A 115343-nucleotide genomic window follows, 5' to 3' on the forward strand; every position below is an offset into this window, starting at 1 on the left:
TATTGTATGACTCGGTTTTCTTTATACCTTTTATGGAAGCAGAATACAGTGAACCATCACTTATATCAAGATCATCATCAACCATATTGTGCCCTAAACAAGCAAATTTTCCTGTATTTAATTGATAATAGGTAACAGTTCCTATTCCTTTAGCACAATCTTTTACATATAACCCTGTACTAAATTCAGCATTATTTTTATAAATTTTCATAGTTTTATGATAAATATTCGATGCCCTTTTTATTGTGAATTCTAAATTACTTGTATTGCAATTTTTTATAATATTTGTTAAATCATCAATTGTTTTAACATTTTTCTTATCAACACTGGTAATAATATCATTAATTTCAAAATAATTAGATGGATCAATAATTTCATTGTCAACTTTTATTTTATAGAAACCAGTAATGCAAACACCATCATAATTTAATATTATTCCAACAGATTCTCCTCCAATTAAAACATCAATTGCATTAATAGGTACTATCATTAATATAATAGATAGACAACAGGTATAGAAGGATATTTTAAGCTTTTTAAAAAGCATAGATACCTCCTGTAGCTTTTTTTGCTACAACATATTTTGGTATCTATGCTTTAATTTTATACACTTATTTCTTTCAATTTTTTTGCATGGTCTATAGATTGTTGTGTAATTTCTTTACCAGAAATCATTTTGGCTAATTCATAAACACTTTCTTTTTCATTAAGCAATCTTACATGTACTTTACTTGTGTTATCCATTTGCTCTTTTTCAATAAACAAATGGTTATTAGCAAAACATGCGACTTGAGCTAAATGTGTAATACAAATAACTTGTTGTTTTTTTGAGATTTTTTTCATAACGTGCCCAATGCTTTCAGCAACTTTACCGCTGACTCCTGTATCTGCTTCATCAAAGATGATTGTACCGCCATCTTTTGAATTTTGTGAAACAGCTTTAATTGCTAGCATAATACGTGATAATTCTCCACCCGAAGCAATTTTTTGAAGTGGTTGAAGTGGTTGACCACTATTTGTTGAAACAACAATTTTAACATTATCTATTCCGTTATCATTAAAATCATTAATTTGAAAATCAAATTTAAATTGAACTTGTTGAAGATACATTTGATTTAAAATATATTTTACTTCTTTTTCTAATTCTAATGCTTTATTTTTTCTTAAAATAGAAATTTTTTTAGCATAGTAAATTAATTGATTCTCTGTTTCTTTAAGTTTTAAATTGATATTTTCAATCATTTGATCTCTATTTTTGAATAATTTTATTTTTTCTATTAAACTATTTTTAAAATCAATAATAGCATCAATTGTTTGGCCATATTTACGTTTAAGCTTGTTTAATTTGAAAAAGGTATCTTGCACTTCATTATAACGTTCTTCACTAAAGTATGATTGAGAAAATTGATCATAAATATCTTGATTTATACCATCTACTGTATAATAAAGATCATATAGTTGATCATAATTGTGCTTAATATCATCAATTTCGAGATATGAAAGTTCGTTTAAACTTTGTTTGAAGAGATCCATTATTCCTTTTGAAGAATCCATTAATGCTTTATAGTTTTTAATATGTTGAGAATTTTTTTCATAATTTAATAGATTATTTCTCTCTTTTAAAAACTCTTCTTCATCAAAATTTTCTAAATCTAATTCTTCTATTTCTTCTAATTGAGCTAAATAAAAATCTAATTGTTCATCAGTTAATTCTTCTTTTGTTAAAGAAAGGTATTTTTGATTTAGATTTTTATACGTTTGATAAAGAGTAAGATATTCTTTTTTTAAATCAATTAATTCATTTCCAATAAAATTATCTAATAGCTTTAAATGATAGGATTCATTAAATAATTGATGTGTTTCAAATTGAGAATGTATGTCTACAATTTGTGACATTATTTTTTTTAATAATAATTGACTAGAATTACGATAATTAATTTTGATTGCTGATTTACCATCGTGATTAATTTTTTTTGAAATAACAAGATGCTCATCAATGGGAAAATTATTATCCAATAAAATTTTATCTATTTCTTTATTAGAAGAAAAAACACCTTCAATAAATGCATAATCAGCCCCATTTTTTACAAATGATGGTTGACTACGTTGACCTATCAATTGACCAATAGCATCAATGATAATTGATTTCCCTGCACCTGTTTCTCCAGTTAACACTGTCATTCCTGATTGAAAGTCTATTTGAACTTGATCAATGATTGCAAAATTTTCTATATATAAACTTTCTATCATAGTATCACCCATCCTTTATCCTTTAAAACAAATATGTGCTTCATTTACAACATTTTCAATATCAATAGGATTATTTACTCCACCAACTTTAAAATGAGCTAAAAACTCAATATTACCTTCTCCACCGGTAATTGGAGAAAAAGACAATGCTTGTAAGCTCAAATGACATTCATTTGCATACGTAATGACATTTTCGATAACCTTTAAATGTGTTTTAGGGTCTTTTACAATTCCCTTTTTCCCAACTTCATCTTTTCCTGCTTCAAATTGAGGCTTGATCAACGCTACAATATCATCATTTTCGTTTAATATATCTTTAAGAGGGATAAAAATATGTTTCAAAGAAATAAAAGAAACATCAATCGTTGCAATATTAGGTATCCCATTTTCAAACAAATCACGGTTAGCATATCTAAAATTCGTTTTTTCTTTAACAATAACTCGTGGATCATTTCTTAATTTCCAAACAAGTTGATTCGTACCTACATCTACAGCATAAACACATTGTGCACCATTTTGAAGAGCACAATCTGTAAATCCTCCTGTTGAAGAACCAATATCAACCATAACACGATTTTGCATTGAAATATCAAATATTTTTAGTGCTTTTTCTAATTTTAAACCGCCTCTAGAAACATAGGGCATAACCGTTCCCTTTACAAAAAGCTCCATATCTACAGGGACTTTTGTACCAGGTTTATCAATAATTTCATGATCATTATGAACTATTCCAGCCATAATAGCACGTTTTGCTTTTTCACGCGAGTCAAAGAATCCTTGTTCTACTAGTAATACATCAATTCTCTTTTTTTCCATTCATTAATTCCTCACATTTATTTATAACAGTATCTAAATCAATTTTTTCATCATCATATATTTCTTGTACAGATCCTTGCTTTGAATAATGATCTGCAAGTGCAATATGTTCAAAAGTTCTTAAAATATGTTTTTCATTACAATAAGTCAATAATATCGAACCTAATGATCCTGTTTTTAAAATAGTTTCATATACAAGAATCGGTTTATCATTTTCAGTAAATATTTTATGTACCATATCTTCATCTATAGGCTTAATAAATCTCGCATTTATAATTCTAATATTTAAATGTTTACTTTTGATTATTGTTTTTATCTTTTCAACATTATCACCATAACAAATTAAAGTCATTTTATAGTCATCTTTACAAGATTCAATAGTCCAGGTACCTAATTCTAATTGATTATTATAATCAACTTTTATATCATCAATACTTCCTCTAGGTATTCTAATAAAATAAGGTTTATTAAAATTATGAAATGCTGTATTTACAAATTGACGAAGTTCTCTAGCATCTTTAGGAGCAAAAAGAACGATGTTAGGAATAGGTGATAAAATACTTACATCAAATACCCCATGATGCGTTGGGCCATCTTCTCCTACAATACCTGCACGATCAATACTGCAAAGACATGGTAAATCCATTCTAGCAATATCATGATTAATTTGATCATAAGCTCTTTGTAAAAAAGAAGAGTAGACAGAAATAAAAGGTTTTTTTTGAGAAATAGATAAACCTGCTGTAAAAGTAAGAGCATGCTCTTCAGCAATTCCTACATCAAAACATCTTTCTGGGAATACTTTAAATAAATTATTCATTGCAGATCCCTTAATCATTGCAGGAGTAATTGAAACAATATCCTTATCAATTTTCATCCATTGTAAAACCTGATCAGATATAATTTCCGACCATGATTTTTTTGAAGGATTTCCAGAAGAAAGCACACGGCCACTTTTTAGATTAAATGGTGGAGTTCCATGCCATTTACCTTCTTGATCATTTTCAGCAAATGAATAACCTTTTCCTTTTTCAGTAACAACATGTACAACGACACTCTTTTTATTCTTTTGTGCAAGTTGCAATACTCTTATCAATTCAACAATATTATGTCCATCCACCGGACCTAAATAATCAATACCAAAGTCTTCAAAAATAGTATCATTTATAAAACCTCTTTTTACAAAGTCTTTAATATATTTTGTAGCTTTATAAACACCTTCTCCTAATTTCCCATGTTGTAAAATCGAACGATAGTCATCTTTCATTTTATTATATGTATTAGACATACGCACATTATTTAGAAAGTTGTTCATACCACCAATGCTTTTAGAGATTGACATTTGATTATCATTTAAAATTAAAATTACTTTATTATTAATTGAACCAAGATGATTTAAAGCTTCTAAAGATTCGCCGCCTACAATAGCTCCATCGCCTACTACAGGAACAACGCTAAAACTTTCTTTATTTAAGTCTCTTGCAATTGCCATTGCTACAGCTGCCGAAAGAGCTGTAGAAGAATGACCAGCCTCCCAAACATCATGTTTACTTTCACAACGTTTTTGAAAGCCTGATAAACCATTGAATTTTCTTAAATGTGTAAAATCTTTTGCACGTCCTGTTAAAATTTTATGAACATAACATTGATGTCCTACATCAAAAAATATTTTATCTTCAGGTGAGTTAAACACATAATGCAAAGCAATAGTTAATTCAACAATTCCTAAATTACTTGATAAATGTCCACCTGTTTGAGAAACAGATTCAATAATAAATTGGCGAATATCCTTTGCTAAGTCATTCAATTCCTTTTCTGTTAATTCTTTTAAAAAAGAAGGACCTTTAATTTTTGTTAAATCCATTTATCTCACTCTTTTCCATAATTTTTCAATAATTTCCAAAATCAATCCATGATTTAGTGTTAAAGAATACACAAGTTGCTGAGCTTCATTAAATAGTAAATCAACTTCTTTTTGAGAATTTTCAATTCCTAAAAGTGTAACATAAGTTTCTTTATGATTTGCTTCGTCACTTCCTGTATTTTTACCCAATGTTTTGGCATCAGATGTCACATCTAAAATATCGTCTTGAATTTGAAATGCTAAGCCAATTTTATAACCTATTTGTTTTAAAATTTCTAAATCGTTTGGTGAGGCAATTAAAGCCCCCATTTGAAAGGCACAAGATAATAATTTTCCTGTTTTATAATGGTGAATTTTATCTAATGTTTCTTTTGAAAGCTTTTTATCTTCATTTTCAATATCATATTCTTGTCCTAAAATCATCCCATTTATACCACTTGATGTATATAAACAAGAAACAAGTGAAAGTTTTAATGAATCATCTAGATTGGTTTGTAAAATGATGTTTACTGCTTCATTAAGAAGACCATCTCCTGCTAAAATTGCTGTTGCTTCACCAAATTGTTTATGGCATGTTGGTTTTCCACGTCTTAAATCATCATTGTCCATTCCAGGTAAATCATCATGGATCAATGAATAAGTGTGTATCATTTCTAATGCACAAGCAATATCAATATACTTTCTATAATCAAGACCATATGCTCTAATCACTTGTAAAACAATTAATGGTCTAATTCGCTTTCCCCCTGCTTTTAAAGAATAATACATAGCTTCCTTAACCTTACTATCAGGATATTGAGATAAAATATTTTCAAGTCTTTGATTAATTTCATTTATAACATTATTCATTATTTTCTACCTCTACATCAAAATCTTCTAATTGACCATCAATAAGTATTTTAGAAACTTTATTTTCTACATTTCCTAATTTTTTTGAACAATATCGAGAAAGCTGTACGCCTTCTTGAAAAAGTTCAACACTATCATCTAAAGATGTTTCGTTATTTTCTAATAAATCGACAATTTCTTCTAATCGTTTTATTGCCTGTTCGAATGTCATTTTTTCCATATACATTACTCCTTATAAATCGTTGCTTTAACGTAACCGTCTTTTAAATAGATAGAAACATTATCTTCATTATTTAAATCATCTATACTTGAAACATATTGATTTTCTTTTTTTACTAAAGCATAGCCCCTTTCTAACGTTTGTAAAGGACTTAATGCATTTAATTTAGAAATCAACATACTTAAGTTATTTCGATTGGCTTTAAGTTTGTTATGAAAATTTATTTTTAATAAATTTTCATATGTTTGAATCTTTTGTTGATAATGACTTACAAATACTTTATTTTGAGATTGTAATTGTAAATTAAGTTTTGTATAAATAACCATATTATTATTTAAACGTTTTTCCATGAAATTAGAAATTTTATCTTGTAAATAAGAAACATATTGTAAGTGATCACCATATAGTTTTTCAGGATTTTTAAATAAATAAAAGTGTGTTAAGCGATTTATTCTTGTATTCAATGTTTCAATTTTATACTTCATATTTGATTTTAAAAGACCATCTAACATTGATAAATGCTTATACATATCTTCTATATTAGGTGTGGCTTCAATAGCTGCATAAGTAGGTGTTAACGCTCTTAAATCACATACATAATCACATATTGTAAAATCTGTTTCATGCCCTATTCCACAAATAATAGGTGTTTTTAATTCAAAAATTGTTCTTGCTAATGCTTCTTCATTAAAATTCCATAAATTCTCTAACGAGCCACCACCTCGTGCCAAAATAATGGTATTAAAGTGAAGTTCATCTACGAATTTCAAAGTTGAAATAATTTTAAAATATGCGTCTTTCCCCTGTACAGGTATAGGAAAAATGATAACTCTACACACAGGAAAACGTTTTTTTAAAGTACGCATTACATCCATTAATGCAGCACTAGGATATGCTGATAAAACAGCAATTTTGCTAGGGTAAGAAGGAATATTTTTTTTATATTTTTCATCAAACAAACCTTCTTGTAGTAATGATTTTTTCAAATTCTCAAATTTTAAAAATAATGAACCTAGTCCATCAGGTTCAATATTTTTAACTATTAATTGATTATATCCTGTAACTGCATAAACAGAAACAGTTGCTTCTATTAAAACTGAATCACCATTTTTTACATCAAAATTTAATTGTTCAGCAAATCCTTTATACATAATCGCACTAATATGTGATTTACCATCTTTTAGTGTAAAATACAAATGACCAGAACTCATATTTCTTTTAAAATTAGATATTTCACCCTTGATGAAGACATGCTGTAATTGCATATCAACATCTATTTTTCGCTTTAAATAGTTATTTAAAGCAGAAACTGTTATATATTTTTTATCCAATGGCACCTAAAACTCCATTAATAAATTTATAAGCATCTTCATCACAGTATTTTTTTGCTAATTCAACTGCTTGATTAATTGAAATTTCTTTAGAAACTTCATTTCGTTCATAAATAGCTACATAAAGAATTGCTTTTTCCATCATAGAAAGACGATCAATTGACCATGATTTTTTCAAATTCTTTTCAATAAGAGGCACATATTCATCAATACGTTCAATCGTATTGAAAACAATTTCTTTACAAAGTTCAATTTCTCTTTCATCCATTCTTGGTTTATAACATTCGTTTAAATAATTCATAATTTCTTCTTCTGTTGAATTTGTTAAAAGATATTGGTAAACTGCAATAACAGCTTTTTCTCTAATTAATTTTTTTCTTACTTTTTCCATACACATTTCCTTCCAAAATATATTCATATTCTATCATAGTTTCTTACGAAATTAAATAAATAAACACAATAAAAAAGGAATTGCTAGACAATCCCTAGAATTTAATTTTATTGACATTAACATTCACTTTAACATTTCTAAAGCCAATATATCTATCAATAGCATTTACAACTTCGTTTTGAATTTCACTAACAACTTTTCCAACATTAAGCCCATAATCAATGACAATGTCAATACCGATGATTACTTGATTATGATCATTGATTTCAATATTTACAGAACTTTTCCCACCATCAAAATCAATTCCGTTTATTTTACTCACTTCATGATTAGTAATTGCTTGAAAAACAGATAATTCAATATATTGTTCACCTAAATTATTTTTCTTTTCTACTGTATAGTATTCCATAAAATTACTCCTTTATATCTCTATACCTTATTTTATCTAAAAATCATTGATTATTCAAGTTAGAAGTATCATTAGTCTTCTACAAATTTAACTTCAATGATATATCCATTATATTTATTATGAATATGCTTGATGATTTTATTAGCATCTTTCGAAGTTGCATCTTTTAATTTTACAACTACTTTCATGTGTCCACCATCAATCTCACAAAAACATTCTTTATACCCTTTATCAGTTAATAACTGACAGATATCTTTTTCATTTTTTATAATTGCTTTTGTTTTTTCATTAGAAGTAAGTGCTGTTGAAATTTCTTTTTCAGATGCTTTTGAAGAGGAAATTACCGTATTATTGTCATTAATTTTATTTTCATGATTTTTATTAAGTTCACTTTGTAAAATTTCTATTCTGCTTAATGATTTTTTTGAGACTGTGTCATCTTGATCAATTGGTGGTACTAATAAATAATAAATTGATAAAACAAGAATCAATGTAAATAATGATAAAAATGTTATAGCTTGTTTATTCATGAACATCCCCTCATTACCTACTATATGCAATCCCGTTTTAGAATATGAAAAAACACTAGGTTTTGTCCTAGTGCTAAGCTCTGCCTGAATATTTTCCTTCAGCAGTTGAAATAACGACCATTTCTCCTTCATTAATAAATAAAGGGACTTTGATTTGGAATCCAGTTTCTAAAACAGCATTTTTTGTTGCTCCAGTTGCTGTATCTCCTTTAACCGCTTGTTCTGCTTCAGTAATTTGTAAAGTAACTTTATCAGGTAATTGTACACCTAATACTTCACCTTCAAAACTTCTAATCGTTGCTGTATCACTTTCTTTTAAGAAATTCTTTTCCCATTCTAAATTTTCAGCTGGAATTTCAATTTGTTCATATGTTTCTCCATCCATAAATACAAATGCATCCCCTGTATTATACAAGTATTGCATTTCTTTTTTATCGATTTGTGCTCTTTTTACTTTATCATTTCCACCGAATGTCATTTCAGTAGTAGATCCAGTACGTAAGTTTTTCATTTTAACTTTAATATTTGCTGCTGCTCTGGCAGTTTTATTATGAGAATAATCTAATACTACAAATAAATTTCCATCCATTTGAAAAGTAACACCTGGTTTTAAATCACTAACGTTAATCATAATAATCTCCTTTTTAATAATATCCTTGTTGATTGTAACAAAAAATTATTATGAATGGAATAGTTTTTTTGTTTTTACAATCGATATTCTTACTATTTATATTTTTTGAAAAAAATCAACTTTAAAAAAAGAAATTTAAGAATAAATTGTCTATATAATAATAGGAGGATTTTTATGGAGGAACTATTTGAACAGATTATTTATCAAGCTATTAAAAAAAATGTAAGTGATATTCATTTACAATGTACAGAGAAAGGAGTGATTAAATTTAGGATTTGTGGGGAACTACTTACTTATGAAACCTATGAAAAAACAAATATTATTCAATTAATGAATTATATTCGTTTCATTTCTAAAATCGATTTAAATTATTACCGTAAACCTCAAACAGGACATTATGTGTATGTTTTAAATAATAAAAAATATAACTTAAGAATTTCCTCACTTATTGGAAAAGATATGGATTCCATTGTTATTCGTATCCTAAATAATCATCAAAAATTATCATTAGAAAATATTAGTAAAGATATTCATGTTTATCAATTTTTAAAACAGATTGTCCAAAAGGATAGCGGATTATTTGTAATAAGTGGTGCAACTGGCTCTGGGAAATCTACAACATTATATGCTATTTTAGATACAATTAATAAGATGTATAAAAAAAATATTATTACACTAGAGGATCCTATTGAAATCAATAAAGATTATTGTTTGCAAATTGAAATTGATGACAGAAAAGGTATCAGCTATCATGAATCGTTAAAACAAATATTAAGACATGACCCAGATGTCATAATGGTCGGTGAAGTACGTGATGAAAAGACAGCTCAATTAGCACTTACATGTGCTTTAACTGGACATCTTGTACTAACAACTATTCATGCAAGTAATTGTATAAATACGATTAAAAGATTAGAAAACTTAAACATTTCATCTCTTGATTTAGAAGACGTTCTTCTTGGTATCATGACACAAAAAATGCGTTTTAACGATAAAAAAGAAGTATTTATTTTAAGTGAATACATTGATCAAAAAAATTTATTAAAATATTTTGATCGAAAGAAAATAGATTACTATGATTTTTCAAAAGCTGCATGCACATTAAAAAATGTAGGTGTTTTAAATGAAAAATAAATTACTTAGTTTTATTGATCTACTTATTTTTTTCTTTAATCAAGGATATTCATTACAAGAAACGCTTGATTTTTGCAGTTTGCTTAACTATGAAAAAGAAGTAAAGGAAATAAAGAACTATTTAAATCAAGGTCTTTCTCTTGACGAAATTTTTATAATGCTTCCCTTTCCTACTCTATTTAAAGAATATTATTCATTTTTTAAAAATGAATTCACATTAGAAACTGCATTAAAAAAGTCAATTGAAATTTGCAAAAAAAGAGATGAGTATAAAAATATTTTTTTAAAAAAATTGGCATATCCAATTATATTGCTTATTTTCTTATTTGTTTTTTCTATTTTTACTGTTTTTTACTTATTACCACAGGTTGAAATTTTATTTAACGATTTTGATATTCAAAAATCATTTATTATTCAATGTCTATTTGTATTATTACATGCAATTCCTATTTTTTTAACACTAATTACTATAATAAATATTATTTTAATGATATTTATCTATCAAAGCATTGCAAAACAAAAATTCAATCAGATAGATTTTTTGATTAATCACACACATTTTATTAAAAAATTGATTTGTAAGTATTATTCGTTAAAGTTTGCAATTTATTATAATGAATTACTCATACAGCACTATGATACAACATCCATTATTGAAACTTTATATGATAAAATAACTGATAGTGATATTAAAATGATTGTTTATGAACTTTATCGTTTAATTGTAAATGGTCATGATTTTAATTTAGCAGTTAATGATTTTCCTTACTTTTCAGATGATTTTAAAAAATTTATATCTATTATTCAAAATAGTCATGAAAACCAAAGTTTAGAAAATTATATCCAACTTACATTTATGCAATTAAATCAATTTGTTTCTAAATTTATAAAAATCATAGTTCCATTGATTTATGGTTTTGTTGCTACATTTGTAATTGTTGTGTATGTTTCAATAATAATTCCTATGATGAATGTTGTCTCAAATTTATAAAAAGGAGGATTATAAGGATTATGAATTCTAATAAAAAAGGTTTTACACTCATTGAAATGATTTTTTGTATTTCTGTAATACTAGTTATTTTACTGCTTGTTATTCCAAATGTTACAAGTAAAAATCGTTTAGTAAAAGAAAAAAGTTGTGATGCGCAAATTGAAGTTGTTAACTCACAAATCATTTTGTACGAAATCGAGCATGGAGAATTACCAACTAGTATGTCTCAATTAACTTCTGGCAGCCATCCTTATTTAAAGGAAAAACAAGCTGTTTGTCCTTCAGGACTTGCCATAAGAATAAGTGATGGTGAAGCCTATGTTTCAAAATAAAGGATTTACTTTGATTGAAATGTTGTTAGTAATATCTATTATATTAACATTGTCAGTACTTTCATTCCCTTTTATGAATACAAAAACAATTTATATAACGGATGAATGTGTAAAAAAACAAATAGAAATGATTATTAATCAGGCTAAAAGTAAGGCAATAATTAGTCATGAAAAAGTTAGTTTAATTGTATCAAAACAAGAAATATCTTTTATTGATCATCAAAAAAAATACAGAGTAGTTTTACCTAATAATTATTTTTTCAATAATATTAAAGAAATATATTTCAATAAAGATGGCAATATAAATCAAGCAAATCATATTGATCTCATTGCACCCAAAAAGAAATATACCCTTATTTTTCATCTTGGAGCTGGTGATTATGAGTTTAAATAAAAAAGGTTTTACTTTGATTGAAAGTCTTTTTGCTTTTAGTATCTTTACTACTGTTATTATTCTATTAGTGTCTTTATATGTAACAAATTCAAAAACAAACATCAAAGTCAATCAAGAATACGAAACTTATCAGTCAAAGAAACAACAAATAGAATATACACTTAATTTAGATGAAGGAATAGAGACATGTCTAAAAAAGGCTTTACATTAGTAGAAGTATTATTGAGTTTATCTATCACATTACTTATTGTTTTAAACTGTTCATTACTAGTGAAAGTTTTAAAAATTTCTAATCAATCAAAATATATCGATACATCGCTAGAAAATGCAATATTTTCACTTAGTAATGAACTTATAACGGCTAAAAATATAGAATATGGTGATAGTTTAAGTTTTCTCGATGAAAATGACGATTCTCATAAAATAATACTACAAAATAAACGACTCGTTATTACACCTGGACATCATATTTTATATCATGACATTGATTCTGTATATTTTGAAAATACGAATGGATTTATCAAAATAAATTTAATGAGTAATAATAAAGAATATCAATTTATTGTAGGTAGTGATTATGAAAAAAAAGAAGAATAACGGAAATGTTCTACAAATCACCCTTATTTTATTGCTCATGCTTTCTCTTAATATATTTTCATTATGTCATTTGACAATTCTAAATAGTCAAGGTTTTCAATCTATGAAACAAACGAATGATATAAGACTACTTAAAAATATACTTATTGCAAATTATAAATACGAAAATCAAAATAGTATTTTATTAAGTAATTATTTAGAACTTGAAAATTACACAATTTCGTATACTGTTGATGATATGGGAGATTATTTTTTAATAGAAACAAGATTAAAAAATGATCGATATAAACTCAATATCACATTTTATCTTGAATTGGATAAAGAAAAAAATGTTATAAAAAAAGTAGAATAAATTGTTATTCTACTGAAGATATGGATTATTTAATTTTTCTTGTATTAAAGTTGTCAATTCACCGTGTCCAGGATATATTTCATAATCATCTTTTATTTCTTTGATTTTTTTTATACTATTTCTTGTGTCTGTTGAAGATGATGTTGGAAAATCAAATCTACCAATTCCATTTTTAAACAAAACATCTCCTGAAAAAATAACATGGTAATTTTTTAAGATGATAAAGCATGAACCAATTGTATGTCCTGGCAAATGTAAAAATTCAAAATGAAAGTCACCAATATCTATATTCTTATCAACAGCTGTTACTTTAGATTTAATTTTTAATTCACCGTAATAGTTAGATAAATTTAATTGATCATTGTAAATCATTTCATAATCATCTTGATGAATATAAACAGGGCAATTATATTTTTCTACTAATTCATCTATAGCTCCAATATGATCAAAGTGACCATGTGTTAATAAGATAGCAGTTAATTGTAAATTATTTTGTGTTAAATAATTTATAAGTAGCTCAGCCTTATCCCCTGGATCAATTAGAATCGAATGATTATTATTTTCTATCAAATAACAATTTGTTGACATTATTCCAAGTACAAATTTTTTAATAATTAATCTTTCCATAAAATATTCTCCAATAAAAAAATAAGCCTAAGCTTATTTTTTTTCTTTGTGTACAGTTTTTTTATTGCATCTAGGGCAATATTTATTTACTTCCATTCTATCTGGATGATTTCTTTTATTTTTAGTGTTGATATAATTTTCTTCTCCACATTCTGTACATTTTAAAATGATATTATCTCTCATGATTACACCTCCGCATCACTAAAACTTTCTTAAATATAATAACATATTAATTAATGAAATACTAGCATTTTTTTAATTTAAACCATATTTTTCTACATATTTATCAACAACTTGATGTGCAATAATTGGTGCAGATGAATCAGCACCCGATGAAGAACGATCTTCTCTAAATGCAATACTAGCAAATGCAACTAATGGTTTACTATCTTCTGTTGCTGAAATATAACCAATTTGTAGATGGTTTGGGTGGTCAACATTTGAATTACCATCATATTTTTCAGCTGTTCCTGTCTTACAATAAACAGCATATGGCTTTTCTGACCAATACGTATGTGATGTTCCATCTGTTCTTGTAACACATGCGCGCATTCCAGCTTTTATTTGTTTAAATGCATCTGCCTGTGAAGAAACATCATCTTGAATATTTGTTTTAAATTTATATGTTGTATATCTATTTCCTTCTCCATCACTTTTAAATGATTCAATAAGGAAATGAGGTTGAACTTTTTTACCCATATTAGCAAGGGTACATGTATATTGTGCCAATTGAATTGGAGTATATGTGTCATATTGTCCGATACATGCATCTAATAAATGCCCAGGGGCAGTATCTCTTCCTTTATATCCGTCACTTTCATTTGGAACATCCAATCCAGTTTTAACACCTAAACCTAATTCACCAAAATCCCTTCTGATAGTAGAGAGCGTTTTGACAAAACGATTGAGATCAACATTTAAAGCGCCATGAGGTACATATTCAACACCAGCTAACTTCATAGCAATTCTAAACATATAAACATTTGATGACCAAGCAAGCGCATCTATTTCATTAATATTTCCCATTGTTTTCCATGATTTTTTTGCTTTTGTAGAACCTTTAAACCAAAGCGGCTCATCTACAAAATAAGTATTAGGAACAATGATATTTTCTTTAAATCCTGTATATAATGTACCCGCTTTTGAAGTAGAACCAATTTCTACCGCTTCTAAAAAGTTACCTGTAGAAATATCTTTGACCTCACCAGTTTCTTTGTTAATTTCTTTAGCTGACATAACTAAAATTTCTCCATTATTAGGATTCATCATTACAAAATACATTTTATTGAAATAAGTATTAAAGCTATTACATGTCGTTAATTCATTAGTAATAAGTTCATCAGCAAAAGATTGTAACTCTAAATCAATAGATAAGCGAATGTTATCTCCTTTTTCACCATTAACATTATTTGTGATAATAGGATCACCATTACTATTATATTTAACAGAATATGATGAATTTGATGCTTTTAAAATATCTTCATATTGTTTTTCTAAACCACTTGTACCGACTCGTGAATTACCAGTATACCCTTTTGCAAGTAATTCTGTTTTTAATTCCGTAGGCAATCCTTGTCTTTTAGTTGTTAATTTTCCAACCAACGCGCCAAGTTGACCATCCACCATTGATTGACGAGACCACCCACTACTTATTTGAATACCTTTTAAAATATTTGTATTTTCTCCTATAACACTAGCTTCTTCGACTGTAATCCCTTCTACTAAAGTTACAGAACCTGTTTTACATCGTTTCATTAAATATTCAAAACGTGTTTGTTCTATTTCATCCTGTGTCATATTTTGATATATATATTCCATAGATAATTTAGAAACAATCAAATTGGTTTTTGCCTTAGAATAATCAGCATCATCAGGATTTTCTATTTTTAATTTTTTTAACTCTTTGTCACTTAACAAAGATTCTGCTAATTTTTCATGAGCAATAATAAAATAATCTTTTATATTTCTTTCAGTAATGTTATTAACGTTATTTTTAGAAAAGTCAATTGTAATTTTTTCACTTAAAAATTTTGCAATATACGTAATTTCTTTATCTGTAATTTTCTTAGGTGCATAATAATCAACACAAATAACATTTTGATTACCCATGATTTTTGTATAATTACGATCATAGATTTCTCCACGTGGTGCATCATTTGTATATGTTGTACTTCCATAAGTTTCCAGTTTAACTTCTAATGTATCAGCTTGAGTTAATTGTACATAAGCCAATCTAACAATTAAAATAAAAATTAAAACAAGTGTCACAGCAATTAATTCAATTAATCTTTTAGATACAATTATATCAGATTTACTATTTTGATATTTCTTTTCTTCATTAAATCCATGAAATCTTACAGTAGCAGTTTTTTTGTTAAAAAACTTTGGCATATTTTTCCTCCTTCCTTGAACAATTATATTATACTTTAGATTATTAGTAAATTTGAATTAATCGATAATATAAATTTATTTAACATATTTAACATATTTAAAATAGCAGCGATTGCTGCTATTTACTCATCATCAACTGATAATATTGCCATGAAAGCTTCTTGTGGAATTTCAACACTTCCAACTGCCTTCATTCTCTTTTTACCTTCCTTTTGTTTCTCTAGAAGTTTCTTTTTACGCGAAATATCTCCACCATAACATTTAGCAAGGACGTTTTTACGCATTGCCTTAATTGTAGTTCTTGCAATGATCTTACCTTGTAATGCTGCTTGTACAGGAACTTCAAACATTTGTTTTGGAATAATTTCTTTTAATTTTTCACAAATTACTTTTCCTCTTGAATAAGCAAAATCTTTATGAACAATAGATGATAAAGCATCTACAACATCACCATTTAATAAAATATCCATTTTTTGTAATTTACTTTCTCGATATCCTATTAATTCATAATCAAATGAGGCGTATCCCTTTGTACTAGATTTCAATTTATCAAAGAAATCATAAACAATTTCTGATAAAGGAATATTATAAATAATATTACGACGTGTTTCATCAATATAATCTATATCAACATATTCTCCTCGTTTTGATTGACATAGTTCCATGATAGATCCAATATACTCATTTGGAGTCATAATTGAAGCTTTTACATAAGGTTCTTCAATATAATTTATTACTTGTGGAGATGGCATCATTGCAGGATTGTCAATTTCAACCATTGTTTTATCTGTTAAAAATACTTTATAAATAACAGATGGTGCAGTAGCAATAAGTTCTAAATCAAACTCTCTTTCTAATCTCTCTTGAATAACATCCATGTGTAATAATCCTAAAAAACCGCATCTAAAACCAAATCCTAATGCTTGCGATGTTTCTGGTTCAAAGACAAGAGACGAATCACTAAGTTGTATTTTTTCCAATGCTTCTCGTAAATTTTTATACTTAGAATTATCAACTGGATATAATCCACAATAAACCATAGGATTTAACTTTCTATACCCTGGCAATTGCTCATGACTTTCATTTTCTAAAGTTGTTATTGTATCCCCTACATGAACATTTTGAATAGATTTAATAGAAGCTGATATCCATCCAACTTCCCCACAAACTAATTTATCTTTTTTAACTTCCGCAGGAGTTCTTACACCTAATTCAGTTACTTCGTAAGTAGCTCCTGTAGCCATAAATTTAATTGTATCTCCAACCTTTATAGATCCTTCTTTAATTCTAACGAATACAACAACACCTCTATAGCTATCATAAAATGAATCAAAAATAAGTGCTTGAGTAGGATGGTTAATATTCCCACTTGGTGCAGGAACCTCTTTAACAATCATCTCTAACACATCTTCAACGTTTAAGCCACTTTTAGCCGAGATACGAGGTGCATGGTCTGCAGGTAATCCAATAACATCTTCGATTTCTTGAATAACATGTTCAGGGTTTGCACTAGGTAAATCTACCTTATTTATAACTGGTAAAATTTCCAAATCATTATCTAAAGCCAAATAGACATTTGCCAATGTTTGTGCTTCCACACCTTGTGCTGCATCTACAACTAACACTGCTCCTTCACATGCAGCTAATGAACGAGATACTTCATAAGTAAAATCGACATGGCCAGGAGTATCAATAAGGTGTAAAAGATAGGTATTTCCATCTTTTGCTTTGTATTGAAGTTGAACAGCATTTAATTTGATTGTAATGCCTCTTTCACGTTCTAACTCCATGCTGTCTAATAGTTGAGCCTTCATCTCTCTATTTGAAACCGCACCGGTCATTTCTAAAATACGATCCGCCAAAGTACTTTTCCCATGATCAATATGCGCTATGATTGAAAAATTTCTTATTTTATCTTGATTAATTGTCATTTATTTTCACCGACTTTCAATAATAGATTTTATCAAAAAACAATATAAATGACAATTTATTTATTTAAAAATATTTGTTTAAAATTTCAATGAGTTCTCCATATATAATCACTTCTTTAAAATCATAATTAGCCATTGTAAATTTATTAGCTATTAAACGCCCTCTAACAGCAATGATCATTCCAATTTGAGCAACATCAGACATCATGTCTTCTAGTCCCTTCCACAAAGCAATAGAAAAAACATCAAATTTTTCTTTTCCTATCTCCTCAGGAAATGGTCTTTTAACCTCAATGTCAATAAAAGCCATATTTTCAACATGATATACATTTTTTACTATTTTTCCTACTAAAGAAATTGAATTTAACATAAACAGTCCTCCTTAGTATTATCATAGTTCTTATAAAAAAATAATCATGCTAAATCGACTAAAAAGTCTATTTAAACGACTAAAAAACAAATAAAAAACATTAATATTTATATCCTAAGATATATTTATTAATGTTTTATTACTCTATACTTTATTGATTAGGGTCATTATTTTCAATAACAACAAAGGCAACTGCATAATGATTTTCATGAGAAATAGAAACATGACAAGGCTCATCTTTAATATAGGGTTTACCATTTTTATCATTTAAACAGCATATCTCCTTAAATGATTTATAACCTGCTGCTTTTACAAATGCCTCTTTGACTGCAAATCTACCACCCACAAATTCTCTTTTTGCTTTATCGTTACCTTTTGATAAATACAAAGAAAATTCATCTACATGTAAAATTTTCTTTGCAAGTTGATCCAAATGATTTAATCTTCTTAAATCACAAATATCTACACCAATTCCTTTAATCATCACTAATCCTTAAATTTCTTTTCATACAGACTCATCAATTCATCTAAAGACATATTGTCATCAATTTCATCAATTAAAGAATTTTGTTCCTCTGATTTTTTTTGACCAAAATCAAGTTTAAACTCCCCTGTTCGTTCCTCAATAATTTTAAGTTGATCTTGTTCTTCTTCAACAATTTTAGCAATATTTCTTAAATTATCTTCAACTGTTGGAAGCTTTTCTTCTTCAACGATTTCGGGTTCTATTGTTTTTTCAGCATCAGTATTTGTTTCATCTTGAAAATCTTTTGAATCTTCAACAGCAGTAAGAACAGCTTCACTATCTGTTTCTTCTTTTTCTTCAAAATTACCATAATACGGAGATATTACTTGAACAAGTGAATTATCTTTTTTCTTTGGTTTTTTTACTGAATTTTTCTTAACTACTCTAACTGTTTCTTTTTTTTCTTCATGCATTCCAAACATTGGAGAAATGATATCCATCATTTCATAATTTTTCTTAACTTCGGGTTCTTCTTTCTTTACTACTTTTTTTTCAACCTTTTTAACATTTTTGGAAGTAGTTTCTTTTGGTATTTGTTGACTTTCACTTTTTTTAGTAACTTCTTCTTTTTTAAATTCTTCGTCATAAATAAGTGGTTTAGAAAACTTTTCATTTCTTCTTTGTTCAACAATTGGGTCTACAGTTTCAAAAATATCATCATCGTTTGATTTTTTAAAAAAATGTTTAAACATAATAACTCCTTCCTTCAATACACTTTATTTTATTGATTGTATAAATGTTTCTATTTCTTCTTGCGTTTTTCTTAATTTACTTACAAAGCGACCTGTCTCTTGTCCATTTTCATAGCTGACAAAAGAAGGTATTCCTAAAATATCTAAATCTTGACATAAATCAATAAAATGATCTCTATTAATACTATAAAATGTAAAATTTGGATATTTTTTTACAACATTACCTATAAAAGGTTTGATAAACATACAATCAGGACACCAAGAAGCTGTAAATAAGATGATTGATTTTGTTTGAATAGCCTTTTCATATTCTTCTAATGAGTTTATTTCAATTAATTGATCCATTTTTTTACTCCTTATAATCACTAATTATCATTTTATAAATAGGTCCATTTACTGAAAATTTTCTTTCATATTCTGTCATAATATTATCATTTGCTTCTGGAGAATTATGTAAATCTAAAGAAACATAATCTAAATGATAATTGTTTTCTGTTACTGACTGTAATGAATATTCAAATAAACCTCGATTATCTGTTTTAAATTCAATAACACCATCTTTTTTCAATAATCGACGATAAACATCTAAAAACGCTGAAGACGTTAAACGTCTTTTTGCATGTCTTTTTTTTGGCCAAGGATCACTAAAGTTTAAAAATAAATGATCAATTTCACCATTTTCAAAAACATTTTCTAATTCAATTGCATCAAAATGCATCAATTTTAAATTAGGCAATGATTGATTTTTATTAATTTTATTAATTGCTGCTGCTAAGACACTTGGAAATTTTTCAATCCCTATGTAATTGTTTTCTGGATGTTTTAAAGCATTTTGATAAATAAAATCGCCTTTCCCCATTCCAATTTCTATATATAACGGCTGATTTATTTCAAATATATCATGATAATGACCTTTATGTTCTTCAGGTTTTAAGATAACTAAATCAGCATTCTCTTCCATAATTTCATAAGCTTTTGGGTTGTTTCTTAATCTCACAAAAAATCCTCCTTATTTTTTATACAAATAGTATCACAAATCATTCATTAAGTCGACTAATTCATCTTCGGATAATTCTCTAAATTTTCCAATTTGTAAAGAAGTATCTAATTTTAAATTCTTCATCTGTAACCTTTTTAAATAAGTTACTTTTTTACCGACGCTTTCTACCATTTTTTTCACTTGATGAAACTTTCCTTCAAAAATTTCAATTAATACTTCAGATGTATTATCTTCAGTTTTTATAATGGATAAATTTGAACTTTGACATCTATAATGATCAATAGTAATTCCTTCTTTAAACTTTAAAATATCATTTTCATCCATTATTCCTTCGACACATGCATAGTACAATTTAGAATGATGTCGACTAGGTGCTAATAACTTATGTGCAAAATCTCCATCATTTGTTAGTAATAATAAACCCTCCGTATCCAAATCTAACCTTCCTACTGGAAATAAATCATACTGTTCATACCCATAAATCAAATCAACAACTGTAGGATGAACATTATCTTTTGTAGCAGAAACATAACCAGCAGGTTTATTAAGCATAATATAGACATATGGTTTATATGTAATAAGCTCACCATCAAAGATAATTTTATCTGTTTCATAATCTACTTTAAAATCATCCTTTTTTATAATACTTCCATTAACAGTAACAAAACCTTTTCTAATATAATTTTTTACTTCTTTTCTAGTTCCAATACCATAATGAGCTAATAATTTATCAAGTCGCATTACCATGTAAAATAATATACCTTTCTATTTGTTTATCCTCTGTGTTATATGTTAAATAGAGCTTAACATCAAATTTATTTTTTGATGTTGTTCCTGATAAATTGATGCCTTTATAATAACCATTCTTCTTATCAATATAATTAGGCTTTAATGAAAAAGTATCCTTTTCTAATAAACCAATACTCGGAATATTTTTATCCTTTTTATCAATAAATGCGATTGCTTTAATATTTTTCATTTCAATAACAGGATTATTAATGATAATATCATACCGTATTTTTTTATTTGATATTTTATTAGTAATTAATTGAATTGAACAATCATCACAGCTTTCATCAAATGAAGTAGACATCTTTAAACGATTATAATAACTAACATATTCATTATATTGTTTTTTTGAATAAGATGTTGTATTTTTTTGACTTGAACAACCTAATAAAATAAATAAAGATAAAAAAATAATTAATCTATTTTTCATATAATCACCTTTTATATTATAACATAGAGACAATAAAAAAAAATTAAAATAGGAAATAATCCTATTTTAATTTAAAAGTTCCGCACTCTGTTTCTTGCTCATCACATGGTGAACTACAATTACATTTTGAAACTTTAATCTCATTGGCTAAACATTTATTATTAGAATCATGATATGCACATGTCGTAACTGAACATCTTACATCTTTTGCCATATGTTTCACCTCCGTTAATTATTTTGACCAATAATATAAAATCTATGCAAAAATAAAAGTCCTTTTATTTAGGACCTTTATCATCATATTCAATTAAACAACTAAAAGAGTATTCTAATTCAGATGAAAAACACATTGCAACACAATAATGCATCCGTATTATATGATATCCCAGTTTAAGAAAATCATTAATTTCATCTTGTAAGTCTAATTCATGAGTACATTCTATAAGTTTAACTTTCATAAACAAAGTATAATCTACAAAAGTTAAAAAAATTGTCATTATTGGTTAATTTCTACAGCAAATTCAACTTCAAAATTTTTACCAACAGGTAATTCAACACAACTTTCTTTTTCTTTAAATTCACCATTAAAATCAGTATAGTCAGCATGTCCAACCCATGGTTCAATAGCAATTAATCCACCAACATGTTTTGCGGCCCAAAGTCCAACATGATCAAAACCATTCATATGAAAAACAATTGATTTATCATGATTTAATGATTTAAGCGCAATATTTTCTGATTTAAACTTTTTAATAACAATTGCATCTGTATTAAAAAGCTCTTGTCTAACAAAAAATCTTTTTTCATTATCAAAGAAAGGTTTTTCAACTCTTGACATACCTCTTTTTTCAACATCAATTATTTTTCGATTGCATGTTTCGTTTTCTGAAAATTCCAAATAATAATCATTGCTTGATTCGTTTTCCATAAATGGACAAGCAAAAGCAGGATGTCCTCCAACTTGGAAATAAATAGGTTGATGATCCGTATTTTTTACTTTAATATGACATGTTAATTTATTTTCAACAAGTCTATATGTGACATTTAATTCAAATAAGAAAGGATATTGTTTTATAATTTCATCATTAGATTTTAATGAGAATATTACTTCAGTATCACTAACTTGGTTTGTTTCAAATTCATTGTGTCTTGCAAAACCATGTTGTGTCATATGATACTCTTTACCATTAATCACACATGTATCATTTTTTAACGCTCCAACAATTGGAAATAAAATAGGTGCACTGTTTGCCCATTGAGATGCATCTCTTCTCCACATATAATTCAATTGATCTTTTTTTCCTTTAATTGAAATAATTTCTGCTCCTTTTGGATGTAAAGAAACAGTTAATAAATCATTAGATAATTCTACCATAATAATCCTCCTATCAGTATTTTCATTATATCATAAAATAAATTCTAAAAAAAAGAAAAAGATTATTTCTAATCTTTTTCATGTAATGAATTAATAATACTTTCAATTTTATTTCCATATTCTAAAGAAGTATCTAAAACAAAATGTAATTCAGGACACTTTCTTACTTTTAATTTTTTAGCAAGTAAATTACGAATGAATCCTTTAGATCTTTCTAATGCTTCCATTCCTTTTTCTTGATTATAATTTTTTCCTAAAAAAGTAACATACACTTTAGAAATAGATAAATCATTTGTTGTTTCAACAGCGGTAATTGTACACATACGTAAATCTCTATCACGTACTTCATTTTGTAAAATCAAAGAAACTTCTCTTAAAATTTGAGTATTTATTCTATCTGTTTTTAATGACATAAGACTCAACTCCTATTTCTTTTCTACTTCTTCCATAACATAACCTTCAATGATATCGCCTTCTTTAATATCATTATAGTTTTCAATGTTTAAACCACATTCAAAACCAGCATTGACTTCTTTAACATCATCTTTAAAACGTCTAAGTGAAGCAAGTTTTCCTTCGTATACAACAATACCATCACGAATCAAACGAATACCACAGTTTCTTTTAATTGAACCATCGGTAACATAACATCCTGCGATATTTCCTATTTTACTTGCTTTAATAACTTGTCTAATTTCTGCTTGACCAGTAATTACTTCATGGTATTCTGGTGCTAACATACCTTTCATTGCAGTTTCAATTTCTTCAACCATTTTATAAATAACATTATGAAGACGAATTTCAACATTTTCTTCTTCTGCCTTATTTCTAACTTTTGCATCTGGTCTTACATTAAAACCATAAATAATTGCTTGAGAGGCACTTGCTAAAATAACATCAGATTCAGAAATTGCACCAACAGTTGAACGAATAACGTTAACACGCACACCATCTACATCGATTTTTTCTAATGAAGCTTTTACAGCTTCTGCAGTTCCTTGTACATCCGCTTTAACAATAATATTTAAATCAATAATTTGACCTTCTTTAATTTGAGAATACAAATCATCAAGAGATAAAGCAGCTCCAGAATTACGATCTTTTTCAATTTTAGCTTTCATACGTGTTTCACCAACACTACGTGCTTGTTTTTCAGTTTCGAAAACCATAAATTTATCACCGGCAACAGGAACTTCATTTAAACCTGTAATTTCTACTGGTGTACCTGGTAATGCTTCTTTAATAACACGTCCTTTATCGTCTAACATTTGTCTTACTCTACCATAAGCAGCACCAACAACGATTGGATCACTTGCACGTAAAGTACCATTTTCTACTAATAATGTAGCAACAGCTCCTCTACCTTTATCAAGTTTACCCTCAACAACACTACCATATGCATATCTATTTGGGTTAGCTTTTAAATCAGCTAATTCTGCAACAACAGTTAATGTTTCCAATAATTCTTCAATACCAATTTTCTTTTTAGCAGAGATTTCACAATAAACAGTATCTCCACCCCATTCTTCAGGTAATAATCCTTCTTCAGCCATTTCAGCTTTAATTCTTTCAGGATCAGCACCTTCTTTATCAATCTTATTAATTGCAACAACGATAGGAACTCCTGCAGCTTTTGCATGGTCAATAGCTTCTTTTGTTTGAGGCATCACACCGTCATCAGCAGCAACAACGATAATAACAATATCAGTCACTTGTGCTCCACGTGCTCTCATTGCTGTAAAAGCTTCATGACCTGGTGTATCTAAAAATGTAACTTTTTTACCGTTTACTTCTACTTGATAAGCACCAATATGTTGAGTAATACCACCAAATTCACCATCAACAACTGCAGATTTTCTAATAGTATCTAGTAATGTTGTTTTTCCATGATCAACATGTCCCATAATTGTTACAACTGGACATCTTGGTTGTAAATCAGCTTCATCATCCACAACTTCAATATTTTCAAAATTAACTTCATCTACTGGAACATGTTTTTCACATTCACAACCATATTCTAAACAAATTAATTCAACTTGTTCATCATTTAATGATGAATTGATTGTTACCATAGTTCCTAATAAAAATAATACTTTTATAACATTAGCAGGTGTTTGTCCTAGCTTTTCAGCTAGTTCACCAACTGTAATTCCTTCTTCATAGGAAATCACACCATCTTTTATTACTGATGTTTCTTTCTTTGCAGGAAAGTTTGATTGTAATTGTTTCTTCTTTTGAGAACCTTTTTTCTTTTTAAATTGTTTTGCCATAAAATCAACCTCCTATCAATTCTTTTATTTTTTTCGCAAACCCTTGATTTATAATACCTAATGCAACGCGATTATTTTTTCCAACTGCTTTTGAAATGGTTTCAATATTTTCATCAACAATGAAATAATCAACATGATAAAAATGACATTTATCAGTAATTTTTTTCTTAGTATTAGCACTAGCATCATTTGCAATAACAACAAGTTTTGTTTCATTTGCAGCGATACTTTTTATCAAAGTTTCTCCTGAAACAATTCCCTTTGCAACATTAGCAAGCCCTAATAAATTTAAATATTTTTTATTCATCACAATATTTTTTTAACTCCTCAAAAATTTCATCAGGAATTTCTACTTGTAAAGAACGAGATAAAACTTTTTTCTTTTTAGCAATTTCGATTGCTTCTAAGCTTCTTTTTAAATAAGCACCTCGTCCATTCATTTTACCAGTAGCATCTACAAATACTTGACCTTCTTTATTTCTTACAACACGAATTAACTCTTTTTTAGGTAATTGTTCATTTGTTGCAAGACATTTTCTAAGTGGAATTTTTCTCATTCTATCTCATCCTAATCTTCATCATAATATTTGTCATATTCGTCATAGTCGATATCTTCATCATATTTACTGTATTCATCATCTTCATAATCATCAAAATCTTCATAATCTTCTACATCAGATTCTGAAGTGACTTCTTCAACTTCATTTTCGATATTTTCTTTTTCTTCAACAATAGTTTCTTTTTCTTCTTGGTTATCTAGCATTTCTTGAGCAAATTCATCTTGGAATGTTTCATCAACAGGTAATTCTTCTTTTTGTTGAATTTGTTCCATTAACCCTAATTCAGTTGCTTCAGATAATGATTTAATATCAATTTTCCATCCAGTAAGTCTTACTGCTAAACGAGCATTTTGACCACGTTTACCAATAGCTAATGATAATTGATCATCAGGTACAATAACTAACGCACTGTGTTTTTCTTCATCAACAGAAACAGTTAACACATCTGAAGGTGATAATGCATGTGAAATATAAACAACTGGGTCACTTGACCATTCAACGATATCAATCATTTCACCATGTAATTCATCAACAACGTTTTTAACTCTTGAACCCTTAGGTCCAACGCAAGAACCAATAGGATCTAATCCTTCAACTGCAGTGTATACAGCAATTTTACTTCTTTCACCAGGTTCACGAGAAACAGATTTAATTTCAACTGTACCATCATAAACTTCAGGAACTTCTAATTCAAATAATCTTCTTACAAATTGTGGTTCTGTTCTGCTTACAACGATATGTGTTCCTTTAGTTCCACGATCAACGTCACTTACATATACTTTGACATGTTGTCCTTCATGTAATGTTTCTCCAGGGATTTGTTGATTTAGTCCTAAAAATGCTCCAGTTTTTCCAATATTGATAATAGCAAATTTAGGTTCAACACGATCAACAATACCTGTAATGATATCATCTTTTTTATCAGCAAATTCATTATATAATGTTTCTTTTTCAGTTTCGCGTATTTTTTGTCTGAAAAGTTGTTTTGTTTGAATTGCTGCTAAACGACCAATATGATCTACATCTGCTTCAGTTTCTACAATATCACCCACTTGATAATTTGGGTTGATATCATGTGCTTCATCTAAAGATACTTCTAAATCTTCATCTTCTAAATCATCAACAACTGTTCTAATTTCAAATAATCTAATTTTTCCAGTTTTTCCATTAATTTCTACACGTACATTTGCTTCTGGAACCATATAATTTTTTTTATAAGCTTTTGCAATTGATTCCTTTAACATTTCTAAAAACACGTCTTTTTCAATACCTTTTTCTTCACATAAAGCATTTAAGGCGCTCATAAATTTTCTGTTACTAGCCACTTTTATTTCCTCCTAAAATTTTACAGCTAATCGTATAAATTGAATGTTCTCATAATTGACAACAATTTTTTTCTTTATATTTTTTACAAGATATTCAAATTCTAATTCTTGATTATCAACAGATTTTAAATATCCTTCAACTTCATATAATCCGGCTTTAGGATTTTTAAATTTTGCATAAACATATTCACCAACAGATTTTTGAACTTGTTCAAAAGTTTTTAATGGTTTTTCAATTCCAGGTGAAGAGACTTCTAAAATGTATTCATCTTTAATTGGATCAGTTTCGTCAAGTTTATCACTAATTAACTCACTTACCGCAACACATGTATCCATATCTAGATACCCTTCATTTTTTTCGATATAAATACGTAAATACATTTCATTATTATCTTTTACATATTCAATATCATCTAAATAACAATCATTTTGTTCGATCAAAGGTAAGACCATTTCTTTAATACTTTCCAATAACTCCATTTTTTCACCCCATTCAATAATAAAGAGTGGGTTCCCCCACTCGTTTCTCTTTATGAAACTATAAGTAATATAGCACATTTTTCATTTATAATCAAGTCACTAGAAAAGTGATAATTGATTTTCTTCTTGCATACCATCAAAAACACCCATTTTTGTTAGTTGTTTAATATGCGAATTGTTCAATTTAGTCCTTTTAATCACGTCTTCTTTAGATAAGAAAGAACCATGTTTACGTGCCTCAATAACAGTATTAGCTACCGATTCACCTAATGAATCAACTGAACTAAACGGTGGAAGTAAGCCACTTGGATCATCTGGATCTAAAATGAATTTATTGGCATCAGACTTTTCTAAGTTTAAAGGACTAAAATGGAATCCTCGATCAATCATTTCTAAGGCAATTTCAAACACATCCCACAATCCTTCATCCTTATTTGAAGATTGTCTGTTTTCCCTTAACATTTCAATTTCTTTTCTTCTTGAAAGAATAGCATCTTTACCAGCAACTAATGTTTCAATATCAAAAAAATCACATCTTGTGGAAAAATATACTGCATAATATTCTCTTGGATAATATAATTTCCACCAAGCTACACGAATAGCTGATAAAACATAGGCTACCGCATGGGCTTTAGGGAACATGTATTTAATTTTCTTACATGAATCAATATACCATTGAGGAACATTGTATTCTTTCATTAATTCTTCGTATTTCTTTTCTGGGAAAACTGCAGGTGATTTTCCTTTACGAACACATTCCATGATGTCAAAAGCATCTTTATTAGGAAGGCCTTTTTCAATCAAATAAACCATAATATCATCACGACATCCAATAACTTCTTTTAAGGTACATGTTCCATTTTTAATCAACGTCTCTGCATTACCTAAATAAACATCTGTTCCATGTGAAAGCCCCGAAATGATTACTAAATCATTAAAAGTTTGTGGTTTTGTCTGATCTAACATACTACGTACAAAGGTTGTACCAAATTCAGGTAATCCTAAAGCACCGCTCTTGCAATTGATATAGGATAAATCAACACCTAAAGCATCACTCGTTGTAAAAAGTGACATAACTTTTGTATCGTTTGTTGGAATTGTTTTAGGATCAACACCTGTTAAATCTTGTAACATACGAATAACGGTTGGATCAACATGTCCTAAAATATCGAATTTCAAAACGTTATCATGAATAGCATGGAAATCAAAGTGAGTCGTACGCCATTCAGCAGATAAATCATCCGCTGGATATTGGTAAGGCGTGAAATCAAAAACATCATAATCTCTAGGAATAACAATAATTCCCCCTGGATGTTGGCCAGTCGTACGTTTAACGCCACCACACCCTCGAGCAATTCTTTCAAGTTCAGCACTACGTACTTCATTATCAATTCCTAATGTTTCAGCATATCCTTTTGCATAACCATAAGCTGTTTTTTCAGCAACTGTAGAAATTGTTCCCGCTCTAAAGACATGATCTTCTCCAAAAATAGTTTTAGTAAATGCATGAGCATTTGCTTGATACGCTCCCGAGAAATTTAAGTCGATATCGGGTACTTTATCCGCATTGAAACCTAAGAAAGTTTCGAACGGGATATTATGTCCTTCACCTTTCATTGGTTTACCACATACAGGGCAAATCTTATCAGGTAAATCATAACCATCAGCAGCAACACCTTCTTCTAAAAATTCACTATGACTACAATGAAGACATAGATAATGTGGTGGTAACGGATTTACTTCTGTAATTCCTGACATTGTTGCAACGAATGAAGATCCTACCGAACCTCTGGAACCTACTAGATAACCATCATCATTTGATTTTTTTACTAGTAAGTGGGAAATATAATAAATAACCCCAAACCCATGTTTAATGATATTACTTAATTCTTTTTCTAATCTTTTTTCCACAATTTCAGGTAGTTTTTCACCATAAAGTCGATGGGCTGTATCATAACAAATCTTTGTTAAATTTTCATCTGCATTATCAATTGTTGGTGTAAATAATTTATCATGAATTGGTCGAATTTCTTCAACCATATCTGCGATTTTGTTTGTATTTGTTACAACATATTCATATACTTCATCCGCTGGTAGATAATCATAACATTTTAACATTTCATCTGTTGTTCTTAAATATTGAGATGGTGTAAATGCACGTGGATTTTTTCGGTCACATAAAGGATGAGCACGATGTCCAATCCCAATTTTGGGTTGTGATATAAAAACATCTCGATAAATTTTATCCTTTTCATCTAAAAAATGGACATCTCCAGTAGCTACAATAAGTTTATTTAATTTTTTTGCTGCTGTAATAAGACGTTTTATTGAAATAATTAAATTTTCTTCAGATTCAATTTGTCCACGATCAATTAAATGATAGTAATCTTGAAAAGGTTGTATTTCCACATAATCATAAAATTCTAACAATTGTTCCAACTTTTCATCCGAAGAATTCAAAGCTGCTTCAAAAACATCTGAACGATAACAGCTAGTCCCATATAGCAATCCTTTACGGTAATATTCCAATCTTTCTTTTGGAATACGAGAACCATCATGGAAATAAGTTGTATTTGCTTCAGAAACAATTTTAAACATATTTTTTAAACCTTCTTTGTTTAAAGCAAGTGCTGTCATATGATATGGGAAAACGATTTTATAAGCATCGTCTTTTTGTAATTTATTTAAATCAAGTAAATTATAATTTCCACTTTGCATAATAGAATGTAACATCGTTGTAAATACAGCACCTAAAACTTCAGCATCATAATCAGCTCTATGTGCTACATCATCGTCATAATTTACACGATAAACACGACATACATTTCCTAAACGATAAGATTTCATTGGTTTCATAATAGCTCTTGCTAATGCCAAAGAATCAATAACCGGATTAGTTATAGGTTTTTGATTTAACCTCTTTAAACTTTCATTTAAAAAACCAATGTCAAATTTAGCATTGTGAGCCACTAAAATAGCATCACCAAAGAATTCTAATATTTGTGGTAAAAACTCTTTAATTGTTGGTGCATCAGCAACCATTTCATTTGTAATATTTGTAAGTTGAGAAACACGTGTTCCAATCTTTTTACCAGGATTTACAAAACTTTGTAAGCGATCAATCACTTCACCATTTTTAATTTTAACTGCACCAAATTCTGTAATTCCATCATGGATAACAGAAAAACCAGTTGTTTCCAAGTCAAATGATACATATGTGGCATCTTCAATAGACATATCTTTTTCATTAAAAACAATATTAAAATAAGGTTCTATCATATTTAATTCAACACCATAGATCATCTTAATGCCCGCTTTTAAACTAGCTGCTTGAGCTTCAGGAAATGATTGAACGTTTCCATGATCAGTAACTGCAATTGCTTTGTGTCCCCATTTGGCCACTTGATTAATATAATCCGAAACATTGCCTATTCCATCCATTGCTGACATTTTAGAATGTGTATGAAGTTCAACTCTTTTAACTTCCACAGTGTCTTGCCTTCTTGCTGGTTCTTTAATAACTTCTATTTGACGAGCCATCATAACTGTTTCTCTCGCATAATTATCTAAACGAATTTCTCCTGTTGCTTTGATCCACACTTTACCTTTATCTAGTACTTTAATATCCTCTAAAGTATTAGTTGTATTGTTTTCAAAGCGTTTTACCATAATTGAATCCGTATAGTCAGTGATCCATAATGTTTGAATATGTTTTCCTGCTCGTGTTTTGATTAATTCAGTTTTAAAGACATACCCTTGAATCGTACAATTATTTTCCATCGTTTGACTGTTAATTTCAGATAACTTTAAAAAAGTTGCATCACCCTTTGGTTTTCGATAATTATTTTTATAATCTACAGTTGGTTTTACTAGTTCCGATTTTTTTATTTCGGACATATCTATTTTCATTGGTTCATAGCTGTCCATTTCTTGTAATAAATGATTTAATTCATCATTATCTTGTTTAACATAAAAACTAAAATCTTTCTCTATTCCAATTTCCACAAAATACTTTTTAATTGTTGATTTTAATTGTTGGAATTGTTCCAATTGTATTTCATTTAACAAACCAATCGATATAGTTTGTTTAATTTCAATATCTTCGATTTTCAACGAAGAAAATAATGGTGAAATTTGTTTTAGTTTTTCAATAATATACCCTAAATAAAGTGAAACATCTTTTGACTCAAAATTAAAATCATCATAACAAATTACAAATTCAGCCAGGTAAGGAAAATCAAGACCATGATCAAGTAAGAGTTGATACTCTGTAAATGGAATCAAATCCTTACTCAATATATAAAATGTATAATGGTTATCATGATGTACAATAACTTTTTTCAATGAAGCATGTAATAAAACATTAACATCTTCGATTATATTCAATTGTTTTAATAGTATTATTAATTTATTCATATTACACCTCAAAAATCTTACCTATTATAACACAAAAAAAGGCTTACGCCCTTTTTTTAGAAAAATTTTCCAATATCATTTATAGTTACAAAAATCATTAGGCCAAAAACAAGAATTAGTCCTGCCATTTGTAAAGCATATTTCATTTTTGTTGGAATTTCTCGACGAATAATTTTTTCAACTAATGCAAATAATACTTGACTACCATCTAGTCCTGGAATAGGAAGTAAATTAAACATTCCAATATTTGTTGATAGTAAAGCAGTCAATGACAACAATGTACTAATTGAACCAGATTGTGTAACTTGTGCAGTCACTGTATAAATTCCTACTGGACCAGAAAGTTGTGAAACAGTATGTGTTAAATCTGTAATAAGTTTTCCTAATGTTGTAAAAATCAATAATGCATATTCTATAAATTGATTAATTCCTTGTCTTATAGCCTCAATAAAAGTCAATTTTTTAGTAGCCGCTGTTATTCCAATGACATAAGACTTGGATTCACTATTGTACTTTCCTTCAACTGTTTTTTCAATATTTTGATTCCCTCTTTTAAGGGAAATTTGCATTGTAACTGTATCTGTATCTAATTGTAAATTTTCATTAGATAAGACAGATTGAATATCTGAAAATGACGCAATGATATGTTCTTCACCATTAATTGTGATTTTATTAATGGTGTCTCCAGCTTGAACTCCAGCATTATAAGCACCATTGTTTTTAACAACACTTCCAATTTCAGAAGTATTTGTTTGTACTTCAACAAACGAATAAATACCAATTAATAAAACAAGGGCAAGTACAAAATTCATAAAAACACCAGCTAACATAATAATGCATTTTTTCCATGTTTTAATTCCTTTTAGAGTTCTTTCATAAGGAACATCTTTCATTAATTCGTTGTCTTCTTGATCAGCTTCACCTGCCATTGCAACATAACCACCAATAGGAAGTGCACGAATTTGATAATCTGTTTCTCCTTTTTTCTTAGAAAAAAGTTTAGGACCCATTCCAATAGAAAATTCAGCACAATAAACACCAAATAATTTAGCAGTTAGAAAATGTCCTAATTCATGGATTAATACAATAGCTCCTAGTATTACAAAAAAGACAAGAATATTTATAATCGTCTGCATGTTTCATTTATCTCCTTTAAAACAAAATCTCTCGCCCATTGATCAATATCTAATAATTGATCAATAGTTGGATCTTTAACCAACTCATGAGCATTCATAGCTTTTTCAACTAATTCCTCTATTTGTAAAAATTCAATTTTTCCTTCTCTAAACAAAAGATTAGCCATTTCATTTGCACCATTTAAAACACATGGTAAGCTTCCACCTGTTTTTCCAGCGCGATATGCTAAAGAAAGCGCATGAAATCTATTGAAATCTGGCTTTTTAAAAGTAAGCGAACCAAGTTCTGTTAAATCTAACGATTTACCATTAACTAATTTTTTTCTTTGTGGATAAGTTAACGCATACTGAATAGCTAAACGCATATCAGGTGTTCCCATTTGCCCAATGACAGAAGTATCTTCAAACTCTACAGCAGAATGTAAAATACTTTCTGGATGAATCAAGACTTCAATTTGATCATAATCTACATCAAACAACCATTTTGCTTCCATGACCTCTAATCCCTTGTTAAATAAAGTAGCACTATCAATCGTAATTTTAGCCCCCATTGACCAGTTAGGATGATTCAACGCTTCTTTAACAGAAACACCCACAAGTTCTTCTCTTGTTTTATCTCTAAAACTTCCGCCACTTGCTGTTAATAAAATACGTTTAATTTTATTCATTTCATTTCCTTGAAGCGATTGGAAAATCGCTGAATGTTCACTATCTACTGGTAATAATTTTACACCATGTTCTTTAACTAATTTTGTAATAATATGTCCTGCAACCACAAGTGTTTCTTTATTAGCTAAAGCAATATCTTTTTTAGATTCAATAGCATGAATTGTTGGTAACAAACCTGCAAACCCTACAATTGCATTTAATACAATATCAACTTGATCAATTGTTGCAATTTCATCTAAACCAGCACTACCAAAAACAAAACGAATATGTGGATATTTTTCTTGAAGATAGTTACAATCCTTTTCATCGATAACACAAACAACTTGTGGATTAATTTTTTGAATTGTTGTTTCAAGTAATACAATATTTTTGCCCGCAGACATTGCAACAACATTAAACTCATCTTGATGATGCAAGCAAACATCAACAGTTTGTTGACCAATAGAACCTGTAACACCTAAAATCGTAATATTTTTCATTATCTATAACCCCACAATCATTAAAAAGAAACTAAAAATCAATACATTAAAAGTTAAACTATCAATACGATCTAAAATTCCGCCATGTCCTGGTAATAATTTTGAATAATCTTTAACTTCAAAATATCTTTTAATGGCACTAAAAATCAAATCTCCTATTTGACTTGTCATTGTCATTACAATAATTGCTGGTACAATAATCCAATGATGTGCCAATATTCCTGCAAAATATGCAAAAACCAATCCTAAAACACTTCCTAGAACAATTCCACCAATTGACCCTTCAATTGTTTTTTTAGGAGATAATCTTGGAATCAACTTATGTTTACCAAAAGCCATACCAGCAAAATAAGCTCCTGTATCACTACCAAAAGTTGCAATTGCTAATAACAATAAATATTCCCAACCATAGTCAACTCTCAAAACAAGTAACGCATGTAATCCAGAACAAACAAGAACACCCATCGTAAAAACATAAGCACTTCTTTCAATATTACATTTATCATCAAAAATCATACATGCTAAAATAACCGCTAAATAAACCAAAATAGAATAGCTAGAAATAAGTAAATGATTTCTGTTTAATAAAAATCCTGTAACAAAAAATAAACCAACAATGATATACATATACATTCCAATACGTGGTCTAGAACAAATATGTAACATTTCATATACACTAAGACCCATTGCAACCCCTATAACAATTTTATAAAAAATACCCCCAAAAATGACTGCTGGAACTACAATTGCAATCAAGCACAGTGCAGTAATAATTCTTTCTTTCACTATTTTAAACCTCCATATCTACGATCCCTATTTTGATAAAGCCAAATTGCTTTATGTAATTCTTTTTCATCAAAATCTGGCCAACAAACAGGAGTAAAAATAAACTCTGCATAAGCAAGTTGCCATAACATAAAATTAGATAATCTTTGTTCTCCACTTGTTCTTACCATTAAATCAACATCAGGTAAATTCGCAGACATTAATGTTGAACCAAAATAATTTTCATCAATATCCTCAATATCAAGTTTCCCATCTTTTACATCTTGTGCTATTTTTTTAGTTGAACAAACGATTTCATCTCTACTACCATAAATAAAAGCAAAACAAAGTTTTAGTCCAGTATTACCCTTTGTTCTTTCTATAGCAGTATTGATAATATCTCTTGTTGCCTTTGGAGCTTTTTCTAAATGCCCAATCATACAAATTTGAACATTATTTTCAATTAATTCTTTTAAATAAAGTTCAAAAAATTTTTTGGGTAATTTAAATATAAATTGTACTTCTTCTTCAGGACGAGAAAAATTTTCTGTAGAAAAAGCATAAACTGTCATTGCTTTAACACCAAGTCTATTAGCCTCTAAAGCAATCTTACGAATTGTCTTTGTCCCTTCGTTATGGCCATAAGTTCTTGGCATCATTCTCTTTTTAGCCCAGCGTCCATTGCCATCCATAATAAAAGCAATATGTGCTGGTATATTATTCATGTCTAATTCATAGTTTTCAATTTGATCATTCATAGAATAATCCTCCTTAAAGTCATGATTGATTATAACATAAAACCATAAAATAAAAAAGCGCCTAATAAGACGCTTCAATAATTATACAGTCATAATATCTTTTTCTTTTACTTTACCAATTTCATCAACTTCTTTGACAAATTTATCAGTTAATTTTTGAACACGATTTTGACCGTCTTTAATTTCATCTTCACTACCATCGCATTTTTTAATTTCATCATTAGCATCACGACGAATATTTCTTATAGCAACTTTAGCATGTTCAGCAAATTTCCAAACATTTTTTGCATATTCTTTACGTCTTTCTTCTGTTAATGCTGGTACAGTAATACGAATAATTTCTCCATCATTTTGAGGAGTTAAACCTAAATCAGCTTCATAAATTCCATGTTCGATATCTTTTAAAGCAGATTTATCATAAGGTTTAATTACTAATTGTCTACCTTCTACAACAGAAACACCAGCCATTTGATTAATTGGTGTTGGTGATCCGTAATAGTTGACCATTACACGGTCTAACATTGCAGGAGTAGCTCTTCCAGTTCTAACTGTCGCTAAATCTCTTTGGTAAGCTTCGATTGCTTTTTGCATTCTATCACTTGCATCATCTAAAATCATATTTATCATATTATTTTCCTCCAGAGATAGTTGTTCCTATTTTTTGTCCATCACAAGCTTTGGCAATATTACCATCTTCTTGCATATTAAATACACATAAATCAATATCGTTATCTTTACATAATGTAATAGCTGTTTGATCCATTACTTTTAAATCTTTTGCTAAAACATCACTATATGAAATCTCATCAAATTTTACTGCAGATTCATCTAATTTAGGATCAGCAGAATAAACACCATCGACCCCATTTTTGGCCATTAAAATAACATCAGCATTGATTTCAGCAGCTCTTAATGCAGCTGTTGTATCAGTTGTAAAATATGGGCTTCCAGTTCCAGCTCCAAAAATAACGATTCTACCTTTTTCTAAATGTCTAACAGCACGTCTTCTAATGTATGGTTCTGCAATTTGTCTCATTTCAATTGCTGAAAGTAAACGTGTTTGAATTCCTAGTTGCTCTAAAGCATTTTGAACAGCTAAACCATTCATTACTGTTGCTAACATTCCCATATAATCAGCAGAAGAACGTTCCATACCCATTTGTGCACCAGTAACACCACGCCAAATATTACCACCACCACAAACGATGGCAATTTCAACACCCAAATCTTTAGCTTCTTTGATTTGTCTTGCAATATCGGCTACAGTATTAGCGTTTATACCAAAATGATCATCACCGGCTAATGCTTCACCACTTAATTTTAATAAAACTCTTTTATATTTCATAAAATGTTCTCCTTTTTTAAAAAAAGGACACACTTGTAGTGTCCTTAAAAATTATTGTTTCATTTGTGCAGCTACTTCTTCAGCAAAGTTTTCTTCTTTCTTTTCGATACCTTCACCAACTTGGAAACGAGCCATTTCTAACACTTTAGCTTTTCCTAAGTATTTAGCAACTGATTCTTTTGGTGTTTTAATGAATTCTTGATCTAATAAACACCATTCAGAGAATACTTTATTTAATTTTCCACGTTTGATACCTTCTAGTACTTTTTCAGGTTTGTTAGCTAATTTAGGATCATTAGCCATGATTTCAGTTTGAACTGCATCTTCTCTATCTTTTTCAACTTGTGGAATTTCATCTTGTGAGATATATTTTGGATTGATAGCAGCAACATGCATAGCAATGTCTCTTGCTTTTTCTTCATCACCGTCAGCTAATTTAACGATTGATACCATTTTTCCACCCATATGTGAATAAGCACCAAATACTTCATCATCATTTTTAGTGAAAGTTTTAATTCTTCTTAAAGATAATTTTTCACCAATTTTTCCAGATGCTTCTGCAATTGTAGTTTCAATAGTTTTTCCATCAACTTCAATTGCTTTTGCAGCTTCTAAATCAGCAGGGTTATTTGCAGCAACTGCTTCACATACACTATTTACTAATGCAACGAATTCAGCATTTTTTGCTACGAAGTCAGTTTCAGAGTTAACTTCAACCATAGCAGCTACATTTCCGTTAATAGCGAAAGCAGATAACCCTTCAGCAGCGATTCTATCAGCTTTTTTAGCAGATTTTGCGATTCCTTTTTCTCTTAACCAGTCGAATGATGCTTCGATGTCACCATCACATGCTTCTAATGCTTTTTTACAATCCATCATTCCAGCACCAGTTTTTTCACGTAATTCTTTTACTAATTTTGCACTAATTGCCATTTTCTTTTCCTCCATGAATTTTATTTTATTAAAAAGGGAAAGCTTTGCTTTCCCATCACAACATATTTATGATTTCCAGCCTTGAGATTATTCTTGAGTTGGTCTAGATTCTCTTCTTTGAGCTGGTCTACCAGCTTTATTTCTTGGCCCTCTTCTGTTGTTGTTTTCTACAGAAGATACAGCATCATTCATAGTAACTTCTTTTTCATCTTCATCTTTAACATAAGCAACAGTTAATGGTTCACTTTTAGCTTCACAAATTGCATCTGCCATAGCAGCAACAATTAATTTAACAGCTCTAATAGCATCATCATTTGCTGGGATTACATAATCAACTTCATCAGGATCACAGTTAGTATCAACAATACCAAATACAGGGATTCCTAAGATTCTTGCTTCAGCAACAGCGTTGTGTTCAGCTTTAGGATCTACAACGAATAAAGCACTTGGTAATCTTCTCATTTCTTTAATACCACCTAAGTTCTTTTCTAACTTAGCAGCTTCTTTTTTTAGTAAGATAACTTCTTTTTTAGGCAATAAATCGAAAGTACCATCTTTTTCCATTTTTTCTAATTCAACTAATCTTCTAATTCTTTTTTGGATTGTTTTGAAGTTAGTTAAAGTTCCACCTAACCAACGTGAGTTAACATAGAAACTTCCAGAACGGATTGCTTCTTCTTTAACAGCTTCTTGAGCTTGTTTTTTAGTTCCTACAAATAAAACTTTTCCACCTTTTTCGGCAATTTCATTCATTGCTTTATAAGCTTCATCGATTTTTTTAGATGATTTTTGTAAATCAATAATGTAAATTCCGTTTCTTGATGTAAAAATGTATGGAGCCATTTTAGGATTCCATCTTTTTGTTTGATGTCCGAAATGAACACCTACTTCTAATAATTTTTTCATTGAAATTACTGACATGTGTAATTTCCTCCTTTTCGTTTTTTTCCTCCATTATTTCAAACATTTACCACCATTAGGCACTAGATAAATGAATTCATAATGTGTGTATTTTTTAATACCTGAAACATAATAGCATAAGATTTAAAACAAAACAACCCTTTTTTATGCTTTATTTCGAGGATGTGCCTTTAAATAAACATTTTTCAAATGTTCTTTTGTAACATGAGTATAAATTTGTGTTGTCGAAAGGTTTTCATGGCCCAATAATTCCTGTACAGTTCTTATATCTGCTCCCGCATTCAATAAATGCGTGGCAAAGGAGTGTCTGAAAGTATGTGGATGTATTTTCTTGGTTGCATCATATTCTCTACCAATACGCTTTACAATATCCTGTATTCCTCTATTGGTCAGTTGTTCTCCTCTTTTATTAACAAAAACATATGGATGATCTTCTGAATTTACAAGTTTTCCCCTTACTTCTTCTATATATTTTAATAACCATTCACTAGCAAATTCATGGAAAGGAACATTACGGTCTTTGTTCCCTTTACCATGAATCAATAAAACTCGATTGTGAAAATCTATACAATCCAAGGTTAAATTTACTACTTCAGAACACCTTAACCCAGAAGCATACATGATTTCTAGCATCGCTTTATTACGAATCCCTAAATCATCTTGTGTATCAATACCATCCAATAAATCTACCATTTCTTCAGGAAACAAAAAATCAGGATTACGCTTTGTGGTTTTAATATTTTCAACAAGAATCATTGGATTATTTTCAGCCAATTCTTCTTTTACTAGATATTTATAAAATGATCTTAAACAACTGATTCGATTATTAATTGAATTCTTTGACAATTTTTTTTCATTTAAATAAGTTAAATATCCTCTTATATTTGTATACTTGACATCGTTAAAGTGAGAAATACTTTCACTTTTTAAAAAATCAATAAATTCATTTAAACTTCGTTGATAAGATTCAACTGTATTGATTGAGTAATGTTTTTGAAATTGAAGATATTTTATAAATTCTTCTTTATCTTGATTATAACTCATTGATAAATTGATCCATTACTTCTATTGCTCTGTTAGCATAAGCTTCTTTTCTTAGTTTCTTTTTAACGCGTACAGGTAAATCTGGTAGAATTCCAAAATTAGCTTTCATTGGTTGGAAATTACTTTCATCACAATGCGTAATATAATATGCAAGTGCCCCCATGATTGTTTCCTGTGGAAAAATAACAGGTTTTTGTTTATTTAAATAACGAACCATGTTCATTCCGGCAACGATTCCACTTTGAGCTGATTCAACATATCCTTCAACTCCTGTCATTTGTCCAGCAAAATAAATTCCAGAATGATTTTTTAAACTGTAATCTTGATTTAAAAATTTTGGAGAACAAATAAACGAATTTCGATGCATGACACCGTATCTTACAAATGTTGCATTTTCTAATCCCGGAATTAAATGAATAATTCTTCTTTGTTCAGGCCATGTAAGATGTGTTTGAAAACCAACAATATTATATAAACTAGCTTGTACGTTATCTTGTCTTAACTGTACGACTGCATATGGTTTTGTGCCATCAGGTTTTGTTAACCCAACCGGTTTCATAGGTCCAAACAATAAAGTTTGTTTTCCTCTTCTTGCCATTTCCTCAAAAGGCATACATCCCTCAAAAAATTTTTCTTCAAAATCTTTTGGTTTGACAACCTCTGCTTTCATTAATTCATCATAAAATACAGTAAATTGCTCCTCATTCATTGGACAATTTATATATTCATTTTCTCCTTTGTCATATCTTGATTTATAATAAGCAATATTAAAATCAATACTATCTTTTTCAACAATTGGAGCCGCAGCATCAAAAAAATAAAAATACTCTTCTCCTAATAATTCTTTGATTTTCGTAGACAAAGCATCACTTGTTAAAGGCCCACTTGCAATAATTGTTGGTGCTTGGGAAATTTCTGTAACTTCTTCATGAATCACTTCGATATTTGGATGATTTGTTATAAACTCAGTAACATCCGCAGAAAACTTTTCACGATCCACTGCAAGTGCTCCACCAGCAGGAACACTATTTTTTCTAGCAAATCGAATAATAACACTATCTAGTTTTTCCATTTCATTTTTTAATACACCTACGGCATTATTGAAATTATCTCCTCTTAACGAATTAGAACAAACAAGTTCAGCAAATGATGATGTATGATGTGCCGGTGTCATTTTAATAGGTCTCATTTCATATAACTTTACTTTAATATTATTTTTTGCTAATTGATAAGCCGCCTCAACTCCAGCAAGACCAGCTCCAATTACATTGACTATTTTTTCACTTTCCATATTTTCTCCTTTTTAAAAAAGTAGAACAAATGTTCTACTTAATAATTGTTTTACATTTTGGATAATTTGAACAAGCCTTAAATTCTCCCCAACGTCCCTTTTTAATAACCACTGGAGAACCACAGTTAGGACAAACTTCATCTGTCATAACAGGTTCTGCTTTCTTTTTAGAATTCTTAATATATTTACATTGTGGATAATTTGAACATGCTTCAAATTTACCATATCTTCCGGTTTTAAAAACCATTGGGCTTCCACACTTAGGACAGTTTTCTCCTGTAAATTCAGGTTCAACTTTTTCCTTTTTGATGTATTTACATTCAGGATAATTTTCACAAGCTATAAATTTACCATAACGCCCATGTCTTTCAACAAGATCATGTCCACATTCAGGACATTTCTCTCCTGTTTTTTTAGGTGAAATGACTTCCATTTTTTCATTTGCTTCATCCAATAAAGGTTGGAATTTTTTAATAAATGTATCTATAGCATCAAAATAATCATCTTGTCCTTCTGCAATATCATCTAGTTCTTTTTCCATTTGTGCAGTATATTCGACATTAATAATATCATTAAAAAATTGTGTTAGTCGATCACTTGTTAAAATTCCACTTTCAGTAGGTTTAAATGTTTTATCAACAAGTTCCACATACCCTCTAGTTTGAATCGTATCAATAATCATCGCATAAGTACTTGGTCTACCAATTCCAAGTTCTTCCATTTCTTTAATTAGTTTTGCTTCACTATAACGAGCAGGTGGTTTTGTAAAATGTTGTGTTTTTTCAATATTTTGACTTTCTAAAATTTCTTGTTCAATTAATTCAGGTAAAATTTCATCTTTTTGTTTTTCATATGGGCTATATAAACGTAAATAACCATCAAATTTTAATACTGAACCACTTGCGTTAAAATAATAGTTATTATTTTCTAATACTACACTTGTTGCATCAAAACGAGATGGTGCCATTAATGACGCCAATGCTCTGGCATAAATTAAAGAATACAATTTAAATTCATCCGCACTTAAATACTCTTTAACAGACTCAGGTGTACGCATTGCACTTGTTGGACGAATTCCTTCGTGAGCATCTTGTACATTTTCTTTCTTTTTACTTACTTTTACTTTTCCAACATAATTTTGACCATATTTTTCTTTAATATATTCTGTAGCACTTTCTACAAATAAATCTGACAATCTAGTCGAATCTGTACGCATATAAGTAATAAGTCCTACTGTTTCATCTTCTAAAGCAATTCCTTCATATAGCTTTTGAGCAATCATCATTGTCTTTCTTGCTTTAAATCCTAATTTAGAAGACGCTTCTTGTTGTAATGTTGAAGTAATAAATGGTGGTTTTGATTCTCTTTTCTTACTTGATTTTTTTACACTATCAATAACAAATTCTTTAGAAAGTGCATTAAAGATTTCTAAAGCTTCTTGTTCATTTGAAATTTTTAACTTCTTTGTTCCTTTTTTATTAAGTTCACCTGTAAATTCAATTTCATCTTTTTCAAATTGTGCTTTGATTTTCCAGTATTCTTCTGGAACAAAGGCTTCGATTTCACGTTCTTTTTCAACAATTAATCTCAAAGCAACCGATTGAACTCGACCAGCTGATTTAGATTTAATTTTTCTTTGTAATAATTTAGATAATTTAAATCCAATAATTCTATCCAATACTCTTCTTGTTTCTTGAGATTTTACAAGATTTTGATCAATTTTACGAGGATGATTCAATGCATCAACAACTGCATCTTTTGTTACCTCATTGAAAACAATACGATTATCATCATCCATATCTAAACCTAAAACATCTGCTAAATGCCATGAAATTGCTTCCCCTTCACGGTCAGGGTCGGTAGCAAGGTAAACTGTTTTCGCCTCTTTAACAGCTGCTTTCAATTCCTTAACGACATCTTTTTTATCCTTAGAAATAACATATTTTGGCTTATAATGATCTTCTTGATCAATCCCTAGCCCTTCTTTACCAGATGTTGATAAATCTCTAATATGCCCTTTAGAAGAAGTCACATGATATTCCTTCCCTAAATAATTTTCTATTGTTTTTGATTTAGAAGGAGATTCCACAATGACTAATTTATCATACATAATATAACCCCCTTATCGCAAAAACTATTATTATTGTTTTTTTTCACTTTGTCAACTCCATTTCATTAATCTTCAATAATATCATTTACAGTCAATACTAACTTGGCCCCTTGTTGAATCAATAAATTACACCCCATTGGATCCCCAATTCTTGATGGAATACAATAGATATCTTTTCCTTGATCTAATGCATATCCTACAGTAATCATTGTTCCTGAACGTTTTTCAGCTTCTGTAACAACTACAGATTCACTTAAGCCAGCAATTAACCGATTCCTACTTGGAAAATCCTTAGCCTGTGGTACATAATCACCTGGTTTTTCACTAATAATAAGATGATTACTTTTTAATTGAGCATATAAATCTTGATTTCTTTTTGGATAACAATAATTAATTCCACTTCCCAATACTGCAACTGTTTTCCCTTTGTTTTTTAATGCACTTCTATGAGCGAGAGTATCAATTCCTAATGCCATACCACTTACAATCGTATATTCATTTTTTACTAAATCACATACAATTTTATCCGTAATATTTGATCCATATTCACTAGGAACACGTTTACCAATAACACCTATGCATTTACCATTTAAAATATTCAAATTTCCATGATAAAACAATACAAATGGTGGACAAGATATTTCTTTTAAAGCATCTGGATAATCACTTGAAATAATCGTTGTATATTTTGAATTTACTTTAGCAACTGCTTCCCTCCTTTCTTCTTGAGAAACTTTCTCTTTTGCTTGCAATGCTTTTAAAATACTTTGAAAATCACCTTGATATTTCAAAGCAAAAAATAGTAAGATTTCTTCCATATTTATCACCTCACTATTTATATAGACATTTAAATTTGTTTTTTCTTCTTTTTTTTATAAAAAAAGAACTAAATATCTAAATTTAAAGATATTTGTTCTTTCATTACTTCTTGTACTGGTTTAAAAGATTTCCTATGAATAGGGCATGGACCATATTTTCTAAGTGCCTCTTTATGTGCCTTGGTTACATAGCCCTTATGTTTTTCAAAACCATATTGTGGATATTTTTTTGCATAATCTATCATCAAATGATCTCTTGTTACCTTAGCTAATATACTTGCTGCTGCAATAGATATAGAAAGGGTATCTCCTTTAATAATAGATAAATGTTCAATATCGTGTAAAGGCATCGCATCTGTTAAAGCAAACATTTTTTCTCTCTTTAAAATTTGACAACATTTTTCCATTCCTTTTTGACTTGCGCTATATACATTTAATTGATCAACATCTTCAACAGAAATAACTTCAATGTGATAGGCTAATGCATTTTCTATAATTATTTGATACATCGCTTCTCTTTTTTTTGCTGTTAATTGTTTTGAATCAAAAATACGTTCATCATAAAATCCTTTAGGAAAAATGACTCCTGCAACAACTAATTCGCCAGCCATTGGTCCTCTTCCAGCTTCATCAAGACCAATAATATAATCATAACCTAAATCATAATATCTATTTTCATATTCTAATAAATTACTCATTTGGAAGCTCCCATGTTATTTTTGTAATAACACCATCAAATAAATCAGTAAAAAACATATCCATGACACGCTCATAATCAGTAATCCCTCTTACTGGTTTTATTTTTTTATTAAATGCGATATCATCATAACATTTTTCAACCCAATCACTTTGTAAATCAACAGCTATTTGATAACGATTTTCCAAAGTTCCAGGGTAATTTTTAACTAAATATTCAACTGCATAAATAAATAAATCTTCCCTTGGTAATATTTGCTGTTTAATAGAGCCAATAAGAGCAATATTTCTAGCAATATCCTCACTTTCGAATTTAGGCCATAAAACACCCGGTGTATCAAATAATTCAAAATCTTTATCTACCTTAATAATTTGTTGAGCTTTCGTTACACCTGGTTTATTCCCCGTAACAGTTGCTTTTCTTTTTGCTAAGCGATTGATGAAAGTAGATTTTCCAACATTAGGAATACCTAAAACCATTGCTCGCATTGCACGAGGTTTCAATCCCTTCTTTGCTTCTCGTGCCATTTTATCTTTCAAAATTTCTTTGCAAACTTGTATGATCTTTTTATATTCATTAAATTGCTTAAGATTAACACTCATAGCATAATAACCTTTACTTTTGTAAAAATCTATCCATTTTTGTGTTAGTTTATCATCTGCTAAATCTTCTTTTGTCATTACAATTAACCTTGGCTTATTATTAACAACACTATTAAATAATGGATTTTTACTTGAATATGGAGCTCTAGCATCCACCAATTCAACAACAATATCTATTAATTTTATTTTATCAGCGATTTCTCTTTTTGCCTTAGCCATATGGCCAGGAAACCATTGTATTTGTGCCATATTAGTTCATTCCTTTCATATGATTAAAAGGAAATAGTATAATTCCTTTTTTTGATAAAACATTTTCAATTTTAAAACACCCTAATTCTCTTGAATCAAGTGAATTTACTCTATTATCACCTAAAACGAAAATTTCATTTTCACCAACTGAAATTTCAAAATCATCAGTAAAATAAGAAATATTATATCGACTCTTTACATCTTTTATATGTGATTTATTAAGATAATTTTCTTTAATATACTTTCCATTAACATACAAACAATCATTTTTGTAAACAATTTTTTCTCCAGGTAACCCTATAACCCTTTTAATAATTACATTGTCTAATTGTTTACAGTCTAATGTGACAATATCAAATCTTTTAATTTGTTTTGAATTCAAATCAAGCCGAGACATAAAGGCAAGATCTCCGTCATGTAATGTTGGATACATTGAAGAACCATCAACTTTGATCGGCATAATTATGCCTTTAAAAACAAAAACAATTGCTAAACAAACAACAATAAATTCTAATATTGCCATCATTGTTTTTTTACTATATTTCATAGACATCACCTATCTTTATCTTATAGACCTGTTCTATTATACAACAATTAATGGTAGAAAAAAAGAAATGGTTACCCATTTCTTATTTTCTAATTTCTTTGATTCTAGCAGCTTTACCAGATAAACCACGCAAGTAATTTAATTTAGCTCTACGTACTTTACCAACTTTAGCAACTTCGATTCTATCGATGATTGGTGAATGAACTGGGAAAGTTCTTTCTACACCAACTTGGTAAGAAATTTTTCTAACTGTGAAAGTTTCAGCAATTCCTTTACCTTGTCTTGCGATACAAACCCCTTCAAATAATTGGATACGGTATTTATTACCTTCTTTAATTTTTACATAAACTTTTAAAGTGTCTCCAGCTTTGAAAACAGGGATATCAGATTTTAATTGTTTTTTAGTAATTTGTTCTACTAATGTTAAATTCATCTTTCTTCTCCTTTTCATTTATAGTCTTGTATGTTCATTCGATTAACCAGCGGAACATATGCAGTCACATTGACCTATGCTATTATAACATCGTTCAAAAAAATATCAACTCTTTTTTTTAATTTTTGTCAACATATTTGCCGATTCTTCATCAAATTCATAATTTTCTAATAAATCTGGTCTCTTTAAATAGGTTTTCTTTAGAGATTGGTATTTTCTCCATTTACGAATATTTTCATGATGACCAGAGACCAATACGTCAGGCACTCTATTTCCATCATATTCTATTGGTCTTGTATATTGTGGGTATTCTAATAATCCATCTGCAAATGAATCATCTTCATGGCTTTCTTGACGAATAGCTCCTTCAAGTAATCTTATTACCGCATCACAAGTAACCATACTTCCTAGTTCACCACCAGTTAGTACATAATCACCAATAGACAATTCTAAATCAACATAATCACGAATTCTTTCATCAAATCCTTCATAATGCCCACAAATAATAATAAGATGCTTTTCTAATGAAAGCTTTTGTGCTACTTGATGCTTTAAAGTAATCCCTTGAGGAGACATTAAAATAACAAGTGAATCATCCGTTGTTAATGTTTTTAAGCAATCAATGATTGGTTGACACATCAACACCATTCCCTGTCCTCCTCCATAAGGATAATCATCTACATGTTTATGCTTATCTTGAGTGAATTCTCTAAAATTATGAATCTTAATATCAACAACTTCTTTATCTATAGCTCTTTTGATAATTGAGGTATTTAAAAAACCTTCAAACATTTCTGGAAATAGTGATAAAATATCAATCTTCATCATACATTCCCTTAATCAAATGAACAAATATTTTTTTATTTTCAATATCTTCATTTTCAATAAATGCATCAACATATGGAATAGCAATCTTTTTATTTGCTGTTTGTACAGTTAAAACATCATGTGCACCATTAAAATAAACAGATTCTACTTTTCCAATTTCTTGATCATTATTAATGATCTGACAACCAATTAAATCATCGTAAAAATATTCATCATCATCTAATTCAACATCTTCTTTTAAACCATAAACATTATAACCAATATATTTTTCTACTAGATTAATATCTTGTAATCCCTCAAAACTGATTAAATAATTTCCTTTATGAACTCTTACAGTTTTAATAATAAAAGGGTCTACAATTTCATTTAAGTAAAGCTTATGTCCCACAACAAATCTTTGATCATTGAAATCACTAAAAGAACGTATTTTAAGTTCTCCTTTAAGTGCATGCGTTCCAACAATTTTTCCAATTTTTAATTTTTCCATACAACCTCCAAAAAAAATAGATGTGTTTTACACATCTATTCATATGATTCGAATTTAATATCTAATTTTTTATCAGAAAGACGTCCTGCAACAGACATTAATTGACGAATAGAATTAGCCATAACACCTTTACGACCGATTAATTTTGCAATGTCATTTTTTGCTGAATAAACATGTAAAACAACAACATTCTCATCTAAAGAAGGCATTTGTCTTACTTCTAAATGTTCTTTATCCTCAACTAATTCAATCGCTATATCTTTTAGTGTTTTTACATAATCCATAATTATTTACCTTGTTTTGAATCAGCAAATTTTTTCATGATACCTTGTTTAGATAATAAGTTTCTAACTGTATCAGATGGTTGAGCACCATTGTTTAACCATTTTAAGATTTCTTCTTCTTTTAAGTTAACTTGAGCTGGATTAGTACATGGATTATATGTACCTAATAATTCAATAAATCTACCATCTCTTGGTGATCTTGAATCAGCTGCTACGATTCTATAGAAAGGTCTTTTTTTAGCACCCATTCTTGTCATTCTTAATTTTACTGCCATTTATATTTCCTCCTTGTTTTCTTATTGCTTGTATAATTTAACATAGATAGAAACAGGTGTCAAGCATTTTTACTTGACACCTTTCATTATTTTTTCTTTTTCTTTTTATGACGTACTTTTTTACGATTTGGACCACCTACAAAGTGACCTCCTCCCATTTTTGGAAGTCCTGTTGCCATATCCATATTTGACATTTGTTTCATCATTTGTTTAGATTGTTCAAATTGTTTTAATAATCTATTAATAGCTGCTAAATCTTTACCACATCCTTTAGCAATACGTTGTTTTCTAGATAATGTAATAATACTTGGATCACGACGTTCTTCTAAAGTCATAGAATAAATAATAGACTCTGTTTCTTTCATTCTCTTATCTGTTGTTTCATCGTTTAAATTAGGCATAGATGGCATACCAGGAATCATTTTCAAAATTCCTGAAAGTGGACCTAACTTCTTTAATTGATGCATTTGATCAAGCATATCATCCAATCCAAAACGTCCAGATTGCATTTTTTTCATAGCTTTCATTGTTTCTTTTTCATCATAGACATCTTGAACTTTTTCAACTAAAGAGACCACATCACCCATTCCTAAGATACGATCTGCCATACGATCTGGGTAGAATAAATCAATAGCATCTAATTTTTCACCTGTACCAATAAATTTAATTGGAACATTCGTAATATGTCTAATAGAAAGTGCTCCCCCACCACGAGAATCACCATCTAATTTAGTAAGCACAGCTCCTGTAATACTTAATTTTTCATTAAATGAAGCAGCTACATTGACAATATCTTGACCTGTCAATGAATCTACAACAAGTAAAATTTCATCAGGTTTTGCAATTTCTTTAACATTTGCTAGTTCTTGCATTAAAGGTTCGTCAATGTGCAAACGTCCTGCCGTATCAATAATAATAACATCATTATTATTTAAAGCTGCATAATTCATAGCACCTTTAACAATATTTTCCGCACTTTCAGATGTTCCTTTTTCATAAACAGGCACATCTAATTGCTTTCCTAATGTTACCAATTGATCAACGGCTGCTGGACGATAAATATCTCCTGCAACCAATAATGGTTTTTTAGCATATTTTGTCTTAATTAATTTAGCAATTTTCCCAGAAGTTGTTGTTTTCCCAGAACCTTGTAACCCTACCATCATAATAACTGTTGGTTTTTTACTAAAATCAACTTCTGAAACCTCATCACCTAATAAATGTACTAATTCATCATGTACAATTTTAACTAAAACTTGTCCAGGTTTTAATGAACCTACGACATCTGCACCAATTGCTTTTTCTTTTGTTGATGCAATAAACTCTTTTACAACTTGATAGTTGACATCAGCTTCAAGTAAAGCAAGTCGAATTTCTGTCAACATCTCTTCCATATTACTTTCAGTCAACTGACCTTGTCCAGATACCTTTTTTAAAGTTGACTGCAATCTTTCAGATAACGAATCAAACGCCATATATACCTCCTATAAATCTCTTAACATTTGTAAATGTTCATCAATATTTTTATGTTCTTCTTTTATATCTTTTTCTAAATCATCTATAATTTCAAGTCTTTTTTGATGTTTTTCTAATAAATTTAATTTTTCTTCATAATTTTCTAAATGTAAACAAGCTTTTTTTAAATTGTCAAAAACTGCATTTTTAGAAACATTTTTAATCAAAGATATCTCTGACAAAGACAAATCCTCATGATAATACAAGTCTAAATACTCTCTTTGTTTTTCAGTTAATAAATCTTCATATAAATCCATCAAAAGATTTACTCTTTGCTTTTTTTCTAAACTATTTTCCATTATGCTTCCTCAACTAACCCCTTACATAATCCATAAATATATTGTTCTAAGTCAAATTCTTGTAAATCATCAACTTGTTCACCTAACCCAATAAATTTTACAGGAATATTTAGTTGATCTTTAATAGATAAAACAATTCCACCTTTAGCAGTACCATCCATTTTTGTAAGAACAATCCCTGTAATATCAGTAATCTTAGAAAATTCAATAGCTTGTGAAACACCATTTTGTCCTGTTGTTGCATCTACAACAAGAAGTGTTTCATGTGGTCCTTCAGGAACAACACGCTTAATAATACGATTCATTTTTTCCAATTCATTCATTAAATTCACTTTATTTTGTAAACGACCTGCTGTATCACAAATTAAAACATCCGCTCCTGTTTCTTTAGCTTTATTTAAAGCATCAAAAACAACGGCCGAAGGATCTCCTCCTTCTTTTCCTTTAACGATATCCACACCAACTCTTTCTGCCCAAACTGCCAATTGATCAATTGCTCCTGCTCTAAATGTATCACCCGCAGCAACAACGACTTTTTTACCTTCATCATGAACAATACGATGAGCAAGTTTCCCAATCGTTGTTGTTTTTCCAGCACCATTGACACCAACCATTAAAATAACAGTTAACCCTTCTGCTGAGTAATTGATTTTAGTTGACATAACACTTTCATTAGCATAAATAACGAACATTTTATCAACAATAATATCATTAATTTCTCTTGGATCAGTTATATTTCTGATTCTTACTTCTGTTTTAATTTCAGATACAATCTTCATGACCATCGAAACACCAACATCAGCCATAATTAAAATATTTTCTAATTCTTCAAAATACTCATCATTGATTTCTCTAAATCGGGCAGCTAATTCATTAATACGATCTGAAAATGTTTCAGAAGATTTATCTAAACCAACAACATATTTTTCATTTTGCTTAGTTGACTTTCCAACTAATTTTTCTTTTATTTGTGTAAAAAATCCCATCTAAATACCTCCCTTACGATTTTCATTAGAAAAATCTATTGCTTCTTCAAGTTTGACACTTACAAGTTTTGTAACACCTTTTTGTTGCATCGTCGCACCATATAACAAATCACATTCTTCCATCGTTCCCTCACGATGTGTTACTACAATAAATTGTGTTTGTTTAGAAAATTCTCTTAAGAATTTTGCAAATCTTTCAACATTAGCCATATCCAATGCTGCTTCAACTTCATCTAAGATACACATTGGCACAGGTCTTACTTTTAAAATAGCAAATAAACATGAAATTGCAATCAACGCTTTTTCTCCACCAGAAAATAATGTAATATTCGACACAGCTTTTCCTGGTGGTTGTACATCTATATCAATTCCCGTTTCTAAAATATTATCTGGATCAGTATATTTGATTTGTGCTCTTCCCCCACCAAATAATTCTCTAAAAACATTATTAAATTCTTTATTGATCTTTTCAAATGTTGTTGAAAATTTCTCAATCATAATTTGATCCATTTCATCAATTGCCTGTACTATTTTATCCTGAGCTTGTATTAAGTCAAGTCGTTGACTATTCATATTTTCGTAACGCGATGAAACTTCTTTATATTCTTCGATAGCATCAATATTAACATGACCAAGTGCTACTATTTCATTTCTAAGTGTAGCAACCTCTCCTCTAGCAAATTCAATATCTACTTCATCATGATAATTTTCACTTGCATACTCATAAGTCATGGAATATTCATTAGATAATCGACTTAAATAATTATTTAATGATCCTTCATATTTAGTAGATAAAATAGCTTTTTCATTAATTTGTCCTTGAATGTCTTTAAGCATCCTTCTTAAATCTTTCAATTTTGATTCTAATTGCTCATTTTCATTAACATAGGACATTCTTAATTCTCTTTTTGATTTTATTTTTTCTGTTAATTCATCTCGATGCTTGATGGCTTCATTTAATTGTAAAACAAGTTGATTATCAATTTTACCACTTTTAAACTCATCCAATTCAACGCTTTGATGCGATAAACTTTCATATTCACCTTTAGCAACTACAAGTTCTTCCTTTTTTCCTTGAACAACAACTTCTAACTTAGCATATGACATTTGTTTTTGTAGAAGTGTATGTGCCAATTCTTTAGCATCGTTTTCAAGTTTAAGTAATTCATTCTTTTCACGTACAAGTTTTTGTTCTAATTCATCTAATTTTTCTTTAACTTTTTCTAGTTCTCTTTTTTGAAGAATGGATGATTGTTGACGATTAACTGTTCCACCTGTAAGTGAACCACCAACATTGACAATATTTCCATCCAAAGTAACAACTTTATATCGAGCATATGTTGCCTTTGATATTTCATAAGCATGATCAATATCATCAGCTAAAATAACATTTCCCAATTGATTCAAAATAACATTATCTATATTTTTAGAACTTGAAACAAAATCACTTAATACACCTAAATAACCTTCTAAAGCTGGACATAAAATAGCATGTTCTTCTCTTAAAGAACGTGGTTCCATATCCGCTAAAGGTAAAAAAGTAGCACGTCCTGCCTTATTATCTTTTAAAAACTTAATTGCTAATCTAGCTTGTAAATTATCTTTCGTAACAATAAATTGCAAAGCACTTCCTAAAGCAACAGAAACCGCTAAATCATACTTCGAATCATTTTCTAGTAAATCTCCAAAAACACCAATAATATCCGGATTATCATGAGCAAGTTCCATAATAGCCTTGACACCATGATGATAATTGGATTTATTTTCTACTAAATCCACTAATATTTCTTGTCTATTTTTATTTTTCGTAATTTCTTGATTAAGATCATTAATAGATTGATGTTTATGATTGATTTTGGATGTTAAAACCGTTTGTTCTTGAGATAAATCTTCAAGGGATTTTTCTGTTGTTTTTAATCGTTCAACACGGTCATTATATTCTTCAATCAAATCCGTCAAAATAGCTTTTAAGTTATCTAATTTCTTCTTTATATCATCACTGTTTTGAGACTGTAAAGCATGTTTTCTTTTTTGATCAACCTCTATTTTACTTGTTTCTAGTCTTGAAACTTCAGACATCGATTCTAATAATTGACTTTGTAGAGAATTTATTTCATTATCTAAAACAAACATTTTCTTTTTTATCTCATCATCAGCACTTTCTTTCAAAAAAATTTCTGCATCTAATGAACTGTGTCGTTCATTAAGGTCTTTTAATTGTAAAGATAGCGTATCTAGTTGATGTTTTAATTCCGAAACTTCATGAACAAGTACATTTACTTCAATTGAAGTAAGTTTTTCCTTCAACGTTAAAAATACTTCTGCTTTTTCTTTTTGTTTTTTTAATGGTGCTATTTGTTTTTCTAATTCATAAACAATATCTTTTATACGATTTAAATTATCCGTTGTTCTCTCTAATTTTCTAATAGCCTCAATTTTTCTTTTTTTATATTTAGAAACTCCTGCAGCTTCTTCAAAAATAGCTCGTCTTTCTTCAGGACGACTATCAGCAAAATTAGAAATATTTCCTTGAGAAATAATAGAAAGCGAATCTCTTCCAAGTCCCGTATCTAAAAGCAGATCTGTAATATCTTTTAAACGACATTGTTGCCGATTTAAAAGATATTCAGCCTCATTTCCTTGTCGATAAAGACGTCTAGTAATTTCAACTTCATTATAGTCATAATTGAGCATACGATCACTATTATCAAATATTAAAGTAACTTCAGCTAAATTTTGTGCCCGGCGATCTTGAGAACCAGCAAAAATAACATCTGCCATATTACTTCCACGTAAAGATTTTACAGATTGTTCACCTAATACCCATCTAACTGCATCCGAAATATTAGATTTTCCACATCCATTAGGCCCTACAATTCCTGTTATTCCCGGCTGAAATTCTATATTAACTTTATCTGCAAATGATTTAAATCCATGTAATTCTATTTTTTTTAAATACATAGATGCTCCTTTCTAGCCTATTTGAAAACTATTTTACCATTTTCAAACGATTCAATAATCGCAAGCGATTCTACTCTATAACCTAAATCAACTAATTTTTGATGTCCTTTTTGAAATCCTTTTTCAATAATAATACCGCATCCAACAATATGTGCTTTTGCTTGATTACACATATCGACTAATCCAAGCATTGCATTTCCATCAGCTAAGAAATCATCTACAAGTATCACATTTTCATTTTCATTTAAATATTTCTTTTTAACGCAAGCAATATATCTTGTTCCTTTAGTATATGAATATACTTCACTTGTATATAAATCATCATTAACTGTTTTAGATGTTCCTTTTTTAGCAAAAACAACAGGAATATCATTTAATTCATAGCTAAGTGCTAATCCCAGTGCAATTCCTGATGCTTCAATTGTTAAAATCTTATCGATTTTTTCCCCCGCAAATCTTCTTTTAATTTCTTTAGCAATTGATCTATAAGTTTTTGGATCAATTTGATGATTAATAAAACTATCTACTTTTAAAATATCTGGTTCAATAATTTCTCCATCACTTAAAATCTTTTCTTTTAATTCTAACATACTAATCCCCTTACCTTTTCAATCTTTCAATTAATTTTTGTTTTTCAATTGGCAGTCTTACAATAAAATTTGTACCCACATCTACTTGAGATAAAATATCTATCTTCCCATGATGTAAATCAACAATAGATTTTACAATTGCCAAGCCGAGTCCATTTCCTTCAACGTTTCTTGCTTTATCTTCTCTATAAAATCTTTCAAAAATATGAGAAACGACTTCTTTAGACATTCCAATACCCGTGTCTTCTATAGACACTTCTATATCTTTAGAATTTTTTTTCATCGTAATTGTAATGAGTCCACCTTCATTTGTATACTTTATAGCATTTGAAATAATATTGGTCCAAACTTGTTCTAAACGTTGTTCGTCTCCTTCTATAAATATTTCTTTTTTAGGCATCTCAAAGACAATTTCTATATTTTTTTCCATTGCTTGATTTTCTTGAGTAGAAATAACTCGATTCATTTGTTCAACTAATGAATAATTTGTTAACTCTAATTCAATCTCTTCTCTATCAAGCAAGGTCAATTGTAACATATTTTTTGCTAGAGAAGATAATCTTTTACTATTATATAAAATAATATTCGCATATTTTACTCTTTGTTCTTTTGGCAAGTCTTCTTCTTTTAAAATATTGGCAAATCCTTGAATAGACGTCAATGGTGTTTGAAATTCATGAGAAATATCTGAAATAAACTTTTGCCTTGTTTCATCTTGTTTTGCAAGTTGCCTCGCCATTTGATTAAATCCTTGATTTAATTTAGAAATTTCATCTTGTCCAACATTATCAACACGAACATTATAATTCCCATTGCTCAGTTCTTTGATTGCATTTGTTAAACGTGTTAAAGGTTTAACAATAATATCGGCAATTACTAAAAAGACAATACTTCCTGTTAAAAAAACACACCCCAAAATCAAAATTGCTGAATTAGCAATTGCACTTTTTTGACCACTGGTATCTTTTTGAACATAGATATAATACTCTTGCCCATTGATCATATTCTTTGTACCATACGCTAACACCTCATTATGATGCTTAAAGGAAAGCTCATTGTTTGTACTTTTAAACATTGCCATCATCTGTTCAGGTGTTGGATTATATTTTTTGTTTCCATAAGCAACATAGCCTTCACTGTTTGAATAACATGTTATGGCCATTTCACTACTTTTTGCATATAAGTCAATAATATCATCCCTATTTTCAATATTAATATTTGAAATCACTTTAGAAACATAATCATTTGTTGTAATCAAATCTTCTTCTACTGTGGATTCAATTTGTTGGTCATTTAATCTTAAAGATACAAAACCTGCTACTGAAAAGGAAGCTACGATTGTAATAAAAAAGCCAAAAATCAATTTTGAATAAATAGATTTCATCTACTCTACCTCAACTTTGTATCCTAATCCTCTGACTGTTACAACATTAAAACCTGGTAAATGCCCGATATTTTCTCTAATTCTTTTAATATGGACATCTACTGTACGATCAAACCCATCGTAATCCATACCCCAAATCTTTTCAATCAACTGTTCCCTTGAAAAAATTTGGTTGGGATGTTTAGCAAGTTCAAATAATAATTCAAATTGTTTTAGTGGCAAATGAATACATTCATCTTTATATCTGATTTCATATTTATCCCCATCCAATTCAACTTCATTTAAACGTACAATATGCGATGTATTAATATCATATCTTTTCATAATTGCTTTAACTCTAGCCATTAATTCATTAGGATCAAAAGGTTTAACAACATAGTCATCAACCCCTGAAGAAAAGCCACGTAACTTATCCTTGCTTTCCCCCTTGGCAGTAAGCATAATACAAGGAACATCTTTAAATTCTTTCATACTTTCAACAAGTTCAAAGCCATCCATTTTAGGCATCATGACATCGATAATTCCTAAATCAATATATTCATTTTCAAAAATGGTCAATGCTTCTTCACCATTGGCCGCTTCAATCACTTCATAGCCTTCTTTATTTAAATAAAATTTAAGCAATTCTCTAATATCTTGTTCATCATCAACAACTAAAACCCTTGGTTTCATCTTATACACCTCAATTCAATTCAAAATTATATCATAAAACAATAAAATAATACAATCTACTAGGATTTACTTTCTAAGAAGTTTGTCGATAAAGATACACAAAAAAAATATTTATTGTATAATATATCAAGATTAAAGGAGATGTAAAAATGATATTAGAAAAAATAGACCAAGATTTATTAGCTTTAGCTAAACAATCAGATAATGATTTAAAAGACATTTATGCCCAAGTAGATGAACTTTGCCTTGTTAATTCAAATAAAGTTTTATCTGCTTTTATAGAAAATCAAGTTTCTTATAGTGATTTTACCGATATTAATGGTTATGGTAACTATGATGAAGGAAGAGATAAACTAGAAAGAATTTTCGCCTCTATTTTAGGATGTGAAGATGCTTTAGTAAGACCTCAAATCATGTCAGGAACAAATGCATTATATTTAACTCTTTCTGCTTTATTAAAACATGGTGATACCATGATTTCTATAAGTGGTGAACCTTATGATTCTTTACAAGAAATGATTGGTATAAGTGGTGATTCAAATCAATCATTAAAAGCCTATGGTGTAAATTACGAACAAATCGATTTAATTGATAATGAATTTGATGAAGAAAGTATTGTTGAAAGACTCCAACAAAAAAATGTAAAACTTGTTGAAATTCAACGTTCTCGTGGATATAGTCAACGTTTATCACTTACAATCGATAAAATAGAATCAATTATTCATAAAATTAGAGAAGTTAATCAAGAAGTCATCATTATGGTTGATAACTGTTATGGTGAACTTGTAGAAACAAAAGAACCTGGAGATATTGGCGCTGATATTGTTGTAGGATCATTAATGAAAAACTTAGGCGGTGGAATTGCTCCAACAGGTGGTTATGTTGCCGGTAAAAAAGATTTAGTTTACGAAGTCGCACAAAGACTTACTGCCCCTGGTATTGGTAAAGACTTAGGCGCGAACTTTAATCTTAACAATGCTTTCTTTAAAGGTATGTTCATGGCTCCTAATGCTGTAAAAAATGCTTTAAAAACAGCTATTTTTACTTCATACATGTTAGAAAAATTAGGATATGAACATGTATCACCATGTTATAACGAAAAAAGAACAGACCTTATCCAAACATTAGATTTACATAGTAAGGAAAAATTAGTGAATTTCACTCAAGGAATTCAATCATCAAGTCCAATTGATTCCTTTGTACGTGTTCTTCCTGCCCCAATGCCTGGTTATCCTTTTGATGAAGTTATGGCTAGTGGAAGTTTTACTCAAGGAAGTACTATTGAATTAAGCGCGGATGCCCCTGTAAAAGAACCTTATACTTTATATATGCAAGGTGGTTTATCAATTGAATATGGGAAACTTTCCATCTTACTTGCTTTAACACAAATGAAAAACAAATAAAAAGAAGACTCAATTGCTGATTCAACAGTTGAGTCTTTTTTACATACTCCCTATTTGTCCGCCATCAATTCGAATAATCGAATTATTTATAAAATCAGCTTCATCACTAATCAAAAACTTCACTAAATAAGCCACTTCTTCAGGTTTGCCATAGCGTTTAACCATAATTTTTTCTTGTTCTTCTTTTAAAAATTCTTCATCATAGCCATCAAGTTCATTTTCTGTACCAATAAATCCTGGTGCAATACAATTTACATGAATATAGGGTCCAAACTCAAACGCCAAATTGTGTGTTAAAGAAATAAGCGCCGCTTTAGAAGCATCATAATCAATACACATAGGATAATATGTATTCATCCCATTTGTCGAGGAAATATTGATAATACGTCCATAGTCTTGTTTAAGCATATGTGCTGAAACACTTCTACTACAATTATAAGCCCCTACAACATTAACATCTAAAGTCTTTCTAAATTCATCTGCCGTTTTTAAATGAAACAAATTAGATAAATCAATTCCTGCATTATTGATTAAAATATCAACACCACCTAATCGTTCATCAATTTCTTGAATCATTTTTTCAACTTGATCTTCTTTAGAAACATCTGCTTTTAAAGCCAAACAACGTACATAATATTGTTGAATAATATGTTCTTTTAAACATTCTGCTTCTTGATTTGACGTTAAATAATTAATAACAATATCATATTGATTCTTCGCTAACTCTAAAGCAATGGCTCTACCAATACCTTTGGCACCACCTGTAATTAATACAACTTTACCCATGATAAAAAAGAGCTTTATTAAGCTCTTCCTGCGTATTTTCCATCAGCTGAAAAAACAACGATTTTTTCACCTTGTTCAATAAATTGAGGAACTCTAAGAGTTAAACCTGTTTCAGTTTTAGCGTCTTTTGTTTGGTTAGATGGTGCCCCTTTGATAGCTGGATCTGTTTCTACAATAGTTAATTCTACTTTTTCAGAAACAGAAACGTTTAATAATAATCCTTCAAAGAATACTAAATAAACTTCAGTTCCTTCGACAATAAAGTATTTATTATAACCAACTTGTTCTTCAGATAATTCATATGTATCATATGTTTCCATATCCATGAAGTAGAAGGTATTGTCTGCTTCATAAGAAAATTGAGCTGCTTTTTTAGAAATATTAGCTTGATCAAATTTAGTTGAAGCATTGAAGTTCTTTTCTTGAATAGCTCCTGTTTTCAAGTTTCTCATTTTAGTTTTTAAAATAGCTGCTCCTTTACCAGGTTTAACATGTTGGAAATCCAACACTTGGCAAGGATCACCATCAATAATTAAAGTTAATCCTGTTCTAAAATCTCCTGCACTAATTGCCATATACTATCTCTCCTATTAATAATTTTTTACACGTCCTATTGTAGCAGTTTAAATCAATATTCTCAAGTACTCCTGAAAAACTCCTCGTGCTTTGAAAATATTTTATTTTAAATTATTTTTTAAAATAAAGATACTTTTTCTTTATTTTGGTGTTCTTTGATATATCTACTCCATTTAATATATCCATAAGTTGTATTTGTAAAATAACCCAGTTTTAAAGCAAGTAAAACATATTGTCCTGACATTATGTTAATAACTGCTTCTAAAAATGCACATATATACCAAGCAATCCATTGTTCTCTTAATCTAAAGAAAATAAAGAGACCGTTGGCGATTCCAACTGCTGATGCACAAGCGTCAATATAAATAATAGCTGTTTCTAATGTTTTATTGTTATAAAAATCAGTAGCGATATCTAAACCACTAATAAAATAACCTACAACAACCGTCCAAACAATAATACCAATAATAACTAAAACTTCTTGATATCCTTTTAATTTTCTTACCATTGTAAGTTCATCTTCTTCATCATCGCGATGTTTAGACCAGTTAATATAACTAATAATGTCAATAGGTAACCAGAAAAATAAAGTTGTTGCCATTGTTGCAAAACGATACATTAAAACAACAGAAGAAACAATTTCTACAATTTCTACCAAGACAGAAACCAAGAAATTATACCTTGATTGTTTAGATATCAGTAGTTCACATAAAATATTTAAGAATGTATCTAATAAATAAAGAATCATAATGATAATACCGTTTACACCATTGGCACTATCTTCTGGGAATAACACAGATAAAATCGTAGCTAACACCATAATTGAGATAAACCATGATTTTTCATATGTTGTAAATTGTTTAGAGAATAACATCATAAGCGCAACAGATAACATTAAAATAAATGTTGCACTCGCTAAATTGAAAACAGATAATGTTTCTTCTGCCATCATTTCTTTATAAGTATGACTTGCTTCTTGATGACTTACATCTTTATGATCAAAATAAAGATTTTGTCCATTTTCTGTTTTGAATTCATATGCTTTGATTGAATTTTTATTTAATTTAACATAATCTTCATAATCATAAGATACCACAAGTTTTTGATCACCTTTTCGATAAATGACATCACAAACTTTGTTATCCGAATCATAATCTTCTTCATCTTTATCTCTATCCATCGTGACAGATTGAACATATTGCAGATCTCCTACGTCTTTATGAATTTGCATCAAACCATAAAAAACTGAACCAATTGAAGTAAAAACAAGTAAACATAAAACAATTATTTCAAATGTTCTTAGTTTTTTATTAGATTCGATATTTTTTTTGAAAAATTGAATCATTATTTAAACCTCTCCCTTATCTTAAAATGCTTTATCATTATAATAAATATTTATAAAAAATACACTCTTTTTTTCTATTTATTATAATTATTTCATAAAATTGCAAAAAATAGGAATAACTCGTATTCCTATTTTAAATTATTTAGCTTTAAATTGACTAATAACCACACTTTGATGTTCATTCGAAATAAAATGAATTTCAACTTCATTGCCAGCTTGTACAAGCGGTAACGAATTAGAAAGGGACAGATCCGCAATATAAATATGATCATCACCCTCTAGTTTAAAATAATAGACACTGTTGCCTTCTTTAACAGCACTATTAATTGAAGAAATTTTGCCAGTTAAAGTATTTTCTTCAAATTCTTCATGACTTTTACCATTTTGAGATAAAACCTCATAATAAGCTTTTTCAGCCTCAGATACACTACTTCCTGTTGCTACAATTTGATAATTTTTAACACTGACAAAAGCATACATCTTAACAAGATTACTACTATCTTTTAAAGAAAGGAAATAAGTAGGCTCTCCTCCTGCATTGACTAAAATTGGAAATGTTGCTTTATATTTTAAGTTTTGTACCTTTCCTTCTGCCGAAGACATTGCCGAATATTCTTCTGCTCCAGAAATATGATAATATTTGCCTTCTTTTGTACGTAAATTAATTAATGCAAATCCAACATTACTTGCATCTTTAGAAACACTTGTAAGACCTGTGTACAAATAAACATCATCATCAATAACAATATAATTATATCCATCTGTTGGTTGTAACACACCTTTTTGTGAGAAAACAGAATTAATATAACCATGTGTATATTTTCCATAATTTTCTAACTGTTGAATAACTAAATCTGCTGGATAAACACGATCTACCCAATTAGGAACATCTTTAATATCATAATATTTATGCTTACCATCAACAGCATTTACTAAAACTGCTCCTACAATATCTTTTCCACCAAAGGGACCTATTTTATATTCAAATACAGGAGCAATCCAATAAGGAATACCTTCATCGTTAATTTCAAAAGCTAATTCTTCAAACATTTTCGTAGGATAATTCATCCTTAAATGACGATTAATATTTCTACCAAAATGTTCAGATTTTGAATATTTCATGCCTTCTTTCAATTCAACAACTTCAGACTCTTGACTTACCATATTCACTTTAACATAAGCTGGTAAGCCTTCTTTTCGATTTGTTATCCATTTAATTAAATCACTATATTCTAATGGTGTAACTCGATAAGGAGTATCTTGATAATTAATTTGTTCATAAGATTCATCTACTTCAAACTGTGAAACATAATCTATCATTTGTCCCATTTTTCGATCACCTAGTTTAATAGCACTTTCACGATCTACAACAGGAATTGATTGATAAGAAATCGTCTCATTATCTTTATAAAAATCAGCTTTTTTATTTAATTGTAATTGATTTTGATATGTTTTTGCATGAAAAATAGGCAAACTATATACCGAACCAACGCCTATATAAACAAATAAGGCAACGACTACAAACATTAAATATTTAGATGTTTTATCAAATGTACCTAATAATATCGCATGTAAAATAACAAAGATAACAATTAAAAAAATCAAATGGAAAATAAATGTTTGAGATTGATAATGAATTGGTAGTAATAAAACATACTCTCCTATAATACCTAAAAGACAAACGACAATCAATGGAATTAAATAGCTCCATTTTTTAGTTGTTTGTATTTTAGATGAAGAAAAATGTCTTTTTATTTCGTCAATGATACTTTGTATAAAATTATTCATTTATTCTCTCCTTGATATCATTTAATAATAAAGATAATTCATCTAAAGATAAAAGTGTTGCCCCCGAAGCAAACGCATGTCCGCCACCTCGATATTTATTCGCAATTTCATTAACAGGAATATGTCTCGATCTCATTGAAACACGCCAATTATGATCTTTTGTATTTTCTGTTATAGCTAACCATACTTTATATTCATCAACTGAACTTAATAAATTAACAAAATCAGAGCCTCTTTCTCTTGAAATATTTAAATGTTTTAAATCTTCATCTTTTAAAACATAGTAAGCAACACCCTCATCTTCAATATAATGATTTAGGATAAAAGCATTCACTTTTAAATCTTTCGCATGTTTCATATACATTCTTTCATAAAGTGCTTGCATATCAAAATCATAATTATATAAATATATTGCCGCTTCAAAAGTACGTTCATCAGTAGCTGAATACATAAATCTATTTGTATCCCCTATAATTCCCATATAAAGAGCCGCAGCTCCAAAGCTTGAAAGTTTTACACGTTTATTTTTTAAAAACAAAGCCACTATTTGACTACATGAAGAAGCTGTACTATCTTCTAAATTTAAATTTCCATAAGAATCAACAACAATATGGTGATCAATTTTTATAATTTCTTTACATAAACTAATATCACCATCAATTCTTTCTTGATTAGCTGTATCTAAAACAATTCCTAAAGTTGGTTTTTCAAAATTCGGTTCATTGATTTCTCCATTAAATTGATATTTAGCCACTAAATCAGAAGAAAAATCACCTGCAAAATAGACTTCTTTATTTTCAAAAGTATTTTGAATTAAATCATACATTCCGAATTGACTCCCAAAAGCATCATAATCCGGATTAACATGACGATATAAACAAATACATTCATATTCTTCTATTTTATTTAAAATCTTTTCTATCATAATTTTCACCCTATTTTATAATAACATACCTTAGACAAAGAAAAAACCTGTTTGCACAGGTTTATAAATCTAACAAACGAACTGTATCTCTTGCAATCATGACTTCTTCATTTGTTGGAATGACCATCACTTTAATTTGAGAATACTGGTGTGAAATCACACGATTTTCATCACTTCTAATGCTGTTGAGCTCTTCATCTAAGAAAACACCAAATGCTCTTGAGACATTGTCAATAATTAAACGTCTTAAATAAGCAGCGTTTTCACCAACTCCCGCTGTAAAGCAAATAGCGTCACAACCACCTAATTCAGCGTAATATTGTCCAATATATTTTGAAACAATACGTGCATATAATAAACCAGTTAATAAAGCACGTTCATTTCCTTCGTTAAATAAGGCATTTTCAATATCTCTAGAATCAGAAGAAATGCCTGAAATTCCTAACATTCCAGATTTTTTATTATAGATTTCTAAAACTTCATCTGCTGTTTTATTTAATTTTTTACATAAATAAGGCATAACTGAAGGATCAACATCTCCAGAACGTGTTCCCATCATTACACCTGCAAGTGGTGTAAATCCCATAGATGTATCAATACATTTACCATCTTGAACAGCTGAAATACTTGCTCCATTTCCTAAATGACAAACGATAATTCTTGATTCTTTAGGATTTCCTAACATTTCAATAGCTTGTTGAGAAACATATTTATGACTTGTCCCATGTGCTCCATATTTTCTTACTTTTAAATCTGTATAATATTCAAGTGGTAAAGGATATAAATATCTTTCTTTATCTAATGTTTGATGGAATGCCGTATCAAAAACAAAAACATGTCCTACATGATCAGGTAAAGCTTCTTTAAATGCTTTATAACCAATGATATTTGCTGGATTATGTAAAGGAGCTAACTCTGATAAATCTGCAACTTTTTTTACTGCTTCTTCGTCAACGACTACAGAATCATCAAAATCTTCTCCTCCATGTACAACACGATGTCCCACTGCATCTATTTCTTCTAAACTTTCAACAATATGATGATCAACAAGAGCATTTAATAATAAGTCAACTGCCACTTGATGATCAGGAATTGGTGTTTGTGTTTGTATTTTTTCTCCATTTACTTTAATTACAAAATTCCCAACTTCTTGTCCAATTCTTTCAACTAATCCCGAAGTGATAACTTCTTCACTTGGCATATTGATCAATTGGAATTTTAAAGAGGAACTTCCTGCGTTTACCGCCATTACTTTTACCATAATTTACCTCCTAGCAATATAATTATATTGTACATAATTTAGTACACAAAAACAATATTTCTAAGTGAAATTATCAAAAAAATGTAAGCTCTTTCAACACTTATAAAAAAAGAATAGTCCTCTTTTATTAAGAAAACTATTCTCATATTACTATTTGTTATTATATGAAGAACGAGACATTTGTTCTTGTCCCATTTTAACTAATCTTTTAGTAATTTCTCCACCAACAGAGCCATTCGCTCTAGCAGTTGTATCAGGACCTAAATTAACACCAAATTCATTTGCAATTTCATATTTCATTTGGTCGATCGCATTTTGAGCTCCTGGTACAACTAATCTATTGCTATTATTACTTTGTGCCATGTTGTGTCACCTCCTGACACTTTTATTTTGCATCAGGAATAAAAAACTATACGCCTTTTTTAAAAAATCTCTTCATCATTTTTATAGTTTGCATCAACAACAATTGTTTCAACATTTTCTACACATTCATTAACATATGTTTCATAATCAAAAGTTGCTTCAAAAGCTTCAGCCTTATAACTTTTTGGTTTTGTAGCAGGTGCTTTAGGTGTGAAAATTGTACAACAATCCTCATGTGGTCTAATAGAAATATCATAAGTATCTATTTTTTGAGCAATATCAATAATTTCTAATTTATCAAGACATAACACAGGTCTTAATACCGGAATTGAAATAACTTGATTGATTACATTCATACTATCTAATGTTTGTGAAGCCACTTGTCCAATACTTTCACCGTTAACAAGTGCTAAACAATGATTTTTTATAGCAAGTTTTTCTCCAATACGATACATCATTCTACGCATAACTGTCATGGCATAACTTTCATCACAATGATCATAAACTGCAAGTTGTAATTTTGTAAAATTAACAACATGAACTGTAATCTGACCATGTGTATAATGTCTTAATTTATCTACTAAATCAAAAACTTTTTCTCTAGCAAATTCATTTGTGTATGGTGGCGCTGCAAAGTGAACACATTCAATATCGACACCACGTTTTAAAGTTAAATATCCTGCTACAGGAGAATCAATTCCACCCGATAACATTAACAATGCCTTTCCACCAATACCAACAGGATATCCACCTGCACCTTTAATAACATTTGTCATAACGTAAATAGCGTCATGTCTAATCTCAACTGTAACCAACATTTCTGGATGATGAACATCTACTTTTAACTGTCTATCTACATGATGAAAAACATGTCCTGCAATTTCTCTATTAATGTCTTGTGACTTTTTAGGAAATGTTTTATCACTACGTTTTGTGTTGATTTTAAATGTTGTTTTTGTATCTTCGTTGATCATTTTAGCAATTGCATCTTTAACAACATCTAGATCTTTTTCAAATTTATAGGCATTTGAAAAAGAATGAATACCAAAAACTGTTTTTAATTTTTCATTGACTAACAAATGATTTGCACCATTTAGATAAATGTATAAACGATCATATTGTAATTGATATTGTAATTGTGGAAATTCAAAAAGAATTTCTTTTGCGTTTTTTAATAATTTTTGTGTAAATAATTTTCTATTTTTACCTTTTGTTGTAAGTTCTCCAAAACGAACGACAATATAATTTGCTTCCATATCTTACCTCTGTTTTTTTATTGAATCTAATACTTCTTTCAAACAATAAATAAATTTATCAATTTCTTCTTCTTTTGTCAAATCACTTATACTTACTCTCAAAGCACTTTTTGCAACTTCATCAGGCAAATGCAATTGTTGCATCACCCTAGAAACATCACTTGTTTTAGAACTACACGCACTTCTTGTAGAAATAAGAATATCTTTTTCCTCCAAAGCATGCAAAATAACTTCTGGTTTATAACCAATACATGAAAAATTAACAATATGACTTGACACTTTACCTCCAGTGTTAATAATAACATCTGGAATTGTCTGTAATTCTTTTATTAAATATTTATTTAATTTCGAAACATATTTTTCTTTTTGATCAAAATTTTCTAATGCTAATCTTAAAGTTTTAGCAAGAACAATATACGTGCAAGCATTACTAGTTCCTCCACGTAAACCAAACTCTTGCTGTCCTCCATTAATAAGTGGTACTAAAGTAGTAGATTTTCTTTTAAAAAGCAATCCGCTCCCCTTTAAACCATTTATTTTATGTGCAGAAAACGATGCACAGTCGATACCTTTTAAATCTATCTTTATCTTACCTAAAGCTTGCACCATATCAACATGGAACTTAACAAGCGGATGATCTTTGAGTACATTTTTTATTTCCTCAATGGGTTGAATAGATCCAACTTCATTATTAATACACATGACACTCACTAAAATCGTATCATTTCGAATACTTTTCTTTAAATCATCAATATGAATATGTCCCGTATGATCAACAGGTAAATAAGTTACTTCAAATCCAAATACTTCTTCTAATTCTTTACATGTTTCATACACTGAAGAATGTTCTATCGAAGTTGTGATAATATGTTTCCCTCTATTTTGATATTGAAAAGCAATTCCTTTAATAGCCATATTGTTTGCTTCACTTCCACAACTTGTAAAAATCATTTCTTCTTCATCAACATCTAACATTTTAGCAAGTAAACCTCTCGATTTTTCTAATAAGCGATTCACTTCAATTCCTTGACTATAAATACTATCAGCATTATAAAAATATTTTTCTAACAATTGTGTATATGTTTTTAAAACATCCTTATTATAAGGTGTGGTCGCAGCATAATCTAGATATACCATATTTCCCTCCATATTTTATTTTTATTCAATTTTCGATAACATATGACCCTCATGAAAAAAGTCCTATTCAGCCTTAGGACTTTTTTTATTAACCAACATTTCATAAGAATCTGGTTTTATTTTTTCAATAATATCAACAGCTGTGGATAATGCTTTTGTATATTCCCCATTTCTATAAAGTAATTCCGCTTTTGTAAGCTCTGTATTAACTTCTAAAAATGAAGAACGATATCTATTTCCAAAAACAATTGCATCCTCTACCATTTCAGCAGTAACAATCAAATTATGCACATTATCATACAATTTATAAATAACATCTCTTGCAGCATCTACTTGAAGTGACAAACTCTTTAAATCAATTGGTCTTTTTCTAATAAAATTTAAGATGGAATCTGCTTTTTGATAAGAGTCATCAATATAATCTTGATAAGATTCACTAATCATTGGTAAATGTTTATTTCTAATTTCAGATTTAATTTCTAATAAAACAATATTAATATTATCTAACTCATCCAAAGCTCTCTTTTCTTGAATACGTAATGTTTCTGCTAATTCAATATGTTTAATCAAAGAATCATTATATGGTTTACTTTGTTCAACAATTCTTGAAAAATCATCAATCATTTCTATATAAGAAAAATCTTTAGTTTCAATAATCTTTGTAATTTCCGCTAAATCATCAACAATTGATTGAAATTGATTATAATCATCTTCTATTGTAATCGTATAATCACCTAAAATATAGTTTTTTTCTAACTCATGAATACTTTCTTTAGCCTCTAAAAGTCCGCTTTCTATCTTATTAACGAATTTATAACATTCATTTCGTTTTTCTTCGTAGAGTGCATATGCATTTTTTTCTTTTTCAAAATCAGAATACAATAGATTTAACTCATCCGTCATGACTTCTATATTTTGTCCAACGTTTTCCACTTTTAAATTCTTTATATTTTTTTCTGTCTCGTGTAAATCATTATCAATTTTAGAAATACGGATCGAAGCATTCATTCTTTCAACAGCAAAATCTTTTTCTTGCATATCTTGCATAATTGACTTTAGTTCATTTAAGCGTTTTGGTAAATATTGACGAACAACAGAAATATATGTAGGTAAATCACTTAACTGTTGATCCAAAGCATCGATATATTTTGAAATATCTTCTGTATATGTCTTAGCTTCTTCAAATTGTTGATTATTCATATAATTTTCTAATTCAACAAAGCGTTCATCAATATCATGAAATACATCTTGTACTTTAGGAACGTAGTCTTCAACTTTAAAACGAATCTGTGCATAGTTATCATTTGTAGCACGATATTTTTCTTTAACTTTGATAATTTCTAATCTTTGAATATTTTCAATTTCTGTAATAACTTCTATATCTTTTAAAAGTTGTTTTGATTCCTTTGCATAATGAATCACTTTTTCCTCTAAAGAGTTCATCTTTTTTTGAACACCTCGTAATTTTCGATAATAAAGTGCTTCATCAATATCATTAACAAGCGGAATGATTTCATCATTTTGAAGATCTGTTAGTTCAGCAAATTTTGCATCATAAGTTTCATATTTTTCTTGCAATTCTGGCATATTTTTAGCAATTCCTTTTACCCTTCCTAGTCGATATTGAATAGGTAAGGATTTAATTGCATTCATTTTATTTTCTAAATCAACGATTTCATTACGATAATGTTTTAATTTTAACAAGCGATATGTCAAAATAACCAATATCAAAACTAAAATACTTACCGAAATAATAATAATTGTTTTCATTCCTAATACATTTATAATTTCATTCAAATATTTCATGTTAACAACCTCTTTTAATCACATTTCTACATATAAGTATATCATGAAGTCATATACTTGTCTAAATCTAATTTTCTTTCTTTGAGATAAAATAAAACGAAGCTGTAAAAATCACTATAAATCCAATTAAAACAAAAAAATCAAATTTTTCTTTTAATAAAATCAAAGAGAAAAAATAGGTAAAAGCAGGACTAAATGCCATAAAAAAACTTGTTTTTAAAGGACCTATTGAATGAATTGATAAAAAATAAACACATTGAATATAGGCATATCCAATTCCAGAAGTTAAAATAAATAACCATAAAGAAAAAGTGTTTACTGTTTTAAATAAATCATTCTTTTGAAACAACAAAATAACAATAAATTCAAAAAAAGCTATTAATAACATATATAAGTTATAAATGAATGGATTATGTGTAATATCTTTTAATCGATAATTACCAAAATTGTAAATAAACAATGCCGTTATTAAAAAAAAGATTCCCTTTCCTATATTAAAAAGTCGAAAATGAATGGCTATTAAAAACCCTAAAAAACTCATCATGAATGAGATCAGAATTTTCCAATTCCATTTGCACAAAGAAACAGATACAATAAACATCATAACTGGTGCTAAACAATTAATCGTTGCTGTCATCGTCCCTTCTACATATTGCATACCATAATATGTCAACAAAAAATTAATAACATTAATTAAATTTGTTTGCACTATTAATTTTTTTATAGATACTTTTTCAAAAGAAATTTTTTTATAATAAATATAAAACAGCAGCGCTAATACAGAAAAAAGTATCTTTAGCATTGCTAAAAAAAGAGGATGAAAAGAATCATAATTTAATTTTGTAACAATCACATTTAATCCCCATATTAAATTTGCTAGAAATAAATGAATATAAAGCAATTTTCTTCACCTCTTATATTTTAGACAAAAGAAAAACATATTAATCCAAAAATTGATCAATATGTTTTTTATCTTTTTGTAATTGTTCTTTTAAATGATTTAAAGATTTAAATTTCTTTTCATCTCTTACCCTAAACACAAAATCCACATCCACATCTTTACCATAAATATCTTGATCAAAATCAAAAATATTGACTTCTAAAGATAAGTTATCAATAAGCCCTACTGTAGGATTATAACCAATATTAGCCATTCCTTTATATTGCTTTCCTTTAATAGTTATATAGACCCCATAAACACCTTTTTTTAAAACAACATAGTGTCCATAATCAATATTGGCCGTAGGAAAACCAATCTTTCTCCCATTTTGCAAACCATAAATAACCTGTCCAGAGACACGATAAAATCGTGTCAATAAATGATTTGCTTTTTCAATATTTCCTTCATTTAACAACTTTTTTATGTACGATGAAGATACTTTTAATGCATCCTCACTGTACTCTTCTATGACAGTGACATCAAATGATTTATTTTCTTGTAAAACATGTACATCACCCATTCCTTTTTTTCCAAAATGAAAATCAAAACCACATACAACATGTTTTATTTGATGATTTATAATATAATTTTGTAAAAAAGTATTGGGTTTTAAATTTGCAACAGTTTGATCAAAATCAATAATATAAAAATAGTCAAATTGCCATTGTTTTAAAATATTTATTTTTTCAGATAATGACATCAAATAATGATAATCATTATTTTCTAAAATTTGTTTAGGATGTACAGAAAATGTCATTATCGCTTTTTTTAGTCCCTTTTCTTTAGCAATATGTTCAACCTCTTTTAAAAGTTGTTGATGTCCTAAATGAACACCATCAAAAAAGCCTAGTGCACAAACAGAATCATGAACTTGCATGGGAGTATCAACTGACAAATGAATGATTTCCATCACCATAGACCTCTAACATTTTTCAAATAGCCTTGTCCCGTACTTTCGTAAATAGCTAATAAATGATTTTGATTATCATAAATCGCTACTTGGCCAGTCAAATCACTTTTAATTTGTTTACCATGATAAACTGGCGTTGGATCATCTAATTTTAATTGAGGAAAGCCACACAAAGCGTCATCTATTGAATGTAAAGAATAATCATCATTTTCTAACTGTTCTAAAGTAATACAATCAGTAATTAAAAAGCGCCCTGCCTGTCTTCTTTCTAGATGAGACATATGTCCTGGATACCCTAGTTTTTTAGCAATATCAACACATAAAGAACGAATATAGGTTCCTTTAGAACATTTAACATCGAAAACAATCTCATTATTTGAAAAATCAATTAATTCAATCATCATAATCTCTATATCACGTTCTTTAATTTCTACTTCTTCACCATTTCTTGCATACTCATAAAGCTTTTTACCATTTACTTTAATTGCTGAATAAATTGGCGGTTTTTGCTTAGATTTTCCTAAAAATGAATTTAAAACATCAATAACTTGTGCTTTTGATATTTGTCCAACTTCTTTTTCTTCTAATATTTTTCCACTGGCATCATATGTATCTGTACTTTTCCCTAGCGATAAAGTTGCCCTGTATACTTTTGTATCACTCATCAAAAATTGAATTGCTTTTGTTGCTTTATTGACACATACAACAAGTACACCCGTTGCATCAGGATCTAATGTTCCACAATGTCCTACTTTTTTTGTATGTAATTTTTTTCTTACTATTCCTACAATATCATGGCTTGTATAGCCTGCAGGTTTATTTATTAATAATATTCCATCCATTTATAATCACCTCATATATTTTAACAAAATCCTTTCTTTTTGAAAAGAAAGGATTTTCAATCACTTATTTAAATATTGAAATTATCCAATTAATAATAAAGATCATAATATTAATAAAAACAACAGTTGCTCCAACAGGAGTTGAAAACAATATTGATAATATAATTCCTACAAATGCTCCAATAACTGATAAAATTGCAGAATAAATAACGACTCCTTTAAAACTATTCATTATTTTCATTGCTGACAAAGCTGGAAAAATAAGTAAAGCTGTAATTAATAATGAACCTACTAAATTCATCGCAAGAACAACAATAACGGCTGTTAAAACAGCAATAATCAAATTATATAATTCTACTTTTTTACCCGTTGCTTTCATAAATTCTTCATCAAAAGTAACTGCAAAGATTCGATTATAAAATAAAACATAAAACAACACAACAAGCAATGACATAACAATACAAACGATTACTTCAAAATGTGTCAAAGTTAAAATTGTTGTTGACCCAAAAAGCGTTGAACAAACATCTCCAGAAACATTAGCTGAAGTTGAAAAAATGTTCATTACTAAATAACCGATAGCTAAAGCCCCTACAGATAGCATAGCAATAGCCGAATCTCCTTTTATTTTAGTATTTTGCCCCGTCCTTAAAAGAAAAATAGCTGCAATAACTGTAACAATCATGATAAATAAAGTTTGTGATGTAAACTGTAAAACCGTCGCCACAGCCATTGCCCCAAAGGCAACATGTGAAAGACCATCCCCAATAAATGAAAAACGTTTTAAAACAAGTGTTACTCCTAATAATGAAGAACATAAAGCAATTAAAACTCCAACAATTAAAGCATACTGTACAAAAGGATAAGAAAAATAATATTGTAATGTTGCAATAAAATTAGTCATTATAAATCTCCTTTCCATACCTTTCAATAAACATTTCTTTTTCCATAAAAATGGGGACTTTTTTCTTTAAATATAAAACATGCGTTGCATATTTTAATACAGATAAGTCATGAGAAACCATGACAATAGTCATTCCTTGTTCATTTAATGATTTTAATAAGCCATAAAATTCTTGTGTAACCTGAGGATCCAAACCAGTTACTGGTTCATCTAATAATAGAATTTTATCTGAAGCACATAAAGCTCTTGCTAATAAAACACGTTGTTGTTGTCCACCAGATAACTGGCGATAACTTTTATTTTGTAAATGCGTAATTCCCAATTTTTCCATTTCTTGTTTTGCATGGTTTTTTTCTTTTTTTGTATAAAAAGGGCGATATTTTAATTGTGACAACATACCTGATAAAACAACTTCATAGACAGTTGCTGGAAAATCTTTTTGAACAACTGTTTGTTGAGGAAGATACCCTATTTCTGATTTTTTTAAATTTTCAGAAAATAAAATCTTACCTGCTTTTTTTTCTTTTAAATCTAAAATTGTCTTGATCAAGGTACTTTTCCCTGCCCCATTTTCTCCTATAATACATAAATAGTCATTTTTATTAATTTCAAAATTTATATTTGAACAAACAATTTCACTATCATATCCCAATGATAAATCTTCTATCTTTATATATGACATAATATCTCCTTATTTTATAATGCCTTTTTAAGGACTTTTAAATTATATTTCATTGCCTTTAAATAACTATAACCATCCTTGATTTTCTGATCATCAACTGACTGTAAAGAATCTAAATACATAATTTTTTGATTTTTCTTTTGTGTATTATCTTTAACTGTTTGTGCAATTTTTAAATTTGTTTGATCAATAACAAAAATACTTTTTAAATCCAATTGATCTATTTTATTTGCTAGAAAAGTAATCGTATAAAAACTTGCTTCGATATCTGCAGAACATCCAGGAAAAGCCGCATAATAATTAAGATCATAATCATCCAGTAAATATCTAAATGGAAAACGATCTGCAAAAAGTAATGTTTTAGTAGTGGCATTTTCTACCACTTGTTCATATTGATGATTTAAATCATCAATATCATTTAAATAGCGTATCGTATTTTCTTCATATGTTTTTTTGTGGACATCATCTAATTTTTGTACTTCATTTGATAGATAGCGAACCACTTCATGTGCATTAATAAGTGAAAGCCAAACATGTTCATCATATTCACTTTCATCTTCATTTTCGTCGTGATCTTCTTTCATTCCTTCCACATGTTCTTCTTCCTTGATTCTCTCTTTTAAAACATCCATCATATCAACAACTAACATATTTTTATTTTTTGCTTCTTTTAACGCATCACTTACCCATTGTTCGGATTCTCCACCAACATATACAAATAAGTCAGCAGATGATACCTTTGCTAAATCTTTAATTGTTGGCTGATAACTATGTAAATCAGCTCCATCTTTAATAAGTAAAGTAAGTTCAAATGTTGAATTATTCTTCCCAATAATTTCTTGTAACCAATTATATTGGGCATACGTTGTACAAACAATACTTTTTTTATCTGTTTCTTTATCTAAAGGTAAACATCCCATCAGCAAAAAACAGCATAATAACATAAATGTGTATTTTAATAATTTGTTCATTTTAACTCCTTTTTCATCATACATGTTTTGCATAAACCACCAATAGTAGAAATATCACAGTCTAAAAAGAATTTATAATCTTTTTCTAGCATTGTGATGATAGAATCCATCGATTCTTTTTTTATATGAATAATTTTTCCACATTCTTTACATTGTAAATGAAGATGTTCATGACATTGACTAAACTGTTGATTGAGACGATACATCCAAACATCATTATTCCCCGATTTATATTTAATTAATTGTCCTGCATCAACAAACTGTTCTAAATTCCTATAAACAGTTGAGATATTTACTTTCATTTCATTTGCTACGATATAATCGTAAACATCATGTGCTCGAAAGCATTTATCACAACACGTTTTCAAGTAATTTTCAATCAATTGAAAAGTTTTCGTTTTATAACGCATATTACCACCTCTTATTTGCAATTCATTTGCATTTTCCTAGATTCTAGCATTCCTCTTTTATTATGTCAATAAATATGCAATTCATTTGCAAATTAAAAAACCATCTTTCGATGGTTTCTAATCATGTATAAATACCATGTCTCTCATAGAAACAAGATTGTAAATATTTTTAACATCTTCTAATTGTAAATTAATACATCCATGAGAACCTCTTGTTTTATATAATTCAGGCGACCATTTATCCCAATCACTTCGATTCATATAATGATATCCTGTTCCAGTCCATGTAATACGAACCCAATATTTAGTTGGTGTTGTATAATCCGCACCTGTTAAAGTATATTCGAGTTTTTTATCTTTTATATACCAGCATCCTGTTTTAGTAGAACGTGTTACATCACTTGGAAGTCCTGTTACACATTTTGCACTATAAACAACTTGTCCATTTTGGAAGACATAAACCATTTGCTCTGAAATATCCACTTCGGTATATGTTTGAGTATTATAATCTTCTGTTGGATTTTCAAAGTTCATTTTGTAAGCTTTATTTTTATAAATAGGTTCTAACTTCTTAAGTAGTTTTTTCTTGTTTGTATTACTTTTATTTTTTACATATGCATCTACATCACTTTGCGTATTATTTTCTGTCAACGCTTTATAAACTTGATCAACAGTTTGACTATAATCAATTTGCCATCCATAATCTCCACCAGATACTTCTAATACTTCACCAGTATGTGACTTGAATTTTCTTGTTTTTCCTACTGTTTTGTATTTCAAACAGAATTTTTCAACCCATTGCGCCATTTTTTCTTGATCAATTGAAACAGAAGCATCATCACCAATAACTATCCAATCTTTAATTTCTTTAGGGGAAATTATTTCATAGTGTTTTTCACCCATATCAAAACAAACCCAACGACATAAATAATTATTATACTGGCTTAGCTCATTTAGTACCTCTTTATCAGTTTGTACATATTTTGGTTTTAAATAAACATTTGCCTTATCTAAATTGACTCTTGTCTTTAATTGTTGAATAGACTTTTCAACATAACTATAAAACTTATCTTGATCTAATTGATTTCCTTGTTTTTCTTTAATAACTTTACCACTTTTAGCAGTCTTATCATATTCCACATGTGCATCTACTGGTGCTGTAATTTTATAATTATCTCCTGTTATTAAAAATGATTGAGAAAGATTATTTTTAAAGGCCTCTTTATTATAAGAAACATCAAAATTTACATCAAAATCTTCACCTGAAATTATTTTATAAAACGAAAATAATCCATGTGTCTTTTTAAAGCAATCTTCTACTTGTTTTTCATAATTAGCATTCAAATTAATATCCGCGCCTCTTAATTCATATTTTGCATTATTTCTGCCTTTAATAACAAGAACATGATTTTTCAAATCCGTTTGAACAGCATTTTTAGCTTCTGACAAAGTCATATTTGAAACATCTATTCCACCTATTGAGGTATTTGGATAAAATTTATCATTATACAAAATAATAATGATAAAAAGAAGCATGATAATGGCTATAAGGAGACTCAAACATATTTTAGCTTGTTTTGTTATTTTTATTTTCTTTAAATCCATAAAATTCACCTACTTGCACATATTCTATAACTTTATTTATAGACTGTCAAAAAAAATATCCTAATCCTCTAGGATATTTTTAACAATCAGATACATCCATATCCAATCCCAATTCACGTGGTAAAAAACGTGGACATACATTTTCTGATGATGTAATAACAGAAGCTGCTAATTTTGTTCCAATTTCAACTGCATCAGAAAGTTCTTTTCCATAAGTAAGTCCTATTGTTAACCCTGCACAAAAAGCATCACCAGCACCTGTTGTATCTCTAACAGTTACTTTTTTAGCAAGACAGATTCCTTTATTTCCTAAATGGTCGGCATAAATACTTCCTTTGCTTCCCATTGTAACAACCATTGATTTAATAGCTCCTGCAGAAACTTTTTGATAAATGATTTCACATAAATCTTTTGGACTTTTTTTACTATAATTTTCAGCAAAAAAAATGCCTGCCTCTAATTCATTGCATACCAAACAATCAAATTGTTGTAATAAGTCTCTTCTTTCAACTGCAAGTGTCATATTCGAAATAACACCAAATACTTTTTTGTTATATTTTTTTGAATAATCTAAAACAGTTTTTATAATTTCAGGATCAATATCAGCTTCTAAAACAATTGAATCACAACCTTTGAATATTTCATCGCCCTTTTCATTAATTAAATCCAAAATTGGCATTAAATTTGGACGTTGAGAAATAGAACCTGCCAAATCACCATCATTATCAAATACAGCTAGCCATGTTCCCATTCCTTCAGGAATTTTTTGAACATATTCTGTATTAACTTTATGTCTTTGTAATTTACGAATAACATCTTCTCCCAAAGCACTATCATCAACAATTGATAAAAATGTTGGACGTAATTCAATGTTTGCTATATCTTCTACCACATTTCTACTTACACCGCCATGAATATATTTAATATGTCCTGCATTTCTTCCAGTTGGAATATATGCATCTAGTGGAAATCCTTTAATATCTACAAAAACTGCTCCAATTACTACAATACCCATATTATCTACTCTCTTTCTTGTTCATCTTTTATAATATAACAAAAAATAAAAAACAAGAAAAGAATCTTTCTTGTTTTTATTGATTATTTTCTTTCATGACACCCACTAATGGATGTGGTTTATAACATTCTTCTAAATATTTTATTTCCTCAACTGTTAATTTTAAATCACAAGCCTTACAAGCCGTATCAATATGACTAAGTTTTGTCGCACCAACAACTGGTGAAGTTACTTTAGACATTAACCATGCTAAAGAAATTTCTGACATCGAACAATTTCTTTTTTTAGCAAGTTCTTCAACTCTTTGAATGATGACAAGATCTTCTTTTTCGCTTTCATCATATTTACCTTTAGCATAGGTATCTTCTTTTAATCTTTTAGATGTTTCCCCTGGATGTCTTGAAAGTCTTCCCGAAGCAAGTGAACTATAAGGTGTCATAGAAACACCCATTAAATCACAATAAGGTTTCATTTCTCTTTCTTCTTCTCTAAAGATTAGATTGTAATGTCCTTGAATTGATTGGAAGGTTGCCCATCCATTGTTTTTAGCAATTTCATTAGCTCTAGCAATTTGCCAAGCAAAACAGTTAGAAACACCAATGGCTCTTACTTTTTTTGATTTAACAAGATCATTTAAGATTTCCATTGTTTCTTCAATAGGAGTTATATTATCCCAACGATGAAGAATATAAAGATCTACATAATCCATTTGTAATCTTTTTAAACTATTATTTAAGCATGTTTCAATATGTTCTCTTGCGCTAATACCTTGATTAATTTGTTCTTGGCTACGTGGCATAAATTTAGTCGCAATAACAACATCTTCTCTTTTTGAAAATTCTTTGATGGCACGTCCTAAATATTCTTCTGATGTTCCTCCTTGATATCCCATAGCAGTATCAAAAAAGTTGATTCCTTGATCAAGGGCATGCTTAATGATTTTTTTAGATTCTTCATAAGGAAGTGTCCAAGAATGCATTCCTGCTTGTGGATCACCAAATCCCATACATCCTAAACATACTTTTGAAACTTTAATATCTGTCTTACCTAAATTAACGTATTCCATATTTCCTCCTAGATTTGATGTCTAATCACATCTTTTAATGTAAATGTTCCATTATCAAATTCATAAATAAAAATACAACAATTTCCAAATCCTTTTTTTAATTCTTCCATTGGATCTTGAAAAGCTCTTAAAAAGTTAAAACAAGCCCCACTGTGACTCACGGCTAAAACACTATGATGGTCTTCTTTATTCATAATTTCTGTTAAAGTTTTTACCATACGATCTCTTGTCGTATTAGAGGATTCTCCTTTATATTGTAAATAGAATGTTTCACAATCTTTAGGTGTTAAATGAGAATTTAATCTTTCACTTTCTCCTTCTAACTCCCCATAATAATTTTCTTTTAAACCTTTAGTACGTACATAAGGCATATCTGTCACAAGTTCTAATGTATCACAACATCTTTCACTCGTACTTGAATAAGCATGATCAAAAGTAATATCGTGATCTTTAAACCATTTTCCCGCAACTTTCGCTTGTTTGATTCCTAATTCTGTAAGTGGCGAATCACACCACCCTTGAATCTTATGTTGTAAATTGAATAATGTTTGTCCATGTCGCATTAAATAAAGTGTCTTTTTCATACAATTCCCTTCTTTCACTTTTATTGTAACATGCTTATAAAAAAGAGTAATTTATAATTAAATTACTCTGTCAACAAATTGACAAAAAAGATTATTTGTCAATTTTATAAGGATTTGTTGTACAATCACTTCCTTGAAATAAATCATCCATTCCCAGTCCTCGCATTTGGGTAATCATTTTTGCCATTTCTTCCACAGGGACTTTCATATCAGATAGAATCCATGATAAAGTCATTGCACTTGAAGCATTCGCATGATAAATAGTGGCGAATCTTAACGCATCAGGCATTGGTTTTTCACCATAAAGTTGTTGATGCCATTTTAAATCAAAGTCTTCGCAATGTTTAGGAATATAATCTTTTAAACAATTTTGTCCTTCCATTAGACATGCTTGTTTTAAAAAGGTTTGATATTGTTTCATATGTTCAAAAGATTCTATAAGTGATTCATAAAAATTAAGATTTTGATTTTGTCCATTAAAATGATTAATAATTTTATGATTATAAATATATTGGATTAAATCATTTTTGTCTAAGAAATGATTATAAAATGTTTGTCTACTGACTCCTGTTGCTTCCAGAAGATTTTTAACTGTTATTTGAGATAAGTCTTTTTTGTGGCATAAATCTAACAAACCATTTGCAAGTATTTCTTTAATATCAATTGCCATAAAAATACTCCTTTCTTAGTTTGAAAACATTATATCATAAAATCCTCTTTTTAAATAACTTCAAATTTTGTTCAAGCATTTGATTTATAACGATAATAGAAAATAATCGCACGAATTGTCCAATCGCCGCACATTGCAAGAGCAATTCCAATAACACCTAAATGAAGTCCTAAAGCAAGAATAATAGATAAGACAAGTCTTCCACCCACTGTTGAAGCAATTGAAACAATCATCGTAAATTTGACATCTCCTGTAGCTCTTAATCCTTGAGATAATGGTCCAGAAAGTGGGAAGACAACGGTGTTGGCAATATTATGAATAATAACAAGAATAATAATTAAATGTTTTGTTTCATTCGCAAGATTATAGAATTGTAAGATAAATGGTGTCATCGCTAAAACAAGTACATTCCATACAATTGAAAAAGCAAGCGACCATTTAATAAGTTTAGAGAAATAGAATTTTGCTTGATCAACATCCTTTGCTCCCATACATTGTCCAATAACAGTAATAAAGACAGGCCCCATTGCTGAACCAATAAGTGCCGCTAATGACCAAATACTTTGTGCAACCCCGTTGGCTGCAATTTGATAGGTTCCAAACATCGCTACAATTGAGCTTAAAGCCACTTTTACAAGTTGGAAAATTCCATTTTCGACCCCATTAGGAATTGCTATATTTAAAATACGTTTGAGCATCTTTCCATCAAATCTAAAAATATCTTTTGAATCATAGTAAGCTTCCAATTTTTTATTAAAACATAAAACTGTGATAATGATTGCTGAAAAAACACGTGAAATAAGTGAAGGATACGCAACCCCTGCAACTCCTGCTTTTAAAACATAAACACCGATAATATTTCCCACAACATTGATAATATTTGCAGCAAATGAAATATACATTGTTACTTTGGTTTTGGCCATTGAACGATATAACGCTGCTCCTGCATTATATATTGACTAACAACGATTGCCCCACCTGAAGCAAGTGCTGTAAATAAATAGATAAAAATTGTATTGAATTGATTGACAAGTGATACTCCGGAAACTGCTGCTTCCCCACAACTACTTACGACAAAAGTATCGACAATTCCTACAAGCATAATCAGTAATTGTTCAAAAAACAAAGTAACGATCATGCTTCTTAATTCTTTATTAGAAAACATTTTTCATTTCTCCCCTTGTCTTCATTATAAAAAAAGAAGCATAAAATGTTAAATGCTTCTTTTATAGTTTATATCATGCTTAACAAGCATCATAAATCCCAGATCTTTATTTCTTGATACGGATTTGTCTTTGCTAAAACAATCTTAATAACTTTTCCATGAAAAGGTTCAAAATAATGATTTAATATTTTAAATGCTTGATTAGTTTGTTGTTCATTTAACTTTCTGCTTATAGAAACATGGGGTACAAAATGATACGGTAAATAGCGATTCTTTTGTGAAATGGAAACATTTTCATCAAAAGTATGATGTACTTTTAAAATCAACTGATTTAAAAACTCATTATAAACAGGTAATAAATAGAGCGTTGATTTTTGAAAACACCCTATTGAAACAAAATAAAGTTCTTGCTTCTTTCCTTTTGTAAAAAGCTCATTTGCCAATTCAATAAATTTATCTTCCTTTATTTCTTTATAAGTCGCAACAGTGAGATGAAAAGGAATATGATGTTTTTCTAAATAATTTTGATGAAGTTCTTTTTCAATCTGTTTACTTAGAAAAGATAATTTTTGATTTGTTTTTTCATCAAAATACAAAGATAAATGATACATCTTATTTTTCAATATATTCCTTTTCTAAGTTAAATCCTCTTCCTTGAACTTCATGAACATTTGAGATAATCATAAACGCATCTTCATCAATAGATTTTACAAGTCTTTCAACTTGAACAAGTTCTCTTGTCGAAATAACATTAATTAAAACTTCTGTATTTTCTAATAAGTAGCCTGTTTGTCCATGAAGCATTGTTACTCCACGATCAACGTTCGTTAAAATAGCCTTTCTAATTTCTTCATATTTCGAAGAAATAATTTTAACTTCGATTTTTTGAGCACCCATTACTAAAATCTTATCAATAACCATTGTATAAATAAAAATTAATACAATCCCATACAGACATTGTCTAATATCAGAAAAACCAAATTGTACTAACACAATTAGTGTATCAAAAACATACATTGAAATAGAAACAGGAATTTTAAATAATTTATTTAAAATAAGGGGTGGTATATCCATACCTCCTGTTGAAGCACCTGCTTTAATAACAATAGCAATAGCAACCCCAACTAAAACACCTGCAAAAAGTGTGTTAATTAAAATATCATCGGTTAAATAAAAACCTTGAAAAGAAAATTCAAACACACCTAAAATAAATGGATAATAAAATGTTGAAATAAGTGTTTGTAAAGCAAATTTCTTTCCTAAAATAAGTGCACCAATAATAAAAACAATAAAATTAAAAATAAAAGTAAATATTGAAATAGGTAAATGAAAATAATGATTTAAAAATAAAGAAATACCTGTTGTACCTCCACTTAATAAATGCCCTGGAACAATAAATAAAATAACAGCAAGTGCAAGTAACGTATTTCCAAGTAATATACTGATAATATCTTTTTTATTTGTTTTCATAAATTCCTCCATAAAAAAACCACACTGTTTTTTTCCCCAACAATGTGGATCAAAGCATTCGCTTAATACGTTTGTATTATAGCATATACAAAATTCTTGTCTAGAATTTTGTATAAAAATAAAAACAATAAATCAAGATTTGTATAAATAAAATCAACGGCATACCTATATAAAATTTCACATGTTTCGTTTTATGATGAAAACAATACATACCTAAATAGCTTCCTAAACTTCCACCCATCAAAGCCACAAAAAGCAAAGTATTTTCAGAAATACGATATTTTTGTTTTTTTGCTTTTGCTTTATCAAGACTCATTGTCAAAAAGCCTAATACATTTATTATTACTAAATAAATCATTAACAATCTCCTAATGAATACTGACATATTGTTTCTTTGATTACATAATAATTCATTTGTGTAACAACTAAATCATCTAGCGTACAATGAAACAAATAACTTAAAGCACATAAATGTTCTAAATTAGGTAATGACTTTCCTTTTAGCCATTTATAAACACTTTGTTTACAAGAAAGTCCTAGATAAGTCTGAATATCTTGAACACAATAGCCACCTTGATTCATATACTTTTGTATTTGTTTGCCTGTTTTTTCAAAATTGATATAAGGATACATTACTTTTCTCCTTTATAATTTTTTTATTAATCTTCGAATATGACATTCAAAAATAACATACATACCAAAATAAATAGCTTCTGAACATACAGCAATCGAAAACATCAACATAACCAACGCCGCTAACGGACCATAAACGTTGCTATAATCAACAATAGAAAAATAAATAGATAAAATACCTATAATCAATTCAATCAATAATGTTGCAACGACTGTTCCTTTAATTGTATCTAAAAATTCTACATTTTGATCAGGAATAATTTTATATAATAAAAATAAAATAACAAAAATAATGATAAATAAGAATAAAACTCTTGTTATAAAATTATGTTGATCAATAAAGATAATCTTAAAAATCGGAAAAATAATCAATAAAGAAATCACTGCAAGTATTAAAATAAAGATAAGAATGGTTTTTAAAAAAGTAATTCCTTGATCAATGAAAAATGGATATTCTTTATCATTAGGAAACATATTTTTAGAAATACGATGTAACTGATAAAAACCTCTACTTACAACAAAGATAGACGCTATTAAAGTTGTTATAGTTGTTATTGATAAAGAACGTGGTTTTATCAGTTGAATAACCATTTTTGTCACATCCGGTCTTAAATAATATGATAAAATTTCTTGTGCTGTTTTAATATCTAAAGGAAAAAACGGTGTAAAAAAAGCTAATAATGTACATATTGGGATAATTGAAAGTATCATATAATAAGCAAAAGACAAAGCAGATGCAGGTGGTACTTTATAGCGGTAATCTAAATAATATCCATATATAAAATTAAAAATACTTCTTAATTTTTCCATAGCCGTCCCTCCTTATTAGATAGTATACCATATTCTTTATGAAAAAAAGCTCCTAAGAGCTTTTATCCATTATATTTTAATACAAAATAATTTTTCTTTCCTCGACGAATAACTGTTTTGCTTTGTCCAAAAGCATCTTCTTTTTTAACAGTAAATTCTAAATCTTTAATACGTTCACCATTGATTAAAACAGATCCCCCATTAACAAATTCTCTCGCTTCTCTTTTACTTTTAGCAGCTCCAACTAAAATTAAAACGTCTAAAATATTCATTTCATTTTCTTCAGTTTCAACTGTTGGTACACCTTCAAAAGCAACATCAACTTGTTCTAAAGTTAAATTTTGAATTTGACCAAAGAATAATGTTTGTGAAACTTGAACTGCTTCTTCATAAGCTTCTTTACCATGTAAGAATGTAATAACTTCTCTAGCTAAAGCTTTATGTGCTTCTCTTAAATGAGGTTGTGTTTTATTTTTTTCTTCTAATTCCATAATTTCTTCTGGTGTTAAGAAAGTTAAGAATTTTAAGTAATCAATAACTTTATCATCTTCTGAATTAATAAAGAATTGATACATTTCATAAGGAGAAGTTTTTTCTCGATCTAACCAAATCGCTTTACCATTTGTTTTACCAAATTTTGTTCCATCACTTTTAGTTAAAAGTGGCATTGTAAAACCATAGGCTTCTTTTCCAGTTTTTTTTCTAATTAATTCAATACCAGCAGTAATATTTCCCCATTGGTCTTGCCCAGCAACTTGTAATTGACAATTTTTATTTTCATGTAACCAGTAGAAATCCATTGCTTGCATGATCATATAAGAAAATTCAGTATAAGTAATACCTAAATCTAATCTTCTTTTTACAATGTCTTTATTCAACATATAATTGACATTGAAATATTTACCATAATCTCTTAAAAAGTCAATAAAGTTTAAATCTTTTGACCAATCATAGTTATTAACCACTTCAAAACCAAAAATCTTTTGAGCTTGTGCTTTTAAACAGTCAAAGTTATGTTGAACTTGTTCCTTTGTAATCATTGGTCTTTCTGTATCAGGTTTAGGATCACCAATTAATCCTGTTGCTCCTCCAACTAATAAAATTGGATTATGCCCGGCATCTTTTAATCTTTTACTAATTAAAAATGATGAAAAGTGCCCAATGTGCAAACTATCTCCTGTTGGATCAGTTCCAATATAGAAAGTTAATCCTCCATTATTTAATTTTTCTTCAATTTCTGGAGAACTAACATCTTTAATTAATCCTCTCCAAACTAATTCATCATAAATCTTCATAATTTCCTCCTTAAAATAAAAAACTCATTCCCATAGGAACGAGTTGATCGCGGTACCATCCTAAATTCATGTCAAAGACATACACTCAAGTAGATAACGGCTTTCACCGTCTAAGCTTTGCACTTAGAAGCTCCAGAGTGTATTCATATTACCTCTTGGCTTGTTTCCACCAACCACAAGCTCTCTATAACAATTAAGTAATATTACTTGTCTCCTTCATTGCTGTAAATACATCATATTAAATTTCATATTCAAAGTCAAGTGAATATAAAAATAAACCACTTTCGTGGTTTATTGAATAGTTGATTTACGATAAATATTTGTATAGCCTACGCACACTTCTTTTGTTTCTAATTCTTCTTGATTTAAAATTTTAGTAAGTAAACGTACAGCCAACGCACCCATATCATAAATTGGAAGATGAATCGTTGATAGTGATGGTCTACAAATAAGTGAGTAGCTTGTATCCATCATAGCCATAACTTCCATATCATCTGGAATGTTTATGTTATTATCGATTGCTGCATTAACAACTGCAACCCCTTCTTTATCATAACTTGCAAAAACTAAATCATGTTTATGATTTCTAAAATGTTCAACAAATTGTGTATAGCTCTCTTCATAGTGAGTAGAAGTATTAATAACCTGTGTTGACTCATCAAATGGTAATTGATGATCTTGATAAGCTTTTTTCATTCCTTCAATCAAATCGACTGTACGAATAAGATTTTGTTGAGGACTTACAAAAATAATATCATTTTTACCTTTTTCTAAATAATTATTAACAATATCATATGTAATCTTTTGTGCATCAACATAAACAGAACCTATCGATTCATCACTTACTTGCATTCCAATAACAACTGCCGGAATACTATGTTTTTTAACAAGTTCAATTTGTTGATCAATATTATCGTTATTAAATAATATAACTCCATCGGCTCTTGTGCGAATGACTTTTTCCATAACGTCGTCCATTGGACCATTTCCAATATCATCTGTTGTATAAATCGTAATATTGTAATCCAATGTTCTACCAGCATCACCAATACCACCAATCATATCTTTTACATGAGCAAATAATGATTGTGGGAAGATAATTGCAATAGTTGTAGTTTTGTTTGTCGCAAGACCTCGAGCAATTTGATTAGGTTTGAAGTTTAGTTCATCAATAACCTTCATTACCTTTTCTTTAGTTTTTTCACGAACAACTGATGATCCATTAATAACACGAGATACAGTTGCAAGAGAAACACCTGCTTCTCTTGCAACATCATAAATCGTTGCTTTTTTCATTAGTCTTTTAAATCATCGATAATGACATTTAAATCATCTTCAATGTCATTAATTTCGTCTTCTAAATCAGAAAAATCATCAAATTCTTGTTCGCTCATTTTTTCTTTAACATCATTAATTTTATCATTCACTTGGACAATAACATTATCAACTTGATCTTTTAACTTAGAATATTGGTCGCTATCTTGTAATTTTGTTACAACATCATCAAATTTATCTTTTAATTCATTTAATTTCGCTAAAGAACTATCTTTAAAGTCATCAACATCAAATTCATCAACTGTTTTTTTAATACTATCAATTGTTTCACTAATTAATTTTTGATAGTCTTCAACTGTCATTTCTTTAGCACTATCAAGAGTTTCTTTTCCTTTATCTTTTAATTCTTCTCTTAACTCGCTTCCTTTTTTTGGTGCCAATAACATCCCAACAAGAGCACCAATTCCTAAAGTTGTTAAAAATCTTCCTAATTTCATATTATCTCACCTTTCTATTTTTTCTTAATAAAGCTCATCATCATTTTCAATGGATTAAACTTTGGTCTTTGAGGATCAAAGAACTTTGCAACTGTTTCTACAGGCGCATTTAATAAGTCTAATTTGTAATTGACATCATCTAAGACTTTATCAACTCTTTTCAATGTATCTTGTGCCATTTCAACAGTATCCCCTGTTTGTTTAATCGCTGTTGATGTACGAATAAACAACACCCCTAAAGCAACTAAACAAAATGCACCTGCTAAAATTAAAACACAGTAACAAATGTCCATTGTTGTCATAAACATCCCTCTACTTTCTTCAATAATTGTACCACAATTTACTCTTTTTATATAGATTTTTTAGCTTCAATCAACATTTCTTCAAATTTATAAATATCTTTACTACTCATAAATAAGAACACACAGTTATCATATTGCATTAATTCTTTAACACCTGCTTCATCTTCAGTAATGACTTTAGCACGTGCACTATTTTTTGAAATATCATAGATATCAATATCAATACCGTCTTCATGTTTTGCATTTTCTGGGAATGGACAGAAATATGGGTAATCTGCTTTATCCATTTCTTGAGCAAATTCTTTAGCAAAACGCGCTCCCCTTGAAAAACGATCTGGTTGGAAAATGGCAACGATTTTCTTACCTGGATATCTCACTCTTGTTGCTTCAATAACATATCTGATTGCAGTTGGATGATGTGCATAATCGTCAACAAAAACATTGTTTCCTTGAGTTTTTACAGTATAACGACGTTTTGTTCCTTTGAATGTTTGAAGTTTACTTAAAATATAGTCATAAGACATATCTTCTAAATAACCAAGAGTAATAATAGCTAATGAATTATATAACATATGCATTCCAAATAATGGTATGTTAAAATGTCCAAATAATTCTTGATGAATATAAACATCAAATGATAATCCTTGTGGTGTTTCTAAAACATTAACAGCGCGAACATCATTATTTTCACCTAAACCAAATCTTAAAACATGTTTTTCAAAATGAATTTTCTTAATGTTAGGGTCATCTCCCCAAACAATAACTGTTTTCTTAACTTGTTTAGCAAATTGTTCAAAAGATTGAATATATCTTTCAAGATTTCCAAAATAATCAACATGGTCTAATTCAATGTTATTAATAATGGCATAATCTGGATGATAATGTAAGAAATGATCTTGGAATTCACACGTTTCTGAAATAAAATATTTACTTCCTACTTGTCCATGTCCAGTTCCATCACCAATTAAAACAGATGTTTTATCAAAATCTTCAAATAAATGGTAAGCCATACCTGTTGTTGTTGTTTTTCCATGTGTTCCTGCAACAGCAATAGAAACATAATGTTCCATAAAATCAGCTAAGAAATCATAATATCTTGTACACTTTACATTTGGGTTTTCTAAAGCTGCTTTGACTTCTTCATTGGATTCATCAAAAGCATTACCAATAATTACGTGATAACCATCCTTTATATTATCTTTATTGAATGAATAAATTGGAATATTTCTTTTTCTCAATTCATCTTCAATAAATATATATTTATCAATATCACTTCCAGCAACTTCGTTCCCTAATTCATATAAAATTGTTGCTAGTGGAGCCATTCCTGACCCTTTAATTCCTATAAAATAATACATACTTGTCACCTCGTTAACTATTCTATCACAAATTGATTTCTTTTTCTTTGTTAAGAGTATATTTTTTAAAAAAAACGAGCAAAGCCCGTTTTGAAACATTCTATGTAAGTTTAAACCCCTAAACTAATACGAATACATTTATTAATACGTTCCATTTCTAATGGCGTTAATTCCCCTATTTTTCTAATCAACCGTGATTTATCAATGGTCCTCATTTGTTCAAGCAAGGCAATTGAATTTTCTTTTAAATCATCTCTTGATTTAATAAATGTATGGGTAGGAATATTTTTCTTTTTAGATGATGTCAAAGGTGAAATAATAATAGTTGTACTAAATCGATTCCCACTATCATTTTGAATAACAACAACAGGTCGAATTCCAGATTGTTCACTTCCTACACCTACACTCAAATCAGCATAAAACAAATCTCCTCTTTTTACTTCCATATAATTCATCCTTTCTTTTGATATTATTATATAATTTCTTGTTGACAAAATTTGTCTATTTAAAGAGGCTTTAAAAATATTTTTTCACTTTAAAAGTTTACTCATTTTTTTCTTTTTTATACAAAAAAACGAGCACAAGCTCGTTTTTAAATAATATAAATATCTTTTGTAAATGAATTTAAAACCTGACATCCATCTTTTGTCACCATAACTAGATCTTCTACACGTACTCCAAAATTTCCTTCTAAATAAATACCTGGTTCAATTGAAAAAATCATTCCTTCCTCAACTTCCATTTCATTTACCGAAGAGACATCTCCATATTCATGAACATCTCGACCAATAAAATGTCCTAAACGATGTGTAAAATATTTTCCATAGCCTTCATCACTGATGACTTTTCTTGCACACTTATCAATATCTGATAATTTAACTCCTGGTTTGATCATTGCTTCTGCAGCTTCATTTGCTTTTTTTACAATTTCATAAACTTTAATTTCTTCTTCCAAAATACCTTCATAAAAGAATGTACGTGTCATATCAGAACAATACCCTTTATAAACACATCCCATGTCAATCAGTACACAATCACCTTTTCTAAGTGGTGTATCATCATTTTCATGATGTGGATCAGCAGCATTTTTACCAAATGCAACAATCGCACCATAACAAGTAGAATGATGATTGAAAAATAATTCATCTAATTTTTTAGCAAGTTGTTTTTCTGTCACGCCTTCTTGAACGAATGGAATGATTTCTTCCATAACAGCATCATTGATTTTACTTGATTCAATCATTAAAACTTGTTCTTGTAAATCTTTTTTCATGCGTACGAGATCAACACATGGTGAAGCATTGATATATTTTGCATCTGGGAGTTTTTTCATAAGATCTAACAAGAAATGTGAGGCCCAATTTTTATCAATTCCAATTCTTCCTGGAAAATGCATTTCATCAACAATTGTTTGAATAGCATCTTGTCCATCTTTATGCCAAACAATGTTAACATCTAAATCATGATCCAAATAAAATAAATCATTCATGAATAAGGTATGATTTCCATGTTTTGAAATCATGAAAACAAACATTCTTTCATGCGGATCATTATAGTATCCTGTACAATAAGCAATTGATTGAGGATCACTTATTAAAAAATAATCCAATCTTGCTTCTTCCATTAAATCAAGTATTTCTTGTATACGATCGTTATTCATCTTTTAAAACTCCAATACCTAATTCTTTTAATTGATCTTCTTCTACACTGTTTGGTGCTTTAGACATTGGACATGTTGCACTGGCATTTTTAGGGAAAGCAATAACGTCTCTAATAGAATCACTTTCAGTAAGTAACATGGCAAGACGATCTAATCCTAAAGCAAATCCTCCATGTGGTGGTGTCCCATATTTTAATGCATCAACAAACCAACCAAATTTATTTCTTACTTGTTCATCTGTTAAACTTAAAGCTTTGAAAGCTCTTTGTTGTAAGTCTTGTTCGTAAATACGTTGAGACCCTCCACCAAGCTCAAAACCATTTAAGACAATATCATAGGCATCAGCAAGACAATTTGCTGGATCTGTATCTATTTTATCTAAATCTGATTCTTTAGGTCTTGTAAATGGGTGATGCATTGCATAATATCTTTGAGTTTCATCATCATATTCAAACATTGGAAAATCAACAACCCATAATAATCCTAATTCTTTTGAATCATATAAATTCAATTCTTTTCCTAAATGATTACGTAAAGCAGCTAAAGCATCACAAACAACCATATATTTTGTATCCGATACAAATAATAATAAGTCGTTATCTTCACCATTCATTGCTTCAATTAATCTTTGCATTTGTTCTTCGCTAAAGAATTTAGCAATTGGTCCTTCACCTACACCATTATTTACTTTTAACCAAGCAAGACCTTTTGCTTTATAAGTTTTTGCAAGTTCAGTTAATTGATCAATTTTCTTTCTTGAATAATCACTTGCATGATTTTTAACATTAATCCCTTTAACATATCCATTATTTTCTAAAGCTGATTTAAATACCATAAAATCAACATCTTTAACAACTTCATTTAAATTAACAAGTTTCATATCAAAACGGATATCTGGTTTATCAATACCGTAAGTTTCCATCGCTTCATGCCAAGTCATACGTGGAAGTGGTAATTTAACATCAACACCTTTTACATCTTTAATGACTTTAGCTACCATATTTTCACCAACTTCGATGATTTCATCTGTTGTCATAAATGACATTTCAACATCGACTTGAGTAAATTCTGGTTGACGATCCGCTCTTAAATCTTCATCTCTGAAACAACGAGCAATTTGGTAATATTTTTCAAAACCAGCAACCATTAATAATTGTTTAAATAATTGAGGCGATTGTGGTAAAGCATAGAAATCACCATGATGTACACGTGAAGGTACTAAGAAATCTCTTGCTCCTTCAGGAGTTGATCTGTTTAAATAAGGTGTTTCAATATCCACAAAATCATGACTATCTAAGTATTCTCTAATACTTCTTGTAATTTTATGTCTTGTTAGAATTTTATTTTGCATAACAGGTCTTCTTAAATCAAGATAACGATATTGCATTCTTGTTTCTTCTAAAGCATCTGTATCATCTGCAACAATAATTGGTGTCGTATTGGCTGTATTGATGATTTTGATTTCTGATGCATCGACTTCAATATCCCCTGTAGGCATATTTGGATTTTTGCTAGAACGTTCTACAACAGTTCCTTTAACATATAAAATATATTCATTTTTAATATCTTTTGAAATGTTTTCCATTTCTTCATTGATAATAATTTGTGTAATTCCATAACGGTCTCTTAAATCAATAAATACAAGAGCTCCTAAATTTCTCTTTTTAGCAACCCATCCTTTTAGTTCAACTGTTTGTCCAACATTTTCTAAACGAAGTTCACCGTTATTATGTGTTCTATTCATGTTCATGTCCCCCACTTAAATGATTTTCAATATGTGCCAAAATATTTTCTAATGGCACAACTTCTTGTTCTTTATCATGATTACATTTAATATTAACCACTTCATTTTTTACTTCTTCTTCCCCTAAAATAATAGAGAAATGTGCATTAAAACGATCTGCTGATTTAAATTGTCCTTTTAAGCCACGAGATACATGATCCATTTCACATGTAAAGCCATTTGCTCTTAACATCGCAATAATTTGCATAGCAAGATCTTTTGCTTCTTCGCCTAAAGGCATAATATAACAATCTAAACCATCTTCGTCTTCATCTTCTTCATCATCTAAAGCAAGAAGAAGTCTTTCCATACCAAAGGCAAAACCAACACCTGGTGTTGCTGGTCCACCAATTTCTTCAATTAAACCATTGTAGCGTCCGCCACCACCAACAGTAGCTCCCGCACCTAATTTTGGATCATCAGAAATAATTTCAAAAACAGTATGAGAATAATAATCTAATCCTCTTACTAAGTTTGTATCGATGACATAATCAATTTCTAAATCATCTAATAAAGTACATACTTTATCAAAATGATTTTTAGCACTTTCGCTTAAATAATCAATTGTTTTCGGTGCTGTTTTCATAGCTGGATGTTTCGCATCCACTTTGCAATCTAAAATACGTAAAGGATTCTTTTCAAAACGTGCTTTACAATCTCCACATAATTCATCTAAATGATCCCTAAAATGATCTTTTAAAGCTTCACGATAAGCATCTCTTGATTCATTATCACCTAAAGAGTTGATATGAAGTGTGACATTTTGAAGTCCTAATGCTTCAACAACAGTCACTGCCATAAGCATACATTCAACATCTACATAAGGTGATTCAACACCTAACATTTCTACCCCAAATTGGTGGAATTGTCTTTGTCGACCATTTTGAGGTCTTTCATATCTAAACATTGGTCCCATATAATAAACTTTTTGTAGTTTTTCTGGTAAACCATACATTTTATTTTCTACATAAGCTCTTGCAATACCAGAAGTTCCTTCTGGTCTAAGGGAAATATATCTTCCTTTTTTATCTTGGAAAGTATACATTTCTTTAGAAACGACATCACTTGTATCCCCCACAGCTCTGTTAAATAATTCAGCATGTTCAAAAATTGGTGTTCTCATTTCTTTAACATTATAATTAGCAGCAATTGTTCTTAACAATTGTTCTAATTTAATCCATTTTTCACTTTGTCCAGGTAAAATATCTACCGTACCTCTTGGTGCACTATATCCCATTATTTTTCCTCCTTAAAAATATAAAAACGCCCCTCTAAGGACGTTTCAACGCGGTACCACCTTAATTCGTATTTTCATACGCACTTTCATCTTAACGCGATTAACGATTACTCTTTTCAAGTAATTCCTCACAAGTGTCCCATAGCTTCCATACAAAGATTTTCACCAGCCATCTTCTCTCTAACTATTTCCACTATTTAATCTTGCTCAATGGATTACAAAGATTATATAAAATAATGACTAAAAAATCAATTCCTATTTCTAGCATCTATAGTATACCACGTTTTTTAATCATTTATGTCTCAAATTTGTCTCATTTTTGTTCCATTTTTGAAAGACGATACTCTTCTACAATAAATTGTGACAGATCTTCTTTTAAACTATGGTTATCATAATAAACAAGACGTGTTTTCTTCTTTCTAGCAATATCATTCAATTTTAAAAGATAACTTTCAACAGGTTTTATTTTTTCATTTTGACTATAAACAACAAGAAGCTGATAGAAATGTTCTACCAGCTTTTTACCAACTTGATCATTATATAAAATATAAATTGCTTGACGATCAATCATTATAAATCAATATCACATAAGTTAGAAGCATATCCAATATAGCTTGCAGGTGTCATATCTAGTAAAGTTTGACGATCTTCATCTGATAAAACATCTAATCCTTTCGCAAATTCCATAATTGCTTCTTGTGAAATATTTTTACCTCTTGTAAGTTCTTTTAATTGATCATAGGCATCAGAAATACCATATTTTCTAAGCATTGTTTGAATTGGTTCAGCAAGAACTTCCCATTTTTCATTTAAGTCAGCCGCAAGTTTATCTTTATTAACAACACATTTAGCTAAACCATTTGTTGTTTCACTAATTGCTTGTAAAGAATATCCAAAAGCTAAACCAATATTTCTTTGACTTGAACTATCTGATAAATCTCTTTGCATACGTGATTTAGGTAATTTATTTGATAAACCAACACAAATATTATTAGACATATCAACATTTGCTTCTGAGTTTTCAAAACGAATTGGATTGACTTTATGAGGCATTGTACTACTTCCTACTTCTCCTTTTACAGGAATTTGTTTGAAGTATTCCATTGAAATGTATAACCACATATCAACATCAAAATCCACTAACACATTATTGAAATGACGAATACCATCTAAAATATGACATGTATAATCATGGCTTTCAATTTGTGTTGTTAAAGGATTGTAAGTTAACCCTAAATATTCTTCTACAAATTTTTTATTAAGAATTTGCCAATCTAATTGAGGGAATGCTGTTAAAATAGCACTATAGTTACCTGTTGCTCCATTAAATTTAGCTTTAATTTTAATATTTTCAATATTTTCAATGCTTGAAGTAAAACGATAAGCATAAACTTTAAATTCCTTACCAATTGTTGTTGGTGTAGCAGGTTGACCATGAGTATGAGCTAACATCGCATCATTTTTATGTTCAACTGCCCATTTATTAATAACAGCAGTAAATTCTTTTGCTTTCTTTAACCAAACATCATTTAAACCATGTTTGATCATACAAGCATAAGATGTATTATTAATATCTTCTGAAGTACATCCAATATGAACAAAACTGATTAAATAATCATAACCCATATCTTTTAATTGATTTCCAATGAAATATTCTACTGCTTTAACATCATGCCTTGTAACAGCTTCAATATCTTTGATTGCTTTAAAAGAATCATAATTGAAATCTTTTGAAATAGCTTCGATTTGTCCTAAGTTATCTTTGTCAAATGTAGAAAGAACATCACTTTCTACATTTTCAATTAAGAATTTTAACCATTGAATTTCAACAAAAACACGATATTTCACTAAAGCATATTCAGAAAAATATTCACCTAAAGCATCTTTAATACCTGCATAACGTCCATCTAAAGGACTTAATGTAAAACATTCAAATTGTTGTTTATCCATTCTATTTACCACCTCTAAAATAATTTACACCAGCTTCAAATAATTTTTGATCCATTTCACCATAAACATTTTTAAAACGGTTTTCGCCTTGACGTTCACTATGTCCCATCTTACCAAGAACACGACCATCACGAGAAACAATACCTTCAATAGCATACATTGAACCATTTGGATTGTATGGTGTTTGCATTGTAACTTTACGATTAGGATCAACATATTGAGAGAATACTTGTCCATTAGCGAATAGTTCATCAATAACTTCTTTAGGAGCAACAAAACGTCCTTCTCCATGAGAAATAGGAATAACATGAACATCTCCCACATTAACATTAGCAAGCCATGGTGATTTAACAGAACCAATACGTGTATCTACAAATTGAGATAAGTGACGACCAATCGTATTGAATGTAAGAGTAGCGTCATTTTCAGACATATCTCTAATTTCACCATATGGAAGTAATCCTAATTTAATAAGTGCTTGGAATCCATTACAAATACCAATCATTAAACCATCTCTATTATCTAATAAATCACTAATTGCTGCTTTTAATCTTGGATTTCTTAAAACTGTTGCAATAAATTTACCTGAACCTTCAGGTTCATCACCAGCAGAGAATCCTCCTGGTAGCATCACAATATTAGCACGTTTGATGGCATTTTCCAATTCATCAATCGATGTTTTTAACATTTCTTCTGTTTTATTTCTAATTAAGACAAGTTCAACCTTAGCCCCTGCTTTTTCAAAAGCACGTTTTGAATCATATTCGCAATTTGTTCCTGGGAACACTGGAATAACAACTAATGGTGTTTCAATATATTGTTTTGCTTTTAAAGTTGATCTTGTTTTACATTCCGCAACTTTAATATCTTGTGTAGGTGCTTTTTCTCTTGTTGGATAAACACTTTCTAATGGTGCTTTATTGATTGCATAAGCTTCTTGAATAGAAATTGTATCCATTCCATAAGAGAATTTTTCACTATCATTTAAAGTAGCCACTACTCTATAATCTAAACCTACTAGATCTTTTTCTGATTTCACTTCAACAATAATATTTCCATAATTCTTTTCAACATAAGAAGCAAGTGAATAATCTGTATTGAAAGCAGCTCCTAAACCATTACCAAAGGACATTTTACAAACAGCTTCAATCACACCACCATCTTTAACTGTATATGCAGAATAAATTTTCTTTTGTTTCATTAAATCTTGGATAGCATTATATTGTTTTTGTAAATGATCAAAATCAAAGACTTTAAATTGATCTTTTTTAATTTGAACTTCTGCTAAAATATGTCCCGCTTCTTTTGCTTCTGGTGTCATAACATCATGAACATCACTTGCTGTAATGGCAAAAGAAACAAGTGTTGGTGGAACCGAAATATTTTCAAATGTTCCTGACATTGAATCTTTACCACCAATTGATGGAAGTTTTAATTCTTGTTGAACACGATTAGCTCCAAGTAAAGCAGCTAATGGTTTACCCCAACGTTTTGGATCATCTAATAATTTTTCAAAATATTCTTGGAATGAAAAACGAATTGTATGATAGTTTCCACCCATGGCAACGATCTTAGCAACACTTTCAACAACGGCATACATTGCTCCATGATATGGTGACCATTTAGAAATCTTAGGATTATACCCATAAGCCATTAAAGAAGCAGTTGTTGTTTCTTTTCCTAAAACAGGAATTAAAGCAGCCATACCTTCTGTTTCTGTGTGATATGTACGTCCACCATAAGGAGATAAAACTGTACCATTTCCAATAGATGAGTCAAATCTTTCAACAAGACCTTTTTGTGAAGCAACAGATAATCTTGATAATACTTCTTTTGTTGTACCAACAAAATCATTTCTTTCTTCTTCATCAAAAGGTGTACTTTCAAAGTTTGGTAACTCAACTTCAATATTTTGATAACGTTTTGCCCCTGCAGCATCTAAGAAATCACGAGAAATATTAACAATATCTTTACCCATGTGCTTCATTACTAAACGATTTGTATCTGTAACAGTTGCCACTTGAACAACTTCTAAGTTTTCTTTTGCACATTCTTCTTTAATGAAATCAACATCATAGTCATTGACAACAATAGCCATACGTTCTTGTGATTCACTAATAGCAAGTTCTGTACCTGTTAAACCATCATATTTTTTCAAAACAGCATCTAAATCAATATCAAGCCCTGGAGCAAGTTCACCAACGGCAACACAAACCCCACCAGCTCCAAAGTCATTACATCTAACAACTTTTTCTGAGACTGCTTTATTTCTAAATAATCTTTGAATTTTTCTTTCTTCTACAGGATTTCCTTTTTGAACTTCAGCACCTGCTGTTTCAATAGATTTTACGTCATGTGATTTTGAAGAACCGGTAGCACCACCAATCCCATCACGTCCTGTGCGTCCCCCAATTAATAAGACGATTTGTCCATTTTGTGGTTCTAAACGTTTTACTTGTTCTTTTGGTGCAGCAGCCACAACAGCTCCTACTTCCATACGTTTAGCGATATAACCTTCATCGTAAATTTCATGAACATAACCTGTTGTTAACCCGATTTGATTACCATAACTTGAAAAACCATGAGCAGCTTCTTGACAAATTTTTCTTTGTGGTAATTTACCTGGCGTTGTTTCTGCCAATGTTTTTCTTGGATCACCTGCTCCAGTAATACGCATTGATTGGTAAACATAAGCACGTCCTGAAAGTGGGTCACGAATAGCTCCACCTAAACATGTTGCAGCTCCCCCAAATGGTTCAATTTCTGTAGGGTGGTTATGTGTTTCATTTTTGAACATTAATAACCATTGTTCATCTCCTTGATTTGTATGAACAGTAATTTCAATAGAACATGCATTAATTTCTTCAGAAACTTCCATATCATCAAGATATCCTTTTTTACGAAGTTCTTTCATTGAAATAGTTGCAAGATCCATTAAAGTAAGAGGTCTTGTTGTATTTACTCCATAAACGGCATGTCTGCTTGTTTTATAGCTTTCAATATCTTTTTCTAAGATTTCTTTAAAAGCACCATTTTGAATATCGATATCTGTAATAACTGTCGCAAATGTTGTATGACGACAATGATCAGACCAATATGTATCTAACACTTTGATTTCTGTTTCAGTAGGATCTCTATGTTCTTCATTTTTAAAGTAATCTTGAGTTACTTTTAAATCATCAAGATTCATAGCCATTCCATTATCTTTTAAGAATTGATTTAATCCTGCTTCATCTAAATCATTAAATCCAGTTAAAGTTGGCACAGGTTTAATATCAGGTGTTTCATCATTTAAATGTTCTGGTTTTTCTAAAGAAGCAATTCTTTGATCAACTGGGTTAATTAAATAATGTTTGATTTGATTTAAAACATCTTCATTTTTATCAATGTCTACTACAATAAGTTTGGCACATCTTACTTTTGTTGAAGATGTTCCTGTTAGAATTTGGAAACATTGTTCGCATGAATCAGCACGTTGATCATATTGACCTGGTAAAAATTCAATTGCGAAAACAGATTCTTTTTCACTCATTGGAAATGTTTCATCATAAACATGATCCACCATTGGTTCAGCAAGAATTGTATTAATTCCTTGTTGTAAGATTTCTTCACTAATTCCTTGTACATCATAACGATGAACAATACGAAGTGAATGAATCGTTAAACCTAATTGTTCAACGAGGTTGGTTTGAATTTCATGCGCTTCTGTTGCGTATTCTTTTCTTTTTTCTACATAAATTCTTCTTACATTTGTCATAGAGTTCTCTCCTATCTAAGTCCAATATCATGACGATAGTACATACCATCGAATGTAATAATTGTAGCAGTTTCATAGACTTTCGCAAGTGCTTCTTGTAAATTTGCTCCTCTTGCACACACATTTAAAACACGTCCACCATTTGTGACAAGTTTACCATCTTTTAAAGCTGTTCCCGCATGGAAAACAACAATATCATCACTTACTTTGTCAATATTTTTAATTTCAATTCCTTTTTCATATTTACCTGGATAACCTCCACTTGCAAGTACAAGACAAGCCACGTGGTCATCTGACCATTTAACATCTACTTGATCTAAAGTATAAGTCGCACAAGCATCCATGATTTCATAAAGATCACTTTCTAAACGAAGAAGGATTGATTGTGTTTCAGGATCACCAAAACGGACATTAAATTCAAGAACTTTTGCTTGATTATTTTCAATCATTAAACCAATGAAAACAACTCCACGATAGTCCATTTGATCTTCTTTAAGTCCTTGCATAAATGGATCAAGAATATCTTTTTTTAAGACTTCATCCATACCTTCTGGTAAAAATGGATTTGGAGAAACAGTTCCCATACCACCCGTATTAGGTCCTTTATTTCCATCAAAGATTTGTTTATGATCTTTTGCTGAAACCATTGGTACAATTGTTTTACCGTCTGTAAAACAAAGTAAAGAACATTCAAATCCTGTTAAGAATTCTTCTAATACAACTTTACTTCCGGCACCATCTAAAGCACCATCAACCATCATTTCTTTTAAAGTAGAAATGGCATCTTCTTTATTTTCAACAATAACAACACCTTTTCCAGCAGCTAAACCATCTGCTTTGATTACTAACGGAAAATCAAAGTGATCAACTTCTTTACAAGCTTTTTCAAAGTCTGTGACTTCAACATATTTTGCTGTAGGAATATGATGTCTAATCATAAAATCTTTAGAGAAAGCTTTGCTTCCTTCTAAAGTTGCTGCTTTTTTTTGAGGGCCAAAAGCTTTATAACCTGCTTTTTCAATATCATCAGCAAGACCATTACATAAAGGAACTTCTGGACCAATAACTGTTAAATCGATTTGATTCTTTTGAATAAAATCAACAATAAATTCATTATCTTCTACTGAACCTGGTACACACGTACCTAAACTTGCAATCCCAGGGTTTCCTGGAATTGCATAAAGTTCAGATACTTTTGGACTTTGTTTTAATTTATAAGCAATCGCATGTTCACGACCACCACTACCGATTACAAGAACTTTCATATAAGCCTCCTAGTGTCTAAAGTGTCTATATCCGCTAAATACCATAGGGATATTTTTTTCATTACATAAATCAATTGAATCTTGATCTCTAATTGAACCACCTGGTTGAATAATTGCTTGAACACCTGCATCTGCAGCCACTTGAACACAGTCATTGAATGGGAAGAAAGCATCTGAAGCAAGTACTGAACCATTGAAATCTTTATCTGGATTATTATGAATAGCATTTTCTAAAGCCCATACTCTTGATGTTTGTCCTCCACCAATAGCAAGTGTTACACCATTTTTAACAATACAAATCGCATTTGATTTTACATATTTAACAACTTTCATACCAAATTCCATATCTGTAAGTTGTTCTTTTGTAGGTTGAACATTTGTTACAACTTTCATTTCATCAATCATTTTTGTATTTAATTCTTGAACTAATACTTTTCCTTCAAGATATTTAATATCATATTTAGCACCACGTGCATCTAAATTTTTAAGTTTTAAAATACGTAAGTTTTTCTTTTTCTTTAAGATTTCTAAAGCATCATCATCAAAATCTGGTGCAGCTACGATTTCTAAGAAAATCTTATGCATTTGTTCAGCTGTTGCTTTATCAATTTTATAGTTAACAGCAACGATTCCACCAAAAATCGATTGAGGATCTGCTTCATAGGCCTTCATATAAGAATCATAACCTGTATTTCCAATAGCAACACCACAAGGAGTTGAATGTTTGATGGCTGCTGTAACGATTTGATTACCAAATTCTCTAACAAGTGCAACTGCTCCATATAAATCGTTTACATTGTTAAATGAAATTTCTTTACCATGAAGTTGTTCATAATCTAATAAAGATTTTTGAACATAACTATCTTCATATTTATTTGCTGCTTGTTGAGAGTTTTCGCCATAACGTAAATGTTCTACTTTCTTTAATGAGAGATTTAATGTATCTGGGAATTGATCTCCAACTTGATCTGCAAAGTATCTTGAAATCATTGCATCATAAGCACCTGTCATAGAGAATGCTTTATAGGCAAGATTCATTCTGAAATCAAAATCAGTTGTATCATTTTTAATCGCATCTAAAACATTGTCATAATCTTTTGGATCCGTAACAATTAAAACATCTTTAAAATTTTTAGCTGCTGAACGAATCATTGATGGTCCACCAATATCAATATTTTCAATCATATCTGGTAAATCTTTACCAGCTTTTAAAGCTTTTTCAAATTCATATAAGTTGACACATACTAAATCAATTGGATGAATACCATGTTTTTTAATTGTTTCAACATGACTAGGTAAATCACGACGATATAAAAGTCCTCCATGAACCATTGGATGAAGTGTTTTAACACGTCCATCTAACATTTCAGGAAATCCTGTCACATCATCAATTGCAATACAAGAAACCCCATTTTCTTGTAAAACTTTCATTGTACCTCCTGTCGATACAATTTCAAAGCCTAATTCTACTAATCCTTTAGCAAAATCAACAACCCCATCTTTATTTGTAACTGAAATTAAAGCTCTTTTCATTTAAATTACCTTTGCCTTTCCATCAATTATTTTTATCTTATTATCACAATATAGCCCTACAACTTCTGGTAGTAATTTATGTTCAATCTCTAACACCCTTTTTTGAATATCCTCAGCTGTGTCTAAATCCGATATATCACAAGCAACTTGTTTAATAATCGGTCCCCCATCGACAATATTTGAAACAAAGTGCACGGTTGCCCCCGAAACCTTTGCACCACGTTGTAATACAGCTTCATGAACATGCATTCCATACATTCCTGGTCCACAAAAAGAAGGAATAAGAGAAGGATGAATGTTCATAATTTTATTTGGATATGCATCGATTAACTCATCCGTTAAAATTGCTAGATAACCAGCCAATACAATAAAATCAATATTTCTTTCTTTTAACATCTTTACAATCAAAGCATCATCTTTTTTAACAACTGTCGTTTCAATACCAGCATCTTTAGCTCTTTGTAAACCATAAGCCTTTTGACGATTCGAAAGAACAAGGGCGATTTCGCCATTGATCTTTCCTTCGTTTTTAGCATCAATAATAGATTGTAAATCTGTTCCCCCGCCAGAGACAAAGACTGCAAATTTTAGCATAAATCCACGCCCTTATCTCCTTCTACGATATTTCCAACAACGTAGCATTTATCTCCTGCTTCTTCAATAGCTTTCATTGTTGTTTCAACATCTTCTGGATTAACTGCAATTACCATACCAAGACCCATATTGAATGTGTTGTACATCATATGTTCTTCAATATTTCCATTTTTTTGAATTAAATCAAATAAAGCTGGTACTGGATAACTTTCTTTTTTAATGATTGCTCTTACATTTTCAGGAAGCATTCTAGGTACATTTTCAAAGAAACCTCCTCCTGTAATATGAGAGCATCCTTTAATTCTAACACCCGCATTTTTTACATTTTTTAAAGCTTTTACATAAATACGTGTTGGTTCAATTAAAGCTTCTCCTAAAGTTTTTCCTAATTCATCATAGTATGTATCTAATGATTCTTTTGTCATTTCAAACACTTTTCTAACAAGTGAAAAACCATTTGAATGAACACCACTTGAAGCAATACCAATAAGTGTATCTCCTGCTTTAATTGTTGAACCATCAATAATATCTTTTTTATCAACAACACCCACAGCAAATCCTGCTAAATCATAATCATCTTCAGGCATTAAACCAGGATGTTCAGCAGTTTCACCACCAACTAAAGCACATTCAGATTGTAAACACCCTTCTGCAACACCACTTACAATGGAAGCAATTTTTTCAGGATAGTTTTTACCACAAGCAATATAATCTAAGAAGAAAAGTGGTTCTCCTCCAGAACAAGCAATATCATTGACACACATCGCAACGGCATCAATACCAATTGTATCGTGTTTATCCATCACAAAAGCAAGTTTTACTTTTGTTCCACAACCATCTGTTCCTGATAATAAAACCGGTTCTTCCATATTTTTAATACCACTTAAATCAAAAGCACCAGCAAAACCACCAAGTCCTCCTAAAACTTCAGGACGCATTGTTTTTTTAACATGTTCTTTCATTAATTCTACTGATTTATAACCTGCTTCAATATCGACTCCAGCTTTTTTGTAATCCATTTTTATTCTCCTTAATTATTTATTTTGCATCCTTGCTAGAACTGCTTTATAAGTTTCAATTAAATCTCCAATATCTTGTCTAAATACATCTTTATCATATTTTTGGTTTGTATCAACATCCCATAAACGACATGAATCTGGTGAAATTTCATCAGCTAATAAAATAGTACCGTCAGCTGTTTTACCAAATTCAATTTTAAAATCAACAAGTTTTAAATTCATTGATAAGAAGAATTCTTTTAATAATTCATTGATTTTTAATGTTGTTTCTTTGATGTATGCTAATTCTTCTCTTGTTGCAAGTTTTAAAGCAACAGCGTGATCATCATTGATTAATGGATCACCATATTCATCATTTTTATAACTCATTTCAAAGATTGGTTCATCTAAAACAATTCCTTCAGGTGCTCCTAATCTTCTACAGAAAGATCCAGTTGTAATATTTCTAATAATAACTTCTAATGGGAAGATATCTACTTTTTTAACTAAGATATCTCTTTCATTTAATTTTTTAATCATGTGTGTTTTGATTCCAGCTTCTTCTAACATATCAAAGATAATACAAGAGATTGTATTGTTTAAAACACCTTTACCTTCAAACTTATCATGTTTAACACCATTACCTGCTGTTGCATCATCTTTATAATGAATTAAATATTCATCTTCCTTTTCTGTTTTGTAAACTTGTTTTGCTTTTCCTTCATACAATAATTCTGCCATTTTTCTTTTCCCCCTATTTGTATTTTTCTATGACTTCATCGTTAGCTTTCATTGCGTCAGCTTCCATTTGTTTTCTTTCTTTAAGTAGCCCTTCTTTGATTTCACTATGTTTAATAGCCATAATTTGAAGTGCTAAATAAGCTGCATTTTTACTTCCATTAATAGCAACGGTTGCTACTGGAATACCCGAAGGCATTTGAACAATGGATAATAAAGCATCCATTCCATCTAAATTACTTCCTGCAATCGGAACACCAATAACTGGTAAAACTGTTTGACTAGCCACCACACCTGGAAGGGCTGCTGCCATTCCTGCAGCTGTAATAATAACTTCTGTTCCATCCGTTTCTGTTTCTTTAATAAAACTTGAAAGTCCTAAATGTGCTCTATGAGCAGATAAACAACGAACATTCACTTCAACACCATAATTTTTTAAAATTGAAATAGCTGGTTCAACTTTAGGTAAATCAGAAGTTGAACCCATGATAATAGCAACTTTCATCTTCTTCTCCTTTTAGAATAATCCAATAATTTTTCCATTTTCATCAATATCCATATTTACTGCAGCAGGGCGTTTTGGAAGTCCAGGCATACGCATAATATCACCTGAAATAGCAACCAAGAATCCAGCTCCTGCAGAAGGAATAATATCATTGATTTTTACTGTAAATCCAGTTGGTCGACCAAGTAAGGATGCTTGATCTGATAATGAGTATTGTGTTTTAGCAACACAAATTGGTAATTGACTTAATCCTTGTTCTGTATATTTTTTAATTTTATTTTTTGCTTTCTTTGTAAATTCAACACCATCTCCACCATAGATTTCTTTAACGATTGTTTCAATCTTTTCTTCAATTGATAAATCTAAATCATAAAGTGGATGATAATTAGCTTCTTTTGTTTCTAAAATATTTAATAACTTTTCAGCAAGTTCGATTCCACCATCAGCACCTTTTTCCCAAACTTTACTAATAGCTACTTCAACACCAAGTTTCTTGCAACATTCATTTAATAATTGAAGTTCCGCTTCTGTGTCTGTTGGAAAAGCATTAATAGCAACGATACAAGGTAAATCGAATTTTGCAATGTTTTCAATATGCTTTTCTAAGTTTCCTAAACCAGCTTTTAAAGCTCCCAAATTTTCATTTCCTAAATCTTTTTTAGCAACACCACCATGCATTTTTAAAGCACGAACAGTTGCAACAATAACAACTGCTTCAGGATTTAAATTTGCTTGACGACATTTAATATCTAAGAATTTTTCAGCTCCTAAATCAGCACCAAATCCTGCTTCAGTAATCGCATAATCCCCTAACTTGACAGCAAGTTGGGTAGCCATAACTGAGTTGCATCCATGAGCAATATTTGCAAATGGACCACCATGAACAAAGACCGGTGTATGGTCTAAAGTTTGAACTAAATTCGGTTTAATCGCATCTTTTAATAAAAGTGTAACAGCTCCTGTTGCTTCAATATCATCAACAGTTACTGGTTTTCCATCATAAGTATAAGCAACAATCATTTTTGCAGCTCTTTGTTTTAAATCTTCTAAAGAAGTAGCTAAACAAAGAATAGCCATCACTTCACTTGCAACGGTAATATCAAATCCATCTTCACGAGGTACCCCATTGACTTTACCACCAAGTCCACATACAGTATGTCGTAAAGCACGATCATTTAAATCAACGACACGTTTCCAAACGATTTGTCTTACATCAATATTCAAGGGATTTCCTTGATGAATCGAATTATCAAGCATTGCTGCAATTAAGTTATTTGCAGCAGTGATTGCATGAATATCTCCTGTAAAATGAAGGTTGATATCTTCCATTGGAACAACTTGCGCATATCCTCCACCAGCAGCTCCACCTTTGATTCCAAAACATGGACCAAGCGATGGCTCACGCATTGCAACTACAGATTTCTTTCCTAATTTGTTAAGTGCTTGTGATAATCCAATCATTGTTGTGGTTTTCCCTTCACCTGCAGGTGTTGGATTAATTGCTGTTACTAAGATCAATTTTCCATCTTCGTTTTGATCTAATTTTTTAATGGCTTCAAGGGAAATCTTTGCTTTATATTTTCCATATAATTCTAAATCATCCTCATCCAAACCAACTTTTTGAGCAATTTCAACAATCGGTTTCATCTCTGCACTTTGTGCAATTTCTACATCAGTTAACATTGTCGTTCATCCTTTCTTTTTTTCTTTTTGATTGATTCTTTTAACCACTTTCATTATATTACAAGACAATATATGAAACTAGTTATTTTACCTATCAACCAAAAAAAGAGCCCACTCATCCAGACTATTCTTAGCCCAGACGGTCGACTCTTTTACACGATTATACTCCCTGTGGTTTATTCCACTTCCGTCAGTCGTATAACTTAACTGCATAATATCAAAAAATGACTCTTTAATCAACACCAAAATGTTTTTTATTTTACCTAAAAATCAATTTTCCAACAATCTATCATTCTTTTTAATCATTTAATAATTTTTCAAAACTTTTATTTTATATTTTTACAATTTTTCTAATCGTATTAGCTGTTCTAATTGTTATTTTTTTACTAACATTTGTATTTGCTGTTTTGGGCCACCAGTTTGTTTTCTGATAATCTTTTCGACTAAATGACCAAAAAATAACATCTTTATAATTTTGAATTTTTTCCAATCCTTCTTTAGCTTCACCAATTTCCTCAAAAACTTCTTTAAAAGTGATTGGAGGAATCATAAATATTAAATTATCATAAATCATTTTATCATCACTGCCCCACCAAATTGGTGCATGTTCTAAAATATCTTTTAGCTTTTCTTGTTCTAAAACAAAAACAGGTATTTTAAAATCATAGTTTTTCTTTAACATTTCTTCAATTTGTTTTGTAATCTTTTCAATATTTTCTCGACTTGAAAAAATAACATTTCCACTATTTAAATAAGTTTTAACATTTTCAAACATCAAACTTTCTATTTCTTTTTTTAACTCCGCCATCACTACTTTATTTTTACCACTAATATTAATTCCCCTAAGCAAAGCACCATATCTTTTCATCTAAAAAGCCACCTCATTTCTTACAACTTTATTTTAACATACTTAAAAAAGACTACAAACGTAGCCTCCATCATTTCATTTCTAATAAAACTTTAGGTAATTCTTTAATTGAATGTATTATCATATCAGGATTCTTTGCTTTTCCAAAACCATAACTTGCATAAATGAAAGGAATACCTGCAAATCTTGACGCTTCTTCATCACCTTCTGTATCACCTACATAGAAAGCTTGCTCAATAACATTTCTTTTCATAATCAATTTTATATTATGTCCTTTATCTAATCCTGTTCTTCCTGACATTTCATAATCTTTAAAATAAGATTTTAATTGGTGTGCATGTAAAAAAGCCTCTACATAACCATCTTGACAATTGCTAACAATATAAAGATTATAATCCAAAGATAATATTTTAAGAGTTTCTTCCAAACCCTCATATAAAATAGCACCCTTTTGAGATAAATAATTGATTTCTTCATTGCCAAAATCAGCTATGATCTGTTGCCGTCTTTCTTCTGTTAGGTTTGGAAATAACGTTTTTCCTATTTCATTCATGGTTTTCCCCATCATCTTTGAAACGGTTTATTGAGTAATCATTAAAGAGATATCTTCATATTTATTTAATACACGATTCCAAATAGCACAAACACAACCCGTTGAATCCCATAGTGTGCCATCTAAATCAAAAATAATAGACTTTTTCATATTTTATTCCTTTCAATTTTATTCTTGATAATAATCATCTGGATCTCCATATTTTTGAACAACATCTTTTAATTCTTTTTCATTTAAATTTCTTTTAAGTAAGACATTTTCTTCATATTGATAATGTGGATAGCGAAAACGTATTCTCGCAAAAGTATTATCTACATAGAGAGCAATATGTTGATCATATTGTTCTACCTTTTCATCAAAATCAAAACTATACATTATAAAACTTTTACCTATGTCTAAAACAATTCCTGTTGTCAATACAACAGAAATAAGTGTTATAACTTTCTTTTTCCAACCCATTAGAAAGGCTTTTAATTTCTTTTGTAATTTATAAGCAAATACAATCAATAAAATTTGCCAAATAAAACATATTATAAAGGCTATTCTAATTGCTGTGGAAGGAATATATGACCATCCTTCACCCAAAAGCTTTTCACCATTAAAGAAAAGAATCGTTATAAAAATAAATAAAACAATCAATAATAATATAATTACTTGTTTTCTATTTAGTTTTCTCATCACTTCACCTACTCTATTTTTTACAAATTTCTTTTAATATTTCTATATAGTCATCAGTCTTTTTAATAGAATACATTAAAATACATTAAATGTCCATCGCCTTCTTTAAAAATAGAGTTTGATTGAGGATAGGCCTTTTTTACACCCCTATAACAAGTCTTATACGCTTTTTCTTCTTTTCCATAAAAGAAATACATTTTGTTTTGAGTTTCTTTATCAAATAAGGGAAAATCAAATGTATAACAACATTCTGTTTCATTTTTAACACTTTCTTTTGAAAGAAACTGAGCAGTAACTGCCATGGGTTCAATCATTGGTCTAAGATTTTCTATATTTCCTCTTGCTATCTTTTTTATCAATTTCATATTTAAGATTTGATCAACATCTTTTTTCTTCATCATTTTAAGTATTTGGTTAAATTTAAAATACATGAATTTTTTATATAGATAAGGAAGTTTAATACATGGTGTCCCATCTAAAAAACAATACTCAACGCTAATGTTTGTTTTTTCTAATTGTTTAAATAATTCAATAGCAATTTCTGCGCCCATTGATTGTCCATAAATCATCTTAATAGTATGTACATTTTGTTTTTGAATATATTCTATGAGTTCTTTAGCTTCATTCTGTCTTGTTGTAAATGTGCTGTTTTCATAGTGACCGTTATATTCAGGTAAAATCAAACAATAATCATCTTTTAATTTTTCATATAAATATTTTAATCCACTGCTTGGATAAAATGAACCCGTTAACATCATAATCAAAGGATTATTTAAATTTCCTATAATTTCAAATTTCATTATATTTCCCCTCTATTTCAAATACTTAAATATTATCAATGTGCTCAAAAAAAGAAAACACCTCTTTATATTTTTCTTGTAAACCAGGTTTATTAAATCTATTTTCAATGATTTGATATGCTTCTTTAAATTTACATTCATTAACGTATGCACTTGCAATATATAAATATTGATAATCATCCCATACAATTCGTTTGTCATTGCTTTCATAAAGTGTTAAATAATCTTTATCACGCGTTAAATTATCAAGTAAAGGCATTGTATATTCTTCAAAAAATGAAAGAATTTCATTTTCTAAAGGCTCATAATGTTGCGAGTTTTTAAGAAGAAAATCTTTAGATTTTGAATATACTTGTATAGGTTGTCTAATGGTGAATTTATTAATCCAATTTTGGGGAATTAAATGATTTGCGAATGCTTGTGCCGTATTATTTATTTTTGGAAAATAAATTTGTATATGAGGATAGATATGTGCTATTACTCCTCGATAATAAGATGGATTTGAAAAAAATACTATTTCAATTTTTTGAACAGTCTCTCCTATCTTGTGAACATAAATCAGCCCATTTTTTCTTCTCTTAAAACCATTTTTTTCAAAGTAAAAATCTAAATTTGAAAAAAGTAAACAAATCACCTTTTTTATATCACCTCGTAACATATTCATTTTTTTCTATTCCCTTCTACATCATTTTTCAATCATATTACCTACTATAAAATAATTCTTTACAGTCATTTCAACTACCGCATACTTTTTTAATCAAACCATATTTTATATATCACTTAGTATAACAATATCTTACCTAAAAACTATTCAAATTTTAAATCGTATATTTGAGGACTATCAATACCTATCGTACAAAAACGATATTGATTTTTATACAAATAGGCATCTTTCCCTATTAAATAACCATTTTTAGTACAGGCAACATATTTTTCACACGATTTTTTTAACATAGTATAAAGTTCTTTAGATTCTATATTTTCATACCATATTGTACTTATCTCCGTTGGAAATAGCGCTTTATCTTCGTAAATACCACCTATATTTATAACAACAGAAGACTCATTTAATTCTTGGTCTAAGAAAAAAATACTATTATCTTGACACATATTGTTTTTTCTTTTCAAAGGAATCACATCCTTATGACACACAAGCCATCGATTGTTAGTATGATTGCCCTTTGTGCTAATACCTAAAAAAGCACCATTTGTTATATTAGCAGTTTCTATCAAGTCATATATGCGTCCACATTTGAAATAATGAATTTTAATATTATGCTGAAAATCTAAAAAAATTCTAATCAAATCTTCTTTAGTTGCAAATATTCTAAAACTTCTAGACAACATTTTACCACCGCACATTTCTAATTTTCAAAAACAGTTTCATAAATCTGACTTACAATACTTTGAATATCTTTTTCATCTGTTATGCTTATTTCATTTAATATAGGGGCAAAGTCTTTTTCTCGCCACCAACTTTTCATTTCTTTTTCACCAAATTCATCTCGACACGCCCTTGTTTGATGACGTTTGAGCGTTTCTTCAAAAGACATATCAAAATAATAAGCATAAATATTTTGATTATAAAATTCAATTGCTAGTTCAAATAATGAATTATACCAATTAGCACGTAAAATACCTTCCAATATAACAATTTCATTATGTTCATTTCCATACTTCAAAAGTTCTTTTAAAAGCGGTAATGCCTTTGTATTTTCGCCATCATCCACATTCAACATTTCTCTTCGAATAACATCTTGAGAAATAAGCATCGTATTTTTACCAAATAATTTTTGCAATTCTTTAGCTATTGTTGTCTTTCCACTTCCAGAATTTCCTCTAAGTATAATAAGTTTTGTCATTGTTTCATTCCATCCATTTTTTATAAATAGTTACCAAATCCAAATCATAATTAAAGCACTGAGAACACCCACAATAGCAAATATAGGAATCATTGGTATACATACTTTTACATGAAACCATTTTTGATGATATTCTTTATCCATATGTTCTGTACCTGGAAGTCTAATTTTTTTAATATTTGCGAATAAGACCCAATCAAGAAAAAAAGTATCCCAAGCAAATAATGCAATTGCATATGTATAAGTTAACAACAATCCTTGAATAAATATTTTTGCTCCCGCTAGATGTAACATCCACGCAAATAAAAACATAAAAACAATAAGCACAACAACTTTCTTAATGATCATCATCGTTGTTAATTTTTCTTTTTCTGCTTCTTTATTTTGACTTTTATAATAGATCTCTTGTATTTCTGGTGGATAATCACTAATAAACGTTACTGGATTAATTAAAAGTAAACCAATCACTAAAAACATAATTAAAAGTTCTACTACTATTACTGTCACATTCATAATAAATCACTCCATTCATTAACTTATATAACATTTTTTTAGCTTAGATTACCGATATACCACTTCAAATTCTTCCAAGACACAGTCACAATTCTCATCAAAGCTTTGTCCTGCCGCCTTATAATCTAAAGCAAACGTGCGAAAATGAACCTCTCTCCATTTTTCTAAACCACGATCATCTTCACCTTCTTTATAGGCATGTGCAGCACTTACCTTTGAAAAAGGAACAATAGATACTTTTGTATCTCGAATAATACATGCCGCTTCATCATTATCAAAAAGAATAACACTATAAGTACCTCTTTGAGGTAATTCTTCTTCATTTATTTCATAAGATAATTTTGTACTCGATGTCGCCTTTTTTGTATCTGCAATTATTAGATTTGCAAGTTCATCAGCAAAAATGCCACCATTAAAAAATTTCCATAAATCATGTCTTGTATTTATATCCATATTTGTTAAAAGACAATACTCTTGCCACATCTTTTCTCCTGTCATAAATTGGTTCCTTTCTTTTAAATTTATTTTTACAACAAGCTTAAACTACTTGATTTTTAATTGTTCAAAATGATAACGTGTTTTGCCAACACTTTTCTTTCCATATTCAATTGCCTCTTGTGGACAATAACAAATACAAGCCATACAGTGTGTACAATTCTTTCCCCAAACCGGTTTTCCATCAATAAGTTGAATATTATTCAATGGACATTTCTTAACACATTGATTGCAACCAATACATGTATTATTTACTTTAAAAGCATCTGCTTTAACAAAGAAATGATAAAAAAGAGAATTAACAGATCCACTCATAAAGCAATCATAAAGATTATGACGTGGTTTCAAAAAAGATTTTCCTTCTTTAATATATTTAATAGTTTCCTTTATATCGATTTCTGCTTTTTCTACGATTTCTTTTGCCTCTTCTAATTGTGGAGCATTAAACATGGCAATATAGTTTTCTGGCATAAGGATCTGTTTTGTTCCCATATAATTCAAGTGTTTTTCATTTGCAAGAATAGAATTATACTTTGAGGCATTTCCAATTTCACTACCACAATTCATAACAAACCAAATACGTTTTGCTCCAACGAATTCTGTTTTATAAAACCAATTGGAAACAATTCTTGGTATACGCCAAGCATAAGTCGGAACCACAAGAATAATAGTATTTCCTGTTTCTATTGACGAATAATTATTTGTTTTAATTTTTTCATTTAAATCTATTATATTTTCGTGTAATTCATCCGCAATTCTTTGTGCTATATAGTAACTATTTCCTGTTCCTGAATAACAAAAAATCATTTACCTATCCCTCCTGCATAATGATTTTTGATTTAAAATATTTTTCTTGAAATTCAACTTGCTTTTTTATTTCTTCTTTTGTATATGACATATTTCGAGGAACAACAACCCATTTTTCTTCCACATCATCATATCTATGAATAATAGCAATTATTTTCCCAACAAACTCTTTTACAGGAACGTCAACACCTAAAATATAAGCATCTTGTTCTTCTTCATCTTCCGCCATGATGCCTTCAACAAAACCATAATTTATAGGATAATATGTTTCTTTATATTGAGGATGTTGGCTACCAAGTGGTCGATCAACAATAACTTTTACGATATCTTCAATCATATTATTTTTCCCTCTTTATATATGTGCAATCACTCTTAAACGACGATAATCTGCAATCCATTCATTTTCTTTCCAAAGTTTATCCTTTGTTAAATCTTCTACTTCTTTAATGATTTTACTTTGGATATCTTTTGACATTTCTTCCAATTCAGAAGCAAAGAATTGTCTCATCCAATTTTCTAATCCTTTTTCATGGTCTTTTAAGGGTGTTGGTCGATCATAATCATAAATTTTATCAATAATAAATCCTTTCTTTTTTAATAAATCCGCAAAATGTTTTGTTGTTGGAAAATTAAATTTTGGTTTGTATTCATATCCCAAATCTTGACAAACCTTTATAAAAGCATTTTCAATCGTTGCAATATTACCACTCGCACCAAATTCACAAACCAATAATCCTTTAGGTTTTAGTACTTTATGGATATTATCTAATAAATTTTCATGATCTTTTATCCAATGAAATACAGCATTTGAAAAAACAACATCAAATTGACTTTCAAATGGTAACGCTAGTGCATCACATACCCTAAACTCTATATTGGAATACTGTTCTTGAGCCTTTTTAATCATACTTTCAGATTGATCCACACCAATGACTGTTTTTGCTAAATTATTAAGTTGAACAGTAAGTGTTCCTGTTCCACACCCTAAATCTAAAATACTTTGTTTTTCATTTTGTGGAATATATTCTAAAAGTCCCTTTCCATATTCTGCTACAAAATCATGTTTATTATCATACATTGTTGCATTCCATTCACTCATAAATTTATCTCCAATTTATTTATATTTGCTATATCTAAAATCACAATAAGAATCCCCTTCCGCAATCGTTTTTGTTCTTACTAATTTCATATGCGTTATATCGGCCAATACATAATCCATTTGACATAAATAAACTGCAAGTTGTGGACATCCTTCATCTTTACATAGTTTACATATACCACACTCATGATAATCATATCCTAAATCATATTCATCATTACCTGGTAAAATATCAACGACCCAATCATTTTCATAAATGTGTTTATAACTTTCTTTTGACCATTGTAATCTTCCTGCCATTTTTTTAGGATCTAAATAGCTATCGGCATCTCCCATTACTTTATGAAATAATTCAGAGGCATAAAGTCCATCACGAAATATTTCATAGTTTTCTTCTGCAGATTTCCCTGTACTTCGATTCATTGCGATAAAATAGCTTCCCATAATATATGAACTTAATAATCTTGAATTTCCAATATCTTTTGCCCGTTGAATAATTTTATGATGTTCTTCACCTATTTTTCTTACTACATCTTTTGGAAAGTCTCTTCTTTTCAATTCAGC

127 protein-coding genes, 1 pseudogene, 1 riboswitch and 2 other annotated features (2 of these 131 cut by a window edge) are annotated in these 115343 nt (G+C 29.4%); of the genes and pseudogenes, 8 read left to right on the forward strand and 120 right to left on the reverse strand.

The window, feature by feature from the left end; genetic code table 11:
- The 11 genes from C7U54_RS04380 to efp (C7U54_RS04430) form a co-directional block, all read right to left on the reverse strand.
- Window positions 1-547: the 5' portion of a SpoIVB peptidase S55 domain-containing protein gene (locus C7U54_RS04380; RefSeq protein WP_107029437.1), read on the reverse strand. 422 nt of this gene lie to the left of the window's left edge; only the first 547 of its 969 coding nucleotides appear in the window; it begins with the start codon at window positions 545-547; its stop codon lies beyond the left edge, outside the window.
- Window positions 548-603: 56 nt separating this feature from the next.
- On the reverse strand, window positions 604-2250 hold the full coding sequence (gene recN / locus C7U54_RS04385; protein ID WP_107029511.1) for a DNA repair protein RecN: 1647 nt from the start codon (window positions 2248-2250) through the stop codon (window positions 604-606).
- A 15-nt stretch (window positions 2251-2265) separates the two neighbouring features.
- Entirely contained in the window at window positions 2266-3066 is an 801-nt protein-coding gene (locus C7U54_RS04390; protein WP_107029438.1) for a TlyA family RNA methyltransferase, read from the reverse strand.
- A complete protein-coding gene (gene dxs, locus C7U54_RS04395) occupies window positions 3047-4930 on the reverse strand; it encodes a 1-deoxy-D-xylulose-5-phosphate synthase (protein WP_107029439.1) in 1884 nt (627 codons plus the stop codon). Before dxs ends, C7U54_RS04390 begins: the two co-directional genes overlap by 20 nt.
- On the reverse strand, window positions 4931-5779 hold the full coding sequence (locus C7U54_RS04400) for a polyprenyl synthetase family protein (protein ID WP_107029440.1): 849 nt from the start codon (window positions 5777-5779) through the stop codon (window positions 4931-4933). It abuts the gene before it with no gap.
- Window positions 5772-5999: an exodeoxyribonuclease VII small subunit gene (gene xseB, locus C7U54_RS04405; protein ID WP_107029441.1), complete on the reverse strand. Its 228-nt coding sequence runs from the start codon at window positions 5997-5999 to the stop codon at window positions 5772-5774. Before xseB ends, C7U54_RS04400 begins: the two co-directional genes overlap by 8 nt.
- A 5-nt stretch (window positions 6000-6004) precedes the next feature.
- Complete coding sequence (gene xseA, locus C7U54_RS04410) at window positions 6005-7336, reverse strand: exodeoxyribonuclease VII large subunit (protein WP_233544682.1); 1332 nt, start codon at window positions 7334-7336, stop codon at window positions 6005-6007.
- Window positions 7323-7721: a transcription antitermination factor NusB gene (gene nusB, locus C7U54_RS04415; protein ID WP_107029442.1), complete on the reverse strand. Its 399-nt coding sequence runs from the start codon at window positions 7719-7721 to the stop codon at window positions 7323-7325. The genes xseA and nusB overlap by 14 nt, the downstream gene beginning before the upstream one ends.
- A gap of 94 nt (window positions 7722-7815) precedes the next feature.
- A complete protein-coding gene (locus tag C7U54_RS04420) occupies window positions 7816-8130 on the reverse strand; it encodes an Asp23/Gls24 family envelope stress response protein (protein WP_107029443.1) in 315 nt (104 codons plus the stop codon).
- A 71-nt stretch (window positions 8131-8201) separates the two neighbouring features.
- Window positions 8202-8660, reverse strand: a complete 459-nt coding sequence (locus tag C7U54_RS04425) for a SpoIIIAH-like family protein (RefSeq protein WP_158562037.1) — start codon at window positions 8658-8660, stop codon at window positions 8202-8204.
- A 73-nt stretch (window positions 8661-8733) separates the two neighbouring features.
- Window positions 8734-9291, reverse strand: a complete 558-nt coding sequence (gene efp, locus C7U54_RS04430; protein ID WP_022001559.1) for an elongation factor P — start codon at window positions 9289-9291, stop codon at window positions 8734-8736.
- A 174-nt stretch (window positions 9292-9465) separates the two neighbouring features.
- Here efp (C7U54_RS04430) and C7U54_RS04435 point away from each other — a divergent pair, with 174 nt between their 5' ends.
- From C7U54_RS04435 to C7U54_RS04465, 7 genes are read left to right on the forward strand one after another with little or no spacing between them, the layout of a single operon-like run.
- The gene (locus tag C7U54_RS04435; protein ID WP_107029445.1) at window positions 9466-10425 is read left to right on the forward strand and encodes an ATPase, T2SS/T4P/T4SS family; all 960 of its coding nucleotides are present in this window, start codon (window positions 9466-9468) and stop codon (window positions 10423-10425) included.
- Window positions 10415-11416, forward strand: coding sequence for a type II secretion system F family protein (locus C7U54_RS04440; RefSeq protein ID WP_022001557.1), 1002 nt, complete (start codon window positions 10415-10417; stop codon window positions 11414-11416). Before C7U54_RS04435 ends, C7U54_RS04440 begins: the two co-directional genes overlap by 11 nt.
- Window positions 11417-11436: 20 nt before the next feature.
- Complete coding sequence (comGC, locus tag C7U54_RS04445) at window positions 11437-11748, forward strand: competence type IV pilus major pilin ComGC (protein ID WP_022001556.1); 312 nt, start codon at window positions 11437-11439, stop codon at window positions 11746-11748.
- Entirely contained in the window at window positions 11735-12142 is a 408-nt protein-coding gene (gene comGD, locus C7U54_RS04450) for a competence type IV pilus minor pilin ComGD (RefSeq protein ID WP_022001555.1), read from the forward strand. The genes comGC and comGD overlap by 14 nt, the downstream gene beginning before the upstream one ends.
- Window positions 12129-12353 (forward strand): type II secretion system protein, encoded by a 225-nt coding sequence (locus tag C7U54_RS04455; protein ID WP_022001554.1) that lies wholly within the window; start codon window positions 12129-12131, stop codon window positions 12351-12353. Before comGD ends, C7U54_RS04455 begins: the two co-directional genes overlap by 14 nt.
- The gene (locus C7U54_RS04460; protein WP_022001553.1) at window positions 12329-12739 is read left to right on the forward strand and encodes a prepilin-type N-terminal cleavage/methylation domain-containing protein; all 411 of its coding nucleotides are present in this window, start codon (window positions 12329-12331) and stop codon (window positions 12737-12739) included. The genes C7U54_RS04455 and C7U54_RS04460 overlap by 25 nt, the downstream gene beginning before the upstream one ends.
- On the forward strand, window positions 12720-13091 hold the full coding sequence (locus C7U54_RS04465) for a hypothetical protein (protein ID WP_022001552.1): 372 nt from the start codon (window positions 12720-12722) through the stop codon (window positions 13089-13091). Before C7U54_RS04460 ends, C7U54_RS04465 begins: the two co-directional genes overlap by 20 nt.
- Before the next feature lie 9 nt (window positions 13092-13100).
- Here the strand turns inward: C7U54_RS04465 and C7U54_RS04470 are convergent, their stop codons facing one another.
- The 48 genes from C7U54_RS04470 to C7U54_RS04700 form a co-directional block, all read right to left on the reverse strand.
- Complete coding sequence (locus tag C7U54_RS04470; protein WP_022001551.1) at window positions 13101-13718, reverse strand: MBL fold metallo-hydrolase; 618 nt, start codon at window positions 13716-13718, stop codon at window positions 13101-13103.
- Between the two features lie 33 nt (window positions 13719-13751).
- On the reverse strand, window positions 13752-13901 hold the full coding sequence (gene rpmG, locus C7U54_RS04475; protein ID WP_022001550.1) for a 50S ribosomal protein L33: 150 nt from the start codon (window positions 13899-13901) through the stop codon (window positions 13752-13754).
- 72 nt (window positions 13902-13973) lie between these two features.
- Entirely contained in the window at window positions 13974-16109 is a 2136-nt protein-coding gene (locus tag C7U54_RS04480) for a penicillin-binding transpeptidase domain-containing protein (RefSeq protein ID WP_107029447.1), read from the reverse strand.
- Between the two features lie 122 nt (window positions 16110-16231).
- Window positions 16232-18040, reverse strand: coding sequence for a translation elongation factor 4 (gene lepA, locus C7U54_RS04485; protein ID WP_032090078.1), 1809 nt, complete (start codon window positions 18038-18040; stop codon window positions 16232-16234).
- 64 nt (window positions 18041-18104) lie between these two features.
- The gene (locus tag C7U54_RS04490; protein ID WP_022001547.1) at window positions 18105-18410 is read right to left on the reverse strand and encodes a single stranded DNA-binding domain-containing protein; all 306 of its coding nucleotides are present in this window, start codon (window positions 18408-18410) and stop codon (window positions 18105-18107) included.
- Window positions 18411-18561: 151 nt separating this feature from the next.
- On the reverse strand, window positions 18562-18894 hold the full coding sequence (gene acpS, locus C7U54_RS04495) for a holo-ACP synthase (protein ID WP_022001546.1): 333 nt from the start codon (window positions 18892-18894) through the stop codon (window positions 18562-18564).
- Between the two features lie 2 nt (window positions 18895-18896).
- On the reverse strand, window positions 18897-19628 hold the full coding sequence (locus C7U54_RS04500; RefSeq protein ID WP_107029448.1) for a hypothetical protein: 732 nt from the start codon (window positions 19626-19628) through the stop codon (window positions 18897-18899).
- A 24-nt stretch (window positions 19629-19652) separates the two neighbouring features.
- Window positions 19653-19973: a thioredoxin family protein gene (locus C7U54_RS04505; protein ID WP_022001544.1), complete on the reverse strand. Its 321-nt coding sequence runs from the start codon at window positions 19971-19973 to the stop codon at window positions 19653-19655.
- A gap of 4 nt (window positions 19974-19977) precedes the next feature.
- Window positions 19978-20625, reverse strand: coding sequence for a tRNA (guanosine(46)-N7)-methyltransferase TrmB (gene trmB, locus C7U54_RS14680; RefSeq protein WP_162297488.1), 648 nt, complete (start codon window positions 20623-20625; stop codon window positions 19978-19980).
- A gap of 33 nt (window positions 20626-20658) precedes the next feature.
- Complete coding sequence (locus C7U54_RS14685; protein ID WP_081918920.1) at window positions 20659-21375, reverse strand: pseudouridine synthase; 717 nt, start codon at window positions 21373-21375, stop codon at window positions 20659-20661.
- Window positions 21359-21847 carry a hypothetical protein gene (locus tag C7U54_RS04515; RefSeq protein ID WP_107029449.1) on the reverse strand — a complete coding sequence of 163 codons (489 nt, stop codon included), beginning with the start codon at window positions 21845-21847 and terminating at the stop codon, window positions 21359-21361. The genes C7U54_RS14685 and C7U54_RS04515 overlap by 17 nt, the downstream gene beginning before the upstream one ends.
- A gap of 61 nt (window positions 21848-21908) precedes the next feature.
- On the reverse strand, window positions 21909-22061 hold the full coding sequence (locus C7U54_RS04520; protein WP_022001540.1) for a DUF1540 domain-containing protein: 153 nt from the start codon (window positions 22059-22061) through the stop codon (window positions 21909-21911).
- Between the two features lie 64 nt (window positions 22062-22125).
- Window positions 22126-22305 carry a sporulation protein Cse60 gene (locus tag C7U54_RS04525; protein WP_032090270.1) on the reverse strand — a complete coding sequence of 60 codons (180 nt, stop codon included), beginning with the start codon at window positions 22303-22305 and terminating at the stop codon, window positions 22126-22128.
- Window positions 22306-22343: 38 nt separating this feature from the next.
- Window positions 22344-23222, reverse strand: coding sequence for an aldose 1-epimerase family protein (locus C7U54_RS04530; protein WP_022001538.1), 879 nt, complete (start codon window positions 23220-23222; stop codon window positions 22344-22346).
- A 68-nt stretch (window positions 23223-23290) separates the two neighbouring features.
- Window positions 23291-23635, reverse strand: a complete 345-nt coding sequence (gene rbfA, locus C7U54_RS04535) for a 30S ribosome-binding factor RbfA (RefSeq protein WP_022001537.1) — start codon at window positions 23633-23635, stop codon at window positions 23291-23293.
- Window positions 23636-23647: 12 nt separating this feature from the next.
- The gene (gene infB / locus C7U54_RS04540; RefSeq protein ID WP_107029450.1) at window positions 23648-25492 is read right to left on the reverse strand and encodes a translation initiation factor IF-2; all 1845 of its coding nucleotides are present in this window, start codon (window positions 25490-25492) and stop codon (window positions 23648-23650) included.
- A 4-nt stretch (window positions 25493-25496) separates the two neighbouring features.
- Window positions 25497-25799 carry a L7Ae/L30e/S12e/Gadd45 family ribosomal protein gene (locus C7U54_RS04545; RefSeq protein WP_022001535.1) on the reverse strand — a complete coding sequence of 101 codons (303 nt, stop codon included), beginning with the start codon at window positions 25797-25799 and terminating at the stop codon, window positions 25497-25499.
- Window positions 25792-26049, reverse strand: coding sequence for an RNase P modulator RnpM (rnpM, locus tag C7U54_RS04550; protein ID WP_022001534.1), 258 nt, complete (start codon window positions 26047-26049; stop codon window positions 25792-25794). The genes C7U54_RS04545 and rnpM overlap by 8 nt, the downstream gene beginning before the upstream one ends.
- A gap of 11 nt (window positions 26050-26060) precedes the next feature.
- On the reverse strand, window positions 26061-27356 hold the full coding sequence (nusA, locus tag C7U54_RS04555) for a transcription termination factor NusA (protein WP_107029513.1): 1296 nt from the start codon (window positions 27354-27356) through the stop codon (window positions 26061-26063).
- Window positions 27357-27389: 33 nt separating this feature from the next.
- Window positions 27390-27857 (reverse strand): ribosome maturation factor RimP, encoded by a 468-nt coding sequence (locus C7U54_RS04560; protein WP_107029451.1) that lies wholly within the window; start codon window positions 27855-27857, stop codon window positions 27390-27392.
- Window positions 27858-27956: 99 nt separating this feature from the next.
- Window positions 27957-32273, reverse strand: a complete 4317-nt coding sequence (locus tag C7U54_RS04565) for a PolC-type DNA polymerase III (RefSeq protein ID WP_107029452.1) — start codon at window positions 32271-32273, stop codon at window positions 27957-27959.
- Between the two features lie 56 nt (window positions 32274-32329).
- The gene (locus C7U54_RS04570) at window positions 32330-33409 is read right to left on the reverse strand and encodes a M50 family metallopeptidase (protein WP_107029453.1); all 1080 of its coding nucleotides are present in this window, start codon (window positions 33407-33409) and stop codon (window positions 32330-32332) included.
- Window positions 33394-34557, reverse strand: coding sequence for a 1-deoxy-D-xylulose-5-phosphate reductoisomerase (locus C7U54_RS04575; protein ID WP_107029454.1), 1164 nt, complete (start codon window positions 34555-34557; stop codon window positions 33394-33396). The genes C7U54_RS04570 and C7U54_RS04575 overlap by 16 nt, the downstream gene beginning before the upstream one ends.
- Before the next feature lie 3 nt (window positions 34558-34560).
- On the reverse strand, window positions 34561-35343 hold the full coding sequence (locus tag C7U54_RS04580; protein ID WP_022001528.1) for a phosphatidate cytidylyltransferase: 783 nt from the start codon (window positions 35341-35343) through the stop codon (window positions 34561-34563).
- Window positions 35343-36080, reverse strand: coding sequence for an isoprenyl transferase (locus tag C7U54_RS04585; RefSeq protein ID WP_022001527.1), 738 nt, complete (start codon window positions 36078-36080; stop codon window positions 35343-35345). Before C7U54_RS04585 ends, C7U54_RS04580 begins: the two co-directional genes overlap by 1 nt.
- Window positions 36081-36161: 81 nt before the next feature.
- A complete protein-coding gene (gene frr / locus C7U54_RS04590) occupies window positions 36162-36707 on the reverse strand; it encodes a ribosome recycling factor (protein WP_022001526.1) in 546 nt (181 codons plus the stop codon).
- A 1-nt stretch (window position 36708) separates the two neighbouring features.
- Entirely contained in the window at window positions 36709-37425 is a 717-nt protein-coding gene (gene pyrH / locus C7U54_RS04595; RefSeq protein WP_022001525.1) for a UMP kinase, read from the reverse strand.
- Window positions 37426-37476: 51 nt separating this feature from the next.
- Window positions 37477-38358 (reverse strand): translation elongation factor Ts, encoded by an 882-nt coding sequence (tsf, locus tag C7U54_RS04600; RefSeq protein ID WP_107029455.1) that lies wholly within the window; start codon window positions 38356-38358, stop codon window positions 37477-37479.
- 87 nt (window positions 38359-38445) lie between these two features.
- Complete coding sequence (gene rpsB, locus C7U54_RS04605) at window positions 38446-39279, reverse strand: 30S ribosomal protein S2 (protein WP_022001523.1); 834 nt, start codon at window positions 39277-39279, stop codon at window positions 38446-38448.
- Window positions 39280-39423: 144 nt separating this feature from the next.
- Window positions 39424-40323: a tyrosine recombinase XerC gene (gene xerC / locus C7U54_RS04610; RefSeq protein WP_022001522.1), complete on the reverse strand. Its 900-nt coding sequence runs from the start codon at window positions 40321-40323 to the stop codon at window positions 39424-39426.
- Window positions 40313-41614, reverse strand: coding sequence for a methylenetetrahydrofolate--tRNA-(uracil(54)-C(5))-methyltransferase (FADH(2)-oxidizing) TrmFO (trmFO, locus tag C7U54_RS04615; protein WP_022001521.1), 1302 nt, complete (start codon window positions 41612-41614; stop codon window positions 40313-40315). The genes xerC and trmFO overlap by 11 nt, the downstream gene beginning before the upstream one ends.
- A gap of 34 nt (window positions 41615-41648) precedes the next feature.
- A complete protein-coding gene (topA, locus tag C7U54_RS04620) occupies window positions 41649-43724 on the reverse strand; it encodes a type I DNA topoisomerase (protein WP_022001520.1) in 2076 nt (691 codons plus the stop codon).
- A gap of 65 nt (window positions 43725-43789) precedes the next feature.
- Window positions 43790-44542, reverse strand: a complete 753-nt coding sequence (gene dprA, locus C7U54_RS04625) for a DNA-processing protein DprA (RefSeq protein WP_107029456.1) — start codon at window positions 44540-44542, stop codon at window positions 43790-43792.
- A gap of 68 nt (window positions 44543-44610) precedes the next feature.
- Window positions 44611-45240 carry a ribonuclease HII gene (locus tag C7U54_RS04630; protein WP_107029457.1) on the reverse strand — a complete coding sequence of 210 codons (630 nt, stop codon included), beginning with the start codon at window positions 45238-45240 and terminating at the stop codon, window positions 44611-44613.
- Entirely contained in the window at window positions 45233-46090 is an 858-nt protein-coding gene (gene ylqF / locus C7U54_RS04635; RefSeq protein WP_022001517.1) for a ribosome biogenesis GTPase YlqF, read from the reverse strand. Before ylqF ends, C7U54_RS04630 begins: the two co-directional genes overlap by 8 nt.
- A gap of 1 nt (window position 46091) precedes the next feature.
- Entirely contained in the window at window positions 46092-46637 is a 546-nt protein-coding gene (gene lepB, locus C7U54_RS04640; RefSeq protein ID WP_022001516.1) for a signal peptidase I, read from the reverse strand.
- An 82-nt stretch (window positions 46638-46719) separates the two neighbouring features.
- Window positions 46720-47070 carry a 50S ribosomal protein L19 gene (gene rplS, locus C7U54_RS04645; RefSeq protein ID WP_022001515.1) on the reverse strand — a complete coding sequence of 117 codons (351 nt, stop codon included), beginning with the start codon at window positions 47068-47070 and terminating at the stop codon, window positions 46720-46722.
- Window positions 47071-47175: 105 nt separating this feature from the next.
- A complete protein-coding gene (gene trmD / locus C7U54_RS04650; RefSeq protein ID WP_022001514.1) occupies window positions 47176-47895 on the reverse strand; it encodes a tRNA (guanosine(37)-N1)-methyltransferase TrmD in 720 nt (239 codons plus the stop codon).
- A complete protein-coding gene (gene rimM, locus C7U54_RS04655) occupies window positions 47885-48385 on the reverse strand; it encodes a ribosome maturation factor RimM (protein ID WP_022001513.1) in 501 nt (166 codons plus the stop codon). Before rimM ends, trmD begins: the two co-directional genes overlap by 11 nt.
- A gap of 35 nt (window positions 48386-48420) precedes the next feature.
- Window positions 48421-48669, reverse strand: a complete 249-nt coding sequence (locus tag C7U54_RS04660) for a KH domain-containing protein (RefSeq protein WP_022001512.1) — start codon at window positions 48667-48669, stop codon at window positions 48421-48423.
- A 2-nt stretch (window positions 48670-48671) separates the two neighbouring features.
- Window positions 48672-48944 carry a 30S ribosomal protein S16 gene (rpsP, locus tag C7U54_RS04665; protein ID WP_022001511.1) on the reverse strand — a complete coding sequence of 91 codons (273 nt, stop codon included), beginning with the start codon at window positions 48942-48944 and terminating at the stop codon, window positions 48672-48674.
- 86 nt (window positions 48945-49030) lie between these two features.
- The gene (gene ffh / locus C7U54_RS04670) at window positions 49031-50419 is read right to left on the reverse strand and encodes a signal recognition particle protein (protein WP_022001510.1); all 1389 of its coding nucleotides are present in this window, start codon (window positions 50417-50419) and stop codon (window positions 49031-49033) included.
- Between the two features lie 9 nt (window positions 50420-50428).
- The gene (gene ylxM / locus C7U54_RS04675) at window positions 50429-50758 is read right to left on the reverse strand and encodes a YlxM family DNA-binding protein (protein ID WP_022001509.1); all 330 of its coding nucleotides are present in this window, start codon (window positions 50756-50758) and stop codon (window positions 50429-50431) included.
- Window positions 50758-51744 carry a signal recognition particle-docking protein FtsY gene (ftsY, locus tag C7U54_RS04680; RefSeq protein WP_022001508.1) on the reverse strand — a complete coding sequence of 329 codons (987 nt, stop codon included), beginning with the start codon at window positions 51742-51744 and terminating at the stop codon, window positions 50758-50760. The genes ylxM and ftsY overlap by 1 nt, the downstream gene beginning before the upstream one ends.
- Window positions 51745-54705 carry a chromosome segregation protein SMC gene (locus C7U54_RS04685; protein WP_107029458.1) on the reverse strand — a complete coding sequence of 987 codons (2961 nt, stop codon included), beginning with the start codon at window positions 54703-54705 and terminating at the stop codon, window positions 51745-51747.
- Between the two features lie 17 nt (window positions 54706-54722).
- Complete coding sequence (locus C7U54_RS04690) at window positions 54723-55295, reverse strand: xanthine phosphoribosyltransferase (RefSeq protein ID WP_032090105.1); 573 nt, start codon at window positions 55293-55295, stop codon at window positions 54723-54725.
- Window positions 55296-55305: 10 nt separating this feature from the next.
- Window positions 55306-56679: a HAMP domain-containing sensor histidine kinase gene (locus tag C7U54_RS04695; protein WP_022001505.1), complete on the reverse strand. Its 1374-nt coding sequence runs from the start codon at window positions 56677-56679 to the stop codon at window positions 55306-55308.
- Window positions 56680-57351 (reverse strand): response regulator transcription factor, encoded by a 672-nt coding sequence (locus C7U54_RS04700; protein ID WP_022001504.1) that lies wholly within the window; start codon window positions 57349-57351, stop codon window positions 56680-56682.
- 149 nt (window positions 57352-57500) lie between these two features.
- On the opposite strand from C7U54_RS04700, the gene C7U54_RS04705 reads away from it, so the two are divergent.
- On the forward strand, window positions 57501-58754 hold the full coding sequence (locus C7U54_RS04705; RefSeq protein WP_107029459.1) for a methionine gamma-lyase family protein: 1254 nt from the start codon (window positions 57501-57503) through the stop codon (window positions 58752-58754).
- Between the two features lie 39 nt (window positions 58755-58793).
- Here the strand turns inward: C7U54_RS04705 and C7U54_RS04710 are convergent, their stop codons facing one another.
- The 61 genes and pseudogenes from C7U54_RS04710 to C7U54_RS05005 form a co-directional block, all read right to left on the reverse strand.
- Window positions 58794-59540: an SDR family NAD(P)-dependent oxidoreductase gene (locus C7U54_RS04710; RefSeq protein ID WP_107029460.1), complete on the reverse strand. Its 747-nt coding sequence runs from the start codon at window positions 59538-59540 to the stop codon at window positions 58794-58796.
- Between the two features lie 17 nt (window positions 59541-59557).
- Window positions 59558-60115 (reverse strand): elongation factor P, encoded by a 558-nt coding sequence (efp, locus tag C7U54_RS04715; RefSeq protein WP_022001501.1) that lies wholly within the window; start codon window positions 60113-60115, stop codon window positions 59558-59560.
- A gap of 119 nt (window positions 60116-60234) precedes the next feature.
- On the reverse strand, window positions 60235-61461 hold the full coding sequence (gene pnuC / locus C7U54_RS04720; RefSeq protein ID WP_022001500.1) for a nicotinamide riboside transporter PnuC: 1227 nt from the start codon (window positions 61459-61461) through the stop codon (window positions 60235-60237).
- A gap of 138 nt (window positions 61462-61599) precedes the next feature.
- Window positions 61600-63249, reverse strand: coding sequence for a CPBP family intramembrane glutamic endopeptidase (locus C7U54_RS04725; RefSeq protein ID WP_107029461.1), 1650 nt, complete (start codon window positions 63247-63249; stop codon window positions 61600-61602).
- Window positions 63242-64174 carry a DHH family phosphoesterase gene (locus C7U54_RS04730; protein WP_107029462.1) on the reverse strand — a complete coding sequence of 311 codons (933 nt, stop codon included), beginning with the start codon at window positions 64172-64174 and terminating at the stop codon, window positions 63242-63244. The genes C7U54_RS04725 and C7U54_RS04730 overlap by 8 nt, the downstream gene beginning before the upstream one ends.
- Before the next feature lie 61 nt (window positions 64175-64235).
- A complete protein-coding gene (locus tag C7U54_RS04735) occupies window positions 64236-65435 on the reverse strand; it encodes an acetate/propionate family kinase (protein ID WP_107029463.1) in 1200 nt (399 codons plus the stop codon).
- 150 nt (window positions 65436-65585) lie between these two features.
- Complete coding sequence (locus C7U54_RS04740) at window positions 65586-65798, reverse strand: alpha/beta-type small acid-soluble spore protein (protein ID WP_022001496.1); 213 nt, start codon at window positions 65796-65798, stop codon at window positions 65586-65588.
- A 59-nt stretch (window positions 65799-65857) separates the two neighbouring features.
- Window positions 65858-67054, reverse strand: coding sequence for a tRNA uracil 4-sulfurtransferase ThiI (thiI, locus tag C7U54_RS04745; protein WP_107029464.1), 1197 nt, complete (start codon window positions 67052-67054; stop codon window positions 65858-65860).
- Between the two features lie 3 nt (window positions 67055-67057).
- A complete protein-coding gene (locus tag C7U54_RS04750; protein ID WP_022001494.1) occupies window positions 67058-68191 on the reverse strand; it encodes a cysteine desulfurase family protein in 1134 nt (377 codons plus the stop codon).
- Window positions 68192-68254: 63 nt separating this feature from the next.
- Entirely contained in the window at window positions 68255-69997 is a 1743-nt protein-coding gene (locus C7U54_RS04755; protein ID WP_107029465.1) for a septation ring formation regulator EzrA, read from the reverse strand.
- Between the two features lie 67 nt (window positions 69998-70064).
- Window positions 70065-70898 carry a DMT family transporter gene (locus C7U54_RS04760; RefSeq protein WP_022001492.1) on the reverse strand — a complete coding sequence of 278 codons (834 nt, stop codon included), beginning with the start codon at window positions 70896-70898 and terminating at the stop codon, window positions 70065-70067.
- A gap of 40 nt (window positions 70899-70938) precedes the next feature.
- The gene (gene ribF, locus C7U54_RS04765) at window positions 70939-71847 is read right to left on the reverse strand and encodes a riboflavin biosynthesis protein RibF (protein WP_227351761.1); all 909 of its coding nucleotides are present in this window, start codon (window positions 71845-71847) and stop codon (window positions 70939-70941) included.
- On the reverse strand, window positions 71847-72689 hold the full coding sequence (gene truB, locus C7U54_RS04770; protein WP_022001490.1) for a tRNA pseudouridine(55) synthase TruB: 843 nt from the start codon (window positions 72687-72689) through the stop codon (window positions 71847-71849). The genes ribF and truB overlap by 1 nt, the downstream gene beginning before the upstream one ends.
- Window positions 72690-72753: 64 nt before the next feature.
- Entirely contained in the window at window positions 72754-73593 is an 840-nt protein-coding gene (locus tag C7U54_RS04775; protein WP_022001489.1) for a metal ABC transporter permease, read from the reverse strand.
- On the reverse strand, window positions 73586-74275 hold the full coding sequence (locus C7U54_RS04780) for a metal ABC transporter ATP-binding protein (protein ID WP_107029467.1): 690 nt from the start codon (window positions 74273-74275) through the stop codon (window positions 73586-73588). Before C7U54_RS04780 ends, C7U54_RS04775 begins: the two co-directional genes overlap by 8 nt.
- Window positions 74276-74289: 14 nt before the next feature.
- A complete protein-coding gene (locus C7U54_RS04785) occupies window positions 74290-75246 on the reverse strand; it encodes a metal ABC transporter substrate-binding protein (protein ID WP_206603590.1) in 957 nt (318 codons plus the stop codon).
- Window positions 75243-75656, reverse strand: coding sequence for a Fur family transcriptional regulator (locus C7U54_RS04790; protein ID WP_107029469.1), 414 nt, complete (start codon window positions 75654-75656; stop codon window positions 75243-75245). Before C7U54_RS04790 ends, C7U54_RS04785 begins: the two co-directional genes overlap by 4 nt.
- Window positions 75657-75773: 117 nt before the next feature.
- On the reverse strand, window positions 75774-77261 hold the full coding sequence (locus C7U54_RS04795) for a L,D-transpeptidase family protein (RefSeq protein ID WP_107029470.1): 1488 nt from the start codon (window positions 77259-77261) through the stop codon (window positions 75774-75776).
- A 79-nt stretch (window positions 77262-77340) separates the two neighbouring features.
- Window positions 77341-78276, reverse strand: a complete 936-nt coding sequence (locus C7U54_RS04800) for a carbohydrate kinase family protein (RefSeq protein WP_107029471.1) — start codon at window positions 78274-78276, stop codon at window positions 77341-77343.
- Between the two features lie 76 nt (window positions 78277-78352).
- On the reverse strand, window positions 78353-79342 hold the full coding sequence (locus tag C7U54_RS04805; protein WP_107029472.1) for an aldo/keto reductase: 990 nt from the start codon (window positions 79340-79342) through the stop codon (window positions 78353-78355).
- Window positions 79343-79350: 8 nt separating this feature from the next.
- The gene (locus C7U54_RS04810) at window positions 79351-79926 is read right to left on the reverse strand and encodes a histidine phosphatase family protein (protein WP_032090124.1); all 576 of its coding nucleotides are present in this window, start codon (window positions 79924-79926) and stop codon (window positions 79351-79353) included.
- A gap of 91 nt (window positions 79927-80017) precedes the next feature.
- On the reverse strand, window positions 80018-80596 hold the full coding sequence (locus tag C7U54_RS04815) for a TetR/AcrR family transcriptional regulator C-terminal domain-containing protein (RefSeq protein WP_107029473.1): 579 nt from the start codon (window positions 80594-80596) through the stop codon (window positions 80018-80020).
- A 71-nt stretch (window positions 80597-80667) separates the two neighbouring features.
- A complete protein-coding gene (locus C7U54_RS04820; RefSeq protein WP_241522567.1) occupies window positions 80668-81519 on the reverse strand; it encodes an MATE family efflux transporter in 852 nt (283 codons plus the stop codon).
- Complete coding sequence (locus tag C7U54_RS15105; protein ID WP_233545097.1) at window positions 81501-81761, reverse strand: MATE family efflux transporter; 261 nt, start codon at window positions 81759-81761, stop codon at window positions 81501-81503. The genes C7U54_RS04820 and C7U54_RS15105 overlap by 19 nt, the downstream gene beginning before the upstream one ends.
- A gap of 89 nt (window positions 81762-81850) precedes the next feature.
- Window positions 81851-82384 (reverse strand): 2'-5' RNA ligase family protein, encoded by a 534-nt coding sequence (locus tag C7U54_RS04825; protein ID WP_107029474.1) that lies wholly within the window; start codon window positions 82382-82384, stop codon window positions 81851-81853.
- Window positions 82374-83231, reverse strand: a complete 858-nt coding sequence (locus C7U54_RS04830) for a YitT family protein (RefSeq protein WP_107029475.1) — start codon at window positions 83229-83231, stop codon at window positions 82374-82376. The genes C7U54_RS04825 and C7U54_RS04830 overlap by 11 nt, the downstream gene beginning before the upstream one ends.
- 100 nt (window positions 83232-83331) lie before the next feature.
- Window positions 83332-83589, reverse strand: coding sequence for a DUF1294 domain-containing protein (locus tag C7U54_RS04835; protein ID WP_227408373.1), 258 nt, complete (start codon window positions 83587-83589; stop codon window positions 83332-83334).
- Window positions 83589-83864 carry a helix-turn-helix domain-containing protein gene (locus C7U54_RS04840; RefSeq protein WP_022001476.1) on the reverse strand — a complete coding sequence of 92 codons (276 nt, stop codon included), beginning with the start codon at window positions 83862-83864 and terminating at the stop codon, window positions 83589-83591. Before C7U54_RS04840 ends, C7U54_RS04835 begins: the two co-directional genes overlap by 1 nt.
- Before the next feature lie 12 nt (window positions 83865-83876).
- A complete protein-coding gene (locus tag C7U54_RS04845; protein WP_107029477.1) occupies window positions 83877-84674 on the reverse strand; it encodes a YihY/virulence factor BrkB family protein in 798 nt (265 codons plus the stop codon).
- A 62-nt stretch (window positions 84675-84736) separates the two neighbouring features.
- Window positions 84737-85969, reverse strand: coding sequence for a tyrosine--tRNA ligase (gene tyrS, locus C7U54_RS04850; protein ID WP_107029478.1), 1233 nt, complete (start codon window positions 85967-85969; stop codon window positions 84737-84739).
- Window positions 85970-86000: 31 nt separating this feature from the next.
- Window positions 86001-86198: a binding site (T-box leader), on the reverse strand.
- Between the two features lie 62 nt (window positions 86199-86260).
- Window positions 86261-87265 carry a LacI family DNA-binding transcriptional regulator gene (locus tag C7U54_RS04855; protein ID WP_107029479.1) on the reverse strand — a complete coding sequence of 335 codons (1005 nt, stop codon included), beginning with the start codon at window positions 87263-87265 and terminating at the stop codon, window positions 86261-86263.
- Complete coding sequence (locus C7U54_RS04860; protein ID WP_107029480.1) at window positions 87265-87741, reverse strand: YtxH domain-containing protein; 477 nt, start codon at window positions 87739-87741, stop codon at window positions 87265-87267. Before C7U54_RS04860 ends, C7U54_RS04855 begins: the two co-directional genes overlap by 1 nt.
- Window positions 87742-87755: 14 nt before the next feature.
- Window positions 87756-88043 (reverse strand): DUF948 domain-containing protein, encoded by a 288-nt coding sequence (locus C7U54_RS04865; protein WP_022001471.1) that lies wholly within the window; start codon window positions 88041-88043, stop codon window positions 87756-87758.
- Between the two features lie 47 nt (window positions 88044-88090).
- A complete protein-coding gene (locus C7U54_RS04870; protein WP_032090134.1) occupies window positions 88091-89401 on the reverse strand; it encodes a UDP-N-acetylmuramate--L-alanine ligase in 1311 nt (436 codons plus the stop codon).
- Window positions 89402-89511: 110 nt separating this feature from the next.
- Window positions 89512-89847: a type II toxin-antitoxin system PemK/MazF family toxin gene (locus C7U54_RS04875; RefSeq protein WP_022001469.1), complete on the reverse strand. Its 336-nt coding sequence runs from the start codon at window positions 89845-89847 to the stop codon at window positions 89512-89514.
- A gap of 146 nt (window positions 89848-89993) precedes the next feature.
- The gene (locus C7U54_RS04880) at window positions 89994-91061 is read right to left on the reverse strand and encodes a M24 family metallopeptidase (RefSeq protein WP_107029481.1); all 1068 of its coding nucleotides are present in this window, start codon (window positions 91059-91061) and stop codon (window positions 89994-89996) included.
- Window positions 91054-92805 (reverse strand): aspartate--tRNA ligase, encoded by a 1752-nt coding sequence (gene aspS, locus C7U54_RS04885; protein WP_022001467.1) that lies wholly within the window; start codon window positions 92803-92805, stop codon window positions 91054-91056. Before aspS ends, C7U54_RS04880 begins: the two co-directional genes overlap by 8 nt.
- Window positions 92798-94081, reverse strand: a complete 1284-nt coding sequence (gene hisS, locus C7U54_RS04890; RefSeq protein WP_022001466.1) for a histidine--tRNA ligase — start codon at window positions 94079-94081, stop codon at window positions 92798-92800. Before hisS ends, aspS begins: the two co-directional genes overlap by 8 nt.
- Before the next feature lie 33 nt (window positions 94082-94114).
- Window positions 94115-94301: a binding site (T-box leader), on the reverse strand.
- Between the two features lie 93 nt (window positions 94302-94394).
- Window positions 94395-94652, reverse strand: a complete 258-nt coding sequence (locus tag C7U54_RS04895) for a hypothetical protein (RefSeq protein ID WP_022001465.1) — start codon at window positions 94650-94652, stop codon at window positions 94395-94397.
- Window positions 94652-96031: an adenylosuccinate lyase gene (purB, locus tag C7U54_RS04900; RefSeq protein ID WP_022001464.1), complete on the reverse strand. Its 1380-nt coding sequence runs from the start codon at window positions 96029-96031 to the stop codon at window positions 94652-94654. The genes C7U54_RS04895 and purB overlap by 1 nt, the downstream gene beginning before the upstream one ends.
- Before the next feature lies 1 nt (window position 96032).
- Complete coding sequence (locus C7U54_RS04905) at window positions 96033-99788, reverse strand: phosphoribosylformylglycinamidine synthase (RefSeq protein ID WP_107029482.1); 3756 nt, start codon at window positions 99786-99788, stop codon at window positions 96033-96035.
- A gap of 11 nt (window positions 99789-99799) precedes the next feature.
- The gene (purD, locus tag C7U54_RS04910) at window positions 99800-101053 is read right to left on the reverse strand and encodes a phosphoribosylamine--glycine ligase (protein ID WP_107029483.1); all 1254 of its coding nucleotides are present in this window, start codon (window positions 101051-101053) and stop codon (window positions 99800-99802) included.
- Between the two features lie 9 nt (window positions 101054-101062).
- Window positions 101063-102586 (reverse strand): bifunctional phosphoribosylaminoimidazolecarboxamide formyltransferase/IMP cyclohydrolase, encoded by a 1524-nt coding sequence (purH, locus tag C7U54_RS04915; RefSeq protein WP_022001461.1) that lies wholly within the window; start codon window positions 102584-102586, stop codon window positions 101063-101065.
- Window positions 102587-103180, reverse strand: coding sequence for a phosphoribosylglycinamide formyltransferase (gene purN / locus C7U54_RS04920; protein ID WP_022001460.1), 594 nt, complete (start codon window positions 103178-103180; stop codon window positions 102587-102589).
- Complete coding sequence (gene purM / locus C7U54_RS04925) at window positions 103174-104199, reverse strand: phosphoribosylformylglycinamidine cyclo-ligase (RefSeq protein WP_022001459.1); 1026 nt, start codon at window positions 104197-104199, stop codon at window positions 103174-103176. The genes purN and purM overlap by 7 nt, the downstream gene beginning before the upstream one ends.
- A gap of 15 nt (window positions 104200-104214) precedes the next feature.
- Complete coding sequence (gene purC, locus C7U54_RS04930) at window positions 104215-104919, reverse strand: phosphoribosylaminoimidazolesuccinocarboxamide synthase (protein WP_032090145.1); 705 nt, start codon at window positions 104917-104919, stop codon at window positions 104215-104217.
- Window positions 104920-104932: 13 nt separating this feature from the next.
- A complete protein-coding gene (gene purE / locus C7U54_RS04935; RefSeq protein ID WP_022001457.1) occupies window positions 104933-105421 on the reverse strand; it encodes a 5-(carboxyamino)imidazole ribonucleotide mutase in 489 nt (162 codons plus the stop codon).
- A gap of 12 nt (window positions 105422-105433) precedes the next feature.
- Complete coding sequence (locus tag C7U54_RS04940; RefSeq protein WP_107029484.1) at window positions 105434-107104, reverse strand: formate--tetrahydrofolate ligase; 1671 nt, start codon at window positions 107102-107104, stop codon at window positions 105434-105436.
- A 126-nt stretch (window positions 107105-107230) separates the two neighbouring features.
- Window positions 107231-107312, reverse strand: a riboswitch (ZMP/ZTP riboswitch).
- A gap of 123 nt (window positions 107313-107435) precedes the next feature.
- The gene (locus C7U54_RS04945; protein WP_107029485.1) at window positions 107436-107972 is read right to left on the reverse strand and encodes a DUF1697 domain-containing protein; all 537 of its coding nucleotides are present in this window, start codon (window positions 107970-107972) and stop codon (window positions 107436-107438) included.
- 70 nt (window positions 107973-108042) lie between these two features.
- A pseudogene (locus C7U54_RS04950) lies at window positions 108043-108675 on the reverse strand (HAD family hydrolase).
- A gap of 18 nt (window positions 108676-108693) precedes the next feature.
- Window positions 108694-109203 carry a hypothetical protein gene (locus C7U54_RS04955; protein ID WP_107029486.1) on the reverse strand — a complete coding sequence of 170 codons (510 nt, stop codon included), beginning with the start codon at window positions 109201-109203 and terminating at the stop codon, window positions 108694-108696.
- Between the two features lie 62 nt (window positions 109204-109265).
- Entirely contained in the window at window positions 109266-110003 is a 738-nt protein-coding gene (locus C7U54_RS04960; protein WP_107029487.1) for a hypothetical protein, read from the reverse strand.
- Between the two features lie 25 nt (window positions 110004-110028).
- Window positions 110029-110667 (reverse strand): hypothetical protein, encoded by a 639-nt coding sequence (locus C7U54_RS04965; protein WP_107029488.1) that lies wholly within the window; start codon window positions 110665-110667, stop codon window positions 110029-110031.
- Window positions 110668-110810: 143 nt separating this feature from the next.
- On the reverse strand, window positions 110811-111350 hold the full coding sequence (locus C7U54_RS04970; protein WP_107029489.1) for a hypothetical protein: 540 nt from the start codon (window positions 111348-111350) through the stop codon (window positions 110811-110813).
- Window positions 111351-111367: 17 nt separating this feature from the next.
- Window positions 111368-111865: a kinase gene (locus C7U54_RS04975; RefSeq protein ID WP_107029490.1), complete on the reverse strand. Its 498-nt coding sequence runs from the start codon at window positions 111863-111865 to the stop codon at window positions 111368-111370.
- A 30-nt stretch (window positions 111866-111895) separates the two neighbouring features.
- Window positions 111896-112378, reverse strand: a complete 483-nt coding sequence (locus C7U54_RS04980) for a hypothetical protein (RefSeq protein ID WP_107029491.1) — start codon at window positions 112376-112378, stop codon at window positions 111896-111898.
- 48 nt (window positions 112379-112426) lie between these two features.
- Window positions 112427-112861 (reverse strand): ASCH domain-containing protein, encoded by a 435-nt coding sequence (locus C7U54_RS04985; protein WP_162297489.1) that lies wholly within the window; start codon window positions 112859-112861, stop codon window positions 112427-112429.
- A gap of 60 nt (window positions 112862-112921) precedes the next feature.
- The gene (locus tag C7U54_RS04990; RefSeq protein WP_107029493.1) at window positions 112922-113680 is read right to left on the reverse strand and encodes an EFR1 family ferrodoxin; all 759 of its coding nucleotides are present in this window, start codon (window positions 113678-113680) and stop codon (window positions 112922-112924) included.
- 4 nt (window positions 113681-113684) lie between these two features.
- Complete coding sequence (locus C7U54_RS04995) at window positions 113685-114017, reverse strand: inorganic diphosphatase (RefSeq protein WP_107029494.1); 333 nt, start codon at window positions 114015-114017, stop codon at window positions 113685-113687.
- Between the two features lie 15 nt (window positions 114018-114032).
- The gene (locus C7U54_RS05000) at window positions 114033-114779 is read right to left on the reverse strand and encodes a class I SAM-dependent methyltransferase (protein WP_107029495.1); all 747 of its coding nucleotides are present in this window, start codon (window positions 114777-114779) and stop codon (window positions 114033-114035) included.
- Between the two features lie 15 nt (window positions 114780-114794).
- A protein-coding gene (locus tag C7U54_RS05005; protein ID WP_233543267.1) for an L-2-amino-thiazoline-4-carboxylic acid hydrolase crosses the window boundary here: on the reverse strand, window positions 114795-115343 show its 3' portion. It continues 66 nt past the right edge of the window; only the last 549 of its 615 coding nucleotides appear in the window; its start codon lies beyond the right edge, outside the window; it ends in the stop codon at window positions 114795-114797.

This window comes from Faecalibacillus intestinalis, assembly GCF_003024685.1.
Lineage (GTDB): Bacteria > Bacillota_I > Bacilli_A > Erysipelotrichales > Coprobacillaceae > Faecalibacillus > Faecalibacillus intestinalis.

Bases quoted from the DNA above. Each gene is read 5' to 3' on its own strand.
- recN (WP_107029511.1), bottom strand. From the start codon at position 2,250: ATGATAGAAAGTTTATATATAGAAAATTTTGCAATCATTGATCAAGTT.
- C7U54_RS04390 (WP_107029438.1), bottom strand. From the start codon at position 3,066: ATGGAAAAAAAGAGAATTGATGTATTACTAGTAGAACAAGGATTCTTT.
- dxs (WP_107029439.1), bottom strand. From the start codon at position 4,930: ATGGATTTAACAAAAATTAAAGGTCCTTCTTTTTTAAAAGAATTAACA.
- C7U54_RS04400 (WP_107029440.1), bottom strand. From the start codon at position 5,779: ATGAATAATGTTATAAATGAAATTAATCAAAGACTTGAAAATATTTTA.
- xseB (WP_107029441.1), bottom strand. From the start codon at position 5,999: ATGGAAAAAATGACATTCGAACAGGCAATAAAACGATTAGAAGAAATT.
- nusB (WP_107029442.1), bottom strand. From the start codon at position 7,721: ATGGAAAAAGTAAGAAAAAAATTAATTAGAGAAAAAGCTGTTATTGCA.
- C7U54_RS04420 (WP_107029443.1), bottom strand. From the start codon at position 8,130: ATGGAATACTATACAGTAGAAAAGAAAAATAATTTAGGTGAACAATAT.
- C7U54_RS04425 (WP_158562037.1), bottom strand. From the start codon at position 8,660: ATGAATAAACAAGCTATAACATTTTTATCATTATTTACATTGATTCTT.
- efp (WP_022001559.1), bottom strand. From the start codon at position 9,291: ATGATTAACGTTAGTGATTTAAAACCAGGTGTTACTTTTCAAATGGAT.
- C7U54_RS04435 (WP_107029445.1), top strand. From the start codon at position 9,466: ATGGAGGAACTATTTGAACAGATTATTTATCAAGCTATTAAAAAAAAT.
- C7U54_RS04440 (WP_022001557.1), top strand. From the start codon at position 10,415: ATGAAAAATAAATTACTTAGTTTTATTGATCTACTTATTTTTTTCTTT.
- comGC (WP_022001556.1), top strand. From the start codon at position 11,437: ATGAATTCTAATAAAAAAGGTTTTACACTCATTGAAATGATTTTTTGT.
- comGD (WP_022001555.1), top strand. From the start codon at position 11,735: ATGTTTCAAAATAAAGGATTTACTTTGATTGAAATGTTGTTAGTAATA.
- C7U54_RS04455 (WP_022001554.1), top strand. From the start codon at position 12,129: ATGAGTTTAAATAAAAAAGGTTTTACTTTGATTGAAAGTCTTTTTGCT.
- C7U54_RS04460 (WP_022001553.1), top strand. From the start codon at position 12,329: ATGTCTAAAAAAGGCTTTACATTAGTAGAAGTATTATTGAGTTTATCT.
- C7U54_RS04465 (WP_022001552.1), top strand. From the start codon at position 12,720: ATGAAAAAAAAGAAGAATAACGGAAATGTTCTACAAATCACCCTTATT.
- C7U54_RS04470 (WP_022001551.1), bottom strand. From the start codon at position 13,718: ATGGAAAGATTAATTATTAAAAAATTTGTACTTGGAATAATGTCAACA.
- rpmG (WP_022001550.1), bottom strand. From the start codon at position 13,901: ATGAGAGATAATATCATTTTAAAATGTACAGAATGTGGAGAAGAAAAT.
- C7U54_RS04480 (WP_107029447.1), bottom strand. From the start codon at position 16,109: ATGCCAAAGTTTTTTAACAAAAAAACTGCTACTGTAAGATTTCATGGA.
- lepA (WP_032090078.1), bottom strand. From the start codon at position 18,040: ATGACAATTAATCAAGATAAAATAAGAAATTTTTCAATCATAGCGCAT.
- C7U54_RS04490 (WP_022001547.1), bottom strand. From the start codon at position 18,410: ATGTTAAATTCAATTTCTTTAGTAGGAAAAATAGTAAAAAATGTATAT.
- acpS (WP_022001546.1), bottom strand. From the start codon at position 18,894: ATGATTAAAGGAATTGGTGTAGATATTTGTGATTTAAGAAGATTAAAT.
- C7U54_RS04500 (WP_107029448.1), bottom strand. From the start codon at position 19,628: ATGTTTAAACATTTTTTTAAAAAATCAAACGATGATGATATTTTTGAA.
- C7U54_RS04505 (WP_022001544.1), bottom strand. From the start codon at position 19,973: ATGGATCAATTAATTGAAATAAACTCATTAGAAGAATATGAAAAGGCT.
- C7U54_RS14685 (WP_081918920.1), bottom strand. From the start codon at position 21,375: ATGGTAATGCGACTTGATAAATTATTAGCTCATTATGGTATTGGAACT.
- C7U54_RS04515 (WP_107029449.1), bottom strand. From the start codon at position 21,847: ATGAAAAATAGATTAATTATTTTTTTATCTTTATTTATTTTATTAGGT.
- C7U54_RS04520 (WP_022001540.1), bottom strand. From the start codon at position 22,061: ATGGCAAAAGATGTAAGATGTTCAGTTACGACATGTGCATATCATGAT.
- C7U54_RS04525 (WP_032090270.1), bottom strand. From the start codon at position 22,305: ATGAAAGTTAAACTTATAGAATGTACTCATGAATTAGACTTACAAGAT.
- C7U54_RS04530 (WP_022001538.1), bottom strand. From the start codon at position 23,222: ATGGTAGAATTATCTAATGATTTATTAACTGTTTCTTTACATCCAAAA.
- rbfA (WP_022001537.1), bottom strand. From the start codon at position 23,635: ATGTCATTAAAAACAGATAGAATAAATACTCAAATTTTAAGAGAAGTT.
- infB (WP_107029450.1), bottom strand. From the start codon at position 25,492: ATGGCAAAACAATTTAAAAAGAAAAAAGGTTCTCAAAAGAAGAAACAA.
- C7U54_RS04545 (WP_022001535.1), bottom strand. From the start codon at position 25,799: ATGAATAAAAAATATTTAAATTTATTAGGGCTTGCTAATGTTGCAAAG.
- rnpM (WP_022001534.1), bottom strand. From the start codon at position 26,049: ATGAGAAAAATTCCACTTAGAAAATGTCTTGCAACAAATGAACAATTA.
- nusA (WP_107029513.1), bottom strand. From the start codon at position 27,356: ATGAGCGCCTTAAATGCTTTATGTGAAGAAAAAGGTATTGAAAAAGAC.
- C7U54_RS04560 (WP_107029451.1), bottom strand. From the start codon at position 27,857: ATGGAGTTATTGGAAAGTATTAAAGAAATGGTCTTACCTTTGATCGAA.
- C7U54_RS04565 (WP_107029452.1), bottom strand. From the start codon at position 32,273: ATGAATAAATTAATAATACTATTAAAACAATTGAATATAATCGAAGAT.
- C7U54_RS04570 (WP_107029453.1), bottom strand. From the start codon at position 33,409: ATGCAGACGATTATAAATATTCTTGTCTTTTTTGTAATACTAGGAGCT.
- C7U54_RS04575 (WP_107029454.1), bottom strand. From the start codon at position 34,557: ATGAAAAATATTACGATTTTAGGTGTTACAGGTTCTATTGGTCAACAA.
- C7U54_RS04585 (WP_022001527.1), bottom strand. From the start codon at position 36,080: ATGAATGATCAAATTGAAAACTATGAATTAGACATGAATAATATACCA.
- frr (WP_022001526.1), bottom strand. From the start codon at position 36,707: ATGATAAATATGATTTTAGATGATGCAAGTGATAGAATGCAAAAAGCA.
- pyrH (WP_022001525.1), bottom strand. From the start codon at position 37,425: ATGAAATATAAAAGAGTTTTATTAAAATTAAGTGGTGAAGCATTAGCC.
- tsf (WP_107029455.1), bottom strand. From the start codon at position 38,358: ATGGCAATTAGTGCAAAATTAGTAAAAGAATTACGTGAAAAAACTGGT.
- rpsB (WP_022001523.1), bottom strand. From the start codon at position 39,279: ATGTCAGTAATTTCAATGAAAAAATTATTAGAAGTAGGTGTTCATTTC.
- xerC (WP_022001522.1), bottom strand. From the start codon at position 40,323: ATGAGTTATAATCAAGATAAAGAAGAATTTATAAAATATCTTCAATTT.
- trmFO (WP_022001521.1), bottom strand. From the start codon at position 41,614: ATGGAAAGTGAAAAAATAGTCAATGTAATTGGAGCTGGTCTTGCTGGA.
- topA (WP_022001520.1), bottom strand. From the start codon at position 43,724: ATGTATGATAAATTAGTCATTGTGGAATCTCCTTCTAAATCAAAAACA.
- dprA (WP_107029456.1), bottom strand. From the start codon at position 44,542: ATGGAAGAAATCTTACTATTTTTTGCTTTGAAATATCAAGGTGATTTT.
- C7U54_RS04630 (WP_107029457.1), bottom strand. From the start codon at position 45,240: ATGAGTAATTTATTAGAATATGAAAATAGATATTATGATTTAGGTTAT.
- ylqF (WP_022001517.1), bottom strand. From the start codon at position 46,090: ATGGCACAAATACAATGGTTTCCTGGCCATATGGCTAAGGCAAAAAGA.
- lepB (WP_022001516.1), bottom strand. From the start codon at position 46,637: ATGAAATATAGTAAAAAAACAATGATGGCAATATTAGAATTTATTGTT.
- rplS (WP_022001515.1), bottom strand. From the start codon at position 47,070: ATGAATTTAACATTAGTAGAACAAATTACTAAAAAACAATTAAAATCT.
- trmD (WP_022001514.1), bottom strand. From the start codon at position 47,895: ATGAAGATTGATATTTTATCACTATTTCCAGAAATGTTTGAAGGTTTT.
- rimM (WP_022001513.1), bottom strand. From the start codon at position 48,385: ATGGAAAAATTAAAAATTGGAAAAATTGTTGGAACGCATGCACTTAAA.
- C7U54_RS04660 (WP_022001512.1), bottom strand. From the start codon at position 48,669: ATGGATTATGTAAAAACACTAAAAGATATAGCGATTGAATTAGTTGAG.
- rpsP (WP_022001511.1), bottom strand. From the start codon at position 48,944: ATGGCAGTAAAATTAAGAATGACAAGAATGGGTGCTAAAAAAAGACCT.
- ffh (WP_022001510.1), bottom strand. From the start codon at position 50,419: ATGGCGTTTGATTCGTTATCTGAAAGATTGCAGTCAACTTTAAAAAAG.
- ylxM (WP_022001509.1), bottom strand. From the start codon at position 50,758: ATGGAAAATAGTTTAGAAAAAAAGCAAAGAGTAAATCTTTTGATGGAT.
- ftsY (WP_022001508.1), bottom strand. From the start codon at position 51,744: ATGGGATTTTTTACACAAATAAAAGAAAAATTAGTTGGAAAGTCAACT.
- C7U54_RS04685 (WP_107029458.1), bottom strand. From the start codon at position 54,705: ATGTATTTAAAAAAAATAGAATTACATGGATTTAAATCATTTGCAGAT.
- C7U54_RS04690 (WP_032090105.1), bottom strand. From the start codon at position 55,295: ATGTTAGAATTAAAAGAAAAGATTTTAAGTGATGGAGAAATTATTGAA.
- C7U54_RS04695 (WP_022001505.1), bottom strand. From the start codon at position 56,679: ATGAAATCTATTTATTCAAAATTGATTTTTGGCTTTTTTATTACAATC.
- C7U54_RS04700 (WP_022001504.1), bottom strand. From the start codon at position 57,351: ATGAAACCAAGGGTTTTAGTTGTTGATGATGAACAAGATATTAGAGAA.
- C7U54_RS04705 (WP_107029459.1), top strand. From the start codon at position 57,501: ATGATATTAGAAAAAATAGACCAAGATTTATTAGCTTTAGCTAAACAA.
- C7U54_RS04710 (WP_107029460.1), bottom strand. From the start codon at position 59,540: ATGGGTAAAGTTGTATTAATTACAGGTGGTGCCAAAGGTATTGGTAGA.
- efp (WP_022001501.1), bottom strand. From the start codon at position 60,115: ATGGCAATTAGTGCAGGAGATTTTAGAACAGGATTAACTTTAATTATT.
- pnuC (WP_022001500.1), bottom strand. From the start codon at position 61,461: ATGATTCAATTTTTCAAAAAAAATATCGAATCTAATAAAAAACTAAGA.
- C7U54_RS04725 (WP_107029461.1), bottom strand. From the start codon at position 63,249: ATGAATAATTTTATACAAAGTATCATTGACGAAATAAAAAGACATTTT.
- C7U54_RS04730 (WP_107029462.1), bottom strand. From the start codon at position 64,174: ATGATAGAAAAGATTTTAAATAAAATAGAAGAATATGAATGTATTTGT.
- C7U54_RS04735 (WP_107029463.1), bottom strand. From the start codon at position 65,435: ATGGTAAAAGTAATGGCGGTAAACGCAGGAAGTTCCTCTTTAAAATTC.
- C7U54_RS04740 (WP_022001496.1), bottom strand. From the start codon at position 65,798: ATGGCACAAAGTAATAATAGCAATAGATTAGTTGTACCAGGAGCTCAA.
- thiI (WP_107029464.1), bottom strand. From the start codon at position 67,054: ATGGAAGCAAATTATATTGTCGTTCGTTTTGGAGAACTTACAACAAAA.
- C7U54_RS04750 (WP_022001494.1), bottom strand. From the start codon at position 68,191: ATGGTATATCTAGATTATGCTGCGACCACACCTTATAATAAGGATGTT.
- C7U54_RS04755 (WP_107029465.1), bottom strand. From the start codon at position 69,997: ATGAAATATTTGAATGAAATTATAAATGTATTAGGAATGAAAACAATT.
- ribF (WP_227351761.1), bottom strand. From the start codon at position 71,847: ATGGAAATCATTCATTTGTCAGTTGATACTCCCATGCAAGTTCATGAT.
- truB (WP_022001490.1), bottom strand. From the start codon at position 72,689: ATGGATGGAATATTATTAATAAATAAACCTGCAGGCTATACAAGCCAT.
- C7U54_RS04775 (WP_022001489.1), bottom strand. From the start codon at position 73,593: ATGACTAATTTTATTGCAACATTACAATATTATTTTTCTTATCCTTTT.
- C7U54_RS04780 (WP_107029467.1), bottom strand. From the start codon at position 74,275: ATGTCATATATAAAGATAGAAGATTTATCATTGGGATATGATAGTGAA.
- C7U54_RS04785 (WP_206603590.1), bottom strand. From the start codon at position 75,246: ATGAACAAATTATTAAAATACACATTTATGTTATTATGCTGTTTTTTG.
- C7U54_RS04790 (WP_107029469.1), bottom strand. From the start codon at position 75,656: ATGCGTTATAAAACGAAAACTTTTCAATTGATTGAAAATTACTTGAAA.
- C7U54_RS04795 (WP_107029470.1), bottom strand. From the start codon at position 77,261: ATGGATTTAAAGAAAATAAAAATAACAAAACAAGCTAAAATATGTTTG.
- C7U54_RS04800 (WP_107029471.1), bottom strand. From the start codon at position 78,276: ATGGGTATTGTAGTAATTGGAGCAGTTTTTGTAGATATTAAAGGATTT.
- C7U54_RS04805 (WP_107029472.1), bottom strand. From the start codon at position 79,342: ATGGAATACGTTAATTTAGGTAAGACAGATATTAAAGTTTCAAAAGTA.
- C7U54_RS04810 (WP_032090124.1), bottom strand. From the start codon at position 79,926: ATGAAAAAGACACTTTATTTAATGCGACATGGACAAACATTATTCAAT.
- C7U54_RS04815 (WP_107029473.1), bottom strand. From the start codon at position 80,596: ATGGCAATTGATATTAAAGAAATACTTGCAAATGGTTTGTTAGATTTA.
- C7U54_RS04820 (WP_241522567.1), bottom strand. From the start codon at position 81,519: ATGGCCAAAACCAAAGTAACAATGTATATTTCATTTGCTGCAAATATT.
- C7U54_RS15105 (WP_233545097.1), bottom strand. From the start codon at position 81,761: ATGTTTTCTAATAAAGAATTAAGAAGCATGATCGTTACTTTGTTTTTT.
- C7U54_RS04830 (WP_107029475.1), bottom strand. From the start codon at position 83,231: ATGAAAACAAATAAAAAAGATATTATCAGTATATTACTTGGAAATACG.
- C7U54_RS04835 (WP_227408373.1), bottom strand. From the start codon at position 83,589: ATGATTTATTTAGTAATAATAAATGTATTAGGCTTTTTGACAATGAGT.
- C7U54_RS04840 (WP_022001476.1), bottom strand. From the start codon at position 83,864: ATGTATCCTTATATCAATTTTGAAAAAACAGGCAAACAAATACAAAAG.
- C7U54_RS04845 (WP_107029477.1), bottom strand. From the start codon at position 84,674: ATGGAAAAATTAAGAAGTATTTTTAATTTTATATATGGATATTATTTA.
- tyrS (WP_107029478.1), bottom strand. From the start codon at position 85,969: ATGAAGATTTATGATGAATTAGTTTGGAGAGGATTAATTAAAGATGTT.
- C7U54_RS04855 (WP_107029479.1), bottom strand. From the start codon at position 87,265: ATGAAAAAAGCAACGATTTATGATGTTGCAAGAGAAGCAGGTGTTTCT.
- C7U54_RS04860 (WP_107029480.1), bottom strand. From the start codon at position 87,741: ATGAAATTAGGAAGATTTTTAACAACTTTAGGAATTGGTGCTCTTGTT.
- C7U54_RS04865 (WP_022001471.1), bottom strand. From the start codon at position 88,043: ATGACAACAATGGACATTTGTTACTGTGTTTTAATTTTAGCAGGTGCA.
- C7U54_RS04870 (WP_032090134.1), bottom strand. From the start codon at position 89,401: ATGTATTATTTTATAGGAATTAAAGGGTCAGGAATGGCTCCACTAGCA.
- C7U54_RS04875 (WP_022001469.1), bottom strand. From the start codon at position 89,847: ATGGAAGTAAAAAGAGGAGATTTGTTTTATGCTGATTTGAGTGTAGGT.
- C7U54_RS04880 (WP_107029481.1), bottom strand. From the start codon at position 91,061: ATGAATAACGATCGTATACAAGAAATACTTGATTTAATGGAAGAAGCA.
- aspS (WP_022001467.1), bottom strand. From the start codon at position 92,805: ATGAATAGAACACATAATAACGGTGAACTTCGTTTAGAAAATGTTGGA.
- hisS (WP_022001466.1), bottom strand. From the start codon at position 94,081: ATGGGATATAGTGCACCAAGAGGTACGGTAGATATTTTACCTGGACAA.
- C7U54_RS04895 (WP_022001465.1), bottom strand. From the start codon at position 94,652: ATGATTGATCGTCAAGCAATTTATATTTTATATAATGATCAAGTTGGT.
- purB (WP_022001464.1), bottom strand. From the start codon at position 96,031: ATGGATAAACAACAATTTGAATGTTTTACATTAAGTCCTTTAGATGGA.
- C7U54_RS04905 (WP_107029482.1), bottom strand. From the start codon at position 99,788: ATGACAAATGTAAGAAGAATTTATGTAGAAAAAAGAAAAGAATACGCA.
- purD (WP_107029483.1), bottom strand. From the start codon at position 101,053: ATGAAAGTTCTTGTAATCGGTAGTGGTGGTCGTGAACATGCGATTGCT.
- purH (WP_022001461.1), bottom strand. From the start codon at position 102,586: ATGAAAAGAGCTTTAATTTCAGTTACAAATAAAGATGGGGTTGTTGAT.
- purN (WP_022001460.1), bottom strand. From the start codon at position 103,180: ATGCTAAAATTTGCAGTCTTTGTCTCTGGCGGGGGAACAGATTTACAA.
- purM (WP_022001459.1), bottom strand. From the start codon at position 104,199: ATGGATTACAAAAAAGCTGGAGTCGATATTGAAGCAGGTTATAAATCA.
- purC (WP_032090145.1), bottom strand. From the start codon at position 104,919: ATGGCAGAATTATTGTATGAAGGAAAAGCAAAACAAGTTTACAAAACA.
- purE (WP_022001457.1), bottom strand. From the start codon at position 105,421: ATGAAAGTTGCTATTATCATGGGTTCAACTTCTGATTTACCTAAAGTT.
- C7U54_RS04940 (WP_107029484.1), bottom strand. From the start codon at position 107,104: ATGTTAACTGATGTAGAAATTGCACAAAGTGCAGAGATGAAACCGATT.
- C7U54_RS04945 (WP_107029485.1), bottom strand. From the start codon at position 107,972: ATGAAAAGATATGGTGCTTTGCTTAGGGGAATTAATATTAGTGGTAAA.
- C7U54_RS04955 (WP_107029486.1), bottom strand. From the start codon at position 109,203: ATGAGAAAACTAAATAGAAAACAAGTAATTATATTATTATTGATTGTT.
- C7U54_RS04960 (WP_107029487.1), bottom strand. From the start codon at position 110,003: ATGAAATTTGAAATTATAGGAAATTTAAATAATCCTTTGATTATGATG.
- C7U54_RS04965 (WP_107029488.1), bottom strand. From the start codon at position 110,667: ATGAATATGTTACGAGGTGATATAAAAAAGGTGATTTGTTTACTTTTT.
- C7U54_RS04970 (WP_107029489.1), bottom strand. From the start codon at position 111,350: ATGTTGTCTAGAAGTTTTAGAATATTTGCAACTAAAGAAGATTTGATT.
- C7U54_RS04975 (WP_107029490.1), bottom strand. From the start codon at position 111,865: ATGACAAAACTTATTATACTTAGAGGAAATTCTGGAAGTGGAAAGACA.
- C7U54_RS04980 (WP_107029491.1), bottom strand. From the start codon at position 112,378: ATGAATGTGACAGTAATAGTAGTAGAACTTTTAATTATGTTTTTAGTG.
- C7U54_RS04985 (WP_162297489.1), bottom strand. From the start codon at position 112,861: ATGTGGCAAGAGTATTGTCTTTTAACAAATATGGATATAAATACAAGA.
- C7U54_RS04990 (WP_107029493.1), bottom strand. From the start codon at position 113,680: ATGATTTTTTGTTATTCAGGAACAGGAAATAGTTACTATATAGCACAA.
- C7U54_RS04995 (WP_107029494.1), bottom strand. From the start codon at position 114,017: ATGATTGAAGATATCGTAAAAGTTATTGTTGATCGACCACTTGGTAGC.
- C7U54_RS05000 (WP_107029495.1), bottom strand. From the start codon at position 114,779: ATGAGTGAATGGAATGCAACAATGTATGATAATAAACATGATTTTGTA.